116 protein-coding genes, 1 pseudogene and 2 riboswitches (2 of these 119 only partly in view) are annotated in these 113,418 nt (G+C 59.1%); of the genes and pseudogenes, 64 read left to right on the top strand and 53 right to left on the bottom strand.

The window, feature by feature from the left end; genetic code table 11:
• The 5 genes from ACO079_RS05590 to nadC all read left to right on the top strand — a co-directional run.
• A protein-coding gene (locus ACO079_RS05590) for a YfbR-like 5'-deoxynucleotidase (RefSeq protein WP_421792403.1) crosses the window boundary here: on the top strand, positions 1-280 show its end. Its footprint begins 356 nt before the window's first position; 280 of the gene's 636 nt are visible here — the last part of the coding sequence; its start codon lies beyond the left edge, outside the window; the stop codon is at positions 278-280.
• A complete protein-coding gene (locus tag ACO079_RS05595; RefSeq protein WP_421792405.1) occupies positions 277-1,236 on the top strand; it encodes an NUDIX hydrolase in 960 nt (319 codons plus the stop codon). Before ACO079_RS05590 ends, ACO079_RS05595 begins: the two co-directional genes overlap by 4 nt.
• Before the next feature lie 145 nt (positions 1,237-1,381).
• Positions 1,382-2,515, top strand: a complete 1,134-nt coding sequence (nadA, locus tag ACO079_RS05600; protein WP_421792407.1) for a quinolinate synthase NadA — start codon at positions 1,382-1,384, stop codon at positions 2,513-2,515.
• Between the two features lie 8 nt (positions 2,516-2,523).
• Complete coding sequence (locus tag ACO079_RS05605) at positions 2,524-4,014, top strand: L-aspartate oxidase (protein ID WP_421792409.1); 1,491 nt, start codon at positions 2,524-2,526, stop codon at positions 4,012-4,014.
• Positions 4,011-4,856 (top strand): carboxylating nicotinate-nucleotide diphosphorylase, encoded by an 846-nt coding sequence (gene nadC / locus ACO079_RS05610; RefSeq protein WP_421792411.1) that lies wholly within the window; start codon positions 4,011-4,013, stop codon positions 4,854-4,856. Before ACO079_RS05605 ends, nadC begins: the two co-directional genes overlap by 4 nt.
• 3 nt (positions 4,857-4,859) lie before the next feature.
• On the opposite strand, the gene ACO079_RS05615 is transcribed toward nadC, so the two are convergent.
• The 8 genes from ACO079_RS05615 to ACO079_RS05650 form a co-directional block, all read right to left on the bottom strand.
• Positions 4,860-6,425 carry a hypothetical protein gene (locus ACO079_RS05615; protein ID WP_421792413.1) on the bottom strand — a complete coding sequence of 522 codons (1,566 nt, stop codon included), beginning with the start codon at positions 6,423-6,425 and terminating at the stop codon, positions 4,860-4,862.
• Between the two features lie 81 nt (positions 6,426-6,506).
• Positions 6,507-7,268 (bottom strand): cell wall hydrolase, encoded by a 762-nt coding sequence (locus tag ACO079_RS05620; protein ID WP_421792415.1) that lies wholly within the window; start codon positions 7,266-7,268, stop codon positions 6,507-6,509.
• 196 nt (positions 7,269-7,464) lie between these two features.
• Positions 7,465-10,137 (bottom strand): pyruvate, phosphate dikinase, encoded by a 2,673-nt coding sequence (gene ppdK, locus ACO079_RS05625; RefSeq protein ID WP_421792417.1) that lies wholly within the window; start codon positions 10,135-10,137, stop codon positions 7,465-7,467.
• 10 nt (positions 10,138-10,147) lie between these two features.
• Positions 10,148-12,394 carry a glycine--tRNA ligase subunit beta gene (gene glyS / locus ACO079_RS05630; RefSeq protein WP_421792418.1) on the bottom strand — a complete coding sequence of 749 codons (2,247 nt, stop codon included), beginning with the start codon at positions 12,392-12,394 and terminating at the stop codon, positions 10,148-10,150.
• Positions 12,395-12,403: 9 nt separating this feature from the next.
• Positions 12,404-12,997, bottom strand: coding sequence for a glutathione S-transferase family protein (locus ACO079_RS05635; protein ID WP_421792420.1), 594 nt, complete (start codon positions 12,995-12,997; stop codon positions 12,404-12,406).
• Entirely contained in the window at positions 12,994-13,875 is an 882-nt protein-coding gene (locus ACO079_RS05640) for a glycine--tRNA ligase subunit alpha (protein WP_421792422.1), read from the bottom strand. Before ACO079_RS05640 ends, ACO079_RS05635 begins: the two co-directional genes overlap by 4 nt.
• A gap of 280 nt (positions 13,876-14,155) precedes the next feature.
• Entirely contained in the window at positions 14,156-14,884 is a 729-nt protein-coding gene (locus ACO079_RS05645; protein WP_421792424.1) for a tRNA1(Val) (adenine(37)-N6)-methyltransferase, read from the bottom strand.
• Positions 14,877-15,098 carry a DUF2007 domain-containing protein gene (locus ACO079_RS05650; RefSeq protein WP_421792425.1) on the bottom strand — a complete coding sequence of 74 codons (222 nt, stop codon included), beginning with the start codon at positions 15,096-15,098 and terminating at the stop codon, positions 14,877-14,879. Before ACO079_RS05650 ends, ACO079_RS05645 begins: the two co-directional genes overlap by 8 nt.
• Before the next feature lie 120 nt (positions 15,099-15,218).
• Between ACO079_RS05650 and ACO079_RS05655 the strand changes: the two genes are divergently transcribed.
• Entirely contained in the window at positions 15,219-16,259 is a 1,041-nt protein-coding gene (locus tag ACO079_RS05655; RefSeq protein WP_421792427.1) for a polyprenyl synthetase family protein, read from the top strand.
• On the opposite strand, the gene ACO079_RS05660 is transcribed toward ACO079_RS05655, so the two are convergent.
• The 4 genes from ACO079_RS05660 to ACO079_RS05675 are packed head-to-tail and all read right to left on the bottom strand — an operon-like array spanning position 16,260 to position 21,572.
• Positions 16,260-17,261, bottom strand: coding sequence for a glycosyltransferase family 4 protein (locus ACO079_RS05660; RefSeq protein ID WP_421792428.1), 1,002 nt, complete (start codon positions 17,259-17,261; stop codon positions 16,260-16,262).
• Positions 17,258-18,139, bottom strand: a complete 882-nt coding sequence (locus tag ACO079_RS05665) for a 4-(cytidine 5'-diphospho)-2-C-methyl-D-erythritol kinase (protein ID WP_421792430.1) — start codon at positions 18,137-18,139, stop codon at positions 17,258-17,260. The genes ACO079_RS05660 and ACO079_RS05665 overlap by 4 nt, the downstream gene beginning before the upstream one ends.
• On the bottom strand, positions 18,136-19,857 hold the full coding sequence (locus tag ACO079_RS05670) for a tetratricopeptide repeat protein (protein WP_421792432.1): 1,722 nt from the start codon (positions 19,855-19,857) through the stop codon (positions 18,136-18,138). Before ACO079_RS05670 ends, ACO079_RS05665 begins: the two co-directional genes overlap by 4 nt.
• 44 nt (positions 19,858-19,901) lie before the next feature.
• Positions 19,902-21,572 carry an electron transfer flavoprotein-ubiquinone oxidoreductase gene (locus ACO079_RS05675; RefSeq protein ID WP_421792433.1) on the bottom strand — a complete coding sequence of 557 codons (1,671 nt, stop codon included), beginning with the start codon at positions 21,570-21,572 and terminating at the stop codon, positions 19,902-19,904.
• Positions 21,573-21,687: 115 nt separating this feature from the next.
• Here ACO079_RS05675 and ACO079_RS05680 point away from each other — a divergent pair, with 115 nt between their 5' ends.
• The 4 genes from ACO079_RS05680 (at position 21,688) to ACO079_RS05695 (ending at position 26,593) form a co-directional block, all read left to right on the top strand.
• Positions 21,688-22,515, top strand: coding sequence for a uracil-DNA glycosylase (locus tag ACO079_RS05680; protein ID WP_421792434.1), 828 nt, complete (start codon positions 21,688-21,690; stop codon positions 22,513-22,515).
• Between the two features lie 91 nt (positions 22,516-22,606).
• A complete protein-coding gene (locus ACO079_RS05685; protein ID WP_421792435.1) occupies positions 22,607-23,740 on the top strand; it encodes a PA0069 family radical SAM protein in 1,134 nt (377 codons plus the stop codon).
• 1,123 nt (positions 23,741-24,863) lie between these two features.
• Positions 24,864-25,433, top strand: a complete 570-nt coding sequence (locus ACO079_RS05690; RefSeq protein WP_421792436.1) for a ribonuclease HII — start codon at positions 24,864-24,866, stop codon at positions 25,431-25,433.
• 131 nt (positions 25,434-25,564) lie between these two features.
• Positions 25,565-26,593: a site-specific DNA-methyltransferase gene (locus ACO079_RS05695; RefSeq protein WP_421792919.1), complete on the top strand. Its 1,029-nt coding sequence runs from the start codon at positions 25,565-25,567 to the stop codon at positions 26,591-26,593.
• 63 nt (positions 26,594-26,656) lie between these two features.
• On the opposite strand, the gene mutY is transcribed toward ACO079_RS05695, so the two are convergent.
• Positions 26,657-27,724 carry an A/G-specific adenine glycosylase gene (gene mutY / locus ACO079_RS05700; protein ID WP_421792437.1) on the bottom strand — a complete coding sequence of 356 codons (1,068 nt, stop codon included), beginning with the start codon at positions 27,722-27,724 and terminating at the stop codon, positions 26,657-26,659.
• A 47-nt stretch (positions 27,725-27,771) separates the two neighbouring features.
• Here mutY and ACO079_RS05705 point away from each other — a divergent pair, with 47 nt between their 5' ends.
• The 9 genes from ACO079_RS05705 (at position 27,772) to ACO079_RS05745 (ending at position 35,894) form a co-directional block, all read left to right on the top strand.
• Positions 27,772-28,287 (top strand): DciA family protein, encoded by a 516-nt coding sequence (locus tag ACO079_RS05705; protein ID WP_421792439.1) that lies wholly within the window; start codon positions 27,772-27,774, stop codon positions 28,285-28,287.
• A gap of 4 nt (positions 28,288-28,291) precedes the next feature.
• Positions 28,292-29,050: a DsbA family protein gene (locus ACO079_RS05710; protein WP_421792440.1), complete on the top strand. Its 759-nt coding sequence runs from the start codon at positions 28,292-28,294 to the stop codon at positions 29,048-29,050.
• 2 nt (positions 29,051-29,052) lie between these two features.
• Complete coding sequence (locus ACO079_RS05715) at positions 29,053-29,769, top strand: thioredoxin domain-containing protein (protein ID WP_421792441.1); 717 nt, start codon at positions 29,053-29,055, stop codon at positions 29,767-29,769.
• Positions 29,770-29,824: 55 nt separating this feature from the next.
• The gene (gene smc, locus ACO079_RS05720) at positions 29,825-33,259 is read left to right on the top strand and encodes a chromosome segregation protein SMC (protein ID WP_421792443.1); all 3,435 of its coding nucleotides are present in this window, start codon (positions 29,825-29,827) and stop codon (positions 33,257-33,259) included.
• Positions 33,260-33,376: 117 nt separating this feature from the next.
• Complete coding sequence (locus tag ACO079_RS05725) at positions 33,377-33,730, top strand: AtpZ/AtpI family protein (RefSeq protein ID WP_421792445.1); 354 nt, start codon at positions 33,377-33,379, stop codon at positions 33,728-33,730.
• Positions 33,731-33,747: 17 nt separating this feature from the next.
• Entirely contained in the window at positions 33,748-34,518 is a 771-nt protein-coding gene (locus ACO079_RS05730; protein ID WP_421792446.1) for a F0F1 ATP synthase subunit A, read from the top strand.
• A gap of 37 nt (positions 34,519-34,555) precedes the next feature.
• Entirely contained in the window at positions 34,556-34,780 is a 225-nt protein-coding gene (locus tag ACO079_RS05735; RefSeq protein WP_421792448.1) for a F0F1 ATP synthase subunit C, read from the top strand.
• A 36-nt stretch (positions 34,781-34,816) separates the two neighbouring features.
• Positions 34,817-35,359 (top strand): F0F1 ATP synthase subunit B', encoded by a 543-nt coding sequence (locus ACO079_RS05740; protein ID WP_421792450.1) that lies wholly within the window; start codon positions 34,817-34,819, stop codon positions 35,357-35,359.
• Between the two features lie 19 nt (positions 35,360-35,378).
• Positions 35,379-35,894, top strand: a complete 516-nt coding sequence (locus ACO079_RS05745; RefSeq protein WP_421792451.1) for a F0F1 ATP synthase subunit B — start codon at positions 35,379-35,381, stop codon at positions 35,892-35,894.
• A gap of 56 nt (positions 35,895-35,950) precedes the next feature.
• On the opposite strand, the gene ACO079_RS05750 is transcribed toward ACO079_RS05745, so the two are convergent.
• Positions 35,951-36,265: a hypothetical protein gene (locus ACO079_RS05750; RefSeq protein WP_421792453.1), complete on the bottom strand. Its 315-nt coding sequence runs from the start codon at positions 36,263-36,265 to the stop codon at positions 35,951-35,953.
• 170 nt (positions 36,266-36,435) lie between these two features.
• Here ACO079_RS05750 and ACO079_RS05755 point away from each other — a divergent pair, with 170 nt between their 5' ends.
• Positions 36,436-37,506: an acyltransferase family protein gene (locus tag ACO079_RS05755; protein ID WP_421792454.1), complete on the top strand. Its 1,071-nt coding sequence runs from the start codon at positions 36,436-36,438 to the stop codon at positions 37,504-37,506.
• Positions 37,503-38,561 (top strand): acyltransferase family protein, encoded by a 1,059-nt coding sequence (locus tag ACO079_RS05760; RefSeq protein WP_421792456.1) that lies wholly within the window; start codon positions 37,503-37,505, stop codon positions 38,559-38,561. The genes ACO079_RS05755 and ACO079_RS05760 overlap by 4 nt, the downstream gene beginning before the upstream one ends.
• A 7-nt stretch (positions 38,562-38,568) precedes the next feature.
• Here ACO079_RS05760 and gcvPB read toward each other — a convergent pair whose 3' ends face one another.
• From gcvPB to ACO079_RS05790, 6 genes are all read right to left on the bottom strand, one after another.
• Positions 38,569-40,149 (bottom strand): aminomethyl-transferring glycine dehydrogenase subunit GcvPB, encoded by a 1,581-nt coding sequence (gene gcvPB, locus ACO079_RS05765; protein ID WP_421792458.1) that lies wholly within the window; start codon positions 40,147-40,149, stop codon positions 38,569-38,571.
• Entirely contained in the window at positions 40,149-41,492 is a 1,344-nt protein-coding gene (gene gcvPA, locus ACO079_RS05770) for an aminomethyl-transferring glycine dehydrogenase subunit GcvPA (RefSeq protein WP_421792459.1), read from the bottom strand. Before gcvPA ends, gcvPB begins: the two co-directional genes overlap by 1 nt.
• A 17-nt stretch (positions 41,493-41,509) precedes the next feature.
• Positions 41,510-41,875, bottom strand: a complete 366-nt coding sequence (gene gcvH, locus ACO079_RS05775; RefSeq protein WP_421792461.1) for a glycine cleavage system protein GcvH — start codon at positions 41,873-41,875, stop codon at positions 41,510-41,512.
• Positions 41,876-41,893: 18 nt separating this feature from the next.
• Complete coding sequence (gcvT, locus tag ACO079_RS05780) at positions 41,894-42,982, bottom strand: glycine cleavage system aminomethyltransferase GcvT (protein ID WP_421792462.1); 1,089 nt, start codon at positions 42,980-42,982, stop codon at positions 41,894-41,896.
• Between the two features lie 47 nt (positions 42,983-43,029).
• Positions 43,030-43,126: riboswitch (glycine riboswitch) on the bottom strand.
• 3 nt (positions 43,127-43,129) lie between these two features.
• Positions 43,130-43,220, bottom strand: a riboswitch (glycine riboswitch).
• Between the two features lie 61 nt (positions 43,221-43,281).
• Positions 43,282-45,045 carry an arginine--tRNA ligase gene (gene argS / locus ACO079_RS05785; RefSeq protein ID WP_421792464.1) on the bottom strand — a complete coding sequence of 588 codons (1,764 nt, stop codon included), beginning with the start codon at positions 45,043-45,045 and terminating at the stop codon, positions 43,282-43,284.
• A 4-nt stretch (positions 45,046-45,049) separates the two neighbouring features.
• Positions 45,050-45,613 carry a hypothetical protein gene (locus tag ACO079_RS05790; protein WP_421792466.1) on the bottom strand — a complete coding sequence of 188 codons (564 nt, stop codon included), beginning with the start codon at positions 45,611-45,613 and terminating at the stop codon, positions 45,050-45,052.
• Between the two features lie 91 nt (positions 45,614-45,704).
• Between ACO079_RS05790 and ispH the strand changes: the two genes are divergently transcribed.
• From ispH to rnhA, 4 genes are read left to right on the top strand one after another with little or no spacing between them, the layout of a single operon-like run.
• Positions 45,705-46,652, top strand: coding sequence for a 4-hydroxy-3-methylbut-2-enyl diphosphate reductase (ispH, locus tag ACO079_RS05795; protein WP_421792467.1), 948 nt, complete (start codon positions 45,705-45,707; stop codon positions 46,650-46,652).
• 10 nt (positions 46,653-46,662) lie between these two features.
• Positions 46,663-47,091 (top strand): DUF1801 domain-containing protein, encoded by a 429-nt coding sequence (locus ACO079_RS05800; protein WP_421792469.1) that lies wholly within the window; start codon positions 46,663-46,665, stop codon positions 47,089-47,091.
• Positions 47,088-47,462: a nuclear transport factor 2 family protein gene (locus ACO079_RS05805; RefSeq protein WP_421792471.1), complete on the top strand. Its 375-nt coding sequence runs from the start codon at positions 47,088-47,090 to the stop codon at positions 47,460-47,462. The genes ACO079_RS05800 and ACO079_RS05805 overlap by 4 nt, the downstream gene beginning before the upstream one ends.
• Positions 47,459-47,911 (top strand): ribonuclease HI, encoded by a 453-nt coding sequence (rnhA, locus tag ACO079_RS05810; protein WP_421792473.1) that lies wholly within the window; start codon positions 47,459-47,461, stop codon positions 47,909-47,911. Before ACO079_RS05805 ends, rnhA begins: the two co-directional genes overlap by 4 nt.
• Before the next feature lie 13 nt (positions 47,912-47,924).
• On the opposite strand, the gene ACO079_RS05815 is transcribed toward rnhA, so the two are convergent.
• From ACO079_RS05815 to ACO079_RS05825, 3 genes are read right to left on the bottom strand one after another with little or no spacing between them, the layout of a single operon-like run.
• A complete protein-coding gene (locus ACO079_RS05815; protein WP_421792475.1) occupies positions 47,925-48,377 on the bottom strand; it encodes an NfeD family protein in 453 nt (150 codons plus the stop codon).
• Positions 48,378-48,387: 10 nt separating this feature from the next.
• Complete coding sequence (locus ACO079_RS05820) at positions 48,388-49,359, bottom strand: SPFH domain-containing protein (protein ID WP_421792476.1); 972 nt, start codon at positions 49,357-49,359, stop codon at positions 48,388-48,390.
• Between the two features lie 26 nt (positions 49,360-49,385).
• Entirely contained in the window at positions 49,386-49,868 is a 483-nt protein-coding gene (locus tag ACO079_RS05825; protein ID WP_421792477.1) for a peroxiredoxin, read from the bottom strand.
• Positions 49,869-49,980: 112 nt separating this feature from the next.
• Here ACO079_RS05825 and ACO079_RS05830 point away from each other — a divergent pair, with 112 nt between their 5' ends.
• Positions 49,981-50,547, top strand: coding sequence for a YqgE/AlgH family protein (locus ACO079_RS05830; RefSeq protein WP_421792478.1), 567 nt, complete (start codon positions 49,981-49,983; stop codon positions 50,545-50,547).
• A gap of 5 nt (positions 50,548-50,552) precedes the next feature.
• On the opposite strand, the gene ACO079_RS05835 is transcribed toward ACO079_RS05830, so the two are convergent.
• The 10 genes from ACO079_RS05835 to coxB form a co-directional block, all read right to left on the bottom strand.
• Positions 50,553-51,716 carry an EAL domain-containing protein gene (locus ACO079_RS05835; protein WP_421792479.1) on the bottom strand — a complete coding sequence of 388 codons (1,164 nt, stop codon included), beginning with the start codon at positions 51,714-51,716 and terminating at the stop codon, positions 50,553-50,555.
• Complete coding sequence (locus ACO079_RS05840) at positions 51,670-52,254, bottom strand: GNAT family N-acetyltransferase (protein WP_421792480.1); 585 nt, start codon at positions 52,252-52,254, stop codon at positions 51,670-51,672. Before ACO079_RS05840 ends, ACO079_RS05835 begins: the two co-directional genes overlap by 47 nt.
• Before the next feature lie 45 nt (positions 52,255-52,299).
• Positions 52,300-52,971: an SURF1 family protein gene (locus ACO079_RS05845; protein WP_421792481.1), complete on the bottom strand. Its 672-nt coding sequence runs from the start codon at positions 52,969-52,971 to the stop codon at positions 52,300-52,302.
• 26 nt (positions 52,972-52,997) lie between these two features.
• Positions 52,998-53,363 carry a DUF983 domain-containing protein gene (locus ACO079_RS05850; RefSeq protein ID WP_421792483.1) on the bottom strand — a complete coding sequence of 122 codons (366 nt, stop codon included), beginning with the start codon at positions 53,361-53,363 and terminating at the stop codon, positions 52,998-53,000.
• Between the two features lie 6 nt (positions 53,364-53,369).
• Entirely contained in the window at positions 53,370-54,227 is an 858-nt protein-coding gene (locus tag ACO079_RS05855; protein WP_421792484.1) for a cytochrome c oxidase subunit 3, read from the bottom strand.
• A gap of 83 nt (positions 54,228-54,310) precedes the next feature.
• Entirely contained in the window at positions 54,311-54,877 is a 567-nt protein-coding gene (locus tag ACO079_RS05860; RefSeq protein WP_421792486.1) for a cytochrome c oxidase assembly protein, read from the bottom strand.
• Positions 54,849-55,067 (bottom strand): protoheme IX farnesyltransferase, encoded by a 219-nt coding sequence (locus ACO079_RS05865; protein ID WP_421792487.1) that lies wholly within the window; start codon positions 55,065-55,067, stop codon positions 54,849-54,851. Before ACO079_RS05865 ends, ACO079_RS05860 begins: the two co-directional genes overlap by 29 nt.
• Positions 55,064-56,053, bottom strand: a complete 990-nt coding sequence (cyoE, locus tag ACO079_RS05870; protein WP_421792489.1) for a heme o synthase — start codon at positions 56,051-56,053, stop codon at positions 55,064-55,066. Before cyoE ends, ACO079_RS05865 begins: the two co-directional genes overlap by 4 nt.
• A 49-nt stretch (positions 56,054-56,102) precedes the next feature.
• A complete protein-coding gene (gene ctaD / locus ACO079_RS05875; protein ID WP_421792491.1) occupies positions 56,103-57,746 on the bottom strand; it encodes a cytochrome c oxidase subunit I in 1,644 nt (547 codons plus the stop codon).
• A gap of 14 nt (positions 57,747-57,760) precedes the next feature.
• Complete coding sequence (coxB, locus tag ACO079_RS05880) at positions 57,761-58,609, bottom strand: cytochrome c oxidase subunit II (RefSeq protein ID WP_421792492.1); 849 nt, start codon at positions 58,607-58,609, stop codon at positions 57,761-57,763.
• 224 nt (positions 58,610-58,833) lie between these two features.
• Here coxB and ACO079_RS05885 point away from each other — a divergent pair, with 224 nt between their 5' ends.
• The 3 genes from ACO079_RS05885 (at position 58,834) to ACO079_RS05895 (ending at position 63,097) form a co-directional block, all read left to right on the top strand.
• The gene (locus tag ACO079_RS05885) at positions 58,834-59,388 is read left to right on the top strand and encodes a tetratricopeptide repeat protein (protein WP_421792494.1); all 555 of its coding nucleotides are present in this window, start codon (positions 58,834-58,836) and stop codon (positions 59,386-59,388) included.
• Positions 59,389-59,478: 90 nt separating this feature from the next.
• Entirely contained in the window at positions 59,479-60,894 is a 1,416-nt protein-coding gene (gene tldD / locus ACO079_RS05890) for a metalloprotease TldD (RefSeq protein ID WP_421792495.1), read from the top strand.
• Between the two features lie 109 nt (positions 60,895-61,003).
• Positions 61,004-63,097, top strand: a complete 2,094-nt coding sequence (locus tag ACO079_RS05895; protein ID WP_421792497.1) for a TonB-dependent receptor plug domain-containing protein — start codon at positions 61,004-61,006, stop codon at positions 63,095-63,097.
• Positions 63,098-63,141: 44 nt separating this feature from the next.
• Here ACO079_RS05895 and ACO079_RS05900 read toward each other — a convergent pair whose 3' ends face one another.
• The 3 genes from ACO079_RS05900 to ACO079_RS05910 form a co-directional block, all read right to left on the bottom strand.
• Entirely contained in the window at positions 63,142-65,007 is a 1,866-nt protein-coding gene (locus tag ACO079_RS05900) for a peptide MFS transporter (protein ID WP_421792499.1), read from the bottom strand.
• Between the two features lie 102 nt (positions 65,008-65,109).
• Entirely contained in the window at positions 65,110-66,483 is a 1,374-nt protein-coding gene (locus ACO079_RS05905) for a glutamate--cysteine ligase (protein WP_421792501.1), read from the bottom strand.
• Positions 66,484-66,554: 71 nt separating this feature from the next.
• A complete protein-coding gene (locus ACO079_RS05910) occupies positions 66,555-67,301 on the bottom strand; it encodes a 16S rRNA (uracil(1498)-N(3))-methyltransferase (protein ID WP_421792502.1) in 747 nt (248 codons plus the stop codon).
• A gap of 76 nt (positions 67,302-67,377) precedes the next feature.
• On the opposite strand from ACO079_RS05910, the gene ubiA reads away from it, so the two are divergent.
• The 21 genes from ubiA (at position 67,378) to ACO079_RS06015 (ending at position 85,817) form a co-directional block, all read left to right on the top strand.
• Positions 67,378-68,310, top strand: coding sequence for a 4-hydroxybenzoate octaprenyltransferase (ubiA, locus tag ACO079_RS05915; protein ID WP_421792504.1), 933 nt, complete (start codon positions 67,378-67,380; stop codon positions 68,308-68,310).
• 71 nt (positions 68,311-68,381) lie between these two features.
• On the top strand, positions 68,382-69,833 hold the full coding sequence (locus tag ACO079_RS05920) for a M16 family metallopeptidase (protein WP_421792506.1): 1,452 nt from the start codon (positions 68,382-68,384) through the stop codon (positions 69,831-69,833).
• Between the two features lie 14 nt (positions 69,834-69,847).
• The gene (locus ACO079_RS05925) at positions 69,848-71,254 is read left to right on the top strand and encodes a M16 family metallopeptidase (RefSeq protein ID WP_421792507.1); all 1,407 of its coding nucleotides are present in this window, start codon (positions 69,848-69,850) and stop codon (positions 71,252-71,254) included.
• A 15-nt stretch (positions 71,255-71,269) separates the two neighbouring features.
• A complete protein-coding gene (locus ACO079_RS05930; protein ID WP_421792509.1) occupies positions 71,270-71,929 on the top strand; it encodes a class I SAM-dependent methyltransferase in 660 nt (219 codons plus the stop codon).
• Positions 71,930-71,970: 41 nt separating this feature from the next.
• Positions 71,971-72,405 carry a MarR family winged helix-turn-helix transcriptional regulator gene (locus tag ACO079_RS05935; RefSeq protein WP_421792510.1) on the top strand — a complete coding sequence of 145 codons (435 nt, stop codon included), beginning with the start codon at positions 71,971-71,973 and terminating at the stop codon, positions 72,403-72,405.
• Positions 72,406-72,475: 70 nt separating this feature from the next.
• On the top strand, positions 72,476-73,252 hold the full coding sequence (locus tag ACO079_RS05940; protein ID WP_421792513.1) for an enoyl-CoA hydratase-related protein: 777 nt from the start codon (positions 72,476-72,478) through the stop codon (positions 73,250-73,252).
• On the top strand, positions 73,252-74,160 hold the full coding sequence (locus ACO079_RS05945) for an aminotransferase class IV (protein ID WP_421792515.1): 909 nt from the start codon (positions 73,252-73,254) through the stop codon (positions 74,158-74,160). The genes ACO079_RS05940 and ACO079_RS05945 overlap by 1 nt, the downstream gene beginning before the upstream one ends.
• Positions 74,157-74,891: an HAD family hydrolase gene (locus ACO079_RS05950; RefSeq protein WP_421792517.1), complete on the top strand. Its 735-nt coding sequence runs from the start codon at positions 74,157-74,159 to the stop codon at positions 74,889-74,891. Before ACO079_RS05945 ends, ACO079_RS05950 begins: the two co-directional genes overlap by 4 nt.
• Before the next feature lie 4 nt (positions 74,892-74,895).
• Positions 74,896-75,186 carry a GNAT family N-acetyltransferase gene (locus ACO079_RS05955; RefSeq protein ID WP_421792518.1) on the top strand — a complete coding sequence of 97 codons (291 nt, stop codon included), beginning with the start codon at positions 74,896-74,898 and terminating at the stop codon, positions 75,184-75,186.
• Positions 75,187-75,219: 33 nt separating this feature from the next.
• Positions 75,220-76,563: a serine hydrolase domain-containing protein gene (locus ACO079_RS05960; protein ID WP_421792520.1), complete on the top strand. Its 1,344-nt coding sequence runs from the start codon at positions 75,220-75,222 to the stop codon at positions 76,561-76,563.
• A 79-nt stretch (positions 76,564-76,642) separates the two neighbouring features.
• A complete protein-coding gene (locus tag ACO079_RS05965; RefSeq protein ID WP_421792522.1) occupies positions 76,643-78,142 on the top strand; it encodes a UbiD family decarboxylase in 1,500 nt (499 codons plus the stop codon).
• 219 nt (positions 78,143-78,361) lie between these two features.
• Positions 78,362-78,922 (top strand): hypothetical protein, encoded by a 561-nt coding sequence (locus ACO079_RS05970; protein WP_421792523.1) that lies wholly within the window; start codon positions 78,362-78,364, stop codon positions 78,920-78,922.
• Between the two features lie 158 nt (positions 78,923-79,080).
• Complete coding sequence (locus tag ACO079_RS05975) at positions 79,081-79,299, top strand: hypothetical protein (RefSeq protein ID WP_421792525.1); 219 nt, start codon at positions 79,081-79,083, stop codon at positions 79,297-79,299.
• A gap of 89 nt (positions 79,300-79,388) precedes the next feature.
• On the top strand, positions 79,389-80,396 hold the full coding sequence (locus ACO079_RS05980) for an acyl-CoA desaturase (protein ID WP_421792527.1): 1,008 nt from the start codon (positions 79,389-79,391) through the stop codon (positions 80,394-80,396).
• A gap of 54 nt (positions 80,397-80,450) precedes the next feature.
• The gene (locus tag ACO079_RS05985; RefSeq protein ID WP_421792528.1) at positions 80,451-80,849 is read left to right on the top strand and encodes a hypothetical protein; all 399 of its coding nucleotides are present in this window, start codon (positions 80,451-80,453) and stop codon (positions 80,847-80,849) included.
• Positions 80,846-81,511, top strand: coding sequence for a DsbA family oxidoreductase (locus ACO079_RS05990; RefSeq protein WP_421792530.1), 666 nt, complete (start codon positions 80,846-80,848; stop codon positions 81,509-81,511). The genes ACO079_RS05985 and ACO079_RS05990 overlap by 4 nt, the downstream gene beginning before the upstream one ends.
• A gap of 55 nt (positions 81,512-81,566) precedes the next feature.
• Positions 81,567-81,986: a hypothetical protein gene (locus ACO079_RS05995; protein ID WP_421792532.1), complete on the top strand. Its 420-nt coding sequence runs from the start codon at positions 81,567-81,569 to the stop codon at positions 81,984-81,986.
• A gap of 12 nt (positions 81,987-81,998) precedes the next feature.
• The gene (locus ACO079_RS06000; RefSeq protein WP_421792533.1) at positions 81,999-82,391 is read left to right on the top strand and encodes an MAPEG family protein; all 393 of its coding nucleotides are present in this window, start codon (positions 81,999-82,001) and stop codon (positions 82,389-82,391) included.
• Between the two features lie 43 nt (positions 82,392-82,434).
• A complete protein-coding gene (locus tag ACO079_RS06005) occupies positions 82,435-83,796 on the top strand; it encodes a TldD/PmbA family protein (protein ID WP_421792535.1) in 1,362 nt (453 codons plus the stop codon).
• A 19-nt stretch (positions 83,797-83,815) separates the two neighbouring features.
• Entirely contained in the window at positions 83,816-84,055 is a 240-nt protein-coding gene (locus ACO079_RS06010) for a DUF4170 domain-containing protein (RefSeq protein WP_421792536.1), read from the top strand.
• Positions 84,039-85,817 carry an ABC transporter ATP-binding protein gene (locus ACO079_RS06015; RefSeq protein ID WP_421792538.1) on the top strand — a complete coding sequence of 593 codons (1,779 nt, stop codon included), beginning with the start codon at positions 84,039-84,041 and terminating at the stop codon, positions 85,815-85,817. The genes ACO079_RS06010 and ACO079_RS06015 overlap by 17 nt, the downstream gene beginning before the upstream one ends.
• Here ACO079_RS06015 and ACO079_RS06020 read toward each other — a convergent pair whose 3' ends face one another.
• Complete coding sequence (locus tag ACO079_RS06020) at positions 85,818-86,483, bottom strand: fused DSP-PTPase phosphatase/NAD kinase-like protein (RefSeq protein ID WP_421792540.1); 666 nt, start codon at positions 86,481-86,483, stop codon at positions 85,818-85,820.
• Between the two features lie 86 nt (positions 86,484-86,569).
• Here ACO079_RS06020 and ACO079_RS06025 point away from each other — a divergent pair, with 86 nt between their 5' ends.
• From ACO079_RS06025 to ACO079_RS06040, 4 genes are read left to right on the top strand one after another with little or no spacing between them, the layout of a single operon-like run.
• Positions 86,570-87,313: a lysophospholipid acyltransferase family protein gene (locus ACO079_RS06025; RefSeq protein WP_421792541.1), complete on the top strand. Its 744-nt coding sequence runs from the start codon at positions 86,570-86,572 to the stop codon at positions 87,311-87,313.
• Positions 87,310-88,578, top strand: a complete 1,269-nt coding sequence (locus ACO079_RS06030) for a 3-deoxy-D-manno-octulosonic acid transferase (protein ID WP_421792543.1) — start codon at positions 87,310-87,312, stop codon at positions 88,576-88,578. Before ACO079_RS06025 ends, ACO079_RS06030 begins: the two co-directional genes overlap by 4 nt.
• Positions 88,575-89,585 (top strand): tetraacyldisaccharide 4'-kinase, encoded by a 1,011-nt coding sequence (gene lpxK / locus ACO079_RS06035; RefSeq protein ID WP_421792544.1) that lies wholly within the window; start codon positions 88,575-88,577, stop codon positions 89,583-89,585. Before ACO079_RS06030 ends, lpxK begins: the two co-directional genes overlap by 4 nt.
• Before the next feature lie 9 nt (positions 89,586-89,594).
• Positions 89,595-90,539: a lysophospholipid acyltransferase family protein gene (locus tag ACO079_RS06040; protein ID WP_421792545.1), complete on the top strand. Its 945-nt coding sequence runs from the start codon at positions 89,595-89,597 to the stop codon at positions 90,537-90,539.
• Here the strand turns inward: ACO079_RS06040 and ACO079_RS06045 are convergent.
• The 3 genes from ACO079_RS06045 to xseA are packed head-to-tail and all read right to left on the bottom strand — an operon-like array spanning position 90,488 to position 93,110.
• Positions 90,488-91,363, bottom strand: coding sequence for a M23 family metallopeptidase (locus ACO079_RS06045; protein ID WP_421792547.1), 876 nt, complete (start codon positions 91,361-91,363; stop codon positions 90,488-90,490). The genes ACO079_RS06040 and ACO079_RS06045 overlap by 52 nt on opposite strands.
• Positions 91,360-91,587: a DUF2093 domain-containing protein gene (locus ACO079_RS06050; RefSeq protein ID WP_421792920.1), complete on the bottom strand. Its 228-nt coding sequence runs from the start codon at positions 91,585-91,587 to the stop codon at positions 91,360-91,362. The genes ACO079_RS06045 and ACO079_RS06050 overlap by 4 nt, the downstream gene beginning before the upstream one ends.
• Before the next feature lie 32 nt (positions 91,588-91,619).
• Positions 91,620-93,110: an exodeoxyribonuclease VII large subunit gene (xseA, locus tag ACO079_RS06055; RefSeq protein WP_421792549.1), complete on the bottom strand. Its 1,491-nt coding sequence runs from the start codon at positions 93,108-93,110 to the stop codon at positions 91,620-91,622.
• A gap of 98 nt (positions 93,111-93,208) precedes the next feature.
• Here xseA and purD point away from each other — a divergent pair, with 98 nt between their 5' ends.
• Genes purD through ACO079_RS06070 form a run of 3 tightly spaced genes read left to right on the top strand, consistent with a single transcriptional unit; the run spans position 93,209 to position 96,859 of the window.
• On the top strand, positions 93,209-94,489 hold the full coding sequence (gene purD / locus ACO079_RS06060; RefSeq protein ID WP_421792551.1) for a phosphoribosylamine--glycine ligase: 1,281 nt from the start codon (positions 93,209-93,211) through the stop codon (positions 94,487-94,489).
• Between the two features lie 28 nt (positions 94,490-94,517).
• Positions 94,518-95,795: an amidohydrolase family protein gene (locus tag ACO079_RS06065; RefSeq protein ID WP_421792552.1), complete on the top strand. Its 1,278-nt coding sequence runs from the start codon at positions 94,518-94,520 to the stop codon at positions 95,793-95,795.
• Positions 95,795-96,859 carry a phosphotransferase gene (locus tag ACO079_RS06070; RefSeq protein WP_421792554.1) on the top strand — a complete coding sequence of 355 codons (1,065 nt, stop codon included), beginning with the start codon at positions 95,795-95,797 and terminating at the stop codon, positions 96,857-96,859. The genes ACO079_RS06065 and ACO079_RS06070 overlap by 1 nt, the downstream gene beginning before the upstream one ends.
• Here the strand turns inward: ACO079_RS06070 and ACO079_RS06075 are convergent, their stop codons facing one another.
• From ACO079_RS06075 to ACO079_RS06085, 3 genes are read right to left on the bottom strand one after another with little or no spacing between them, the layout of a single operon-like run.
• A complete protein-coding gene (locus ACO079_RS06075; RefSeq protein WP_421792556.1) occupies positions 96,860-97,276 on the bottom strand; it encodes a hypothetical protein in 417 nt (138 codons plus the stop codon).
• Between the two features lie 54 nt (positions 97,277-97,330).
• Positions 97,331-97,738 carry a DUF4345 family protein gene (locus ACO079_RS06080; RefSeq protein WP_421792557.1) on the bottom strand — a complete coding sequence of 136 codons (408 nt, stop codon included), beginning with the start codon at positions 97,736-97,738 and terminating at the stop codon, positions 97,331-97,333.
• Position 97,739: 1 nt separating this feature from the next.
• Positions 97,740-98,957, bottom strand: coding sequence for an acyl-CoA dehydrogenase family protein (locus tag ACO079_RS06085; RefSeq protein WP_421792559.1), 1,218 nt, complete (start codon positions 98,955-98,957; stop codon positions 97,740-97,742).
• 156 nt (positions 98,958-99,113) lie between these two features.
• Between ACO079_RS06085 and ACO079_RS06090 the strand changes: the two genes are divergently transcribed.
• Both ACO079_RS06090 and ACO079_RS06095 read left to right on the top strand, forming a co-directional pair.
• Positions 99,114-99,782 carry a TSUP family transporter gene (locus ACO079_RS06090; protein ID WP_421792561.1) on the top strand — a complete coding sequence of 223 codons (669 nt, stop codon included), beginning with the start codon at positions 99,114-99,116 and terminating at the stop codon, positions 99,780-99,782.
• Between the two features lie 10 nt (positions 99,783-99,792).
• Positions 99,793-100,371, top strand: coding sequence for a GNAT family N-acetyltransferase (locus ACO079_RS06095; RefSeq protein ID WP_421792562.1), 579 nt, complete (start codon positions 99,793-99,795; stop codon positions 100,369-100,371).
• A 7-nt stretch (positions 100,372-100,378) separates the two neighbouring features.
• Here ACO079_RS06095 and ACO079_RS06100 read toward each other — a convergent pair whose 3' ends face one another.
• Together ACO079_RS06100 and ACO079_RS06105 are read right to left on the bottom strand one after the other, a co-directional pair.
• Positions 100,379-100,717 (bottom strand): TfoX/Sxy family protein, encoded by a 339-nt coding sequence (locus ACO079_RS06100; RefSeq protein WP_421792563.1) that lies wholly within the window; start codon positions 100,715-100,717, stop codon positions 100,379-100,381.
• A gap of 1 nt (position 100,718) precedes the next feature.
• Complete coding sequence (locus ACO079_RS06105) at positions 100,719-101,183, bottom strand: nucleoside deaminase (RefSeq protein WP_421792564.1); 465 nt, start codon at positions 101,181-101,183, stop codon at positions 100,719-100,721.
• On the opposite strand from ACO079_RS06105, the pseudogene ACO079_RS06110 reads away from it, so the two are divergent.
• Both ACO079_RS06110 and rsmD read left to right on the top strand, forming a co-directional pair.
• Positions 101,177-101,944: pseudogene (locus ACO079_RS06110) on the top strand (pseudouridine synthase); the annotation flags it as partial. The gene ACO079_RS06105 and the pseudogene ACO079_RS06110 sit on opposite strands and share 7 nt — an antisense overlap.
• 23 nt (positions 101,945-101,967) lie before the next feature.
• Positions 101,968-102,531, top strand: coding sequence for a 16S rRNA (guanine(966)-N(2))-methyltransferase RsmD (rsmD, locus tag ACO079_RS06115; RefSeq protein WP_421792565.1), 564 nt, complete (start codon positions 101,968-101,970; stop codon positions 102,529-102,531).
• Here the strand turns inward: rsmD and mutL are convergent.
• From mutL to ACO079_RS06155, 8 genes are all read right to left on the bottom strand, one after another.
• Positions 102,528-104,351: a DNA mismatch repair endonuclease MutL gene (gene mutL, locus ACO079_RS06120; protein WP_421792566.1), complete on the bottom strand. Its 1,824-nt coding sequence runs from the start codon at positions 104,349-104,351 to the stop codon at positions 102,528-102,530. The genes rsmD and mutL overlap by 4 nt on opposite strands.
• A 58-nt stretch (positions 104,352-104,409) precedes the next feature.
• Positions 104,410-104,940, bottom strand: coding sequence for a DUF3035 domain-containing protein (locus ACO079_RS06125; protein ID WP_421792567.1), 531 nt, complete (start codon positions 104,938-104,940; stop codon positions 104,410-104,412).
• Between the two features lie 68 nt (positions 104,941-105,008).
• Complete coding sequence (lspA, locus tag ACO079_RS06130; RefSeq protein WP_421792568.1) at positions 105,009-105,530, bottom strand: signal peptidase II; 522 nt, start codon at positions 105,528-105,530, stop codon at positions 105,009-105,011.
• 38 nt (positions 105,531-105,568) lie between these two features.
• On the bottom strand, positions 105,569-106,492 hold the full coding sequence (locus ACO079_RS06135; protein WP_421792570.1) for a bifunctional riboflavin kinase/FAD synthetase: 924 nt from the start codon (positions 106,490-106,492) through the stop codon (positions 105,569-105,571).
• A gap of 5 nt (positions 106,493-106,497) precedes the next feature.
• Positions 106,498-106,935, bottom strand: a complete 438-nt coding sequence (locus ACO079_RS06140; RefSeq protein WP_421792572.1) for a MaoC family dehydratase — start codon at positions 106,933-106,935, stop codon at positions 106,498-106,500.
• A 64-nt stretch (positions 106,936-106,999) separates the two neighbouring features.
• Positions 107,000-107,845: a TIGR01459 family HAD-type hydrolase gene (locus ACO079_RS06145; protein ID WP_421792573.1), complete on the bottom strand. Its 846-nt coding sequence runs from the start codon at positions 107,843-107,845 to the stop codon at positions 107,000-107,002.
• A gap of 42 nt (positions 107,846-107,887) precedes the next feature.
• On the bottom strand, positions 107,888-109,099 hold the full coding sequence (locus ACO079_RS06150) for an EAL domain-containing protein (protein WP_421792574.1): 1,212 nt from the start codon (positions 109,097-109,099) through the stop codon (positions 107,888-107,890).
• Between the two features lie 160 nt (positions 109,100-109,259).
• The gene (locus ACO079_RS06155) at positions 109,260-109,931 is read right to left on the bottom strand and encodes an OmpA family protein (protein WP_421792575.1); all 672 of its coding nucleotides are present in this window, start codon (positions 109,929-109,931) and stop codon (positions 109,260-109,262) included.
• 235 nt (positions 109,932-110,166) lie between these two features.
• Here ACO079_RS06155 and groES point away from each other — a divergent pair, with 235 nt between their 5' ends.
• The 3 genes from groES to ACO079_RS06170 all read left to right on the top strand — a co-directional run.
• The gene (groES, locus tag ACO079_RS06160; RefSeq protein ID WP_421792577.1) at positions 110,167-110,454 is read left to right on the top strand and encodes a co-chaperone GroES; all 288 of its coding nucleotides are present in this window, start codon (positions 110,167-110,169) and stop codon (positions 110,452-110,454) included.
• Positions 110,455-110,512: 58 nt separating this feature from the next.
• Entirely contained in the window at positions 110,513-112,159 is a 1,647-nt protein-coding gene (gene groL, locus ACO079_RS06165) for a chaperonin GroEL (protein WP_421792578.1), read from the top strand.
• Positions 112,160-112,286: 127 nt separating this feature from the next.
• Positions 112,287-113,418 carry the 5' portion of a S9 family peptidase gene (locus ACO079_RS06170; protein ID WP_421792580.1) on the top strand. Its footprint extends 836 nt past the window's final position, so the window shows 1,132 of its 1,968 coding nt (coding positions 1-1,132); the start codon lies at positions 112,287-112,289; its stop codon lies beyond the right edge, outside the window.

Below are 113,418 nucleotides of genomic sequence, written 5' to 3' on the forward strand. Positions count from 1 at the left end.
GGAAGCGGCGGTACATATCCGATTTGGTCTACCGCCAAAAAGCCCCGTTGAAGTCAAACGGAAGATTAAACGTGCCGACCGGATATGTGCACACCTGGAAGCTATTCAGATCGCCGGCTTTGGCGAAGAAGAGGCTCGGCAGTTCTTCGGCCCCTTGCCGCCGGAGCTCGATATTGAAATTCGTCCAATGGCCGCCAACAAAGCGCAGGAATTGTTTCTTGATCGGTTTCATGCCTTGTTGAAGCAATTGGATCATGCGCAGACGACAAGATCGACATGAGCTTGCCGCCGGTCGCAGTTGGGCTGAATGCCGTTGTGATCGCCGCCGGCGAAACGGCACCGCAAGTCCTCGTCGTGCCCCGCAAGTCCAAAGAGCCAGCGCTGCCTTTCGGTCCTTTTGATCCGGCCCGTCACAGGACTTTCGAAATTGGCCTTCGTGAATGGGTGAGCGAGCAAGCGCAATTCCAGCTCGGCTATGTCGAGCAACTCTACACATTTGGTGACCGCGGGCGGGAAGCACCGCTTGCCGACCTTCCTGCTTCGAATGAGGCCCGAATTATTTCGATTGGCTACCTCGCACTGACGCCCGAGGCAAAATCGCTTCCAAGTGGCGGTGGGGAATGGTGGAACTGGTACATGTTTTTCCCATGGGAAGACTGGCGCAATGGCAAGCCATCCATCTTGTCCGATGAGATTGAGCCGGCCCTGCGCAACTGGATCGATGAAGCGGAAACAGAAGGGCGCAGGGCGTCGCGGCGCGACCGGACACGCGCCAACTTTGGTTTGGATAACCGGCCCTGGATCGAGGAACGCTGTCTCGACCGGTATGAGTTGCTCTATAGCGCCGGACTGATCGCCGAATCCGCTCGTGACAGAGATGAGCGCCTCGCATCACCCGCCATCAGCCGGTCTATGGCGTCCGATCACCGCCGGATCATGGCCACCGCGATCAGCCGCTTGCGCGGTAAGATCAAATACCGCCCTGTCGTTTTCGAGCTGATGCAAGACGTGTTTACGCTTTCGCGCCTCCAGCAGGTTGTAGAAGGCATTGTTGGCTATCCCCTGCATAAACAGAATTTCCGCCGCGCGCTTGACCGCTCAGGCTTTATTGAAGGGACAGGCAAGCTCGAGGCCCGCACGGGCGGACGCCCCGCGGAGCTCTTCCGCTATCGCCGCGAAGTCCTCCGTCAAGGCGAAGCCACAGGCATTTCTGTCCCTCGCTTGCGTCTGAACTAGGCAATGCGTAACTGCAAAACCCATTGATTTTCTGCCGTAAAACACCTACTTGTTCTCAGTAAGAGCAAAAGGGTGGGCACCGTCCGTGTCCACCTTTCTTCGAACCCTAATAATGCTCATTTTGAGCATAAAAGGAGTAATTGAGATGGATGGTTTGAACTGGACCCGCCCTAACTGGCGCTGTGAAACGGACTTTGCACCATCTGAACCGGCAGAGACCCTTATTTACGATGATGAAGTAAGGGCCGAGACTGACCATCTTTATCAACAGGTCAGAGACGTGATCCTCCCCGACGAATGGCCAGCCCATGCGCCTTTGATTGCCGCTATCAACCGGCTGAAGAAAGAAAAAGGCGCTGTCATCTTGGCGCATAACTATATGACCCCCGAGATCTTCAATTGTGTTGGCGATCTTTCCGGCGACAGTCTCGCCCTCGCCCGCATGGCGGCCGAGGTTGAACAGGATACCATCATCCAGGCGGGCGTGCATTTCATGGCGGAAACCGCCAAGATTATGAGCCCTGAAAAGACCGTTCTGATCCCCGACATGAAAGCAGGCTGCTCCCTCGCGGAGAGCATCACAGCAGCAGATGTTCGGGCGATCCGAGCGAAATATCCCGACTATCCGATCATAACCTATGTGAACACGTCAGCAGCTGTGAAAGCCGAAGTCGATGTCTGCTGCACCTCCAGCAACGCGGTTCAAGTGACGGAATGGGCGGCCAAGGAATGGGGATCGGACACCGTGATCCTTATCCCGGATGAATTCCTAGCGAAAAATGTCGCGGCGAATACCGATGTCCGCATCCTGACATGGAAAGGCAGCTGTGAAGTCCATGAACGCTTCACCGCAGATGATGTGGAAGCCCTGCGCGAAGGCCACCCTGGCGTGATCGTACTCACCCACCCGGAGAGTCCGGAAGAAGTGGTCAAAGCTGCCGACTTTGCGGGTTCGACTGCGGCCATGGCCAAATTTGTGCAAGATCAGAAGCCGGAAAAAGTTGTGCTCCTGACCGAGTGCTCCATGAGCGACAATGTGGCGGTTAAGAACCCAGGCGTGAAATTTGTCCGTCCGTGCAATCTCTGTCCGCACATGAAGCGGATCACGCTTGAAAATATTTTTGATGCGCTGCGCTATAACCAACACGAAGTGGTTGTTGATGGCGACGTAGCCGAGCGCGCGCGTATCGCTATCCAGCGGATGCTCGATCTGCCCAAGCCGGATAAGCCCGCCCAATTTGAACGTGATCGTGCGCCAGTCCCGGTCGCGCTGGTGTAGCGGCGGATATGACACGTCCCGTTGTTATCGTCGGGGCCGGTATCGCCGGGCTCTGGACGGCGTTGAAACTGGCACCCAAACCGGTCATTGTTTTAACCGGCGCCGCGTTGGGCACTAGCGCGGCAACCGCCTGGGCACAAGGCGGCATTGCCGCAGCGCTTGGTGATGGTGACAGCGCAGACCTGCACGCCGGCGATACAATTGCAGCGGGTGCCGGTCTGACTTGCCCGGAAGCCGCCACAGCCCTGGCCCAAGGAATTCCAGAACAAATCGCGTCGCTTCAGGCGATGGGCGTGCCGTTCGATATCGATGACAGTGGTCGCATCGCACTTGGCCTCGAAGCCGCGCATTCGCATCCCCGCATTGCGCATATCAAGGGCGATCAAGCCGGACAGGCCATTCTTGGCGTGCTGATCCGCGCAGCCCGGAAAGCGGATCACATTGACATCCGCAAAGGCTGGCAGGCAACGGGCTTGATTCCTTCTTACGAAGGCGGATGTGCTGGCGTTATTGTACGTGACCCGGCGGGTGAAAGAGACGACTTACAAGCTGCACATACCGTTCTGGCGACGGGCGGCTATGGTGGTCTCTTTGCCGATACAACCAGCCCGCAAGGCGCGACAGGTTCGGCCATTGCCATGGCCATGGCGATCGGTGCGGGGTTCCGAAACCCGGAATTCGTGCAATTCCACCCGACCGCAATCCAGATCGGCGGGGATCCGTTGCCACTGGCCACCGAGGCCTTGCGGGGTACAGGCGCGCGTATTGTTGATGCAGACGGCAAGTCTATCACCGACGGGCAAGATCTTGCCCCGCGTGATGTGGTGGCGCGCGCCGTGTACCACGCCAACCGGTCAGGTCGCCAATCTTATCTCGATGCGCGTACGGCAGTCGGTGAGGCTTTTCCTGAGGCATTCCCAGGCGTTTTCAACGCCTGCCAAACAGCCGGGATTGACCCTCGAACCGAGTTGATCCCGATTTGTCCGGCAGCGCACTACACAATGGGCGGCATCGCAACCGACCTTGACGGGCATACAGGTGTAACCGGCCTTTGGGCAGTTGGTGAATGCGCAAATAATGGCCTGCACGGGGCCAACCGGCTGGCCTCTAACTCGCTGGCCGAGGGGCTTGTCATTGGTTACCGGTTGGCCGAGGCCCTTACCTCCCAAACCGTCCGACCGTCACAGCCTCCGCGAGGTCAACAAGTCACGTCGCTGCCGCGCCTCGTGCTTCCGGGACTTCGTCGAGCGATGAGTGATCTGGCTGGGGTCGAGCGAGATGCCACAGGCCTTCGAGACCTGCTCAACCGGATTGACCGGCTGGAAGCGCGCTATGGACGAACACATGAAACAATCCTCTCGCGGACCATCGCCGTGGCAGCTTTGACGCGGACCGAGAGCCGAGGTGCTCATTTCCGGCTGGACTTCCCACATCCAGCAGCCCAAGCAGAGGACACGTTGATTGCGCCGATGAATCCAACCGCACGGGCTGCCGAATGATTCCACATCTTCCCATCGACCTTGTTCGCGAAACGGTACAGCGCGCTCTGGCGGAAGATGTTTCCGGTGCAGGTGACATTACATCACTGGCCGTTGTCCCGGAAACCGCGAGGGTGGCTTTTGAGTTGCGGGCCCGGCAGAACGGCGTTTTGTGTGGCCTCCAACCGGCCATCGAGGTCTTCACCCAGGCCGGCCCGAACCTGTCGATTGACGTGCTTGCCAGCGATGGCGATCCGCTCGAACCCGATGAGAGTGTGTTGCGGATCGAAGGGGCGGCCCGAGAGTGCATGTTGGCAGAACGCACAGCGCTCAACTTTCTCGGTCGCATGAGTGGGATCGCGACGCTCACCCGCCGCTATGTTGATGAGATTGTGGGTACCAAGGCAAAAATTGTTCACACCCGGAAAACAACACCCGGCCTGCGCGCGTTTGAAATTCAGGCCGTTCGAGCCGGTGGCGGCGCCCCGCATCGCTTCAATCTCTCAGACGCCATCCTGATCAAGGATAATCATATTGCCGCCGTGAAAAGCCCTGCTGAGGCTGTCCGTGCGGCAAGAGAAAACGCCGGACACATGGTTCGGATCTCATGTGAAATAGACCGGTTGGAAGATTTATCGAGGGTCATGAAAGCAGGCGCAGATGTTGTCCTGCTTGATAATTTCAACATTGGAGATTTGCGTTCTGCCGTGGTCGAAGCCGCTAGCCGCGTAATCCTGGAAGCCTCGGGCGGCGTCACGCTCGAATCGGTTCGCCATATCGCCGAAACCGGCGTCGAGATCATTTCCGTTGGGTCGCTAACCCACTCGGCGCCGAATTTCGATTTTGGATTGGACGCGGTCTAAATTCTAGTTCGCCGTCGTTACTGCGACCGACGTCTGTCCGCGAATAGTGCCATCCTCTGCGACAAAGTCGACAAAAATGCGATTTCGAGCGGGATCATCCGTGACCACTTGACCCTGTCCGCGAACGAAAAGCGAGAAGGTTCGCGGTACATTTGGATCAAAGGTGATAGCAATGTCAGCAGTCGCTGGCGCGAGACATTGGCCGCCTTGTTGGCCTGTCGTTTCGCAAATCAGCACGCGCAGCGCATCATCATTAAAAGGAGCATCCAGACCATTCGCATATCCCACACCTGTCCAGTTCAGAACCGCTCGGGGACGAACAGTAATACTTTCGCTGGTTCCAATATTAAGCCCGGCAGCGGCAAAAGCTGCATTCGAATTAGGGCCACCCGTCGAAACACGGCCGTCATTGGATGCCGTTGCTGCAATAGCAATGACATCCGCCGTTGGAGTTGATGAGGCTGAAAGCTGAAGCGTATTTATTCCCGGCAGGATGGGCGCAGGCAGCGTATTTGCGCAATCGAACAGATATTCGACTTGAAGCGGTTGAAACGGAACTGCCCCCACAAAAAACTCTTCGAAGGGCGTTGTTACCAGCAAGAACGACTGACTCGAACCCGCTGGGATGGATACAGGGGTATTTGCCGTTCCCGTTAATGCGTTGGTGTTTGGGTCAGTTGTTTGAAAGCCGATGCGTGTCGTGGTGACAGAAGACGGCAATATTTCGCAATCGGTGGCGGTCGTATCACCATTATTTACAATGGTCGCAAAAACCGTCGCTGGTGAGTTGAACGGCACAGAACGGCTCGTGGGCAGAACGGCTGCGCGCAAGGGCGGGTTAGCGATGGTTACCGTCATAGTATCCTCAAGCACTTGAGGATCTTCACCGGTGCCATTGTCCCGACCATCATTTCCGCCGTCAGGGTCGACAGACGTGAAAGTTGCGGTGATCTGATAATCGCCTGCAACAACAGGATTAGTCAAAACACCCGGCACTGCATTCGCGACGATGTTTGAGAAAAACTGAGAAGACAACGTATCGTCCCGGCCATCGCCACCAAAGGGTGAAATCAAGGTGATGGTGGGCCCATTCTCCGTATTTGCATATTCAATTGTCGGTTCCTCGACCTGTTGGTACGCGCCGTCCAGATTTGAATCGACATAAGCACGTGTCGCGGACAGAGATCTCACCTGCAACACACGCTCCGGAATCCCCAGTGTTGACGTATCAAAATCGAAACCGTAGGTGCCAACGATGGTTCCAATCGGGCCAATGGTCTCGAAGGAATTTACGGAAAACTCGGGCGGCAGCTGGATTACTGCGCTGTAGATTTCCTGCTGACCCGGCTGCATTACAGTGAAAATTCGATAGCCGGTCAGCGCACCGGGTTGCGTATTCGTCAATTGAAAATCACGGGTTCCTGGCAGATCGAACGGGGCGACAGCTTGAGGCGCTGAGCCGTCAGCGACCGCGAGATTAGGCACCCACGCTTCGTCATTGGAGAGCCATTCCGAACATGCCGAAAGTGAAATTAACGAGATACTACATACAGTTAACTGCCTTATCATGCTATTTCCCCTTGTCTTATGGGGACATTAGCATGTGCCAAACAGGCCTGTTAACCATCAATTCAAAAAGGGATAGCGCGTCTAAAGATCGCGTGCGCGCATCTCCGCCCGCTCGCGGCGATTGGGGAACCGATAGAAGATGTGTGTCCCGATCTGACCGGTCTGGACCAGTGAGTCATTCCAGTGCGGGTCAACCGCTGTGGTGTGATAATGCGTCGCGCGGCGCGTGCGCGGCGGGGCAAAGCCCAACGCAACATGCTCCGCGACCATTTGCGAGCGCCGCCAGGAACGGCCACGAGGCGCGCGGTCCATGGAGCCATCACAGGTAAAGCTGAATTGGCAGCCCGTAACGCGTTCGGAGCCTTCATAGACCACACCGCAAATTGTGCCTGGATAAACCCGGTGATTGACACGATTCATAACCACTTCGGCGACCGCTGTCTGGCCGGCAAAGCTTTCGCCGCGCGCTTCGTAATAAATGGCTTCAGCCAGACAATGCAATTCAGCCGAGCTGAACCGGGCACGATCGATATGGGTCGAGTCAAAGGTCCGCAGATCGGCTGTCAGCGGGCGCATTACTACGCGCGCGCCCTCCAGATCATCTGTCGCGAGCCCATGCGCCGCGACCCGCAGCGCGTAAGGTGCGGACCAGCCCAGAACGTCTTCGGATTCGACATGACGTTCGGCCATGTCCTGCCAGTAGGCGACATCATCCTGCTGGATGGACCGGTGGGCGGCGAATGGCAAAAGCGCAGCCACCAGCGCCAGGGCGACAACGGCAAAGCCGATGCGGGTCCAGCGCTTGATCTTCGCGTTTGCGTTTTGGTTCGCCGAAGCGGTCATGTCATGTCCGTCTATTGCTAATTCCAACCCTCGCAAGATTAATGCGAAGAGATGGACGCTTTCTTGCGCCATCCTTAAGCGGCGCGGTCGATTATAGGCCCTTCTCAGGCGCGTCAAGCGGAACCGGCCATTACAAATGGGTTATCTGCTATGCGTTTTCAACAGGTCTGCGACAATCTGATGACGATTCAGATGTTTAGGGTGATGCCTTCAGGGCCGCCTGGGCGGCGGCCAGTCGCGCTATCGGAACGCGGTATGGCGAACAAGACACATAGTCCAACCCGACCGAATCACAGAAATGGATCGATGCCGGGTCGCCGCCATGTTCGCCGCAAATGCCCAGCTTGATCCCGCTTCGAACCGACCGGCCCCGCTCAGCCGCGATACGAACCAGATCGCCAACGCCGGACTGATCGATGGTGACAAACGGGTCTTTTTCGAAAATTCCTTGCCCAATGTAATCCGGCATGAACTTGCCGGCATCATCGCGCGATAAGCCAAAGGTCGTCTGGGTCAGGTCATTGGTGCCAAAGGAGAAGAACTCCGCCTCTTCACCAATTTCATCGGCGCGCAGCGCCGCGCGCGGCAATTCGATCATCGTCCCGATCAGGTATTCCGGGGTCGTGCCGGATTCGCTGGCGACTTCATCAGCGACCTTTGCCACAGCCGCTTTGAGGATGGCGAGCTCTTTTGCGGTGGCGACCAGCGGGATCATCACCTCGGCGACCGGCTTCACCCCAGTCTTTTTCTCGACATTGACCTGCGCTTCAAAAATCGCGCGCGCCTGCATCTCATAGATTTCCGGGAAGGAAATCCCCAAGCGGCAACCGCGATGCCCCAGCATGGGATTGGCTTCGGATAAGTCCTCGGCCCGCGCCATCAAGGCAGACGCCGATAAGCCAGTGGCTTCAGCAACGGCGTGAACATCTTCTTCGGTGTGCGGCAGGAACTCGTGCAAGGGCGGGTCAAGCAGGCGGATCGTGCACGGCCGGTCTTCCATGATCTCGAAAATCGCTTCGAAATCCGCGCGCTGCATGGGCAGGATTTTCGCCAGCGCTGCAACACGTCCTTCCTTGTTTTCCGACAGGATCATTTCGCGCACAGCCGCAATCCGGTCGGCGTCAAAGAACATATGTTCGGTGCGGCAAAGCCCGATGCCTTCCGCGCCAAACTCCTTGGCGGTCTGAACGTCCGCTGGCGTTTCCGCATTGGTGCGCACCTTCATGCGGCGGGATTTGTCCGCCCATTCCATCAGCTGCGCGAAATCACCGGCCAGTTCCGGCTTGATCATCTCAATCTCGCCGGCCAGCACCTCGCCCGTGCCACCATCAATGGTGACGAAATCACCTTCCTTCACCGTGCGGCTGCCCGCTGTGAATTGTTTGGCAGCATAGTCGATGCGGATTGAGCCCGCACCGGAGACGCAAGGCCGGCCCATGCCACGGGCGACCACAGCCGCGTGAGAGGTCATGCCCCCGCGCGCGGTCACAATGCCCTGCGCGGCGTGCATGCCGTGAATATCTTCCGGGCTGGTTTCAACGCGCACCAGAATGACCGGCTCGCCTTTCTTGGCGATGGCTTCGGCATCATCGCTGTCAAAGACGACAATGCCAGCCGCTGCGCCAGGAGACGCGGGCAGCCCGGTGGCCAGCACATCACGGGAAACATTCTCGGCAATCGTCGGGTGGAGCAATTGATCCAGCTGCGCCGGATCGACCCGCATCACCGCTTCTTCTTCGGAAATCAGACCTTCCTGAGCGAGATCCACCGCGATCTTCAACGCCGCCTTCGCCGTGCGCTTGCCATTGCGGGTTTGCAGCATCCAGAGGCGGCCGCGCTCGACCGTAAACTCGATGTCCTGCATGTCGCGATAATGGCGTTCGAGAATATCGAACACCTTGATCAGCTCGTCATAGCTGTCCGGCAGGGCTTCCTGCATGGAAGGCTGCGGATCGCCCAGCCCTTCGCGCATGATCTTGGTCAGACATTGCGGTGTGCGAATGCCCGCGACTACATCTTCGCCCTGCGCATTGATCAGGAACTCGCCATAATAAGCGTTCTCGCCGGTGGACGGATCGCGCGTGAACGCCACGCCCGTGGCCGAGGTCTCGCCCATATTGCCGAACACCATGGCCTGCACATTCACTGCAGTGCCCCAGCTTTCAGGAATATCGTGCAGCTCGCGATATTTGATCGCGCGCGCCGTCATCCAGCTGTCGAACACAGCGCAGATTGCGCCCTGTAGCTGCTCGCGTGGATCAGACGGGAAATCCCGGCCCAAGGCTTCGGCAGCGGCGCGCTTGTATTCGCCAACAATCTCGACCCAGTCGTCAGCCGACAAATCGGTGTCCAGCGTGTAATCGCGCTCTTCCTTGAAGGTCTCCAGGATCTCTTCGAAAATCGAATGATCCAGCCCTAGGACCACATCAGAATACATCTGGATGAAGCGGCGATAGCTGTCATAGGCAAAGCGCTTGTCACCGGATAGCTGGGCCAGACCTTCCGCCGTCTCGTCATTCAGGCCGAGGTTCAAAACCGTATCCATCATGCCCGGCATCGAGGCACGGGCGCCCGAGCGCACCGACACAAGCAGCGGGTTCGCCGGATCGCCGAATTTCTTGTCCGTCGTGCTTTCCAGATTGGCGAGCGCGCCTTCAATCTGGCCTTCCAGATCCGCCGGCCAGGTCTTTTCATTGGCGTAGTAAGCGACGCAAACCTCGGTGGTGATGGTAAAGCCCGGCGGCACCGGCAGGCCCAGCTTGGCCATTTCAGCCAGATTGGCGCCCTTGCCGCCCAGCAGCTCGCGCATTTCCGCATCGCCTTCGCTCGACCCGCCTCCGAAGGCATAGACCCATTTGGTTGCGCTCATCGCCTGTCCCTTATCCCTCGATGCGGCTGAAATCGGCCACGGTGTGCGCTGCCTTGCGGATCATCGCCAGAAGGCGAAGCCTGTTGCGGCGCAGCAATTCGTTTTCGTGATTCACGGTGACTTTGTCAAAGAAGGCATCCACCGGAATCCGCAGCTGAGATAGCGCACTCATCGCGCCGTTAAAGTCTTCCGCTTCAACCGCCTTGGCCGCCTCGGGCCGCGCCGTTTCCAGTGCCGCGATCAACGCTTTTTCTTCGGCTTCTGCCGGGGTGTAGTCGCTATCCAGCTCGCCCTCGAACGCGCCCTCACCGTCTTTTTTCTCCTCGGCTTTGAGAATATTCGCCGCGCGCTTGTAACCCGCCAGCAGTGCCTGACCGTCTTCGGTATTTAGGAATCCTTGCAGTGCCCGGGCGCGGTTTGTGACCCGCACCAGGTCATCATCACCCAAGGCAAACACCGCATCGATCACATCATGCGAAATGCCGTCATCCTTAAGGTGGACTTTCAGGCGGTCAGCGAAGAAGGCCAACAACTCTCGCGGAAATTCTTCGGAAGTTCGACCGACCTGGTATGGCGCAACTAACAAATCGCCTCCACGATCGCCCGATCGGATTAGGTCCTCATCGAACTCGGCACCGGCAGCTTCCAGTAGTGCTTGAGCAAGTTCTTCGTTTCCAACTTTGAAGGCCAGCGAGATCGCATCGTAAAAGACACGCCCAGAAGCCATTTGTATTGAATAGCTCCCATTACTCACGCCATTAAAGCTCATTAATGGCAGACGATATTCGCTATCCAACAATATCCGAATAACGCCCAACGCCGCCCGGCGCAGCGCGAACGGGTCTTTGGAGCCAGTCGGTTTTTCGTCTATCGCCCAGAAGCCAACCAGCGTATCCAGCTTGTCGGCCAGTGCGACGGCGGCACTGACCGGCGCGGTCGGTACGGCATCCGACGGGCCTTGTGGTTTGTAATGATCGCGGATCGCATCGGCGACCTCGGCCGGCTCGCCCTGCTCCAGCGCGTAATAGCGTCCCATCATGCCTTGCAGCTCAGGAAACTCCCCGACCATTTCCGAAACCAGATCGGCCTTGGCCAGACGCGCCGCGCGCTCCGCCTGATCCGGGTCTGCGCCCACAGCGGGCGCGAGCTCACGCGCCAGCGCGGCCACGCGCTCCACCTTGTCGGCCACCGTGCCCAGCTTTTGATGGAAGGTGACCTTGGAAAGCTCGTCCGCCATCTCGGTCAGCGGCGTTTTGCGATCCAGATCCCAGAAATGACGGCCATCGGCCAAACGCGCCGAAAGGACGCGCGCATTACCCGCTGCAATGGCTGCACCGCCATCCGGGGCCATCTGATTGGCCACCACCACGAAATTTGGCGCCAGCTCCCCCGTTTTCGGGTCGCGCACCGCGAAATATTTCTGATGCGTCTTCATGGAGAGCTGAATGACTTCCGGCGGCAGATCGAGGAAATCCGGATCCATCTGACCCAAGAGCGGCACCGGCCATTCCGCCAGCCCGGCGACTTCTGTCAGCAAGCCTTGATCCTCGATCAGCTCCAGACCGGCCTCAACACAGACGCGCTTGGCCCCTTCCAGAATGATCGTTTCCCGCACCGACCGGTCGAGAATGACATGCCCGTCTTCTTCCAGCTGAGACTTATATTTCGCAAAATCTGAAACGGTGAATGGTCCCGGCCCATGCACGCGATGACCTTCGGTTTCATTGCCCGCTTTGAGCCCGAACACCTCAACCGGCACGACTTGGCCATCAAACACGCACACAAGGCGTTGCAGGGGACGCACCCAGCGCTGGGCCCGGTCGTTCTCGCCGAACTTCATGGATTTCGGCCAGGGGAAGTTCCGGATCATATCCGGCACGACCGAGGCGATGACGTCCGCCGTTTTCACGCCCGGCTTTTCAATCACCGCAACGTAGAACGAGCCCTTCTTGTCCTCACGGACCTCGCAATCATCCAGGCTCTCAACGCCCGCCCCGCGCATAAATCCCTGCAAAGCTTTTTCCGGTGCATCGGTGCGGGGGCCTTTGCGCTCTTCACGCACGGCCTCGGTCTCGGCCGGCAAGCCTTCAATCACACAGCCCAGACGACGCGGCCCGGCGAATGTGGTGATACTCTCCCAGCCCAGCCCGGCCTCTTTCAGTGCAGCGGAAAACAGCCGCTCAAGATCGGCTTCCGCGCGCGGTTGCATACGGGCAGGAATTTCCTCGGAGAAGAGTTCGAGCAGAAGCTGGGGCACTGAAACGTCCTAACCACCCATGGCCTTCTGGAAGGCCGGACGCGATTGCACGGCGTCAAGATAGGCTTTGTAATTCTCGCGCATCTCGAACATTTCAAAACGAGTCGCCCAGCTGAGCGCGCCCCCGATCAGCACATCAGCGGCGGTGAACCAGTCACCGAACAAATACGGGCTGGTGGACGCCAGGCGCTGATCGAGCACGTCTTTCACCAGCTCGACATCGCCCCAACCGGCTTGTTGCCGCTTGGTTTCAAATTTCAGCCCGGCCTGCATCATGGCCGGATCGATGCACGCACTTTGATAGGCAATCCAGCGCAAATACTCGCCGCGGCGCGGATCATCGAGCGCGGGCGCGAGGTCATTCGGCGACTTGTATTTATCGGCCAGATAAATCGCGATGGCCGTCGTTTCGGTGACGATGGTCTCGCCATCCTTGATCGCCGGGATTTTGCCCATCGGGTTGATCGCCAGAAATTCCGGCGTGCGCATCGACCCGTCTTCGTAGGCGACCGGCTTGACCGTGTAGTCACAGCCAATCTCTTCGAGCAGCCAATGCGTCATCGCCCCGCGTGATTGCGGGTTGTGGTAAAATTCAAGGCTCATGCCGCCTCCCCTTTCTCCTGGGCGACCCAGGCTTCGGCACATCCTTTTGCCAATTCTCTGACCCGGGCGATCCAGCTGGCGCGTTCGGCTACAGAAATAGCGCCGCGCGCATCGACCAGGTTGAACAGGTGTGACGCTTTCAAACAGTAATCATAGGCGGGAAGCGGCAGCGGCATATCCAGCGCCAGCAAGGCCTTGCACTGGTTTTCAGCATCCGAAAACTGCCGCATCAACATATCGACATCGGCATGTTCGAAATTGAATTCCGAATACTGCCGCTCGGCCTCCTGGAAGACATCACCATATTTCAGGCCCGCCCCGTTGAAATCGAGGTCGTAGACATTCTCAACGCCCTGCACATACATGGCGAGGCGTTCCAGCCCATAAGTCAATTCGCCGGAGACCAGATCGACATCCAGACCGCCGACCTGCTGGAAATAGGTGAACTGGCTGACCTCCATCCCGTCACACCAGACTTCCCAGCCCAGCCCCCAGGCACCAACTGTCGGGTTTTCCCAGTCATCCTCGACGAAGCGCACATCATGCAGTTCGCGATCGATCCCGATCGCATCCAGCGAACCCAGATAGAGTTCCTGCAGATTAAACGGGCATGGCTTCAGCAAAACCTGAAACTGGTAGTAATGCTGCAGCCGGTTCGGGTTCTCACCATAACGGCCATCGGACGGACGCCGAGACGGCTGCACATAAGCTGCGCGCCAGGGCTTTGGCCCCAGCGAGCGGAGCGTCGTCGCCGGGTGCAGGGTTCCCGCCCCCACTTCAACATCATAGGGCTGAAGAATCGCGCAGCCCTGCTCACCCCAATAGGTCTGCAGCCGCAGGATCAATTCCTGAAAGGATGGCGCGTTTTTCGCGGTCATTTGTGCTGGCCCCGCAGCCGGAAATCCGGCCCTCTGAAAAGTCGCGCGGACACTAGAAAACGCCGGTCCTGCAATCAAGCTGGGATAGCGGTAGAATGGGTGTCCTCCCCTGTTTACGGCGGAGGTGTCAGCGGAGCTGACGGAGGGGGCTAAAGAATACATGTAGCCGCTTCGAAATGTTACTCGTCACCCTCCGGCTTGATCGGAGGGTCTCTGAGATCGTCCGGTCAAGCCGGACGATGACGAACGGGTTGTTTCCCTGCCTGCAAAGGAAACATCGTCAGCTCAGATCAATCCGGTCCTTCCCCCGCAAGATCGCTTCCGCCTCATCGGTGTATTTCTGGTCCGAGCCATCATGCAGCACCAGCGGCCGCAATATCTTCATCGGCCCGTTCGTCCCTTTCCTGGCTGAGACCAGAATCCGCTTGGCCGGTTGATCCGCATAGGGCGCGACCGGTTTAATCACCACATCGCCAAACCATTTCTTCGCATAGCCCAGAATATCACTCAGCCGGTCGGCCCGATGCACCAACGTCATCCGTCCCTTGGGAGTCAGCACCTGATTGGCCAGCTTGATCCAGTTTTCCAGCGGCACTTCGCCGGACAAATAGGAGGAACGCTTTAGTTCCTTGGGTGAAATGATCTTGCGCGCATCATCAAAATAAGGCGGGTTGAAGAACACCTGATGGGCCAACCCCAGATGGCCGGGGTTTCCCACATCGGCCTGAAACGCCGTCACCCGGTCTTTCCAGCCATTCGCGTCAATATTTTCTGCGGCCATCCCCACAAGCAGCGGCTCCTTATCAAACCCCTGAAATCGGCTGACGGTGTTGTGAAACGCCGCCACCAGCATGGCAGCCCCGGTTCCACAGCCAAATTCCATGCCGACATGTTCCGGCTTGATGTCGATCGACGCCCCCAGCAGCACTGCATCCAGCCCGGACCGGAAACCGGCCTCTGGTTGCCGCGCGATCACCCGGCCATCAAGAAGCGTAACCGGTTCACTCACCCGGCAGATCCTTCAGCGCCTCTTTCAGAACCGTCTTTGCCCGATGAGCTTCTTCGTCAATCACCATGATGCGGCGTTTGATGAAGGGCACCGCCCCCCCATAAAGCCCGGCGGTTTCGCCATCCAGCGTGATCGGATTGAGCCCCGCATCACGAAGAACACTCTCAGCGTAATTCAATTCGACGGGATTGTTTGTGCGGAAAACTTCGATCACTTCGACCTCGCGACTATATGATGGGCTGCGACGATCAGCGCAGCGCTGCCAGCTTGCAGCAACATCAACCCGTTTCTATTGTTGCTCAAGTCTGTTAGGGGGCGGCTGCCAGAGGATCCCTTGGATATAAACACGATTGCCAACCGCGCGCTGAAAAGCGCAGGCGACGCTGTCGCCGCCGAGCCAACAGCGGCCGAGAAGCTGGCTGCGCTGGCCGCTGACGAGATGCGCGCCGTCAATGCGCTAATCATAGAGCGCATGGGATCGCCCGTGCCGCTTATCCCCAAGCTGGGCAAATACCTCGTTGAGGCCGGTGGGAAACGCGTGCGTCCTCTGGTCACCATCGCAGCTGCCAACATGATTGGCTATTCCGGTGATGCGCATCTGAAGCTCGCGGCTGCCGTTGAGTTCATTCACACCGCAACGCTGTTGCATGATGACGTCGTCGATGACAGCGATCTGCGCCGGGGCAAGAAGGCCGCTAATCTGGTCTGGGGCAATGCGCCCAGCGTGCTGGTCGGTGATTTTCTGTTTGCGCGCGCTTTCATGCTTATGGTCGATGCCGGCTCCATGGAAGCCCTCCGGTCCTTGTCGCGTGCGTCTAGCGTGATTGCAGAGGGCGAGGTTCGCCAGCTGGCGGCCAAGGGCGATATCGACGCCAGCGTTGGCTCCTATATGGAAATCATCGAAGCCAAGACGGCGGCCCTGTTCGCCTCGGCCGCCGAGGTACCCGCCATTGTCGCCAAACGCTCGGCTCAGGAAATCGAAGCGCTTGACACCTATGGCCGCGAACTGGGACTGGCCTTCCAGCTGATTGATGATGCGCTGGATTACGGGGGTCTGGCGCAAAATCTCGGCAAGAATACCGGTGATGATTTCCGCGAAGGCAAGGTGACCATTCCTGTGGTGCTTGCCCTGCAAAAAGGGACGGCAGAAGAAAAAACCTTCTGGTCCCGGGTTATGGCAGATGGCGAACAGACAGATGGCGACTACGAGATCGCCATGGACTATTTACAGCGCCATGATGCCTTACGCGGCACCATTGAGCTGGCCGCCGAGAAAGCCAACACGGCGCGGACAGCTCTGGATATCTTCCCGGATAATCAGTGGAAAACGGCGCTTCAGGATCTGACAGATTTCGTCGTCCAGCGCGCCAGCTGATTACGGCTTTAACAGACCTTGCCTTGAGGCCTTTAATCGCACTGTGGCGTGCAAGCCGCTCAGGACAATCACAGCTGCAATAAAGACCGGGAGCGCCAGAGCGTGGGTCTCGCTTTCATACATCCAGCAAGTCACCCCGGTGCAGACGCTGGACAGGATCAGGAAGCCGAGCGCGACCTGCCAATGGGCCCACCCCATTCGGATCAGCAGTTGATAAGCATGCGTCCTGTGGGGCGCAAGAAACCCGATCCGGTGGCGGAGTTTGCCGACCAGCGTCAACAGCACATCCGTCAAAACCGGCAAAATCATCAACGGAAATAGCCAGACCTGTCCGGGTGCTTCAATCAGCAACAGCGCGGCAACAGCGAAAACCGCCCCGATGGATAGGGATCCCACATCGCCCAGAAACAGAACCGCGCGTGGTACGTTAAAGACGGCAAATCCCACCAGCCCGGCGGCCAGCATCAGGCCCACTGTTGCAACCGCGCCGTCCCCTATAAGGGCCAGCCCCAAACCGACCGGCAAAAAAACCGCAACGATCAACCCGTCCGATCCGTCCATGAAATTTGTGGCGTTGGCCGCCACGAATATCCAGAGAACTGACCCCACCAATCCGACGACAAAAGGCAACGCGAAGGCGGTATCGCCCAATAGTCCGATCGCCTCCACTGGTCCGGCCAGCCAGACAATGCCGGCGGCCAGGACAACAATAATGGCAAATTTCAAAATCGTCGCAGGCGCTGCCAAATCGTCCCAGAATCCCAGAATACCAAACCCGACACCGGCGAGGGCAAGCGGCAGTACAGCGGGCCCGTCGCTATTCATTGCAGCGAGTAACAGACCGAAGCCAATCGCCGCCAGAACGCCGAAGCCTCCACTGCGTGGAACGGGTTTGGAATGGCTCGAGCGCTGATTGGGATGATCGAGGATCGCCGCGCGCTTAACCAGCCAGCTGACCGCCACGGCAAGCACGAATCCGGCAAAAACAAGAGGCGAGGTCATGACGTCGAAATCCCGGTGGCGCCCGCCAATAATACCGGGAAACAATGCCAGTGGGGATAAGTTGATTTCAGCTGAGCGTCTGCATAGTTCCGGTCGTCAATGCTGCCATACAGCGCAAAACAGGTCGCACCTGAACCCGACATCCGCACCAGTGCGGGCTTACCCGTTACGTCCAGAGCGTTCAGGATCTGGGCGATCGCCGGTTCTGTTTGAAGGGCGGGTTCGGTCAAATCATTCGTGGCTTCTGCCAGAGCCGCGAGCAAGCTGGCCGTCGTTTGCATTTCCGGAGCCCGGAACGCCGTTCCTGTGTTCTGCGACATTTGATCGAACGCCCGGAAGACATCCGCAGTTGTTACGGACTTGCCGGGATTGACTAGCAGCGCCGGAAAGTCCGGCCAGTCCTCGATTCTGCGGATACGTTCACCGCGCCCGGTCATTCGCAAGGGTTGCGACCAGACACAAGCCGGAACATCCGAGCCAATCTCGGCACCGATCCCGGCCAGCATGTCCAGTGGCCAATCCAATTCCCATAAGCGATTGAACAAGCGCAGCGCCGCAGCCGCATCTGCCGACCCGCCGCCTATTCCGGCCCCGGCGGGTATGTTTTTGTCGAGCGTTAAGTGACCGGTGGCCGTCCGGCCTGCGGCTTTCGCCAGTGCCCGAGTGGCGCGCAGAACAAGATTGTCATCGCCTGGCGGAATGCCACCGGCCTGTGGGCCTGTGATCTGCAGACTTAGATCTGCCGCCGGCTTCAGGGAAAGCCGGTCCCCCCAATCGGCAAACACCACAAGGGAATCAATCGGGTGGTAGCCATCCTCGCGAACAGCTCCCACTCGAAGTGTCAGATTGATTTTCGCCGGGGCAAATTCAGTATTCAACGCGTAACGGCGTCCGCATATCGAGTCGCCGGAGCCTCAGGCGGCTGACCTGCAAGGCGCGCCATCAGTCCGACGCGTTCATCCTCGCCAGGCTCCAAGGACAGGGCCCGTTCCCACTGGAACCGTGCTTCAAGACGCCGGCCAACCTGCCAGTAGGCGTCGCCGAGGTGATAATTAATGGTCGGGGCCTCGGGCGACAATTCGACGGCCCGCTCCAGGTAGCGGACAGCCGCTTCATAATTTCCGCGCACATAATGCGCCCAGCCCAGGCTGTCGATGATATGACCGCGCTCAGGTTCCAGCGTCGCAGCCCGCTCGATCATTTCAAACGCTTCGTCGATGTGTTCGCCGCGAATGACCCACATATAGCCGAGATAATTCAGCACTTCGGCTTCGTTTGGCGAGATTCTGAGAGCTGACTGGAAATCAGCCTCCGCCTGTCCCCAGCGGTCGGTCTGTTCATAGCAAATCGCGCGGAAGTAAAAATAGCGCCAGTCCGGTACCAGTCCCGCGGCCAATCGCTGATCCAGCGCAGCGGTGTAGTATTCCGCCGCCAATGTGAACTGGCCATTGGATCGCAATAGGTCTGCATAAACCAGCTGGGCTTCCGGAGAAGCATTCCCGGCCGCAATCTCACGTGCTTCTGCGAGCGACCGATCCACATCACCCAGCCGTGCTTGCAGCCAGATCCGGTCGATATCGGCCGGCAGGCGGAAAGGTCCTTCCGGAACCGTTTGATACGCCTCCAGCGCGGCCTCTTCCAGGCCGGTTCGTTCCAGCGCACCGGCCAACAGCACGGTGGCGGGAGCGTATTGATCATCCAGCCGGTTGGTCAGCCGAAGATAGACCACCGACAGATCGATATCCGCTTGCGAGGCCAAAGCTGCAGACGGCCCGAATAGCGCCCGCGCTGCGGCTTGAGGAACAGACATGCGACGAGGTGTGCGGCGGGTTTCTGCTGCAATGCGGCGGGCTTCGGTGATGCTGCGTTCCTGCGGCTGCTGCTGCAGATACCGGTCATAAAGCGCCACGGCTTCATCCCTGCGCCGTTCTCGCAGCAGAAAATCGCCATAAAGAGCGACCGCTACACGGGTAAACGGGCTTTCAGAGATCGCGGCCTGATAGGCGCCATCTGCGGCGACTTCATCCCGGTCCATGTCGGCCAACAAGGCACGATGCATCGTCAGATAGGCCGCTGCATACCCCGGAACCGAGGTTGTTTCCGCGCGGAGCCGGGCGCCATCCATATCTCCCGCACCGACCCGGGCCCAATCCGACAGGAGCTCGGCAATAAACTGGTTGAACGGCCCCAGCTGTTCCCCGTCCAGCCAGTCCAGCGCATCTTCATAGCGGTGTTCAGCCAGCGCATCTGCTGCCAGATATAGCCCGGCCAGCCGGGATTGATCCCCGCGGGCCACCGCAACCTGCCCAGCCGAGATCGCGGTTTCACGATCGCCCGACAGAACAGCTGACAGGAAGGTGCGCTCAGCCAGAATGGCGCTTGACGGCTCTTGTTCAAAGGCCGTTGCGAAATAGTCCGCAGCGCTTTCTGCATCCCGCGCGGTTCCGGCAAAGCGGCCGGCAAGGAATGCGCCATAAGAAGAGACGCCCTCGTCCTCAGCCCCTAGCATCGGTGCTGACGCATCCTCCGCCGTCGTCTGGCAGGCCGCAAGAAGCGGTCCGGCAATCAGGAAAACAAGGGCGTTGCGAAAACTCATATCATCACGTTACGCGGCATGGGCCGCCATGCAAGGCAAAGCGCCTACATATTCGCATAGATCGGGCCCTGCCCGCCTTCCGGCGTGGTCCAGTTGATGTTCTGGTTCGGGTCCTTGATGTCACAGGTCTTACAATGCACGCAGTTCTGCGCATTGATGACAAAACTCATCTCGCCGGATGTTTCATCCTCGACCCATTCATACACGCCCGCCGGACAATAGCGGCTGGACGGACCTGCGAACTGTTCCAGCTCGCTGGCCTTCTGGAGGTCCAGATCGGCCACTTTCAAATGAACCGGCTGATCTTCCTCATGATTGGTGTTTGAAATGAACACCGAGGACAGCCGGTCAAACGTCAAAACGCCATCCGGTTTCGGATAGTCGATCTTTTTATGGTTTGCTGCAGGCTCCAACGATTGGGCATCCGTTTTACCATGCTTCATCGTGCCGAACAGCGAGAATCCTTTGAGGATGTAATTCATCCACATATCCATTCCGCCCAGCAAAATGCCGAAGAAAGTACCGAACTTTGACCAGAGCGGTTTGACATTCCGCACCAGCTTCAAATCTTTGGCCACCCAGGACGCTTCGTAAGCGGCTTGATAATCGCCGAGCGTATCGCCCTCTCGCCCTTCGCTGACGGCGGCAAAAACACTTTCGGCCGCTAACATGCCGGTTTTCATGGCGTTATGGCTGCCCTTGATCCGCGGCACATTCACAAAGCCGGCTGAACAACCAATCAAGGCCCCGCCCGGAAAGGCGAGCTTCGGCACGGATTGATAACCGCCCTCGGTAATGGCGCGGGCTCCGTAGGACAGGCGCTCGGCGCCTTCAAACAGTTCGCGGATTTGCGGATGGGTCTTCATCCGTTGGAATTCTTCAAACGGCGAGATGTACGGGTTCTTGTAGTTCAGATGGACCACGAACCCGACGGACACCAGATTATCGCCCCAGTGATAGAGGAAGGAGCCGCCGCCCGTGTTGTTGTCCAGTGGCCAGCCCATTGTGTGCTGAACCGTTCCCGGCTTGTGCTTGTCGGGCTGAACCCGCCACAGCTCTTTCAGACCGATGCCGTATTTCTGGGGATCCGACTCGTCATCGAGGTTGAATTTCTCAATCAACTTCTTCGACAAAGACCCGCGCGCACCCTCACCGATCAGGGTGTATTTACCGCGCAGCTCCATACCCGGCATGTAGCCATCTTTCTGGCTGCCATCCCGGCCCACACCGAAATCCCCGGTGACGACGCCCTTGATGACACCGCCTTCCTCTATGAAGTCAGCGGCGGCAAAGCCGGGATATATCTCAACGCCCAGCGCTTCGGCGTGCGTGCCCATCCACTGGCATAGCGCGCCCAAAGAGCCCGTGTAACAGCCATGGTTCGACATGAAGGGCGGGAAGGCGAAATTGGGAAACTGGAAACTGCCATGCTCTGACAGGGCGAGGAAAATATCATCCTTCACCTCGGTATTCAGCGGGCAATCCTGTGTCCGCCAGTCGGGCAGCAATTCGTCCAGCGCTTTGGGATCAACCACTACGCCGGAGAGAATATGCGCACCGACCTCACCGCCCTTTTCCAGCACGGCAACGGAAATGTCGGACCCGGCCTCGGCCGCCATCTGTTTCAGCCGGATGGAGGCCGCCAGCCCGGCCGGTCCCGCTCCGACGATAATGACGTCATATTCCATCGACTCGCGCTGAATCTCTTCGGACATAAATGCCGCTCCTTGCCCCGCAGACTTCGCTTCCAGTGAATTGTGTCTTAGCTTAGCGAACAATGTTCATCTAGAGCCCTTTCTGTGTGTTACCAGCCGACCTGCTTGCGTCTCAATGTCCGAACCGAATGACAAAAACCTGGCAATGAAAGCGCTCACCGGCTGGTGGGAGGACATGGGCATTGACACCGAGACCCTGCCGCCTCCCAAACGCCCGGCCCGCGCGCCGGCCCCCTCTCCTGCGGAACGCCGCGACCCGGTGCGGGAAAAACCCGCCATTGCGACGCCCCAAGCGGCTCAGGCGGCTGGTTTTGGCCAGGCCGACGGCGATCCAGCCGATGCGCGAAAAGCGGTGGCCAAGGCCAACACGCTCGAAGAGCTGAAGTTCGCCATTGAGAATTTCGATGGTTGCGCCCTGAAGCGCACCGCCCGCAACACCGTCTTCAGCCGGGGTAATCCGGACGCCACCATCATGATCGTCGGCGAAGCCCCTGGCCGCGATGAAGACGAGCAAGGCAAGCCCTTTGTGGGTCGCTCCGGGCAATTGCTGGATAAAATGATCCGCGCCTCGGGCCTCGACCCGGAAACCGATATCTACATTTCCAACATCCTGAACTGGCGCCCACCTGGTAATCGCAACCCTTCGACCGAGGAAATTGCCATCTGCCTGCCGCTGATTGAGCGGCATATTGCGCTCATCAAGCCGAAAGTCCTCGTCTTCGCCGGCGGGGTTTCGGCACAAGCCCTGATGCGCGCCCAGACCGGCATCATGAAACTGCGCGGCCGCTGGTCGGAATACCGGCTGAAAGATGCCGATGGCGAAGCGGGTGAGCATGTTGACGCCATGCCGATTTTCCACCCCGCCTTCCTCTTGCGCCGCCCGCAGGAAAAAGCTCGCGCCTGGCGCGACTGGCTGGAAGTGGTGAAGCGGGCGGAAGCGTAGCGCAGCCCGGCTTTCGCCGGGATGACAAGGGTGTGAATACTGGCGATTTCCGTTCTTGATTTGTTCTCTTAATAGGAACATAATCCTGACCATGGCCAAATCCCCCCGTACCCCGCCCTGTCTGAATCAGCACACCGACCTAACCGGTGATCCCTTGCCCACGCCTTTGCAGCCGAGAGGCCGTGGCGCGCGCTCCAACCGCACCAACCGGTTCGAAGACCAGGCCTATGAGCCCTTCGATGATGGCTGGCGTGAGAGCGATCCGGAGCCGGAGCAATTGCGCACCGTCACCCTGATTGATGCCTCGCGTTCGATTGTGACGCGAAATAATTCGCCGGATATTTCATTCAACAAATCGATCAATCCCTATCGCGGGTGCGAGCATGGCTGCGTCTATTGTTATGCCCGGCCCAGCCACGCTTATTGGGGCTATTCGCCGGGGCTGGATTTCGAGAGCGTCATCTTCAAAAAGCCCGAAGCGGCCAAGTTGCTGGAGCGCGCCTTTCTCGATCGGCATTACCGCGTGGAACCGATTGTCATCGGTGCGAACACTGATTGCTATCAGCCGATTGAACGCGACGAACAGATCACCCGCGACATTCTGAAAGTCTGTGCCGAGTTCAGCCATCCGGTCAGCGTCATCACCAAATCGGCCCTTATCCTGCGGGATCTGGACATCATTGCCCCCATGGCCAAGCGCGGCCTGTTTCGCGCCGCTATTTCCATCACCACGCTGGACCGGCGCCTGGCGCGGGACATGGAACCGCGCGCCGCCACGCCCGGCCGCCGTCTGGATGCCGTGCGCGGCCTTACCGAGGCGGGCATTCCCGTCACCATCATGGCCGCGCCCATGATCCCGGCGCTCAATGATCGCGAGCTCGAAGCCATCCTTCAGGCCGCCGCTGATGCCGGAGCGATCTCGGCGGGATATGTCCTCCTGCGCCTGCCCATGGAAATCAAAGGCCTGTTCAAGGAATGGCTGGCGACCACACGGCCCGACAGCGCGTCTCATGTCATGTCGCTGGTGCGCCAGACGCGCGGCGGCGAGGAATATGATTCAGCCTTCGGCAAGCGCCAGCGCGGCGATGGGCCCTATGCGCGCCTGCTCGCCAGCCGCTTCCGCAAGGCGATTGAGCGCTATGGCCTGAAAACCCGTGGACCGGGCCTGCGCTGTGATCTCTTCGAACGCCCCCTCGCCCGCGGCAATCAGGGGAGTTTGTTTTGAGGGCCCTGAAACCGGTCAGGTTTGCAATTCTTTTTTTATTGGTATACGGATTAATTAAGCAGCACCGTTAGCCCGGAGGTATTGTGATGAGCAATCTTCTAGATCGCATTCAACATCATATCGACGATCTCTCGCTATATCGGCGTTATATATTAGGTTTTGTTGTTTCCGGTGCTCTCATTCTAATTGCCGTTATCGCATCTCAGGCATAGTGAAAGCCGGCTTTTTCGTTTCCAGAAATTTATCCCTTTTCTGAAAAAGTCGGAGTCAGAACGAAATTCAATTTTATCTCGAGCCCTAAGTCGACGCTCGCATCCTGAATCCCCTCCCCCTGTGTGGGGAGGGGAAAACACCTGCACCAACACCCCCGCCGGCTTTCACCGCGAGGTACGAGGGTAGAAGCAGCGCGCGGGAGGTATCTCGCAAGCCGAAAACTTTGTGTGTGGGTGGCTTATGAGGCCTCCCGCGCGGGATGTCTTTTCGCCTGTCCGGGACCGCTTAGGGTATGGCTTCAACCAGCCCGCCGAACCGCATGGGCCGCGATACTTTGCGCCCAACCGATGGCCGGTTTCTCCAGAGTCGCTGTCCGCTGTTTTCTTCCCGGACTCGTCTGAAGACCTGTTCCATCCTCATGTCCTGCAAGGGTGTCCCGTACGCCTCCGTTCATCCGGAGACGACGCGCGCCCAGGCGCTCTTTCATGGGCTCGGCTCGTTACACCGCCCCCACTCGAGGCATCCCCCTCTCACCAAAGTCTCCAGACGGCCTGCAGCCCGCTGCTCCATGAGGTGTGAGGTGGGGTCATTATGGGGGAGGTTTGGCGGGCGGGGATAAGTTTGGGTTATCCGCGAACACACGCGTCATTCCGGGGCACGCGGAGCGTGAGCCCGGAACCCATGCTGGAACATCAACAACACGGCATGGGTCCCGGACTGCCGCTCCGCGACATCCGGGATGACAAAGAAGTTGCGTTTCTCAACCCCTCACCCTGACCGCTCATCGCTCTGCGAATTCGCGCTCTTCCCTCTCCCTCGAGGGAGAGGGAAAGAATACGAGCCTTCGTAAAGGCGAGTGTTCGAGGGTGAGGGGTTTTAGAGCCGTCAGCAATCAGGCTAGCAAATACCGATGAACGACATGCATACTATCGCAGGCATAGACGAGGCAGGCAGAGGCCCGCTGGCCGGACCCGTGGTGGCGGCGGCGGTGATCCTGCGCGAACCCATTGAAGGCCTGAATGATTCCAAGAAGCTGACCGAAAAGCGCCGCCTTGCACTGGCGGAACAGATCTATGAAAGCGCGCTTGTCGGCGTTGGCCTGTCAGAGCCCGAAGAGATTGACCGGATCAATATTCTGCAGGCCACCATGACCGCCATGCGCCGCGCAGCGTTTCGACTGAGCGGAACACCCGCCGAATTCCTGATTGATGGCAACCGCACACCGGAAAACCTGCCCGCCCCGGCGCGCTTTATCATTGGCGGCGATGCGCTGGAGCCGGCCATCTCCGCCGCCTCCATCATCGCCAAAACCGTGCGGGATCAGCTGATGATCCGGGCCGCCAACCGGTTCCCGGTCTATGGCTTTGAAGGTCATAAGGGCTATGCCGCGCGCACTCATCTGGATGCCATTGCCACCCACGGCCCCTGCCCTCTCCACCGGATGAGTTTTTCGCCCATGCGCCAGCCCTCCCTCGTTTAGCTTCCGGTTTAACCCCGCATTAGGGCTGTTTGAGCGAGTCTGGGCTGCTATGGTGGTCAAGCGGGTGGAGTAAAGCGGTGCGGGACAAGCTGCCGGTCAATCAGATTCTGCAAGGCGAATGCGTGGAGGTCATGCGTTCGCTGCCGGATGCGTGCATCGATCTCATCTTTGCGGACCCGCCCTATAATCTCCAGCTTGGCGGCGACCTCCATCGTCCTGATAATTCAAAAGTTTCTGCCGTGGATGCTGATTGGGACCAGATTGGCAATCATGATGATTACGACCTGTTTTCCTGCGCCTGGATGGAAGAGGCCAAGCGCATATTAAAACCCAATGGCGCCATCTGGGTGATGGGCGCCTATCACAACATCTTCCGCCTGGGCTCTTTCCTTCAGGATATGGGCTTCTGGATCATGAATGATGTGATCTGGCGCAAAACCAATCCGATGCCGAATTTCAAGGGCACGCGCTTTACCAATGCGCATGAGACCCTGATCTGGGCGGCCAAATCCAAGGACGCCAAGCCGACCTTCAATTATGCCGCCATGAAGGCGCTGAATGATGGCGTGCAGATGCGTTCAGACTGGGTTTTGCCGATCTGCTCGGGCTCCGAACGCATCAAGGCGTCCGATGGCAAGAAGGCGCACCCGACCCAGAAACCGGAAGCCCTGTTGCATCGCGTTTTGCTGGCGACCAGCGATCCGGGTGATCTCATCCTTGATCCGTTTTTTGGCACGGGTACGACCGGGGCCGCCGCCAAACGCCTGGGCCGGAACTATATCGGTATTGAGCGCGAGGATGAGTATGTCGCCGTCGCGACCGAGCGTTTGAACGCGATCCGCCCTGCCGCCGATGACATGCTGGCCGTCACCAAGTCCAAGCGCTCTGAACCGCGCATTCCGTTCGGCAATCTGGTTGAGCGCGGCATGGTGAAGCCGGGCGATTTGCTATATGATTCAAAGGGCAAGCGCACCGCACGCGTTCGCGCCGATGGCTCTATTGTTTCAGGCCGGATTGAAGGCTCGATCCACAAGGTCGGGGCGGAGATCCAGAATGCGCCGTCCTGTAATGGCTGGACGTTCTGGCATATCCGCAAGAAGGGCGCACTTGCCCCGATTGATACGCTGCGCGCTGAAATCCGCGCGGCTTTAGAGGCGTGATTTTTAGCCGGAATTTCGAACCGCAAAACCGGTTCCCACTTTTGCTGAAATTCCTCTAGAAGCTTAAAAACAAGGCCTGATCGCTTTCTTCATCAGGCTCGGAAGGGCCAGCTGATCCATATCGGCAGCCTCATACCAGTCACCAGCGTCCGGCTGCCAGTCCTCAGCCGCTTCGGCGCGCCAGATCTCCATATCCAGCGTGAAATGCGTGAATACGTGAGAAACGGTTCCACGCTTTTGCCAATCGGCGCGGAATGGCGCATCGACGGCGGCTTCTGCCTCCGCCCAATTTTCCACGCGCCAATCGGTGGAGGGCAACTCCAGCATTCCGCCGAGGAGGCCTTTCTCAGGCCGCTTGCGCAGCCAGATTTTTGACCCCCGGAACACCGCAAACCCGATGGCGTGCTTATGAGGTTTGACTTTTTTCGGCGGTTTGACCGGATATTTTTCCGGTTTGCCTTCTGCACGCGCCTTGCAGGCAAAATTCCACGGGCATGCACCACAGTCCGGACTGCGCGGCGTGCAGACCGTCGCCCCCAGATCCATAATCGCTTGCGCATAATCGCCCGGCCGATCCGGCGAAGCGATCTCTGCCGCGATGGCTTTGATCTCGGATTTGGCCTTGATCACCGGGCGCGGGATCGTGCGCAGCCGGGTGATGACGCGCTCCACATTCCCATCGACGACGCTGGCGGGCTTATCAAACGCTGCCGCGCGGATTGCTGCGGCTGTGTAGGGACCTATGCCCGGCAGAGCGAGCAAGTCCTTTTCTTCGCTGGGAAATTCGCCGCCTGCCTTTGAGATAGCCCGCGCGCACGCCAGCAGGTTTCGAGCCCGCGCATAATATCCCAGCCCGGCCCAGGCTGCGAACACGTTATCATCCTCTGCGGCGGCCAGATCGTGCACTGTCGGCCAGCGTTCCAGAAATTTGAAATAATAGGGCGTCGCGTGCTGTACGGTGGTCTGTTGCAGCATGATTTCCGACAGCCAGACGGCATAGGGATCGGCCACCTTTCCCGCCGCGCGATTCTCAGGGCGGATCCTCCAGGGCAAGGTCCGGCCTTCCCGGTCATACCAGTCGAGCAATGTTCTTCGCAGCTCGGGGATAGGAAGATCAGACGCGTTCGACATGGCGTTTTAACTTGTCTTGGCGCGGCAGCTTGGCAACGATGGATGACATGCCCGACCGTAAATCCCCTTCTCTGGAAACGCTGGCTGCGCGCTATCTGAAAGATCGCCGCGGACGCGCTCAATACAAGGGCGCGCCGCCGGCCGGGCGGGCGGCGGCGAAAATTCTCAAACCACTGGCGCAAAAGTTCGGCCCGGGCACCGACCGGCTGAAGGAACATTGGAGCGAGATTGTCGGTGAGCGGCTGGCGGGGTGGACCTCCCCCGACAGCCTGAAGGGCCAGACGCTCTATATCCTCGCAAAGGGTCCGGCCGGGGCTCTGATCGAAGCCGATGCGCCGCGTATTCTCGAGCGTTTGGAGATGATTATGGGCCGCAGCGCCCCGACACGCTTGCGGGTCCGGCAGGGCCAGCCGCGTCTCAGCGGAAAGGCAGCGTCAGGGCTTCAGAACCGTGAAGTGAAATCCCGTATGTCAGAGGGGGTGGAGATTGACCCCGATGCGCGGCTATCTTCCGCGCTCAATCGCTTGGATGCGGCCTTCAGGGCCCGCGAACGTGGAGACTGAGATTATGGTGTTGTCCCGCCGGATTGTTACGCTGTCGGCTCTGGCCGGCTCGCTCGTGCTTGCTGCTTGCGGCGGCGGAGGCTCTTCCTCATCGGGGGGCATCACGCAATACGAACGTGAAGGCGATTTCGCCAAGGGCTCGGCGGATGCACCCGTGACGATGATCGAATATGCCTCGACCTCCTGTCCGGCCTGCGCCCAGTTCCATGATCAGGTTTTGCCGGCCATCGAAGAACGCTTTATTGATACCGGTCAGGTCCGCCTCGTCTTCCGGGAAATGCTGACCAGTGAGCCGCGTCTCGCGCAAGCCGGCTTCATGTTGGCGCGCTGTGCCCCGGCGGACCGTTATTTCGACGTGATCGATCTTCTGTTCTCGCAACAACAGGCGATCTTCACAGCCGCGCAAAGCCCGACCGGCGCGCGCCAGGAGTTCCGCAACATCGCCGAAACGGTGGGCATGTCCCGGCAGCAGTTCGAAGAATGCATCACGGATGCGGAGCTGCGCCAGACCGTGATGGATGCCCACAATCAGGCCGTGGAAGACGGGATTGATGGCACGCCGCGTTTCATCATCAACGGCCATATCCTGGATGCCGAGCGTTCCGGCGGCCAGCTGGTCTATTTCTGGAATGGCGCGCCTGTCATGATCAATGGCGAGACCGTTCCGGCGGTCGTGACCGAAGAAATCTTCGTCCAGTTGCTGGATCATTTCGTGGTCGAGGCCACGGGCGGCGAAACGGCACCGGCCGGCGAAACAGAATGATCATGCGCACGCTTTCCGCCCTGCTTCTGGCCTTCGGCCTTGGTACCACCGCGCTCGCACAAACGCCGCACCCCGGTGAAGAACGCGAAGGCGATATGGCCGTTGGCAATCTCGATGCGCCAATAGTCATGGTCGAATATGCGTCGGTGTCCTGCCCGCACTGCCGCTCCTGGTATCAGGAAGTCTGGCCGATGGTGCAGGACGAATTCATTTCATCCGGAGAGATGCGCTTCATCTACCGGGAAATGCTGACCGGTCAGCCCCAGCTGGCCGCCATCGGCTTCATGATCGCCGATTGCGCGGCAGATGATCAGTATTTCAACGCGTTGCACCTGTTGTTTGAAACCCAGACACAGGTCTTCGAGCTGGTGCAGAACCAGGAAAGCCCGGCCCCTGTCTACTATCAGGTGGGCAATGCGCTGGGTCTGTCGCAGGAAGATGTGGATGCCTGTCTGGCCAATGAATCGGTACAGAATGCTGTTCTCGCGCGGCATCAACAATCGATCGAGGATGGCGCCACGGGCACTCCGGCCTTCTTTATCAACAATTATTTGTTGACGACGGACCCAACGCCGGACGGATTAGCCTATGTTTATCATGTAGATGGTGAACCTTTGATGCTGGAAGGCGATCTGGTGCCTTCCAGTCATGACGCTGACACATTCCGGCGAATCATTTTGTATCTGGCCTATGAGCACGGTGAAAACACCGGCGAATAGGGTGGACTAGACGGCAGCCAGCGGGCGGAAGACCGTCGTAACAGACGGGGACTGCGTGGAATTTACCTCGCTCAGGCTGACCGGCTTCAAGTCGTTTGTGGATACAACCGAGCTCTCGATCGAGCCCGGTCTGACCGGCGTGATCGGGCCAAATGGCTGCGGCAAGTCCAACCTGCTGGAAGCCTTGCGCTGGGTGATGGGGGCGACCTCGGCCAAATCACTGCGCGGCTCGGGTATGGAAGATGTCATCTTCGCAGGCACCGATGCCCGCCCCTCACGCGAGCATGCCGAGGTCAAGATGGTCATCAGTAATGAGGACCGCACCGCCCCCGCCCGTTTCAATGAGAACACCATTATCGAGGTTGTCCGGCGCATCGTGCGCGGTGCGGGCTCGAACTATAAGGTCAATGGCGAGGACGTCCGCGCCAAGGACGTTCAGCTGCTTTTTGCTGATGCGGGCACGGGCGCAAACTCGCCCGCGCTGGTCCGGCAGGGCCAGATCAGCGAGCTGATCAACGCCAAACCGGAAAATCGACGCAAGGTGCTCGAAGAAGCCGCTGGCGTTTCAGGCTTGCGTGCACGCCGCCATGAAAGCGAATTACGCCTGCGGGCTGCCGAGACCAATCTCAACCGCTTGCAGGATGTCATCGACGAGCTGGAATCGCGCCAGTCCGAGCTGGAGCGTCAATCAAGGCAGGCCGCGCGATATCGCAAGCTGTCCGGCGATATCAGAGGCATGGAAGCGGCCCTCTGGCTGTCGCGCTGGCGCGAAGCGGACGCAGCGGTAAAACTAGCAGCAGAAGCGCTGGAAACCTCCGCACAGGCGGCCAATGACGCCGCAGAGCTTGCCGCCACTGCCACGATTTCCGCTGAAAAAGCCGCCTCCGGTCTTGAGCCGCTCCGCCTCGCCGAGGCCGAGGCCAGCGCAGCCTTGCGCCGGATCGAACGCGAACGCGACACAGCGGACCGCGACATAGCCGAGGCCGAACGCCGCGTGGACGAGCTGGACCAACGACTGGCTGACCTTGCCAGCCAGCTGGAACGCGAAAAGCTGATCATGGAAGATGCCGAGGCGGCCATCGCCCGCATCGACGCCGCTATCGCCGAATTAAATGCCAGCGCCGACGGCGAAGCGGAGAAGCTGGCAGCGGCTGAAGAAAAAACCAACACAGCGGCAACCACGCGTCAGGTAAAACAGGCCGCGCTGGATCAGGCATCGGAAGCATTTGCTGCCCTGCGCGCCGAGCGGGATGCGGCGGCTCGCAACAAGACCCAGGCAGAACAGCGCATGTCTCGGCTGCGGCTGGAGAAATCCCGCGCAGAAGAGTCCTTTGCCCTTTTGGGTGAAGGCGATGAGAGCGAGTTGGAGCGGAAAATCGCGGACGCCGCCAAGGCGGAAGCCGAGGTTGAAACAGCACGAGCAAAACGCGAAGCGGCTGAAAAAGACCGGCTGAAAAAAGAAGCCGCGGAACGTGAAGCGCTGGAGCCCTTAAACGCGCTGCGCGCCAAGCTTTCCGCGCTGGAAAGCGAAATCGCGACGCTGACCCGCCTGTTGGAACAGGACGAGATTGAAAACCGCGCCCTCGATTCGGTGCGAGCCAAGCCGGGCTATGAAAAAGCCCTCGGCGTCGCCCTGGGCGAAGACCTTGAGGCGTCGCTGGACGCGACAGCTTCACGGCACTGGACGCAAGTCAATACGCGTGCCGCGGCCCTGCCCGCAGGGTGTGCGCCGCTGAGCGATTTTGTGGATGCACCGCCGTCTTTGGCCGCGCGTCTCGCCTCGGTCGGTATTGTGGATGCGGCGCAGGCGGAAGCCGCCGCCCGCCAGCTGCAAGCCGGCCAGCGCCTTGTCACGCAAGACGGCGATCTGTGGCGTTGGGATGGTTTTGCAGCGAGCGCGGATGCTCCGTCGGCGGCCACCGCCCGTCTGGAACAGCGCAACCGTCTGGACGCAGCCCAGCTGGAGCGCACAGACCTCGAAACCGAAATTGAAACCGCCAGCGATGCGCTGGATGAAGCGCGGCTGGCCGCCGCTCAGGCCCGCGAGTTTGAACAGCTGGCCCGGCAAACCGCCCGGACCTGCGAGACCGCCGCCCGCGAATCTCAAGCCGCCGCAGCCTCGGCCCGCGAGAAAGCCGCCCGGGATAATGAGCGGCGCTCTGCCCTTGTGGCCGAGATTGATCGCTTGACCGCCGAGGGCGAAGAAGCGCGCCAGCAATTGGAAGCCGCAGACGAGGCCCTGCGCGATGATGACCGCCTGCCTGAAGCGCAATCGGCGCTCGATCAGGCCCGCAGGGACGCCGAGGAAGCCCGGTCAATTTTCGATGCTGCCAGGCAGGAAAAAGACGATCTCATTCGCGCGGCCGCTGATCGCGAGCGCCGGATCAAGGATAACATTGCCGATAAGGTCGATTGGCAGAAACGCCGGGGCGTTGCGGAAGCCCGCATCGCTGAACTGAATGAAGGCCGGGGGCGGACCACCGCAGATCTGGATGCCGCCAAGGAATTACCGGGAAAACTGCGCGCGAATCTGGGTCAGATCGCGGAAACGCTGACCGCTGCCAGCCGGGCCGCCGATGAAGCCCGCGATACGGCCTTGAAAGCGGAACAGGCCGCCAAATCTGCGGACGCGGACGCGCGCAGTGCCGAACGCGATGCGTCTTCAGCGCGGGAGAAACGCGCCGCAGATGAAGCGCGCCTCACAGCCGCCCGCGAACGGTTGGAAGAAACCGATTCGCGCCTTCGTGAAGCGACCAGCGGCACGGCGGCCTCTCTGGCAGAGCGGATCGAGCCAGGATTTGAAAAGCTGTCGCTGGAAGATCTGGAACGCAAGCTGGACTCGGCCCGGGCCTCCCGCGAGCGTTTGGGCGCGGTCAATCTGCGGGCAGACCAGGAGGCGGCCGAATTACAGGAAAAGCGGGACGAGCTGACCACCGAGCGCGATGACTTGCTGGCCGCCATTGATCGCTTGCGTAAAGGCATTGATTCGCTTTCCCGCGAAGGCCGTGCACGCCTGCTGGAGGCCTTCGAGCGTATCGACCAGCATTTCCGCCAGCTGTTTGAAACCCTGTTTGAAGGTGGACATGCCGAGCTGGCGCTGACGGAGAATGATGATCCGCTGGAAGCCGGGTTGGAAATCTTCGCCTGCCCGCCGGGCAAGAAGATGGAGCGCATGTCGCTGATGTCCGGCGGAGAGCAGGCGCTGACGGCTTCCGCATTGATTTTCGCGGTGTTTTTGTCGAATCCGGCCCCGGTCTGCGTGCTCGACGAGGTCGATGCCCCGCTGGACGATGCCAATGTGGATCGCTTCTGCCGGATGCTGGATGAAATGCGCCGCTTAACAGCCACGCGTTTCCTTGTGATCACCCACAATCCGCTGACCATGGCGCGGATGGATCGGCTCTATGGAGTAACCATGGCCGAAAGAGGGGTATCCCAGCTTGTGTCGGTCGATTTGACGCGGGCTGAACAGATGATCGCCGCCGAGTAAATAAACTCAATAAATTCAATACTATAACATGAGCATTCGTGTGCTTGACTTGCCATGCCCCCTTGTCTAGCTTGCGCGCGCTCATGGGGAGCTGTTCCATGGGCGAAAACGATTGTCATGGCTCAACGAGACCGCCAAAAGAACGACACCTCCCGACCCAGCGACATCGACGATTTTGACCGGCGCCTGAAAGAGAAGCGAAAGCCTTGGCAGACGGAAGAAATCGACGAAGCCGGTGAGAGAGGAAAGGCTTGGTCGGTCGCCATCCGGGCATCCAGCGATCTGATAGCTGGGCTGTTCGTGGGCGGCGTTCTGGGTTGGGCAATCGATAGACTGGCCGGCACCAGCCCCTGGTTCCTGTTGGTCGGTATTGGATTGGGATTTGCTGCCGGAATGCGGAACCTGATGCGGTCCGCAATGAAGGCAGAAGCGGAAAACACCTCTTCTTCCGGGAAGACGGATCGAGACTGAACGGAACACAAAGCGTCATGGCCACCCTCGAAACAGATCCGATGTATCAGTTCGAAGTGCAGCCGGTTTTCGAGCTGCCGACCGTTCTCGGGATCGATTTGACGATCACCAACACCGCCCTGTGCATGATCATTGTGGTTCTGCTGATTGCCGGCGGCCTGTCCTTCCTGTCCCGACGTGGTGCGCTTGTTCCGTCGCGGGGCCAATCGGTGGCCGAACTGCTGTATGAATTCGTCGCCGACATGGCCAAGTCGATCATGGGCAAGGACGGAATGCGGTTCTTCCCCTACATCTTCACCCTGTTCACCTTCATCTTTGTGGCCAACCTGCTGGGCCTGGTGCCGGGCATGTTCACGGTCACAAGCCATATTATCGTGACGCTCATGTTGGGCTTGATCACAATCGGTACGGTCCTGTGGGTCGGGTTCACGAAGAATGGTCTGGGTTTTCTGCGCCTGTTCGCACCGGCGGGCCTGCCGCTCTGGATTTATCCCTTGCTGGTCCCGATCGAGATCCTGTCCTTCCTCAGCCGCCCGATCAGCCTGGCGATCCGCTTGTTCGCCAACATGCTGGCTGGCCACGTGCTGTTGAAGCTGTTCGGCGGCTTTACCATTCAATTGGTCGGCGCTCTGGGTCTGGTCGGTGCAGGTGGCATTCTGGCCATCCTGTCCATGGGCATCCTGACCGCTGTTACGGGCCTCGAATTCCTGATCGCCTTCCTTCAGGCCTACATTTTCGCTGTGCTCTCGTGCATCTACATCAATGATGCTCTGCACCCATCTCACTAACGAACTTAATTACCTCTTCATCTAAGGAGCTTCCCCAATGGAACTTGATGCAGCAAAGCAAATTGGCGCCGGTATCGCGGCCATCGCCCTCGCGGGTGCCGGTGTTGGTATCGGTATGATCTTCAGCAGCTATCTGTCCGGCGCTCTGCGTAACCCGTCCGCAGCTGCCAGCCAGTTCACCAACCTGCTGATCGGCTTCGCGCTGACGGAATTCACCGGCCTGCTGGGTTTCGTTGTCGCCATGATCATTCTTTTCGCCTGATCCATTAACGGGTGAAAAGCTGAAAGGACCAGTGACATGACGTCTGTCTCGCAGGTATTCGTCGAGATCGCATTCTTCGCACCGGAGGACGCTGCCGCAGGTGGCGATGCCTACGGTTCGGGCGGATTGCCACAGCTCGACATTTCCACCTGGCCAGGACAGATTTTCTGGCTGCTGGTCACCTTCGGCCTGTTGTTTTTCATCCTGTCCAATTCGGTCCTGCCGAAAATCGCGGCGACGATTGAAGACCGCCGGGACCGGATTGCAGACGATTGGGATGCTGCCGAGCAGAACAAACGGCAGGCCGAACAGGCGGCGGCGGATTACGAGAAGAATCTGGCCGATGCCCGTGCCAAGGCGCACAACATCGTGGCCACGACCCGCAAAGAGGTCGAGGCCGAGATCGCCGAAGGAAACCGGGAGGTGGAAAAGCAGATCAATTCCGAGCTGGATGCCGCCGAAGAGCGCATTTCAGCGATGCGGAAGGATGCGCTTTCCCACCTCGACGACATCTCCAGCGAACTGGCGGATGAACTCGTCAGCAAGCTGATTTCCGAGCCCAACGCCGGTTCGGCATAAGGAAGATTGAGAGCACACCATGCACTTCGATTATCTCCTTAATCCCACGACCGACCCGACTTTCTGGGTTTTCATTGGCCTGGTGATCGTCATCGGCATCGCAGTTATTGCGCGTGTACCGGGACTGCTGGCCAAAGCGCTGGATGAACGCGCGGCGACCATCCGCAACGAGTTGGACGAAGCGCGCCGGATGCGTGAAGAGGCCCAGGAGCTGATGGCGAGCTATCAGCGCAAGAAGCGCGAAGCCGAAGCGGAAGCCGAAGCCATCGTCGAAATGGCGCGTAAGGATGCGAAAATCCAGGCCGAGACCGCCCGGGCTGAGTCCTCTGCGCGCCTTGAGCGGCTGACCTCGCTGGCAGAGCAACGCATCGCACAGGCCGAGGCCCAGGCGATTGCCGATGTCAAATCGCGGGCCGCAGACCTGGCCGCTGCCAATGCGGCCGAACTGATTTCAAAAAACCTGAAGAAGTCCGACCATGCTGCGCGGTTGAAAACCGATCTGGCGGACATGGAAGAAAAGCTGAACTATCGTTAGTTCGACCCCTACAGAAACAAAGCCCCGGAGCTCCGGGGCTTTTTTCGTGCCAGACGTCAGGGCTGAGGCTTGTCTTCCTCGTCCGGCCTGTCGTCTTTTTCCCCGAACACACGCTTGACGCGGTTCCAGATTGCCGGGTGCCGTTTCAGAAAACCCGTGATTATTCGGTGGGCGGTTTTTGAACTGCCCGCCAGCAGGATCGCTCCGAAAATAAACAGCGGCAGGCCAACAGGGACAAATGGCGTCACGATGGCCAGCGGCAAAGCCAGAAACATCAACGCCAGACCCAGGGCCACGCCTATCATGCGCAGCACGGTCGCAATGACGCTGCCGATCGGATTACGGCTCATATTATTGAGCGTTTCGTTCATGCTTCTCCCGCGCGCGAAGTACTGGCTGTAGATAGGTCACACCTACATCGTTAGATAGGGTTTGGGAGCCACATTAACAGTGAAAAAGGCGAATCTTTGCCAGATAAGCAGTTAGAGTTTCGCCACTATCCCGTCTAGAACCTTCCGGGTAATCAGAACTGCGTATACGAATGGCCCATCCACCCGCCTCTCACCTCCAATCCGTCCAGATCCTGCGCGGTCTGGCGGCATTGGCTGTGGTGATCGGGCATCTCTATCAGGTTGAGTGGCGCTTTCTCGGCGAGGGGCTGACCTCGCCTTTTTTGTTGCACGGTTTTGCCGGAGTGGATCTGTTTTTCGTGATTTCCGGCTATGTCATGGTTCATGTGACCCGTGATTATGATCACAGGGCGGGAACCATCGGACGGTTCCTCTATCACCGGATCACCCGGATCTATCCACCCTTCTGGTTTTTTTCCGCCGTCATGCTGACGGCTCTTGTTTTCGGGCCGACGATTTCAGACCGCGAACTGACAAGCAGCTATATCTGGCAATCATTTCTGTTGGTTCCACAGCCGCAATTACCGCTATTGCCGGTCGGCTGGACGCTGATCCACGAGATGTATTTCTATCTCGTCTTTGCGATTTTGCTCTTCCTGCCGCGCAAGCTGTTGATGCCCGGCCTGGCCCTCTGGATGGCCGGCGTGGCGGTCGGCGCTGCCCTGGACCTGCACTTGCGGTCGGCTGTTCTGGGGCTGATCTTTCACCCTTTGACCTTCGAGTTCGCTCTTGGGGCGGTGATTGCCTATTTCCGCTTTTCTATGCCGCGCTGGATGGGTTGGGCGCATGTGGCGGCCGGGCTGGTCTTGTTTTCATCCGCCATTTTCTTGAGGCCGGCAATCTCCATTGAAAACTTTCCGGTTTTCTGGGACCGGTTGATCGTGTTCGGCATTCCCGCCGCCCTGATCGTTATGGGCGCGATCAATCTGGAGCCGCGCCGCCAGGGACGTGTCATCACATTTTTCAAGAATCTCGGTGATTGGTCCTATTCACTCTATCTCGGTCATTTGATCGTTCTGTCCGCCGGCGCCTGGCTCTGGGCGGCTGTGATGCCGGATATGGGCCTGATTGATAATGGCATCATGCTGGTCTTGCTCGTCATCGCGGCCATCATTGCTGCCTGGCTCAGCTATCGATTGGTGGAATACCCGCTGCTGGTCTGGACCCGTTCGGCAGGCCGGGTCCTGTTTCCGCGCAAATGACCTCAGCTCCGATCACCCGGTTGGGCAGCATCCAGGCGCTGCGGGCGATTGCTGCTCTGATGGTGGTGGCGATCCACATCCAGGCCAATGAATTGCGGCTGGGCGATCCGGTGCTCTCGCCCTGGCTCTATCATGGCGTGGCGGGGGTCGACCTCTTCTTCGTCATTTCCGGCTTCATCATGGTGCATGTCACACGCGGCCGGTTTGACACCGCAGGCCAGCCCCAGCGCTTCTTGTGGGACCGGCTCTGGCGCATCTACCCGCCCGCCCTGCTCTTCACTTTTTTGACGCTGATGGCGTTGATGGCTGCGGGCACGGTGGGAGACTGGCTGCCACAAACCGACCTCCTCGCCTCCTTCCTGCTCTTGCCGCAGGAGGGCGAGCCCTTGCTGGGTGTCGCCTGGACGCTGACCCATGAGCTTTACTTCTACCTCGTTTTTTGTGCGCTGCTTGTCCTGAAAGAGCGTTGGCTGCCGATCGGCCTGACGGTTTGGGGCAGTCTGATCGCAATTGGCTTGGCATCCGGCATCTCACGGGAGTCCGGTCCCTGGCTGGTGGTCGCCTTTCACCCGCACACCTATGAGTTCATCTTCGGGGCGTTTGCCGGGCTGGCTTATCATCGCGGCTGGATCCGCATTCCGGCGCTGATCCTGGCGGCCGGGATCGCCGCCCTGATGGCCGGTGCGCTCTGGATAGGATTACGGACGCCGGAAAATTATCCGCTTTTCTGGGGCCGGGTTCTGGCCTTTGGCCCGGCCAGCGTTTTGATCGTGGCGGGCATCGCCGGGCTGGAACAGCGCGGCCAGTTGCGTTTTCCGGACTGGTCCCAGCGCATTGGTGACTGGTCCTACAGCCTGTATCTCAGCCATGTACTGGTGATCGTGACGCTGACCCATCTCTGGCTGCCGCGCGCTATGCCTGGGCCCATCGATAATCTTGCGCTGATTTTCGCCATGCTCGCGGGATCGCTGATCGTCTCTGCACTTGCCTATTATGTGTATGAGCGCCCGGCACTGGCGCTGGGAAAGCGCCTGCGCCGGACAGCCCTCAAATAGGCTTCACCTATTCCGCGGCTTCCGCGACGGGCGGGGTCCAGCGCAATACCGGCTGACGCGCAGCCCGCGTTTCATCCAGACGGCGCATCGGCGCATACACTGGGGCGGCCTTGAAACGATCCACATCACCGGCCCTGGCGGCTTCCGACAGGCCGCGCAGCACATCGCAAAAGCGGTCGAGACCGGATTTGGATTCGGTTTCAGTGGGCTCGATCAGCATCGCCCCATGCACCACCAGCGGGAAATACATCGTCATGGGATGATAGCCCTCATCGATCATCGCCTTGGCGAAATCGAGCGTGGTCACGCCGGTATCTTTCAGGAAGCGATCATCGAACAGGGCTTCGTGCATGCAGGTGCCGTCAAAGGCCGGCGTCATGACATCTTTCAGGCAAGCGAGGATGTAGTTCGCATTCAGCACCGCATCTTCCGAGGCCTGCTTCAACCCGTCAGAACCATGGCTCATCATATAGGTGAGCGCGCGGGTAAACATGCCCATCTGACCGTGGAAAGCCGTCATCCGGCCAAAGGGGTGCGCGCCTGTGCCGTCTACATCGGTCTCGTTCTCTGCCATGCGCAGGGACGCGCCATCTTCCGTCTGGATGACGAAAGGCAACGGTGCATAGGGCGCGAGCGCTTCGGACAGCACTGTCGGGCCGGAGCCCGGACCGCCGCCGCCATGCGGGGTGGAAAAAGTTTTGTGCAAATTGATGTGCATCGCATCAATACCCAGATCGCCCGGACGCACGCGACCAACAATCGCGTTGAAATTCGCGCCATCGCAGTAGAAATAACCGCCCGCCTCATGGATCAGATCGGCGATCTCTTTGATATCGCGTTCAAACAGCCCGCACGTGTTCGGGTTGGTCAGCATGATGCCGGCGACATCATCGCCCAGCTTGGCCTTGAAGGCCGCCATATCGACACGGCCGGTTTCATCAGCCGGAATTTCATCGCAATGAAAGCCACACTGAACCGCTGTTGCCGGGTTCGTGCCGTGCGCCGATTCCGGCACCAGCACGCGGCGGCGGTGGGTCTCGCCGCGCGCATCCAGCGCCGCGCGGATCGACATCATGCCGCAAAGCTCGCCATGAGCGCCGGCTTTCGGGCTCATCGCCACGGCCGGCGTATTCGTGAGCACCATCAACCAGCGCGCCAACTCTTCAATCAGCTTGTAAGCGCCCTGAACAGTCTGTTCCGGCTGCAAGGGATGCAGATCGGCAAAGCCCGGCAGGCGCGCCATCTTCTCATTGAGGCGCGGATTGTGCTTCATCGTGCACGAGCCAAGCGGATAAAGCCCCAGATCAATCGCGTAATTCTTGCGCGAAAGGCGCACATAATGGCGCATGGTTTCCGGCTCGGAGAGGCCCGGCAGGCCAATCACGCCTTCGCGTTTCAAACCACCCAGGCGGTTTGGCGTGCCCTTGGGTTCCGGCAGGTCCACGCCAGAAACGTCCAGTGAACCGCGCTCGAACAATAGCGCTTCGGACTGTTCGAGCCCGCGCGAGCCTGAGAAGCTGTCTTCATATCCGCCGGGATCGATATCGTGTTCCATACGGGTCGGACGGCCGTGTGTGTTCATGCCCATCAGACACTCTCCCGCAGTGTGGTTTCGAAGGCGGCCAGATCCGCCTCGGAATTGGTTTCCGTGGCGGCGATGATCAGCACATCTTGCATCTCGCCGGGATAGAGCCGCGAGGCGGGGACCCCGCCCAGAACGCCTTTCTTTACAAGCGCATCGAGCACATCCGAGGCCTTCTTCGGCAAGCGGACCGCAAACTCGTTGAAGAAGGTATCGGTGAGCAGCTCCACACCGTCGATGGCGGACAAACGATCCGCAAGGTCGCAAGCCGTTTCATGATTGAGCTGAGCCAGCGTGGTCAGGCCCTTCTCGCCCAGCAGCGTCATGTGAATGGTGAAGGCCAGCGCACACAGGCCGGAATTGGTACAGATATTCGACGTCGCCTTATCGCGGCGGATATGCTGTTCGCGCGTGGAGAGCGTCAGCACATAACCGCGGCGGCCATCGGCATCGACGGTTTCCCCAGCCAAGCGGCCCGGCAGATTGCGGATCAAATTCCGGTCATTGCGGCAGGCAAACAGTCCCACATAAGGCCCGCCAAAATTGAGGCCCACGCCTATGCCCTGGCCCTCGCCGACCACGATATCCGCACCCATTTCACCGGGTGACTTCACCAGCCCCAGCGAAACCGGTTCGGTGAAGACGGCAATCACCAGCGCGCCATGCTGCTGCGCTTTCTCGGCGATTTCGGTGAGATCATGCAGGCGGCCAAATACGTCTGGCGTCTGGATAACCACACAGGCCGTTTCATCATCAATCAGCTCGGCAATGCCCGACAGGCCGTCCAGATCCGGCTGCGACGAGACAATGTCAATGTCCATGTATTTGGCGGTCGTGCGCGTGGTGGCCGCATAATGCGGATGCAGCGAGCCTGCCAGAACGGCACGTTTGCGCTTGGTGACGCGGGCGGCCATCAGCACGGCTTCGCCGCAAGCCGTTGAGCCGTCATACATTGAGGCATTGGCCACATCCATGCCCGTCATCAAGGCGACCTGGGTCTGGAACTCGAAAAGGGTTTGCAGCGTGCCCTGGCTGATCTCCGGCTGATAGGGGGTATAAGCCGTCAGGAATTCAGAGCGCTGGATGAGGTGATCGACCGTCGCCGGGATGTGGTGCTTATACGCCCCGGCTCCGACAAAGAACGGCACGCTGGACGCCGGCGTATTTTCCGCCGCCAGCTTCGCCAAGGCCCGCTCGACTTCCAGCTCGGTCTGATGCGGCGGCAAATCCACCGGCCCATCGAGGCGCGCGGCTTCCGGCACGTCGGTAAAAAGGCCATCAATCGACTCAACGCCGATCTTCGCCAGCATGTCGCGCCGGTCAGCCGGCGTCAGCGGAAGATATCTCATCCGAAAATCCTGTTTTCCTAGGCGATATGCGCCTTGTAAGCGGCGTCATCCATCAGGCCGTCAAGTTGTTCTTTTTCGGTCAATTTCAACTTCACAAACCAGCCTTCGCCATCCGGGCTTTCATTGACTTTCTGCGGCTCGCCTTCCAGCGCGTCATTGACGGCAATCACCTCGCCAGCGACCGGGGCGTAAACCTCCGAAGCAGCCTTCACCGATTCAACCACGGCCATCTCATCGCCCTGGGCGAAGCTGGCACCAACTTCCGGTAATTCGACGAAAACCACATCGCCGAGCTGTTCTGCCGCATAGGCGGTGATGCCGACGACGCCGTCTTCGCCGTCAATTTTCACCCATTCATGATCCTTGGTGTATTTCACGCTCATCGCGTCCTCCCCTTAAAGCTAATTGCCCCGATAATAACGCTGTTCAACAAACGGCATTTTGGTGATTTTGGCGGGCCGCGCCTTGCCACGCAGCAAGATCTCCACCTCTGTCTCAGCAACCGCGAATTCCGTGTCGACATAGGCCATGCCCACCGGCCCGCCCACTGTTGGGCCGAACCCGCCGGATGTGACGGCACCGATGGTCTTGCCATCCTTGACCACTTCCGCGCCTTCGCGTGCCGGAGCGCCAGACATGGTAAAGCCCACACGTTTCCGCGCGGGCTTGTCGGCGAACATCTGCATCACGCGTTCCGCACCAGGAAAATCGAGTTTTTCGCGGCGCGGCTTGGCGACGGCCCACATCAAAGTGGCTTCTGCTGGCGTTTTGCTCTCGTCCATGTCATGGCCGTAAAGGCAAAGCCCGGCTTCCAGGCGCAAGGAATCGCGTGCGCCCAGACCAATCGGCTTGACCCGGTCATCGCTCAGCAATTTGCGCGTTATCGCGTCAGCCTGATCCGCCGGAATGGAGATCTCAAACCCGTCCTCGCCCGTATAGCCAGAGCGAGAGACGTAGATTTCAACGCCGTCCAGATCGAACACGCCACACTGCATGAAAACAAGATCGCCCGCGCCCGGAACCAGCGCGGCAAAAACGTCCGCCGCTTGCGGGCCTTGCAGTGCGATCAGCGCGCGATCCTCAATCACGTTCAAGGGTCCGCCGGATTTTTCGGCGATATGCGCAAAATCATTGGCCTTGGTGGCAGCATTCACAACCAGAAACAGGCCGTCTGACCCGAAAGGCCGGGAGATCATCAGATCATCCATGATCCCGCCCTGATCATTCAATAACAGCGTATAACGCTGCTCGCCTTCGCCCAGCGTGGAAAGATCCGCCGTGATCAGCTTTTCCAGTGCGCCTTCATCGCCCGTGTAATGGGCCTGACCCATATGCGAGACATCAAACAGGCCGGCTGCCTCACGCGTGTGATTATGCTCGGCCATGATGCCTTCAAATTGCAGCGGCATGTCATACCCGGCGAAGGGCACAATCTTCGCGCCCAGCTCGACATGAAGATTATAGAGCGGTGTGCGCAGCGTCTCTGTCATACGTGTTGCCCCGTTGCCGGCATGCCCGGTGATCACCGGACGGCCCCCGCTGTCTCAATAACCTGAGAGATTCCACAAGAAGAGGAACGCCCTCCCTTGCTTGCTCCTTCGGTGGGACGCGTTGCCCGCGCCCGCTTTCCAGCGTTTCGTCATCCCGCGGTCCTTCGGCCTGAGCGTTTCCGGGGCGGTTGCGCCTTCGGCGCCGGCTTTATTCGCCGGTCTCTCCCGCGGGGACGGGAAGCAAGGAGGTTTAGAGCGGGGAAAAGAAGAGTCAATCGCGTATGCGAGGGACGTCTGCGCTACATTTTCTCCGGTGCTTCCAGCCCGATCAGGGACAGGCCGATTTCCAGCTGTTTCAGCGTGGTTTTCGCCAATGTCAGGCGTGAGGCGCGGATGGCGGCATCTTCTTCCGGCAGAATCGGACAGGCGCCATAAAAAGACGAAAACGCCTGCGCCAGCGAATAGACATGCTCGCAGATATGGTTTGGCGCGCGCTGTTCATAGGCGCGCTTCAGCGCGGCATCAAACCCGTCCAGACGGCGGATCAGCGTCGCTTCTGCGGGATCGGAAATCGTCACCGGACCGCCATCCAGACTTTTTTCCGCCGCCTTGCGAAGGATCGATTTGATCCGCACCGCTTGATAAAGAAGGTAAGGTCCGGTCTTGCCCTCGAAAGAGACAAACCGGTCGAGATCAAAAATGTAATTCGTGGTCCGGAAATTTTGCAGGTCGGCGAATTTGATCGCCGCATTTGCGACCTTGCGGGCCACTGAGTCGAATTCCTCGGCCGGTAATTCTGCGCCCAGACCTGCCTCATTTAGCCGCGCCTTGGCGCGCTCCAACGCTTCTGAGATCAGATCGGCGAGGCTGAACGTGCCGCCAGAGCGGGTGCGCAAACGCTTGCCATCCGGGCCATTAACCGTACCGAATTTGATGTGCTCCAGCGCGCCTTCTTCGGCCAGACCGGCCTTGTAAGCGGCGCGGAAAACCTGCTCGAAATGATCGGATTGGCCCAGATCGACCACATAGAAGATATGATCCGGATCGACTGTCTGTTTCCGATCCAGAATGGTCGCAAGGTCTGTCGTGCCGTAAAGCGCCGCGCCCTGGGAGCTGACCAGAATCAGCGGGGCGAGCTCTTTTTTGTCGGAATTGCGCGCCACGCGGACAATCCACGCCCCGTCGGACTTTTCCGCCACGCCGCGCGCCTTGAAATCCTCGACGAGGCCGGGGATCAGATCATTGACGTCGCTTTCGCCCCTCCACAGATCGAAATGCACGCCGAGTGCATCAAAATCCTGTTTCAGCGCGGCAATAGAAACGGAAATGAAATGCGCCAGAAGCGCGCGATAACCGCGCCGTCCGGCTTGCAACTCTGCAGTTGCTTTCCGGGCGATCGCCGCCCGGTCATCGTCTTCCTTGGCCTTGGTGGCCGCTTGCGGATAAAGGCGGGATAGGTCCTGGATCGTCACCGGCGGCTTGGCCGGATAGTCACCGTCAAATTCCGGATCGAAATAGGGAAGGCTCGGCTGTTCGGTTTCCAGCTCGGTCACCAACAGGCCCATCTGATAGCCCCAATCACCCAGATGGATGTCCGAGACGACTTTCTCGCCCAGAAACCGCATCAGGCGCTGCAGGCTATCGCCCAGCACAGAAGAGCGCAAATGGCCCACATGCATCGCCTTCGCGACATTCGGCCCGCCAAAATCAATCATTACCGTGCGCGGGGTTTCGACATGCCCCGCCCCCACACGCGGATCGGCGGCAAGCGCATCAGCCTGCCCGGCATAGACAAGCGCTTTTGGCGTCAGATTAAGAAAGCCCGGCCCGGCAATTTCGATAGTTTCAAAATCCGGATCGTCTTGCAGTTGGGCGGCCACGTCTTCCGCCACAGCGCGCGGCGCTTTCTTCGCGATCTTCGCTGCCGCCATTGCGCCATTGCACTGATAGGGGGCGAGATCGGGCCGGTCGGATTCGGCGCATTGCCCCAACTCCGCAGGTAGTCCGGCAGCTTCAAACGCCGCCCCGACGCGCGCGGAAAGGGTGTCTACAATCGAGGCCATAAGTCTATTGGTCGGGTCGTCCAGCATCGACCTGGAAGCGTTGACCGGAACGGTTCCAGAGGATCTGCTCGTCGGTAAGGTCGAAGCCGACAATAATTTCGAAGTTCGTGCCGGACGTATTATTCGTTGCGCGCGGAATAATGATTTCCGACATCCGCTCTGTCAGGAAGACCCGGTCTTCACCCGGCTCGAAGCGGACACGGATCGGGAAGTCCTGGCGATGGATCACCACATTGTCGCGGCGGGTCACAGCGACAAAATACGTGAAAGTATGCTCACTACCGACCGCAGCCGGGCCCCGTCCAAAACCGAAATCAATTTCCAGATTGGCGTTGATGGGGCGGTCGTCGAAATAGCGGCAGAGTGAACGTACACTGTTAATCTCACCGGTAAATCCAACCGCCGCGAACGTGTTGCTATCATCGGCAAGTTCAACAACCCGCTGGGCATCACGCAATGTCAAAGCCGACGGGCAGGGGCCGGGATTGTCAGGATTGTTGGCGAACGCGTCCTCGAAAGTATTGCATCCACTGACCAGCAAGGCGAAGGCGGGAATAATCCAGCGCATAAATGATGACTCCGGGTGGGCCCTTGATTAAACCGGTCATACGATGACTGTTTGGCTGTCGCAACGGCAGCTGCGCATATGAGGATGGTGAATGCCGGGCGAGAAACAGAAGCTGACGATATTGCTGGCTGCGCCGCGTGGTTTCTGCGCCGGTGTTGACCGGGCGATCCAGATCGTCGAACGCGCGATTCACAAGTTTGGTGCGCCCGTCTATGTGCGCCATGAGATCGTTCACAACACCCATGTCGTCAGCCGGTTGGAAAAACTCGGCGCGGTTTTCGTGGATGAACTCGATGAAGTTCCCGGCGACCGCCCGGTCGTCTTTTCCGCGCATGGTGTGCCGAAATCTGTTCCGCAAGCCGCGCGCGAGCGCGAGATGATCTATGTCGATGCGACCTGCCCGCTCGTCTCCAAAGTCCATATCGAGGCCCAGCGTCATCACAAGGCAGGCTTCGAGATTGTGCTGATCGGTCATGCCGGCCACCCGGAAGTCGTGGGCACGCTGGGTCAGCTGCCCGACGGGGCCATCACACTGATTGAGACCGTTGAGGATGTGGCCGGTTTCAAGCCCCGCGACCCGGAAAAGATCGCCTTCGTGACCCAGACGACGCTTTCGGTGGATGACACCGCCGAGATCGTCGAAGCCTTACGGACACGCTTTCCATCCGTTGCCGCGCCGCACAAGGAAGACATTTGTTATGCTACCACCAATCGGCAGGATGCGGTGAAAGCCATGGCAGAGTCGTGTGACATGGTCTGGGTGATTGGCTCTGAAACCTCTTCGAACTCCAAGCGGCTGGTCGAGGTCGCCGAACGCGCCGGTGCGCGCAACGCGGCCTTGATAGAAGATGCCAGCGCGATTGACTGGAGCGCGATGGAAAACGCCACCACGATCGGGATTACGGCGGGCGCCTCGGCCCCGGAATCGCTGGTGGAAGGCGTCATCTCGGCGATTGGCGAGCGCTATGACATCAGCGTCGAAGAGCTTCGCGTCACCCATGAGGATGTAATCTTTAAATTGCCGCGCCTGGTGGCTTAGGAGGGGCTTTATGAGCGAAAATAAAACCAAACCCACAGCCATCACCCCGGCAGACTTTATTGCCTCGGTCGAGCATGATGGCCGCCGGGAGGACGCAAAAACCCTGCTCGACCTGTTCGAACGCATGACAGGCTGGAAAGCCAAGATGTGGGGCCCGTCCATCATCGGTTTTGGTGAATATCACTACAAATATGACAGCGGCCGCGAGGGCGATTTTCTAGCCACCGGTTTTTCCCCGCGCAAAGCCAATCTGAGCATCTACATCATGCCGGGCTATCAGGATTATGAGGGCATTCTGGCTCGCCTCGGCAAGCACAAGCATGGCAAATCCTGCCTCTATGTGAACAAGCTGGCCGATATCGATCTGGACGTGCTCGAAGAGCTTGTGAAGGCCGGGCTGGACGATCTGTCGAAAAAGTATCCGGTCAAGCCAAGTTGAGCCCGCGGCCCAAAGACGTTGTTCAGGCCTGGGTCGAGGCGTTCAACACCGGTGATGCAAATGCGGTTGCAAGTTTCTATCACCAGGACGCCATCAATCATCAGGTCGCCAACCAACCGGTTGTAGGCCGCGCCGCTATCCGTGAAATGTTCGAAGCGGAATTTGCACGGGCCCAAATGGTTTGCGTGATCGAAAACCTGTTTGAAGATGGCGGTTGGGCGATACTGGAGTGGACGGATCCGCTGGGGTTGAGAGGTTGTGGATTTTTCCAGATCGAAGACGGAAAGATAAGGTTACAGCGAGGCTATTTCGACAAGCTGAGCTTCTACCGCACGCAGGGCATCCCATTGAAAGAGGCCATTCGCGAATGAACCGGATCACCATTCACACGGACGGGGCCTGTTCGGGCAATCCGGGTCCGGGTGGCTGGGGTGCTATCCTGGAATGGAAGGGGCACCGCAAGGAGATCAATGGGGCCGAGCCAGACACGACCAATAACCGCATGGAGTTGATGGCCGCAATCCAGGCCCTGAAGGCGGTGAAAGGCAAGAACAAGTCTATCCGGCTGGTGACCGATTCAACCTATGTCAAAAACGGCGTGACCACCTGGATCCATGGCTGGAAGCGCAATGGCTGGAAGACCTCCGCCAAAAGGCCGGTCAAAAACGCTGATCTCTGGAAAGAACTCGACGAGGCCGCCGCGCGTCATGAGGTGGAATGGGACTGGGTCAAGGGACATTCCGGCGATCCGGACAATGACCGCGCCGATGAGCTGGCACGGCTGGCCATCGCGCAAATGCGCGATGCCAGCCTGATGTAGACGCCGGGAAGGTTCAGGCCTTCAGGATCAAACGTGTTCCATCGACCTGGGTAACAAGCGCGCTGGACCCTTTGGCCAGATCGGCCCCATCCTCGGTCCTGGCCGACCATTCCGTATCGCCATGACGCACGCGGCCACGGCCTTCGGTAAAGCCTTTAACGACAGTGACACGCTCACCAATCAGATAAGTGGCCCGCTGGTTCAGCCCGCTATCGGCCCCGCTTTTCAGGCGCGGCTTCACATACCGGTCGCCGACAATCAGGAAACCAACCCCGAGCACGGAAAACAGAATCAGCTCCACAGGCCAACCCGTAAAGGGGGCGATCAGTGCGGTCACCAGCGCCGCAGCCGCCGGCCAGAGCAGATAGGTGGTATTGGTCAGCAACTCGGCGATCAGCAACGCCGCGACGAGACCGAGCCACCACCAGAGATTCAGTCCTTCCAGAGCAGAAATCAGAACGTCCATTCATGCGCTCCTAGCGGGTTGGTGGAACGCTGGTTCGGGTCTGCCCGACAGCATCCGTTGCAGCGTCCTTCGCAGCGTCTCGGGCTGCATTCGCAAGTTCGCCCACGCCCATCACGGTTGAGACAATGTTCGAGAACTCCGCTGGAATGATGACCGTTTTTTGTTGGTCAGACACCGCCAGCTGGGCGAAAGCCTCTACATATTTCTGGCCGAGGAAGTAGTTAATCGCGTTCAAATCGCCTTGGGCGATCGCCGCCGAAACCATGTCGGTAGCCTTGGCTTCAGCCTCCGCTTCACGTTCGCGCGCCTCAGCGTCGCGGAAAGCCGCTTCCTTGCGGCCTTCGGCTTCGAGAATCAAAGACTGTTTTTCGCCCTCGGCTTTCAGGATTTCTGATTGCTTCTGGCCTTCCGCCTCGAGGATTTCGGCACGCTTCAAACGCTCGGCTTTCATCTGCCGGGCCATGGCCTCGGTGATGTCCGGCGGCGGGTTGAGGTCCCGGATCTCGATCCGCGTGACCTTGACGCCCCAGGGATTGGTCGCCGCATCAATGACTGACAGGAGACGCGCATTGATGTCATCCCGGTTGGAAAGGACCTGGTCGAGATCCATGGAGCCCACTACGGTCCGCACATTCGTCATCGCCAGATTGACAATGGAAAAGTCCAGATTGTCGACTTCATAGGCCGCACGCGCGGCTTCCATCACCTGGATAAACACCACGGCATCGACCGACACCATGGCGTTATCCTTGGTGATGACTTCCTGCTTGGGCACGTCCAGCACCCGTTCGCGCATATTGATCTTGTACCGGACCATGTCGACAAAAGGCACGATGAAATGAAGGCCCGGATCCAGTTTGCGTGTGAAGCGCCCGAACCGTTCCACCGTATATTCCATGCCCTGCGGTACTGATTTGATTGCCATCGAGACAACCAGCAGCGCCAGAACGACGACAACGCCGATAAAAATCAATTCACCCATTCAGTCTCTCCCTGTCTTCGTTTCGTTTAGAGCTGTTCCAGCATGTGTTCCGCGCTGGAAGTGCGGAAATCGCCGGGCGCTTCGGTATTCAGAAGATCGACAACGCCATCCTTCACCAGCATGGAAAAGCGTTGGGAACGCACGCCCATGCCAAAGCCGGAACCATCCATCGTCAAACCCGTTGCCTTGGCAAAATCACCATTGCCATCGGCCAGCATGACGACATCTTCGCCAACGCCCTGATCCTTGCCCCAGGCATCCATGACGAAGACATCATTGACTGAAACGCAGGCAATCTGATCGACCCCTTTCGCCTTCAGCTCAGCGGCCTTTTCAACAAAGCCCGGCAGGTGTTTGGCCGAACAGGTCGGTGTAAATGCCCCCGGGACAGCAAACAGGGCCACTGTCTTGCCGGCGAAGACATCACTCGTCTTCATTTGTGTTGGCCCCTCGGCCGTCATGACCCCAAAAACCGCCTCCGGAAGCCGGTCACCCTTTGAAATCGTCATCGCATAAAGCTCCTTGTCTGATGCGCTTTGAATAAATCTTGCCCGATCAATTCTTTTCTGGATAGCGGGAATATCCCTTTACCTGTCCCGAAAAAAGGACAAGCATGACCTTATGGCTAGCAAGGGATATCTCACCGGCAAGCTACTGATTGCCAGCCCGGCTATCGGCGATCCCCGCTTTGACCGCGCCCTGATCTATATTTGTGATCACGACGACGAGCACGCCATGGGCATTGCCGTGAACAATCCGGTGGATGATTTGCGCTTGCCGACGCTGTTCGATCAGCTGGAAATCGAAAGCGATATTCGCGTTCCCGACCGCGCGGTGCTAAATGGCGGCCCGGTCGATGGCGATCGCGGCTTTGTCCTGCATACACCTGATTTCTCCCATGATAACGCGACCATGCGGGTCTCCAGCAATATCTGCCTGACGGCAACGCGCGAAGTGCTGGATGCCATGGCCTCCAATCAGCCACCCCGCCGGTCTGTGCTGGCTTTGGGTTATGCTGGATGGGGTCCGGGTCAGCTGGAAGATGAATTACAGGCCAGCGCCTGGCTGGTTGCCGAACCGGAAGAATCGCTTATTTTCGATGATGGCTTCGAGAACAAATGGGATCGGGCGCTGGCGTTAATTGGTGTGGATCCCGCGCGCCTTTCGGCGATTTCTGGTCATGCCTGACGGGCTCAGCCCGGCGCTTTGATGCGTCCATCCCGGCCATTTTGGACCAATTCTGCCGCCAGCTCGGGCGCCATCGCCCCGGCGAATAGAAACCCTTGTCCATAATCACAGCCGAGATCGGCGAGGCGCTGCGCCACAGTTTCTGTCTCAATCCCTTCAGCAACGACGGTCATGCCGAGATGCCGGGCCAGTTGCAGCACGGATTCCACGACTTTCGCCGCGCTGCCAGAACTTTCCATGGCCCGCACGAAATACCGGTCGATCTTGACAGTGTCGAAGTTGAATTGATCCAGCCTCGACAGAGAGGAATAGCCGGTCCCGAAATCGTCCAGGGCCAGTTGAATTCCGGCGGCCTTCAATTCCGCGATGACGCCAGCCGCTTTTTCCGGCTGCTTCATGATTTCTGTTTCCGCGATTTCCAACTTGTAACTGCCAGCGCGCAACCCGGCATGTTCGACCGAGGCCAGGAAGGTTGACACAAACCCATCTGACAAAAGCTCGCCAACGCTGGCATTCGCCGCCACAAAGAGCGGCACTTGCGGCCGGGCCGCCCGCCAGGCGGACAAATCCTCCGCCGCCATATGGCGCACTTTTCGGCCAATCTCGGCCAGCAAATCCAGATCATCGGCCAGCGGAATGAAATCATCCGGCCCGATCAGACCCATACCCGGCCTGTCCCAGCGGGCCAGGGCTTCAAAGCCTGCCAGCTGCCGCGTTTGCAGAGAGACGATGGGCTGGTAGTGCGCCAGAATTTCATCATCCGCGACGGCCGCCGTGACACTTGTTTCGCGATTCAACTGATGCCGGGTATCTGCTGAAAACCGTCCCGCCGGCAGCACAAATCCCTGTAAAGCCCCATCATCTGACGCCGATCCGATGAAGCGCAGATAGCGCACCGAGCCGGTCTCACCGACAAGGCGAATCCGCAAATCAATCGTGCCTGCCTTTAAGGCCGCGGCAAAGTCTGCCTGTTCGGCAGGAGCAATCCTGTCGATTAGGTCCTGAGTGCCACAGAGATCGTGTTTCAGGCCCAGCTTTTCCAGCGGCCCTTCGAATCTGGCGGTCACAGCGTCGATCTCGAACGCCACAGCACCTGAGGCACGGGCAGCAGATTCCAGAAACTCATACGTCATCGCGACGATCCCCGGCGAGGAAGGACAGCCGGTCATGATCGCGCCATTCGCCAGCAATAAAGAGAAGCTTCCGCGCGCGGCCCTCATACTGAAAGCCGATCTCCTCCAGTAATGCCCTAGAGGCGGCGTTTTCCGGCTGAACGGCGGCCTCGATCCGGTTCAGTGATAAATCCTCAAAGGCAAATGCCAAAACCCGCCGGATCGCCTGCCTTGCATAGCCTTGGCGGACATAGGGCGCGCCAATCCAGTAGCCGATATCAGCCGATTGCATCACGCCGCGGCGGATATTGTTGAGATTACACGCGCCGATCAGCACATTCCCCCGCTTACGTACCACGAAAAAAGGCGCCCCCCGGCCGTCTTTCCAGTCCAGCTCATACCGGCGCAGCCGTCCGCGATAGGCCGACCGCGTCAGCTCATCTGCCGTCCAGGTCGGTTCCCAGGGTTCGGTATGCTTACGGCTGGCCGAGCGCAGCTTGGCCCAGGCTTCATAATCGGAAGTTTGCGGTGCGCGCAGAGTAAGCTCGCGCGTGCGGAGTTCTGTTCCGGGTTGATCATCTCGCCAGAGCGCCATGGGCCGCCTCGCTTGGTCGGAATACTGGCGTTTACACCAAATCCGCTAACGCCGGGTGAAACCCAACCGCCCCGCCTGCACATGCATCACCGCGAACACACCCAAGAGCGCCAGCGCCAGCCCCCACCAGGTCAGCGCATAGCCCAGATGTTGGGAAGGCGGCACGCTGGCGAGATGCGGTGGGAGTCCATCGGACGCCGCGACAAGCCAGAAGGCAGATGTCACCGATGCCACATTCAGCGCGTCCGCTAACTCTTCAGCTTCGAACCGGTAGAATTCATCAGATGGCGGGAGGTTGGACGGCGTGAACGCTCCGGCCTCGGGCAGGCGCGAAATTGTCACCGGTCCGAAGAGCTCAAACCGTTCGCCCCTTGCCGTCTCAAAACCGGTTTGAACAAGCGCAAACGCACCATCAGCGTCGAAACATGCGGGAACGGGAACAGCGCCCATGAGCCGCCAGCCCGGCTCACCCGCTGCCGAGCGCCCCTGGAACCGGAGCCGGTTGTCACCCGAAGGCAACGGTAAAAGAACATCCCGATCAAAGAAGCTGGCACGCACCTCACAAAGCGCGGCGTCCAGCTCGATGGCCGGGCCCGAAGTGCGCCTTTCCCATGCCGCAAGCGCCTCGGCTTTCTCGCCCATCCGTCCAAACTGCCAACTGCCCAGCCAGATCAGCAGGGCCAGCGCCGGCAAGAGCACCAGCGTGAGAATGGGCATGGGTCGGAAATACATGAGCGTTTGGATCAATGCTCGTCGTTGAAGCGCGCTTCCTCAGCCGCATGCTTGAACTGCAGCCCAACCAGCACGCCCTTAAAGGGCCGCAATAAGGCCATGCACAAAACGATGGTCAGCGGCAGCCACAGCACCATGTGAACCCAGAGCGGCGGCGTCGCTGCGACCTCCAGCAGCAAGGCTGCGAAGACGATCGGAAATCCGACCACCGACATCACAAAGAAGGCTGGACCGTCGCCGGCATCCGCAAAGCTGAAATCCAGCTCGCAGTTCGAGCAGGACGGCGCGATGGTCAGATAACCGGAAAACAGGCACCCCTCGCCGCAGCGCGGGCAACGGCCTTTCACCCCGGCAATGAACGGGGACACGTGTGTCATCGGACGTTACTGGAAAGCGACGTAGACAAAGGCAAACAGGAAGAGCCAGACCACGTCCACAAAGTGCCAGTACCAGGCCGCCGCTTCCAGACCGAAATGTTTTTGCGGTGTCATGCCACCCATGATCAGACGGAGCAAACACACCGCCAGGAAAATGGTCCCGATGATGACATGCGCGCCATGGAAGCCGGTCGCCATGAAGAAGGTCGCGCCATAGAGATTGCCCGAAAAATCGAAGTGGGCGTGCGTGTACTCATAAACCTGCAGCGCGGTGAAGCCCATGCCGAGGAGAACGGTCAGGACCAGACCCTGAATAGCCCCTTTCCGATCGCCATGCTGAAGCGCGTGGTGTGCCCAGGTCACGGTGGTTCCCGACAAGAGCAGGACCAGCGTGTTCATCAACGGCAGATGCCATGGATCAAACGTCTCCACGCCCGGCGGCGGCCAGCTTTCCCAGCCGGCATAACTTGTACCGATCGCCACAGCATCCCAGCTGCCACCCGCGCGAACATCATGGAACAGCGCGCCTTCGAAGAACATCCAGAACCAGGCCACGAAGAACATGACTTCCGACAGGATGAAGAGGATCATGCCATAACGCAGGCCGATATCGACAACCGGCGTATGGTCACCGGCGCGTGATTCCCTGATCACATCGCTCCACCAGCCAACCATCGTGTAAAGGATGCCAGCAAAGCCGATGAAGAACAGGATCGGATTGCCTTCCTGGAAGAAGTAAAACTCGCCGAGACCTTTCATCCAGACGACTGCGCCCAGCATCATCACGAAAGCCGACATCGACCCCACAAAGGGCCATGGGCTCGGATTGACGAGGTGATAATCGTGTTTAACGGCACCAGCCATGTTCAAGTCTCCTGCGCGTCGTCCCTGACGAACTCTTCTTGTGTTACCGCCCGCAAATCGGGCAATCAATCCTGTGTCGTGGCCTAGCGGCGACCGGTCGCGGTCTCCGAAGCCCCCTCTGCCTGCTCAAAGAATGTATAAGAGAGCGTAATCGTTCTCACATCGTCCATCCGGCGCTCTTCCTCGATCAGCGGATCCACGAAGAACAGAACCGGCATCTCCATGCTTTCGCCCGGTTGTAGCGTCTGTTCGATAAAACAGAAGCATTCCAGCTTTGAAAAATACGGTGCGGCTTTGAACGGCGTCACATTATAGCTGGCCACGCCGGTAACCGGCCGGTCTGCATTATTCGTGACGCGATAAAACGCCAGATTGGTCTCACCCACCTGAACCGTCATCGAGGTTTGAACCGGCTCAAACGTCCAGGGCATGCCGCGCTCGGTGCTGGCGTCAAAACGGACTTCCACCACGCGGTCGAGGACCCGGTCTGCCGCCTCGGACGCCACTTGCGTGGTGCCGCCATAGCCCGTGACCTGGCAGAACAGGTTATAAAGCGGAACAGCCGCATAGGCCGCGCCGACCATGGTCACGGCGACCGTCCCCAGCGTGATCAGGAGCCGGCTATTCTTGTTCTGCAGCCACTGCTTCATCGACAACTTCCGTTAATTCACCCTGTTCCGCGCGATCGGCCATATTCTGCATCAACCGGACTGCGGTAATCGAAAACATCAACACCATGAAAGCGACCAGCGACCAGGCGATCATGATATTGCGCCGGTTGCGGGCTTTCACGAACTCGCGCTGGGCCTCGGCTTGAGGTCTTCCTATGGTCTCGCTCACAGCACACCTCCCAATGGGGTGACATAATATGCGCCGAGCGCATGCTCGGCGATCAAGGCCGCAAACAGCGCCGCGAGATAACCGATGGAGTACGCGAACAAATCGCGCGCGGCTTTATCGCCCGCGCGAACCGCATAAAGCGCGCCCTCTTCTGCCGAACCAGCTTCACCTGCGCGGGATTTGAAGATGCGCCAGGCGATCAAAAGGAAAGCCGCACCGCCGAGCGCGCCAACCGCCGCATAGAGCCATCCGCCCAGACCGGTCAGCACCGGCAACATGGCAAACGGCACCAGCACCAGAGAATAGATCAGGATTTCCAGGCGCGTCCGGGCGGGGCCCTTGGCAACCGGCATCATCGGCACACCGGCATCGGCATAATCACCGGCCTTATAGAGTGCCAGCGCCCAGGAGTGCGGCGGCGTCCAGAGAAAGATGATCGTGAACAGTATAACTGCATCCAGGGACACCGAGCCGGTGGCTGCAGCCCAGCCGATCATGGGCGGGAACGCTCCGGCGGCCCCGCCAATCACGATGTTCTGCGGCGTGCTGCGCTTGAGAATAACCGTGTAAATGACAGCGTAGAAAAAGATCGAAAAGGCCAGCAGGCCCGCAGCGACATAATTCGTCGACAGCGCCATGATAATGACCGACAGCGCGGACGCCACAACGCCAAAGCCATAAGCATCTTCCTTGCGGACTTTGCCCAGCGGAACAGGGCGCAGTCGTGTGCGGCGCATGCGCTGATCAATGTCCGCATCATACGCCATGTTCAACGCACCCGCGGCACCTGCCCCTAGCGCGAGCGCGAAAATCGCCATAGCGGCCATGAAGGGATGAATCCCGACGGGTGCGGCGACATAGCCTGCAAACGCGGTAAACACGACCAGCGTCATCACGCGCGGCTTCATCAGCGCAAGATAGTCCTGCCAACGCGCCGGAAGCGCCAGGGCCGGGTTGTCTATCGCTATGTCGTTTGTCTGCGCCATGATTGCTCAGTTGAAGTCGGGGCCGCTCAGGGCGGCCTCGAATCCTTTCCTAGTGACGGTCCGCCGTGACTTTCGGCAGCTCGTTAAACTGGTGGAAGGGCGGCGGGGAGGACAGAGTCCACTCCAGCGTTGTGGCCCCCTCACCCCAGGGGTTGTCCTGTCCACGACGACGGCGCAAGAAAATGTCCGCCAGCATCACGAAGAAGACCAGCGTCCCCACTGCCGTGATCACATAGCCCCAGCTGGAAACGGCGTTCCAGTAGGCATGGGCATCTGCATAGTCGACATAGCGGCGTGGCATGCCTTGCAGGCCCAGGAAGTGTTGCGGGAAGAAGACCAGGTTCACCCCTACAAAGGTGATCCAGAAGTGCAGCTGTCCGAGGAATTCGGAATACTTGTAGCCGCTCATCTTCTCGATCCAATAATAGAATCCGGCGAAGATGGCGAAGATCGCACCCAGCGACAGAACGTAGTGGAAGTGCGCCACAACATAGTACGTGTCATGTAGATAGGCATCGATGCCCGCATTGGCCAGCATCACACCGGTTACACCGCCAACGGTGAACAGGAAGATGAAGCCGATGGCCCAGACCATGGGAACTTTGAAGTCGATAGACCCGCCCCACATGGTGGCAATCCATGAGAAGATCTTGATACCCGTGGGCACCGCGATGATCATCGTGGCCGCCACGAAATAGGCTTTCAAATCCACATCCATGCCAACCGTGTACATGTGGTGCGCCCACACGATGAAGCCGATAAAGCCAATCGCGACCATGGCATAGGCCATGCCGAGATAGCCAAAGACCGGCTTGCGCGAGAAGGTTGAGACAATGTGCGAGATCATGCCGAAGCCCGGCAGGATCATGATGTAGACTTCCGGGTGACCAAAGAACCAGAACAGGTGCTGGAACATCACTGGATCACCGCCGCCAGCCGGGTCAAAGAAGGTCGTTCCAAAATTCCGGTCGGTCAACAGCATGGTGATGGCACCCGCCAGAACCGGCAGAGCCAGCAAAAGCAGGAAGGCTGTAATCAGCATCGACCAAACAAACAGCGGCATTTTGTGCATGGTCATGCCTGGTGCGCGCATATTGAAAATGGTCGTGATGAAGTTGATGGCCCCCAGAATGGAGGACGCCCCGGCGAGGTGAAGCGAGAGAATCGCCAAATCCATGGACGGTCCGGGGTGGCCGCTCGTTGAGAGCGGTGGATAAATCACCCATCCCCCGCCAAAGCCATTGCCTGCACCTGATCCGGGCACAAAGAGCGAGATGATCAGCAGCAGGAATGCCGGCGGCAGCAGCCAGAACGAAATATTGTTCATGCGCGGGAACGCCATGTCCGGCGCGCCGATCTGGATGGGGACAAACCAGTTCCCGAAGCCGCCAATCATGGCCGGCATGACCACGAAGAAGACCATGATCAGGCCGTGACCGGTCACGAACACATTGTAAGAGTGCTCGTTCGCCGCGAGCGCTCCCAACCAGCTTTCACCATTGAAAATCTGAATGCCGGGTTCAGCAAGCTCCCAGCGGATCACACCGGACATGGCAAACCCGATGATGCCCGCAACAATTGCGAACACCAGATACATGGTGCCGATGTCTTTATGGTTTGTGGAAAACAACCAGCGGCGCAAATCCCAGAGGCTGGGCGAGTGATCGTCGTGATGTGCTGTTGCGTCAGTCATGTCTCTTTATCTCCTCAGCGCGCGGCCATCCGGGTCTCACGGACGCCGGCCTGATATTCTGCAATGAGCGTGCGGCCGGCATCGATATCGTCGGCAGCGGCAACAACCCAGGCATCAAAAACGTCTTGCGGTACAACGTGGACCTCGATCGGCATGAAGGCATGCCGCAGGCCGCACAGCTCTGAACACTGACCGTAATAAACGCCGGTCTGCTCAGCGCGGAACCAGGTCTCGTTCAACCGGCCCGGAATAGCGTCCATTTTGATTCCGAATTCCGGAATGGTCCACGAATGGATCACGTCAGCAGCGGTCACGTTCAGGCGGACCGTCGCATCCACCGGCACAACGATCTGATAGTCCGTGGACAAAAGCCGCAGCTGGCCCTGGGCCGGATCAATCTCCTCATCCGGAATCATGTTGGCGAAGAACTCGCCAATGCCCTGATCTGGATATTCATACCCCCAATACCACTGATAGCCGGTGGCTTTGATAGTCAGATCGGCTTCGGGAACCACGTCCTGAAGATAGAGCAGGCGGAAGGACGGGATCGCGATGACGACCAGGATCAGCACGGGAACTGCTGTCCAGATAATTTCGATCAGAGTATTGTGGCTCGTCTTCGACGGAACCGGATTGGCGCGCTTGTTATAGCGGACCATCACCCACAACAGCAGCGCCAGAACAACCAGCACGATGGCCGATATGATCCACATGACCAGCGTGTGAAACTCCACGACGCTTTCCATGACGGGTGTCGCCGCTTCGCGCATACCGATTCCACCCGGAACCGGAGCGCCGACTTGTGCCATTGCTATGGCCGCAAGACCGGCCCAAACAAAGAATAGAGCGGTTAGAAATCGCATTTTATCCCCAGATGTCTTGTCGCCGCGGGGGATCCCGCGAAGCTCGGCGGAATATAGCCCCGTCTGGCATGACTGTCAGTCTGTTTACAGTGGTGATTTGTCGCATAAGGGCCAGCATGCCCAATGTCGATGAAAAACCTCCGCAAAAAGTGATTTTCATGTGATTCACATTCTCGCCTATCATTCCGGCTTGGAGGGATCATGCCAATTGGGAGGTAGGCACTATGAAATATCTCGTCACTGGCGGCATTCTGGCCGCCCTGGTTTCAGGCAGCGCAATGGCGCAGGTCACCGTGATTTATGGTCAGACACCGGCTGTACGCTGCTATGAGAATGCGGCTCAGGAAATGATCCGCGCCTCGGATCTCGACGCATGCGATGAAGCGCTTGAAACCGAATTCCTCAGCGCGCGCGACCGGCGGAGCACCTGGGTCAACAGGGCGGTTATTAATTTGAACATCGGCAATCCGGCAACCGCTTTGCAGGATCTCGACCGCGCCGTCGAGCTTGGATTCAATGGTCCGGAAATCGCGCTGAACCAGTCGACGGCCTTTGTGCATTTGCAGCAGTACGAAGCTGCGGTTGATGCTGCTACGCGTGCCCTGGATGAAGGCCTCGAAGACCAGCACAAAGCCTATTACAACCGCGCCATCGCCAATGAGCATCTCGGCCGCATCGCGGAGGCATACGCTGATCTGCGCATGGCCGTGGAAGCCGCCCCGGGCTGGCAATTGCCGGTTCAACAGCTGGAACGCTACAGCGTCTCGAACGGCAGCTGAGCGTCTGACACTGCAGGCCAGCGTCCCAACGCGCTCGCATTGGGGCAGCCGTATCGCTATGTCTAGTCTCGCATCAACTGGAGACACGACATGTCGAGCGATCCGTTTGCCCCATTCGAGTTTGACGCCGACACTGCCGTCACCGGCATTTCGGAGTCGCTGCGGGGCGCCGAAGATGGCGAGCTCTTTTTGGAGCATGGCACGTCAGAGACGCTGGTTTTCGATGATGGCCGGCTGAAAACAGCATCTTTTGACGCGGTCAGAGGCTTCGGCATTCGTTGCGTATCAGGCGAAGCGACCGGATATGCGCACTCAAGTGATCCCACACTGGAGGCCGTTCAACGCTCCGCAGCGATTGCCGCGGCCGCCCGGGAAGGCCGCACAGGCGTTTATGCCGATGCGCCCGCCGGAACGAATCGCAAGCTATATGATGCAATTGACCCGGTGTCGGAACCGGGTTTCGAAGTCAAATCCGCCCTGCTGCAGGAAATAGACGCGTATCTTCGCGCAAAAGACGCCTCCGTCGTTCAGGTTTCCGCTTCGATTGCAGGCTCAACCCGAAGCATTGGCATACTGCGTCCGGATGGCGATCTAAAAACAGACGACCGGCCACTGGTCCGCCTGAACGTCGCCGTCACCGTCGAACGCGACGGCCGCCGCGAAACCGGAACCGCCGGGGCAGGCGGCCGCGATGCTTTCGACCGGTGGATCCAGCCCGATAGCTGGAAGGGCCTTGCCGATGAAGCGCTCCGCATCGCGCGGGTCAATCTCGATGCCGTCGACATCAAGGCGGGACAAATGGATGTGGTATTAGGGCCAGGCTGGCCAGCCGTTTTGTTGCATGAAGCGGTCGGCCATGGCCTGGAAGGTGACTTCAATCGCAAAGGCACGTCGGCTTTTGCGGGCCGTATGGGCGAGCAGGTTGCTGCGCGGGGCGTGACCGTCATCGATGACGGGACGTTGGAGAAGCGCCGGGGTTCTCTCACCATTGATGATGAAGGCACTCCGACCGAACGGACGGTACTGATCGAGGACGGTATCCTGACCGGCTATATGCAGGACCGCCAGAATGCCCGCCTGATGGGCATGACCCCGACCGGTAATGGCCGCCGCGAATCCTATGCCCATCTGCCCATGCCGCGTATGACCAACACCTACATGCTCGGCGGAGCGCATGACCCGGCAGAGATGATCGCAAGCCTGGACGATGGTCTTTATGCGGTTGGATTTGGTGGCGGACAGGTCGACATCACGTCCGGCAAATTCGTCTTTCAGTGCACCGAAGCTTACCGCGTCAGAAACGGAAAGGTGGAAGAGCCGGTAAAAGGAGCCACCCTGATTGGCGACGGGCCAACGGCGCTGACCAAAATCTCCATGATCGGAAATGATTTCGCCATGGACCCGGGCGTGGGCGTTTGCGGCAAGGCCGGTCAGGGCGTACCGGTTGGCGTGGGGCAGCCCTCATTGAAAATTGCGGGTTTGACGGTCGGCGGCGCGGGCGGTTGACGCCTGATCGCAGCGAGGTGATTGAAATTACCGTCATTTAATCCATCTCGCCGGCAAAACTCTCTAGCTTGCGTCCTCATCGGGCGGGGGCCTGACAGGGGATAACTTCATGCGAGGGAAGTTTACCGTCTGCGCTGCCGCGCTGGCGCTCACAAGTACAACAAGCGCATTTGCGCAGGACACAACACTAATCGCGGAGACCGCGAACAGCTCGGCTGTTGTCGCGTTCGAGACCGCGTTTTTCACCACTTTCAATCCGGTGACCGCTCTGGATATGGTCGGCCGGGTTCCCGGTTTTTCTCTTTCCGACGGCGATACCGAAAGGCGCGGCCTGGCAGATTCTTTTGGCAATCTGCTGATCAATGGCCGGCGCCCCTCGAACAAGACCATCGGCCTCCAGACCGTCCTTCAGCGAATCAACGCCGAGGACGTTATCCGGATCGAACTGATCCGCGAGCCGGTCCCACAATATGAAATGCGCGGCCATGCGAGGCTGGTGAATGTGGTCCTGCGCGAAGGCGCTGGTTCATCCGGTTCGTGGAATACGCGCCTTCGTCATTTCGATGGCGGCCGTCTGGTCGGCGATGCCGAAGTCGCCTGGGCCACCTCACGCGGCGATACGGATTACAGCTTTGGCCTCGAAACAGATTTGAGAACGCCGCGGATCACGCGGCGCGAATCCCTGTTTGACGCGGCAGGTAATCAGCTGGAACACCGCCGCGACAATGAACAGCGCCGATACTGGGAAGTTGAACTGACCGGATCGATCGCGCACCAGTTCAGCCCGGAAACCCGATTGCAGATCGACGGGCAAGCCAACACCTGGACGTGGAATCGGCACCAATATTCTCTCGTCGATGGTTTTGCCGGCGGAACGCCCCGCCTGATCCGGTTTGAACAGTCGCAAACCTCTAACAGCGGTAGCGGCGGCTCTATCACAGCGACGCTTAACCATGATCTCTCGGACCGGCTCGCATCGACAACAACGGCTTTATGGCGCCAGTCGGAATTTTCCGATGGACCGGAGGCCTTCGAAGAATTCGATCCCGGCAATTTCGTTGAGGCGACCATTGTTTCTGTCGAAAGCGAAAGCTCCGAACAGGTTTTACGCCAGTCTTTCAATTACCAGGTCAATCTCGACCATGTCGTGGAGTTCGGTGCCGAGGCCGCCATCAACTGGCGCGAAACCTTGCTGGATGTGCAGTTCAACGACGGACAAACCATTACGCCCGTCCCATTGCCGGTCGCCAACACCCGCGTCGAGGAACGCCGCGCGGAAGTGTTCGTCAATCATGTCTGGACGATCAATGAGGCGTTGAATCTGGAATCCGGCCTGCGCTATGAATTTTCGGAAATTGAACAGACCGGGGATACTAATCAGTCGCGTAATTTCGCTTATCCTAAACCGTCCATCGCGCTGACCTGGTTGATGACAGACGACACCACCTGGCGCTTTGTGGCGGAACGTGATGTTGATCAGCTGGATTTCGGAAAATTCGCCAGTTCAATCGATGTGGCCGACAATAACGCCGTCGTTGGCAATCCGAACTATGAACCGCAACGCACCTGGACGCTGGAAGCCGAAGCCGAACGCCGGATCGGCGAGTCCGGCTCCGTCACCTTCCGGATCGGGCATGACTGGATCGAAGGCGTCGATGATTTCATCTCGGTCGTCACACCGACCGGCGTTTTCGACGCGCCCGGCAATATTGGCGATGGCACGATTTTCCGCCTCACCGGCGAATTCACGCTGCCACTGGACTCCCTTGGTCTGGATAACGCCGTGCTGGATGGCTTCATTGAATGGTATGACACCAACATCTTCGACCCGCTGACCCTGGTGGACCGGCCCTTGTCCAATCTGCGCGAATGGGAATTGCGGTTTGATTATCGCCAGACCTTCCCGGAACGGAATCTGGCCTGGGGCTGGGACTATTACTGGCTTTCGGATGGCGAGGTTTTCCGGGCCCGCGAATACCGGCTGGAGGGTTTCACCGATGGGGATCTGGATGTGTATATCGAAAGCACCCACATCCGCGGCATTACGGCCCGGTTGAGTGTTGATGGAATCATCGATCGCGGCAATGACCGCCAGCGGATCTTCTATAATGGCTCACGCGCAACGGGCGCAATCAGCGCGATCGAATATCAGGTCCGCCGCAGCGGACCGCGTTTCGCACTGGAACTCCGCGGCACGTTCTAGCGAGGTCCGCTAAAAGACAGGTGGCCGGACGCGCTCCGCGCAGATTATCGCGGATGCACGTCCTGTTCAGGGCCACCGGCTTCGGCAACCGGCAAGGCATCATTGTCTTCCGCGCGGCCATGGCCAAGACCTTTCAGCCAGAAGCTCAGAACGCCGAGGATCAGCCCCATCACGATCGCGATCATGCCAATTTGACCGAAAACGCTGCCATAGCCCTGAAGCGCTGCAGAAGGATCAAGCACCTGCCCAGCCACCGTATCGGTAGCGGTCAGGCCGGCGATCCAGCCCGCAACGTATTGCGCAAAAGCTGACGACAGGAACCAGCCTGCCATCACGAAAGACACCACGGCGGCGGGCGAGAGTTTGGTCATGGACGATAGGCCCACCGGTGACAGGCAAAGCTCCCCGGTCGTGTGCAAGAGATAGGCGCCCGCCAGGAAAACAATCGGCACGCGGTAGCTGTCATCAGCAAAATTTATGCCCCAGACCAGCACCATGAAACCAAGCCCGACCTGGATCAGGGCCAAGGCAAATTTCAGCGGTGTGTTCGGATTGTTCCGCAGCTTGGCCAGGAATGCCCAGAGGGCCGCAAACACCGGCGCGAAGATGAGGATAAAACCGGCATTAAATGACTGGGTTTGCGATGCCGTAATTGAAAAACCGAAAATCGTAAGGTCGGTATTTCGCGACGCGAACAGGTTCATTGACGACCCGGCCTGCTCAAAGAGCGACCAGAAAACTACCGAAACCGCGATCAGAATAAGCGCAAGCACAAGTCTTTGCGCCTCCACGGCTGTGCACTTGGTAAAAATGAAGAAGACCATGTATCCCAGGAAAGCCACACCGCCTGCGATCAGGATCAGGCCCAAAAGGTCAAACTCGCCGATCGAGACCGAATGCGCCTGAACCATGAACCAGACCGCTACGACGCCGACCAAACCTAGCGCATAGATCGACCATTCAAGATTCAGCGGTCCCACCAAGGGCGCCTTCAACCGGGCCTCGTCTGGCGGGGCGCCGACATGATCAGGAAGTTGAGCTTCGCCAGGGGTAAAGAACATCAGTCGGCGGCGGATGAAGACCAGCCAGCCAAACGCCATACCGACACCTGCCAGACCGAAACCGGCCCACCAGCCAACGGTCTCGCCCAGATACCCGCACAGAATAGCCGCCCAGAATGCCCCCAGATTGATGCCGTAATAATATAGCGTGAAACCGCCATCGCGGCGCGGGTCATTCTCTTCGTAAAGCTGACCTACAATGGAGGAGATATTCGCCTTCAAGAAGCCGACGCCCATGATGATAAGCGCCAGTGCCAGATAGAAGATGTTCACAAACAGCTGGTTCCGGCCAACCACTTCGGTTTCAAACTGTTCCGCCGGGATGGTGGCGGGCAGCGAGGCCGAGTCCGGCAGGCCCTCGATAATGAGATCACCATCCGGATTCGCCGAGAAGGCATATAGCCCGTCGTCAACGGACAGTTGAACATTCAGAGTTGAGCCCCGGCCTTCGGCCACAAATTCGTAGCGCTCACCATCGTAGATCAGTTCTTCCCGCGCGGATTCTCCCTCAATCCCCATGGTGAAGTGACCCGCCACAAGCAAAAGCGCGCCAAAGGCAATGGCTTTCCGGTTGCCTAGATATTTGTCCGCCAGATACCCGCCCACCAGTGGCAAGAGGTAAACCAGCGAGGCATAAGCGCCATATTGTGCATTCGAAAACGCGTCATCGAACAGGAAGTGCTGGGTCAGATAAAAGATCAGCAGACCGCGCATGCCATAGAAGGAAAAGCGCTCCCACATCTCAGCGAAAAACAGGATGTGCAACCCGCGCGGATGCTTCCGCATTTCCAGAAATACCGGCAACGCTGTTGCCAGCGTGATGATTAAACCCACGACGATAATGAACATTGTCCCGCCAACTCCCCATTGTTGGACATCCCTCGCACGAGGGTTGGCGGCACTTGATCACGGCAGTATCCCCACGACAAGCGGGGATATGTCACAAAACGGTTAGTAAGCGCAGTCGGTAAAGGCCGGTTCGACTGAATGTTCCCAGCCGGAATGATAGCGCTGCAAGAGGTCTTCTGCCGGGCTGCGGCCGCTGGCGGCAATCGCATCCAAATCGTCCAGAAATACCGCTTCATTCTCGCCATGGCCATTCAGCTTGGCACGCGCGCGCAAGCCATCGCGGGAGATGGCGAGAACCGACTTTGCGATGTCTTGAATGGTCCCTTTACGGAAAGGCGTCTTGAGAGCCGTGCGAGCCGCACCCTCGCGCAGCGCCTCTCTTTCTTCGGCACTCCAGTCCTTGACCAGCGACCACGCCGCGTCCAGCGAAGCATTATCGTAGAGAATTCCCGCCCAGAAGGCCGGTAAGGCGCATAGCCGGTTCCACGGCCCGCCATCCGCGCCGCGCATTTCAAGGAATTGTTTTAGCCGCACTTCCGGAAAAACCGTCGAAAGATGATCATCGAAGTCTTCGATCGTCGGACGTTCACCCGGCAGGATGGATAGCTTTCCATTGAAAAAGTCCCGGAAGCTCAAGCCGGTCGCATCAATAAACTCGCCCTTGCGCTTGACGAAATACATCGGCACATCAAGCACATACTCGACATAGCGCTCGAAACCCATCCCGTCGTCAAAAACCCAGGGCAACATGCCTGTGCGGTTATTGTCCGTCTTGGTCCAGATATGCGCCCGGTAGGACATGAAGCCATTCGGCTTGCCGTCGGTGAAAGGCGAATTGGCAAACAGCGCCGTGGCGATCGGCTGCAGCGCCAGCGACACGCGGAACATTTTCGTCATGGTCGCTTCGCTATCAAAGTCGAGATTGACCTGAACCGTACACGAGCGGAACATCATCTGATGTCCCAGCGTGCCCACCTTGGGCATATAGGCCTTCATCAGCCCATAGCGGCCCTTGGGCATCATCGGCACATCTTCGAGCCGCCATTTGGGCGTAAAGCCCATGCCAAGAAATCCTGCGCCGATTTCATCAGCAACGGCTTTGACTTCCTTGAGGTGGCTGTTCACTTCCGAACAGGTCTGGTGGACAGACTCCAGCGGCGCGCCTGAGAGTTCAAACTGTCCGCCGGGTTCCAGGCTGACGCTGGCCTTGTCGCGCTTCAGCGCGATCGGCTTGCCCTTTTCCAGCACAGGCTCCCAGCCAAACCGGGTCAGGCCTTCCAGCATTTTGCGGACCGTTGGCCCCTCGCCCTCATACGGCAAGGGAGAATGATCTTTCAGCGCAAAGCCGAATTTCTCATGTTCGGTGCCCAGGCGCCATTGCTCGCGCGGCTTGCAGCCCTTTGCGAGATGTGCCGCCATTTGCTCGACGGATTCGATCACCTCGCCGCCGCCACCATCTGTATAGGATCCACTCAAAGCTGGATGCTCCCCTTGCCCATGGCGCTTAGTTAGGGTCGGCCTTTCCAATGGACAAGGAAAAAGGCGGTTCAATCACGCCCTTGTGCCTGCGCTCGCCAATCCCCGCAGAGCGCCTGATACAATGTCAAAGCGGCGGCTACAGCCGTATCAGCGCGCAAAATCCGCGGGCCCAGGCTCACCGCCAGTGCGCCGGGCTGACTGCGGATCAGGTCCCGCTCATCGGGCGTAAATCCACCCTCCGGGCCAATCAGGATCGTTACGGATTGGCCCGGCATGGCGTTCAACGTGTCGGCCATCGGGGCGGCATCGCCGGCCTCGTCACAAAAAATCAGGGTCCGGTCACTTGGTCTTTGATCGAGCCAGGGTTTCAGTTTTTCCGCTTCACCGATCTCGGGCAGGTCCAGACGTTCGGTCTGTTCTGCCGCCTCCTTCGCCAGCGACATCATGCGGTCCGTCCGCACGGTCTGGGCGATGGTGCGCTGGGTCATCACGGGGACAATCCGCCGGACGCCCAGCTCTGTGGCTTTCTCCACGATAAAATTGGTCCGGTTCTTTTTAACGGGCGCGAAACATAGCTCGACATCCGGCGTTGTCACCGGAGCGCGCAGGCGCTTTTGAACCGTCAGAACGGCCGCCTTACGATTCGCTTCGCTTAGCTTGACCTGCCATTCGCCATCCTCGGCATTGAACAGCCTGACGCCATCGCCCGTCGTGCGACGCATGACCGAAACCAGGTAATGGCTATCACCGGCCCCCAGCGCGATGGAGGCGCTCTCCGACAGCGGTTGATCGCAATAAAGACGGGGGTCGCTCATGCCTTGCGGGTAAGCACTCACACCTGCGGCGTCAACTCACTTGCCGTGCCGCGCGGGCAGGTTACAAATCGGTTTTATGACACTTTCTGCCGACCGCCGCGTGGCCGACAGCCTGCCGAAAACCTGGGTCGACCGGGCCCCGGCCACCGTGCGGCCTTATCTCAGGCTGGCACGCTATGACCGGCCCATCGGGTTCTGGTTGCTGGCGATCCCATGCTGGTCGGGATTGTTACTGGCGCGGCTCGCCAGCGGGCAAATGCCCGGCTGGGGCGATCTCTGGTTGGCGCTTTTGTTAGCTATCGGAGCCATCGCCATGCGCGGAGCCGGTTGCACCTATAATGACATTGTTGATCGCGATCTTGACCGGCAAGTCGCGCGAACGGCCAACCGGCCGCTGGCGGCGGGCACGATCTCGCTGCGGGCGGCATGGATTTTCCTGGTCGCGCAATGCGTTGTCGGCCTGCTTGTGCTGACACAATTGCCCTGGCTGGCCATTTTCATTGCACTGGGTTCGCTGGCGCTGGTGGCTGCCTATCCGTTCATGAAACGGATCACCTGGTGGCCGCAAGCCTGGCTAGGCCTGACGTTCAACTGGGGCATACTGGTGGGCTATGCCGCGATTGCCGGAGAGATCACGCCCGCCGCGCTGGTGCTTTATGTGTCCAGCCTGTTCTGGACGCTGGGTTATGACACCATCTATGCCTGTCAGGACATGGAGGACGACGCCTTTGTCGGCGTGAAATCGACCGCTCGCCGGCTGATTGCCGACATTCACCTCTGGCTCTGGATTTTTTATGGCCTTGCGGCCCTTCTGGCGGCGCTGGCCGGCGTGCTGGCGGGCGCGCCCGTCTGGTTTGCGCTGACCATCCTGCCCTATGCCTTCCACTTGTTTGACCAGATCCGGCAAGTCGACCCGGACGATGGCGAAGCCTGCTTGTCGGTGTTCAAGAGCAACCAGATCACGGGTCTGTTGCTTGCCGCCGCCTTCCTTGTCTGTTCCTTCATTTGACCTCGCCAGCAGATCATGGCGGGATATTTGATCGCGTCGCATGAATTCGCGCCGAATTGGGAGATGAAATGATGACGAACCGCATTTGGGCTGCGTTTGGCGCGCTTGTCCTGATGGCTTGCAGCGCTCCGGCACCGGACGGCACGCCCTCGGGCGAGGACGCGACCCGTTCGGCCTCGGAACCCTCCGGCATTCAGGTCGATGTCAGCTATCACCAGCTGGAAAACGGTCTGCGGGTCGTTTTATCGGAAGATCACTCCGTCCCGACTGCAACAGTGGCGGTCTATTATGGCGTGGGTTTCCGCAACGAGCCGCGCGGACGGACCGGTTTTGCGCATCTGTTTGAGCACCTGATGTTCCAAGGTTCGGAAAACCTTCCCAAAGGCGATTTTGACTCCCTCATCTATGGTGCCGGCGGTGTGAACAATGGTTCCACCCGCTATGACTTCACCAATTATTTCGAGGTCGTGCCGTCAAACGCGCTCGAGGCGGTCATCTGGGCCGAAGGCGACCGGATGCGCGCGCCGATCATTGACCAGGAAGTGCTTGAAAACCAGCAAGGCGTTGTCATCAATGAGGTTTTCGTCAATGTGATCAACCAGCCCTATGGCGGCTGGATCTGGATTGATCTGCCGATGCTCGCCAATGAGAACTGGCACAATGCGCACAATTTCTACGGCGATCTGGACGATATCCGTAACGCCAATCTGGAAGATGTTCAGGCCTTTTTCGATACCTATTATTCGCCCAACAATGCCGTGCTTGTCGTGGCCGGTTCGATCGACCGCCAAGAAACGCTGGAATGGATCGAACGCGAGTTCGGCGACATCCCGGCCAGCCCGCCCATCCCCGAAGTGGATGTGTCCGAACCCCGTCAGGAAGAAGAAAAATTCGGCGTTTTGTATGACCGCCTCGCCCCTCAGCCGGCGCTCGGTTTCGGATATCACATGCCCGAACGCGGCACGCCGGAATACTATGCCATGGCCGTCCTCGATCAGATTCTGGTTCAAGGCGATGACAGCCTGTTGAACCAACGCCTGATCAATGAAGAAGGCTATGCATCCGGCGTGTTCGGCGGGATCAACCTGTTGGGCAATATGTATAATTATAATGGCCCGATGCTCTGGTCGATTGGCATGATCCATGACGATGGCTTCAGCCCTGACGAGATCATGGCGAGCGTCGATGACGTCATTGAAGATTTGCGGTCCAACCCGGTCACACAGGAACAACTCGATCGCGCCGTGACCAAGCTGCGCTCGCAATTCTACGGCATTGTGGATACATCCACCCGCTTTGGCCTGGTCGATTTGCTGGCCGTCTTCGCCCTGTTTGATGACGACCCCTCCCGGATCAACCGGATCGAGGAGGGATTTGACCAGGTAACGCCCGATCTCATTCTGGCGACTGCGCAGGAATATCTGCGGCCGGCAAACCGGTCCGTGCTGCGGGTCATCCCCGATCCGGACGGATCGCTGGCGGCGGCCGAACAGAACGCCGACATGTCAGACGAATCCGAGTGACCGGGAGAGACGAGATGATGAAATCAGCCCTGAAACTCCTTGCCGCCGCCGCGCTCGCCGTGACCGCGCCCGTGGCCTTTGCCCAGCGCAGCGAACAACCGGTAATCGGGCCCGCCCCGGATTTTGAGTTGCCCGCGACCCGCTCTTTTGAGCTGGATAACGGCCTGTCGGTGACCTTTATCGACTTTGGCCTGGCGCCCAAGGTCAATATCTCGATCCAGATCCTTGCAGGAAATGTATTCGACGGCGAGCACACCTATCTGGCGGATCTGACCGCCGACATGATGCAGGAAGGCGCTTCCGGTCAGTCCCCGGAAGAGATTGCGCGCGCCTTTGCCTCCATGGGCGGGGATATGAATGTCGGCGTCGGCATGCACACAACGGGGTTTTCCGCCAATGTCCTGTCGGAATTCGGACCCGAAGCCATTGCGCGAATGGCGGATGTCATCCGCTCGCCAGACTTCCCGGAAAGCGAATTCAACCGCATTCTGCAAAATCAGATCCGGAATATGACGGTCGCCCGCTCACAGCCCGGCCCGATCGCCACGGAAGCCTATGTCGGACTGCTCTATGGCACGGACCACCCTTACGGCCAGGGAATCCCGGATGTGGGCCAGCTGGACCGTATGACAATGGATCAGGTGCGCGACTTCTATGCGCGCCATTTCGGTGCGGGCCGCACGCGCATCTATGTGGCCGGCCGGTTTGATGAAGCGGAGATGGAATCCGCAATCCGCACGGCGTTTGGCACGTGGGAAAGCGGCCCCGAGGCCATGCCACCGGCCGCTCAGGCCCGCTCCGGCCCCATAGTCCGGTTGATTGACCGGCCGGGCGCACCGCAAACGACCGTACGCCTTGGCGTCCCGGCTGCCCCGATTGGCAGCGAGGATTCCTATGCCCTGACCGTCATGAATGCGCTTCTGGGCGGATCCTTTACGTCCCGATTGACCCGGAATCTGCGGGAAACCAATGGCTGGACCTATTCACCCGGCTCTGGCGTAACCAACCGCGTGGGATCATCCTACTGGACCTTCAATGCCGACATCATCACTGAGAACACGATCGAAGCGTTTGCGGAAATTTTCCGGGAAATCCAGGATTTGCAGATCGAGACGCCGCCGCAGGACGAAGCGCAGGGTATGCGCAACTGGCTATCTGGCATTTTCATTCTTCAGAATGCCTCGACCGGCGGGCTGATCGGCCAATTGTCCAATCAGGATTTCTTCGGCCTGCCGAATGATTATCTGGAGACCTATGTCGACAACATAAACTCGGTCAGCAATGCAGACATTTCCGCCGTCGCGGCAGAGTATCTTCAACCGGACCAGATGGTTCTGGTGGTCGTTGGCGATCTGGCCACCATCGAGGAAGGCTTGCGGGCCTTTCCGCAGCTGGCGGACGCCGAATTTTTCACCGACTAGGCCCGGACGGGGCGAATGCCGCTGAAACATGGCGAGTCGGAATCAGACTTTATCCGGCGCGTAACGGCCCGGATGACGCCTCCGCTTGTACCGGAGTTACAGCTTCATCTGGCGGAAGAAAGCATTGCGCTTTGGGAAAAGACCGAAGAAGCGCTCGAAGCGGTGGGCCTTCCCCCGCCCTTCTGGGCCTTTGCCTGGGCCGGGGGCCAGGCGCTCGCGCGTTATGTGCTGGATCATCCGGACACCGTTAGAAATAAATCCGTGCTGGATTTCGCGGCGGGCGGCGGGATTGCCGGCATTGGGGCCGCGAAAGCAGCAGCGGCTCGCATCGAGGCCAGCGAGATTGATGATTTTGCGGTAGCGGCTATCCAATTGAATGCCGCATTGAACGGTGTGGATCTCATTGCTGCCAATGAGGATGTGGTTGGTGTCGATAAGGGCTGGGATGTCGTTTTGGCCGCGGACGTGTTCTACGAAGACGCGCTTTCCAAGCGGATCGAAACCTGGCTCCAGCGCCTGCATGATCGCGGGGCAACCGTGCTCATCGGCGATCCCGGGCGTCACTTCCTGCCACAACACAAGCTCGAATGCCTCGCAGAATATGAAGTGCCCGTGACGCGCGATCTGGAAGATCGGGAGATTCGCAATGCGCGGGTCTGGAAGTTCAAAGATTGATTTTTATTTCGTTTCCGAATGAATCGCGCTAACCGTTCAGCATGGCACGTATCAGAGCCGTTGACCGGCGCTTATTCCTGTTGATCGAAATTGCAGCGCGCAAGCTGAACCGTGAAGCCGACCGGCGTTTGAAATCGGAAGCCGATGTTTCCGCCGCACAGGCGGGTGTGCTGTTCCTCCTATTGCGCCGGGGCGAGCGCCGCATGGGCGATCTCAGCCGCACACTCTCGCTTAATCCACCTGCCGTGACCGGTTTGGTTGATCGCATGATCAAGGCCGGTTTGGTCAAAAAGACGACCGCCACTTCTGACCGCCGCGGGACAAAGGTCGCGCTCACCAAGGCGGGCATTGCAGCTGCCGAGCGCGCCGATCAAACGCTAAAGGATTTGAACGCGGAACTGGAAGCGCGGTTGGGCGATGACGCATCTGATGCCCTGCATGAGACGCTGACCCTGATTGCCACCACGGGAAGTTGACGTTCACGCGAACTGGATTCCCGGCTCACACTTGCCTAGACCAGTGTGAGATTGAGTGCAGGGAGTGAGCATGTCCGATCTGGTGTCTGTCGAAACCCGCGAGAATGTCCGGTCCATTCGCTGGAACCGTCCCGAAAAAAAGAACGCGCTGCTGCGTGAAATGTACACAGCGGCGGCTGAAGCGATTGAGTCCGGTGAAGCCGACAAGGATGTACGCGTCTACATTCTGGGCGGACAGCCCGGCCTGTTTACCGCCGGCAATGATCTTGTCGATTTCATGGAAGCGCCTCCACATATCGGCGGCGAGGACACGCCACCTGTCGAACGCTTCATGCGCGCATTGATGACGGCGAAGAAGCCGATCATCGCGGAAGTGGACGGCATTGCGATTGGCATTGGCACCACGCTATTGATGCATTGCGATCTCGCCTATGCCTCGGAGAACGCGATCTTCAAGACGCCATTCGCTGATCTCGCCCTTGCGCCTGAATTTGCGTCCAGCCTGCTCTTCCCGGCACGGCTGGGCCGTCCGGCGGCCTCGGACCTATTGATGCTGGGTTCGACCTGGAAGGCTGAACGCGCCAAGGAGGCGGGCCTCATTACCGATGTTATTACGTCGTCCCAGCTGGTCGATCAGGTCTTCGAAAAAGCCCGAATTCTTGCGAAGAAATCACCCGGCGCTGTGCGGGCCGCAAAACAGCTGATGATGACGCCGGAAGAGCCGTTGGCCGACCGGATGAACCGCGAAGGCGCTCTATTCGCCGCCATGCTGAAATCGCCGGAATTTGCTGAAGCCGTCGGAGCGTTCATGGAGCGCCGTGAACCGGACTTTTCCAAGTTCGGCTGATGGGCACAGGCGCGCACACCTATATCGATGATCCGCGTAATGCGGAGGTGAAAGTCTGGATCAATGGCGAGCTTTTCCCGCGCGCCGATGCCAAAATCTCTGTGCTCGATTCCGGCTTTGTCCTGGGGGATGGCGTCTGGGAAGGCTTGCGCGTTCATAAGGGCAAGATCGCCTTTCTAGACCGGCATCTGGACCGCCTCGAAGAAGGCGCCAAGGCCCTCGATTATGATCTTGGCCTCAGCCGCGAAGCCCTGACCAAGGCGCTCTATGACACGCTGAAAGCCAATGACATGTTGTCTGGTGAGGGCGTGCACATCCGCCTGATGACGACACGAGGCCTCAAGGCCACGCCCTATCAAGACCCGCGCGTGACGATTTCGCCGGCGACCATTGTCATCCTGCCGGAATGGAAGAAGCCCGACCCGGCGGTGGCGGAAAAAGGCCTGCGCCTTTTCACCGTGCATGTTCGGCGCGGCTATCCCGATGTGCAGGACCAGAAGCTGAACTCGCATTCGAAAATCAACTGCATCACCGCCTGCATTCAGGCGACCAAGGCCGGAGCGGACGAGGCGCTGATGCTCGATCCGCATGGGTTTGTGGCGACGTGCAACTCCACCCACTTCTTCATCGTCCGCAAGCGCGAGGTCTGGACCTCCACCGGGGATTATTGTTTGGGCGGGGTGACGCGCGGGGTGGTCATTGAATTGTGCAAGGAAGCCGGAATTCCGGTCTTTGAGAAGAATTTCACCCTGACCCAGGTTTATTCTGCCGATGAAGCCTTCACGACCGGCACCTTTGCCGGGTTGGTTCCCGTGACCGAGGTTGATGGCCGCAAGATTAGCGACCAGCGAGGCCCGATGGTCGAACGGCTTCAAGCGCTCTACCGTCAGAAGATCGAGGCGGAATGAGCGAGACGATCCGCATCTGCCTGTGGTCCGGACCACGGAACATCTCGACCGCCACCATGCGGTCTTTTGAAAACCGGCCTGATTGCGAGGTCTGGGATGAACCCTTCTACGGCCCCTATCTCGTCAAGACCGGACTGGAGCATCCAGGCCGCGAGATCATACTGAAGTCAGTTCCCCTCGATGAAAACGAAATCGCCAAGCACTGTGCCGGAGAAGCCCCGAATGACGCGCCGGTCTTTTTCCAGAAGCATATGTGCCAGCACATGCTGGACGATATTCCGCGCGACTGGATGGCGGCCTGCCGTCATATTTTTTTGATCCGCGATCCGGCTGAAGTGGCCGCCAGTTTTGCCGCCACGACCGGCAGCGTCACCGCCGATGATATCGGCCAGATCCGGCAGGCTGAGCTCTATGAATATGCCTGCCAGCTGACCGGCCGCGCGTGGCCCGTCATTGAGGGCCGCGATGTTCTGGAAACCCCGGAGCCAATGCTGCGCGCGCTCTGCAAGGCCATCGATATTCCATTTGATGCCGCCATGATGAGCTGGCCTGCGGGCAAGCGCGATAGCGACGGGGTGTGGGCGCCCTGGTGGTATGACCGCGTTGAGGCGTCCACCGGCTTTGAACCCCCGCAACCCAGCCCGCATGACTTACCTGAAGATGCCCTGCCCGCTGTTGAAACCAGTCGTCCGCACTATATGGCGTTACAGGAACACAAGCTGACGGGGTGAGCATATGACGGAGCATCAAGTGCGCCATGAAACCGGCGAGACCAAGGGCCGGTTTGTTATTGATCTGGGCGACGGGGCGGACGCCGAATTGACCTATTCAAGAGCCGGCGACACCCTCTGGATCGCCGATCACACCGGTGTGCCAAGCAAGCATAGCGGCAAGGGGCTGGGCGGCGTGCTGGTGCGAGCCTTGATCGCCGGAGCCAAAGAGGCTGGCGTGAAAATCATGCCGCTTTGCCCTTATGTGAAAGCCTGGTCACAAAAGCATCCTGAAGAAGCGGATATCTTCAGTTGATCGATCATATGGAACGTATTTTGGGGGAGTAGAATGCGGATCTTAAGCTGGATTGGCGGTGTTATAGCCGCGCTTGTCCTGGTAGGCTTGATTGCCTTGAACGTCTCACCGATTGGCCGGATTTATTTGCCGACTGCTACCGGCATCACGGCCAAACAGGTTTGCTCGCTACATTTTGTGTCCGGCCTGACGCCGGATCGCGCGCGGGCCCTCTACATTGATCCCTTGCTGGGCGGGGCTGCGGGCCTTGTCAGCGCCAATGTCGATACGCAGGACAACAGCGTGCATTCACGCGTACTGGGCCTTTGGCATCAGGAAGCGGTCTATCGCGAAGGTCTCGGCTGTACGCTGGTGCATGGGTCCGGGGAGTTTGATCCCGACGCGCGTCTTGCTCCGCTCGCTGTCACCCCCATGGTGCTGGATGCCACCCATCGCGACGCGCATTTCGATCCCGCCGCACTCAACGCGGCGCTCGACGCGGCCATGACACAGGACGGCCGGAACACGCTCGGCGTTGTGGTGCTGCACCAAGGCCGACTAATTGCCGAGCGATATGCCGAGGGCGTGGATGAAACCACCCCGTTGCATGGCTGGTCGATGACGAAATCCCTCGCTGCGACCATGGCCGGCGTGCTCACCCAGCGTGGTCTGATTGATGTCACCGCAGAAGGCCAGGTGCCAGCTTTAGTAGCCGCTGGCCGCCGCGAGATCACGGTGGATCATCTCTTGCGCATGACCGCCGGGTTGGCAGGCTATGAGCTTAATAACGGGATGGATCCCAATTCCGACATGCTGTTCACCGAAAGCGACATGGCGACTTTCGCCGCCACACGGGAACAGATCGCCGCGCCGGGCGGGGTCTGGGACTATCAATCCGGTAATACCGTGCTCGCCGGTTCGGCGCTGGAAGAATTTCTCGGGGACACTCCGCAAGAGGAAATCGCCCGCATCCGTGAGTGGCTGTTCGAGCCCTTGGGCATGGCCCATTCCATTCTGGAGAGCGACGAAGCCGGCACGCTGCAATGGTCGTCCTATATGTATGCCAGCGCCCGCGATTGGGCCCGGCTGGGCCAGCTTTATCTGGATGGAGGGCGCGCACCCGATGGCACGCGGCTGATCCCCGAAGACTGGATCGATTATGTCACCGAACCCACGCCGGGCTCGAGCGGGGATTACGGCTCGGGATACTGGATGTATGAGGTCGGCCTGCCGGACGATAATTTCATGATGAACGGCTTTCAGGGCCAGCTCACCTACATAATCCCCAGCGAGGAGTTGGTGATTGTGCGCCTCGGTGCCACCAACTTCCGGCATGATGGCAGTCCGGAGTTTGCGCGCGCCGTCGTGGCCGCACGGCTTGAACCAACCGAGAACTAAGCCCCATTGGCCGCAGGTCGGTCGCTGGACTTTCGGTCCGGAAAACGCAGATTGTCGGACAAACAAGAGGATGCCCGGCATGGCGTATAAATCCCTGCGCGAATTTATCGACTGGCTGGAAGCCAGAGGCGATCTGAAACGCATCACCACGCCCGTCTCCACCGAGCTGGAGATGACAGAGATTCATCGCCGCGTTTTAAAAGCCGGCGGCCCGGCCCTGCTGTTTGAAAACGTCATCAACGAGAAGGGCGAAAAAGCCGGCATGCCGGTGCTGGCCAACCTGTTTGGCACCGTCCAGCGCGTCGCCAATGCCGTCACCCTGGGCGGAGAGCATCGCGAAACCGGCGCGGAGCTACGCGAAGTGGGCGAGTTGCTCGCCTTCCTGCGTCAGCCGGAACCGCCACGCGGGGTGAAGGACGCCCTCTCCATGCTGCCCCTCGCCAAGACGGTGATGAGCATGCGGCCCAAGACGGTCCGCAAAGCGCCGTGTCAGGAAATCGTATGGACGGGCAACGATATTGATCTCGATAAACTCCCGATCCAGACCTGCTGGCCCGGAGAGCCAGCGCCTTTGATCACCTGGCCGCTTATCGTCACCAAGGGGCCGTCAGACTCCAAGGAAGATGACTTCAATCTGGGCATCTACCGGATGCAGAAGCTGGGCAAGGACAAAACCCTGATGCGCTGGCTGAAGCATCGCGGCGGCGCCCAGCATTATCAGCGCTGGAAGAAGGAAAAACCGGAACCCCTGCCCGCCGCTGCCGTTCTGGGTGCAGACCCGGGCACCATTCTGGCCGCCGTCACACCGGTGCCGGATACGCTGTCGGAATATCAATTCGCGGGGCTGATGCGCGGGGCCAAGGCCGAGCTGGTTGATTGCAAAACCGTGCCCTTGAAAGTGCCCGCCGAGGCCGAAATCGTGATCGAAGGTCATGTCCTGCTGGATGAGTATGGCGATGAAGGCCCCTATGGCGATCACACCGGCTATTACAACTCGGTCGAGCCCTTCCCGGTCTTCAAGGTCAGCGCCATCACCATGCGCGAGAAACCGATCTATTTGTCGACCTTTACAGGCCGTCCGCCGGATGAACCCAGCGTGCTCGGCGAGGCCCTGAACGAGGTCTTCATTCCGCTGTTCAAACAGCAATTTCCCGAAGTCGTGGATTTCTGGCTGCCGCCGGAGGGCTGTTCCTATCGCATCGCGGTGGTTTCGATGAGGAAGGCCTATGCCGGCCATGCCAAGCGCGTGATGCTGGGCGTGTGGTCTTACCTACGCCAGTTCATGTACACCAAATGGGTCATCGTGGTGGATGACGACATTGATGCGCGCGATTGGAAAGACGTGATGTGGGCGGTCTCCACCCGCATGGATCCTGGCCGCGACATCACCGTCATTGAAAACACGCCGATCGATTATCTCGATTTTGCCTCACCCGTCTCGGGCCTGGGCTCCAAGATCGGGCTGGACGCCACCAACAAACTGCCCGGCGAAACAAACCGCGAATGGGGCGACCTCCTCGATATGGACGAAGCCACCAAAAAACGCGTCGATGAGATGTGGGAAGAGTTGGGTTTATGAACATGAGCTATTTACTATTATATCCGAATCTACCCATATTTAGGAAATAACCTAATAAGTAAGGAGCTTGAAAAAACCTATAGATTCGCTATATTATGTAAGCCGAAACATCTTTTTGATGTCCGTCTATGCTGGCAACATTGGCGCTGATGAGGCAAGCCGCAATTGAATTTACCGATATCGATCAATGATTTCCTGGAGCGGGTCATTCCCGGTCTCATGTTTCTGATCATCTCGGTTTATTTGTATAGCCACGGCGACTTTTTCACTTATCTTGCGGCAATACCCCCATCAGGTTATCTCGGCGCTTTGGTGATCGGATACGCTCTGGGCGTATTGTTCAATATCTTGGGAAGTTTTGTTTCCGAATTTGCGGTTATCCCCTATTCACTGAAAGACAAAGATCGCCACAAACGGATACAGAAAGCGGTCGAAAAAACATTCAACACGAAACCGGACAAAGACTCTTGGCGCCTGTGCCTGGGCATTATGAGCGAGCACGGATATGGCGCAAAAATCGGAGTGTTCAGCAATTTGAACGTATTTTGCCAATCAATGATGGTTGTGCTTTTCCTATGCACAGCAGTATCCGTCGTGCAATCAGCATTCCTTACCGGCTTTAGCGTCTTGAGTATTGTTGAAGCATCAACTCTCCTGTTGGCTGGACTTGTTTTCCTATACGGAGCCAACATTTATTCCCGCTATTTTTCTCGCGCGATCTATGAAGCCTTCTACAGCTGGTACTGTGATCCGGAACGCGGCCGCCATACAGGATCCTAGGGCGTTCCAGCGAATCCCTACTGGCTGGCTACAGTTAGGACGCGCGGAGCCGTCGAACTGGCCCCCTTGTTACAATTTCGCCGCGATGCACAGGTATTGATTAACCGAGGTCACTTCTTTTGCTGGTGGTCCCTCGTGGATCGCGAGAGATTACCCCCGTGAACATCCCCTACAATGTCTCCGTCACGGCCATGCAGGCCGCACAAGCGCAGGTCGCGACCGCCGCCCGGCAGATCGCCAATCCGCGTGCGGATGAGACGAATGTGATTGACGCGGTGGTCGCCATCAAGGAGGCGGAAACCGTTCATGCTGCTGCGGCTGCGGTGATCAAAACGACTTCCGACATGGACGAGCAGCTGATCGACATTTTGGCGTAGGCCTGCGTCTTCTGGTCGCGCGGCTTTCCGCCCACTCGCAAAGGGCGAGCCCCGACTGCTAGACACTTCTTCAAATTGGGGAGGTCAGCATGTCGTGTACGTCTATTCCACGCGTGATCGCGGAAACCCGAACGGATGCCTCAAAAGGCACCGTGAAGTGGAGCCCGGTTCAATCCATCTGGACCTTTGCCATGATGGCAGGCGGGTTGATTGGCGGCGCGCTGACCTTTTCCTGGGATGCGCTGGCGCTGTTTTTCGTCACAACCGCCATCACCATCGGCCTGGGCCATTCTCTGGGCATGCATCGCCTGTTGATCCACCGCGCCTATAAAACCCCGCGCTGGATTGAATACACTTTTGTCTATCTCGGTACCCTCGTCGGCATGGCCGGACCGATCGGCATGATCAAAACCCATGATCTACGCGACTGGGCCCAGCGCCAGAAAACCTGTCACGACTTCTTCGGTCACCGGCGCAGCTTCTGGGTGGACGCCTTCCATCAAATGCATTGCCGCATGGAATTGGACCACCCGCCTCGCTTCGAGATCGAAGACCGGGTGGCGAAAGACTCGTTCTATCAATTCCTCGAGCGCACCTGGCGCTGGCAACAACTGCCGTGGGCCGTGCTATTCTTCCTGATCGGCGGTTGGAGCTGTGTGTTCTGGGGCATTGCGCTGCGCGTTTTCGTCAGCCTGACTGGTCACTGGATGGTTGGCCATTTCGCCCACAATGATGGTCATCAAGGCTGGCGCGTCGAAGGCGCGGCGGTGCAGGGCTATAATGTCCGCTGGGTCGGACTGATCACCTTTGGTGAAGGCTGGCATGCCAACCACCACGCCTTTCCAGGCTCTGCCAGACTCGGCCTTGAACCGCACCAGACCGATCCCGGTTGGTGGACGCTTCTGGCCATGAAAAAGCTGGGCCTGGTCTGGGATATCGTGACGCCGGAACAATTGCCCGCCCGTGCCGAGCTGCGCCGGGTGCCGCAAGAGCGCGAAGACGATGCGGGCTGTCCGGTGATGGGCGCCACGGCGCGAACCGTTAAACGGCTGCGCGAAGGGACAAGCGACCCGAACCGGCACGACATCCTGGCTTGACCTGATCGCGCGCCCTGTCAGGCTGCGCACAAGGATAGTCCAGAGGAAACAGTCATGGTCAACATAATTGCGGCATTGCTGGCATTCACCGCACAGGATGGCGGCTTTACCGATGATCCGGAGATTCTCAGCCAGTACATGGTCCAGTCCTGCCTGCACCAGCAAGTCACCCAACAAGGCGGCGAGCCGGTGGACTACATCCCGTTTTGTACCTGTCTGGATGATCATCTGGGCACCAGCTCCAGCGCCCCGGTCTATCGCGCCATGGCCCTGGGCAGTCAGGGCGCGATCGGCGAATATGCACAAGTTGACGATCCGGCAGGCGCCCTGGCGGAAGCCCAGCGCATCATGGGCACGGTTGAACAGGAAGAAATGGCTGCCGTGCAAGCCAATTTGCAAAGCGGATTGTCCATGTGCTTGGCCCGGATGCCCGGTCAGTCAGCGGCCGAATGAGCGCGAAAACCGCGCAGGTCGATCTGGTCGCAGATTTTGTCTGCCCCTGGTGCTGGCTGGGCTGGAAATACTGGCAGACAGCTGAAAAACAGCTTGGCGATATCAAGGTCGAGCTGACCTGGCGGCCTTATGAGCTGGACCCCACCCTGCCACCGGAGGGCGCACCCTATCGCGACTATATGCAGGCGAAATTTTCCGGTGACAGGTCCGAGCAATGGAAAGCCATGCGCACCCATCTGGAAGCGGCCGGCCCCGGCGCCGGTATTGATTTCCGCTTTGACCAGATCAAACACCGCCCCTCATCCTTGAACGCGCATCGCCTGATGCGCTGGGCGCGTGGACAGAGTGAAAAGAAAGCCAACGCGACCGCAGATGGCCTGTTTGAAGCTTTCTTCAAAGACGGAAAAGACATTGGCCGGTCTGATATCCTGACCGGCATTGCGAGTGAGGCCGGGCTGGATGCCGCGATTGTCGGAGACTTGCTGGCCACCGATCGCGACAAGGCAGATGTCCGCCGCGAAGCCGATCATTTCCGCCAGCTAGGCATTACCGGTGTCCCCAGCTTCATCTTTGACGGGCAATATCTCGTGCCTGGGGCCGCCGAACCCGAAACACTGGCGGGTGCGCTCAAGCAAGCCATCGAAGTCCGATCGACGGCCTGACCTTTGACGGATCACTGACTTAAAGGTCATAGTCCGCCGCATCAGGGAGGATGCTATGAAACAGATTCTACTCATCTCGGCGGCGGCGCTGATGCTGACGGCATGCAACAATTCAGCCCCGTCTGAAAACAGCTCAGACACAGATGCCAGCGGGTCCAGCGCGTCGGAGTCCACAGGCAACGGGAATGGTGTAACAGCTGTAGAAACCAGCGGGTCATCCGGCGGCACCAATGACGATTTCGCGGCGGCCTGTTTAAACGCTACTAACAGCTCGCCCACAATGTGTGCCTGCCTGGCAGAAAAAGCCGAAGAAGATCTCTCCGAAGGCGGACGGGAATTCCTGATTGCCTCCATGAATGAGGACAATGACCGCGTTCTCGCCTTGCGCGGCGAGCTCGGCATACAGGAAATGTCTGTCGCCGGCATGTTCCTGGTGACCGCCTCCACACAATGCGCCGAGGAAGGCCGCCAGTAGGAGTTTGTCCAGATGACTGCAATTCAGGCTGCGGCGCTTTATGCCGGTATTCTGCTGGCGATGATGGCGCTCTTGTCCTTGCCCATCGGGCTGAACCGCAACACCAAAAAGATCAGCCTGGGCGATGGCGGCGATGCCGACATGAACCGGCTGATCCGTGCGCATGGCAATGCCACCGAATGGATTCCGGGGGCCTTGATCGGCCTGTTCCTGCTGGCCAGTGTTGGCGTCGGCACATTGATCATCCACGTCTTCGGTCTCAGCCTGGTGCTGGCCCGCGCGGTTCATGCCTATGCTTTTTTAAGCGGGCAGACAGTTGGCCCGGCGCGAGTTCTCGGAGCAGCGATTACCTTGCTGGTCTATCTCGGCCTGGCTGGCACACTGATCTTCAAAGCGCTCAGCTGAACAAGGCGTTGCCCCGACCCGCATTGGCGGGCTAGGTGGGGGTATGAGTGCTGAAAATAATGCCCCCGATCCCGGCTCTTTGCTGGAGATTGCCGATGATTTGATGGCGCGCGCCCTGAAACAGGGCGCAGATGCCGCCGAAGCGGCTGTCATCCAGTCGCGCTCCACCGAAGTGGCGGTGCGCGATAGCAATCTGGAGTCTGTTGAAGGGTCTGAGAGCAAGGATGCCGGCTTGCGCGTCTTCTTTGGCAAGCGCCAGGCCGGGGTCAGTTTTTCCGACCTATCTGCCGATGGCGTCGCACAGGCGGTTGAGCGTGCCATTGCCATGGCCAAAGCCGCCCCGGAAGACCCGTATACCGGGCTCGTTGAGGCCGGGTTACTGGCCACCGAAAAGCCGGACATCCCGCTTTACGCGCCCGCTGGATGGACCAGCGATCAACTGGCGGACAAGGCCCGCGAAGTAGAAACTGCTGCCCGCGCAGTGGACGGTGTGTCCATGACCGAAACGGCTTTTGCCAGCATTGGCGAAACGGCCTCTGCCGCCGTTTCCAGCAATGGCGTGCAAAACACTGCCCAACGCTCCAGCCATGGTTATGGCGTCAGTGTCATTGCCGCCCGTGATGGCGCTATGGAACGCGATTACTCCATGACCAGCGCCCGGCGGGTGGAGGAATTGCGCCCGACCGCCGAAATCGGCACCGAAGCCGGCGAACGTACGATTGCGCGGGTCGGCCCGAAACAGATGCCGTCCGGCAATCGCCCGGTCATGTTTGACCGCCGCGTCGCCCCGCGCTTCCTTGGTGCTCTCCAAAGCGCTATCGCCGGGCCCTCGATTGCCCGGGGTGTCTCCTTCTTGCGTGACAAGTTGGGCCAACGCGTCTTTGGTGATCACATCAACATCATTGATGACCCGCACCGCGCCTGGGGCATGGGATCGCGTCCGGTTGATGGCGAAGGACTGGCCAATGAAAAGCGCGCCATTATCGAGAACGGCGTTCTGACGACCTGGCTGTTGAATTCTCCATCTGCGCGGCAGCTGGATCTCAAACCCAATGGCTACGCCACCCGCTCATTGGGCGGCTCACCCGGAGTTTCGACCAGCAATTTGCATCTGGAAGCCGGCGCGACATCTCGCGAAGATATGATCGCAGATATTCAGGACGGCGTGCTGATCACAGAAATGTTCAGCCCGTCACTGAATCCAAACACCGGCGATTGGTCGGTCGGGTGTTCCGGCCATGCCATAGAGAAGGGAAACCTCACTTATCCGGTGAGTGAGATTACGGTGGCGGGCAATCTGTTGGATATTTTTGCGCGCATGGTGCCGGCGAATGATCTGAAATTCTGGTCCTCGACCAATTCACCCAGCATTCTTGTCGATAATCTTTCTGTTGGCGGTGCCTGATCAGGAGGGCGAAAAACTCATGGAAAACGAACAGCTTCTACACATAGTCATCGGCGGAGAACTGACCGAGCTTGGCCCGGATGCCAATGAATTCAAGGATTTGTCCCAGATGGAATTCATCGGCGCTTACCCGAATTACGAGGAAGCCCGCAAAGCCTGGAAGGGTGCAGCCCAGCGCACCGTGGACAATGCGCATATGCGCTTCTTCATCATCCATGCACACCGGCTTCTGGATCCGGAGCATGACCGGAAAGACTGATCTGCCCGCCCCAACGGCTGCAACAGCCGAGGCGTCCAGCCGCAGCCTGATCGGCCGCTTCTGGCGCGACTTTATTACGCCACGCTGGCGGCTGGTGGTCATCGCCGTCATCCTGTCGGCAACCACGGCGGCGGCGGCTTCCAGCTATGCGTTCATGATCCGATGGGCAGTGGGGTTGCTCGAAGCGCAGGACATGCGCGTCGTCTGGCTGGCCCCGATCGTGATTATTAGCATCACGGGCATTCGCAGCCTGTCGCTTTATCTACAAACGGTTCAGACCAACCGCCTGTCCTTGCGGGTCATGCAGGACCTACAGGAAAACCTGTTCTCACGACTGGTCCGCGCGGACTATGCCCGCCTGATCGCCGAACCGGTGGGCGCCATTGTATCCCGCTTTACCAATGACATCACCATATTGCGCGACCTTCTGGTGCGCACGGCGAACAATCTCCTGCGCGATACGCTAACGATTGTCGGCTGTGTAGGAGCGATGCTTTATTTCGACTGGATGCTGGCGCTATTGGTCTTGCTCGTCTACCCGCTCGCCGCCCTGCCCGTCATCCGCATCGGCAATCGCTTGCGCAAAACATCCGGCGAGGCTCAAACCCAGATGGGCGAGGTGACCAGCTTTCTTGAAGAAAGCTTCTCCGGCGCGCGCATGGTCAAAACCTATCAGCTGGAAGAACATGAGACGGATCGGTCTCAGACAGCCTTTCTGCACCGCTTCCGGCTGGCGCTGAAAATCGCCGCGTCCAAAGCCCGTGTCGATCCGATTCTGGAAGTCGTTGGGGGCGCTGCTTTTGCCGGCGTGTTGGCTTTTGCGGGATGGCGGATTGCCAATGGCGAGGCGTCGATTGCAGACTTTACCGGCTTCATCGCTGCTATCGGGATCATGGCACCCGCCGTTCGGGCGGTCGGCACGCTGGGTGCCGCCATACAGGAAGGCGTCGCGGTGCTGGGCCGGGTCTATGAGATCAAGGACACGCCGGACGCCGTCCTCGAGAAGGCGGGCGCAAGATCGCTCTCCGTGAAAGCCGGCAAGGTGGAATTTGAAAGCGTGGACTTTGTCTATGGCGACAATGAAGCGGCGCTCAGCGGCATCGATTTGATCGCAGAGGCCGGGAAAACCACGGCCATCGTCGGTGCGTCCGGGTCGGGGAAAACCACCCTCCTGAACCTCATCCCCCGGCTCTATGACCCCACCAGTGGCCGCGTTCTGGTCGATGGGCAAGACATCAGCGACGTGACGATTGCTTCGGTCCGTTCTTCGGTCGCGCTGGTCAGCCAGGATGTTGTGTTGTTCGATGATACCGTCGCCGCAAACATCGGCTTTGGCCGGATGGCCGCAACACGCGAGGAGATCATTGCCGCGGCCAAAGCCGCCGATGCGCATGAATTTATCTCCAGCCTGGATGGCGCATATGACGCGCAGGTCGGTCCGCGTGGCGGACAGCTGTCGGGTGGACAGCGCCAGCGCATCGCCATCGCCCGCGCCATCCTTGCCGATGCGCCGATCCTGTTGCTCGATGAAGCCACCAGCGCGCTCGATGCAGAGGCTGAGGCGCGCGTCCAGTCTGCCCTGCGACGCCTGTCGGCAGGGCGCACCACGATTGTCATCGCGCACCGGCTCGCCACAGTTCGTGACGCCGACCAGATTTACGTGCTCGATAATGGCCGCGTTGCAGAAACCGGCCGGCATGAGGATTTGCAGGCCAAAGACGGCATTTACGCCCGTCTCAGCAAGCTTCAGTTTTCCAGCTGATCATTCGCGGCGCAGCACTTTTTCCGTCAGGAAACTGCCCCACCAATTGGCCATGAACCCGTCATGGCAAGACTGACGGTCGTATTCCGTTCGCACCCAGGTGAGAAAATCGATCGGCTCTTCCTCATTGCGCTGGCGATAAAGCTCGAAGAAATGATCCAGCATGCCGGTCTTGCCCTGCTTCACATGCAGATATTTCAAGGACAGATGATCAATCGCCTCTTCAAACGGCACTTTTTCATGCAGCAGCATGTACATCACCGCAACGATCCCGGCCCGGTCCGCACCGGATTTGCAATGCATCAGAGCGGGATATTCGATTGAATTGAATACCTCGATCAGGTGTTCAATTCGCTCCACATAGGGTGCTTCGCGAGATCCCCAGGGCAAGTCATGAATGGCAAGGCCCAGCTTCTCACACGCCTCATGTTCCAGGTCATAATAGGACCGACCGGGCTGGGTGCCACGCAGATTGAGGATGGTTTTAAAGCCCTGATCCTTCAACCAGGCCAGCCGGTTCGGCGACGGCTGATTGGCCCGCCACATGCCCTTCGTCCCCACGGGGTGCATGTTGTGGAACTTCAGACGCAAAACACCGTGATCGCGCCAGAGATAATGGTTCCAGGCCCGCTTGCGGTCTGCAGGATTGGTCAAATCGTAACTCATGCGGCCTGCTTTAGTGGCAGGGCTGGCGCACGGCAACCGCGACGAACGCTTGACGCCTGCACCAATCAAAGCAAGCAAGAAGCGCCATGTTGCATTCATCGACAATTTCTTCGCTCTTCCTGAGCGGTTTTTCGTGGCTCCTCGCGAAATACATGCAGTTCTGCGTGGCGACCAAACGCTGGGAATATATTGGCCTGGAAAACCGGGATGCCTGCATGAAAGGCGGCGAAGGCCTGATCGGGGCTTTCTGGCATTCGCGCATTACTTTGGCTTATCACGCGATTGATCGGACGGCGCCACAAACAGTGACGATCCTGATTTCACGATCGAAGGAGGGCGAGATTATCGCGCGGTTTTCAGAGCATTTACAGATGAAAACGGTTCGCGGCTCCTCTCAGAATTTCCGCAAATCCAAATCCAAGGGGGGCATGACGGCCTTCCGCGAAATGGTGCGGGTGGTTGAAAACAAGGATGCCATGGCGATTACAATTGATGGCCCGCGTGGACCGCGCCAGCGCGCCTCCATGGGCGTTATTCAACTGGCCAAAGCCACCGGCCAGCCCATCCTCCCCTTCACCTGGTCGGCTACGCACAAAAAGGTCTTCAACTCCTGGGATCGATTCTTCCTGCCCTTCCCGTTCGGCAAGGCCGTAATGATGTGGCTGGACCCACTTTATGTGCCCGGCGATGCTGATGAGGCCCAGATGGAAGCCCTGCGCTTGCAACTGGAAGAGCGTCTGAATGCCGCCACCCGCGAAGCGGATGAAAAAATGGGCGGTCCGACCAGCGAACCAGCCGAGCCGCGCAAGGTGAAGGGTGCGCGCGCATGAGCCTGCCGCTGCCGCTTCAGGTCTACCGGTGGACGACAATGCTATTGGCACCACTGAGCGGATGGATGCTGGATCAGCGCCGGCAGAGCGGCAAGGAAGATCCGGTCCGTCTCCGAGAACGCTTCGGGTACCCGAAACTGCCCCGACCGGACGGCACGCTCCTCTGGCTGCACGGGGCCAGCGTCGGGGAATCGCGGATTATTCTGGATCTGGTCCGGCGGCTTCAGGATCGTCCGGGTTTGAGCTTTCTTGTGACAACCGGCACAGTTACCTCCGCCAATATGCTGGCGAAGGAATTGCCCGAAAAGGCGCACCATCAATACATCCCGATTGACCGGCCCGCTTGCGTGCGGCGCTTTTTCGATCACTGGCGGCCGGATGCGGCGGTTTTCGTGGAATCCGAGCTCTGGCCAAACCTGCTGGCGGAGGTTCGCCGCCGCGATATCCCGGCGGCCCTGATCAATGCCCGCATGAACGAAAAATCCCTGGACAACTGGTCAAACAAGCGCACGAGTGCCGGGTTTCTGCTCGGCGCATTCAGCTGGATCGGAGCGGCGGATGCCCGGACGTCCGAAGGCTTGTCGCAAATCCTCGGCACGTCTATCCCGCGGGTCGGCAACCTGAAGCTGGAACTGGTCAGCGCACCCACGGACCAATCCAAGCTGGCGGAATATGAAAATGTCATCGGCCAACGCCCTGTCTGGCTGGCGGCTTCAACGCATGAGGGTGAAGATGAAGTCGTGCTACGTGCCCATCGGGAGGTCCTGAATGCACACGCTGACAGCTTGCTCATTCTCGCGCCCCGCCACCCTGAACGCGGCGGCCAGATTGCCGAATTGATCAATAATCATGGAATGACCGCGGCGCGGCTGTCTTCAGCTGAAATGCCGGCTACTAGAACGCAGGTCTGGCAGGCTGATACGCTCGGCGAGATGCCTTACTGGTTCAACCTTTCCGAGAAAGCTTTTATCGGCGGAAGCCTGATCAACGGTATTGGCGGACACAATCCGATCGAGGCGACCGAGGCGGGCTGCGCCGTCATCTCCGGGCCGTTTTTTGCCAGTTTTGCTGATGTTTATGCGGCCTATGCCGATCAGGATGCGGTCACAATTGTGCGTGATCCAGCCGAACTGGCCCAGGCGATCCTGTTAAATACACCTGATGCCGTCGGCAAAGCGCAAACCGCCCTGAAGGGCCTGCGCGGGACAGCCATGGCCGACACGCTGTCCGCGATCGATGGCTTGCTGCCGGGGACAGCGACATGAAACCGCCCGGCTTCTGGTATCATCCACCTGCTAGCTGGGCGGACTATTTGCTGTCAGCCTTGCTGAGACCGCTCGCCCCCCTTTATGCCGCACAGGTCAGAAACCGCCTGCGCAAAACCACACCGGAACGGGTGGATGCAGCAGTGATTTGCGTCGGCAATCTCACACTTGGTGGCACCGGTAAAACGCCGATCACCCGCGCCCTGCTTGAGGCCCTCAAGGAACGCGGGCTCGAAGCTCACGGACTCAGCCGCGGATATGGCGGCAAGGAAAAAGGTCCGCTCCGGGTTGATCGCGCCACGCACACGGCGAGCGATGTTGGCGATGAACCGCTGATGCTGTCGAGCGCGGCGCCCATCTGGATCGGCCAGGATCGTGCCGCCGGAGCTCGGCAGGCTGCTGCCGCCGGGGCCGAAGTGATCGTCATGGACGATGGCCATCAGAACCCGCAGCTTCACAAAGACCTGTCGATCATCGTCATCGACGCCGCAGCCGGTTGGGGAAATGGCCGTGTCTTTCCAGCCGGCCCGCTGCGCGAACCCATCGCAGACGGCCTGGCCCGCGCTGATGCTGTGGTCCTGATGACCACCGATGAAGGCGATGTGCCGGACTTTGCTGCTTTGGGGCTGGAAGACTTGGAAATCCCGGTCCTCACGGCCTGGTTGGAAGCGGTCGAACCGCCGCCTGCTGGCAACTTATTGGCCTTTGCAGGGATCGGCCGTCCGGAGAAGTTTTTCAATGCGCTGGTTGCGGCCGGGGCAGAGCTCGCCGCCAGCCGCGCTTTCGGAGATCATCACGTCTATTCCCGAAACGAACTGACTGATCTCCGCCGGGCCGCCAAAGCGGCCAACGCACAGTTGATCACGACAGAGAAAGATCTGGTGCGTCTAGCCCCGAACGATCGCGACGGGATCCTGGCCTGGCCTGTGCGCGCCCGAATTGCCGAGCCCGCCCGGCTTCTTGCTCTACTTGATCAGGCATTGGACGCCGCTGAAACGCGGCGCTAAACCGGCATCATGAGCGTGGGATTTTTTCACAAACTCGGCTGGCGGGCTGAAGCCCTGGCCTGGGATGCCTTCCACGGCAGTTTTCAGGCCATGGGGCTGGAGCGCGCTTCTGCTTTTGGCAGCGCGGCGCTGCGCCGGATTGGTCCGCTGACACCTGTTCATAATGTGGCGCGCATCAACATGCAGCGCTGCTTTCCGGATGCAAACAAGCTGGAGATCGACCGGCTGCTGGATCGTATGTGGGATAATTTTGGCCGCCTCGTCGGTGAAAATCCGAACATGCGCCATTATGCGCCGCCCACCTTCGATCAACATGCTGAAATCGTAAATGAAAATATCGTTCTGGATCTTGAAAAGCAGGATCAGCCCTATGTGCTGATTTCCGGTCATTTTGCCAATTGGGAGGTGATGGGAGCAGCCATCGCCAAGCTCGATCTCAACTGCAACATCACCTACCGGCACGCCAATAACCCGTTGATTGATCAACGCATTCTGGATTCGCGCCATGATTACGGGATCAAGCTCCTGACCGCGAAAGGCGGCGTCGGGGCAAAACAATTGCTCGCCAATCTGCGCGAGGGCGTGTCCGTTGCGTTGATGAACGATCAGAAGATGAATGACGGCATCGCCGCGCCCTTCTTTGGATATGACGCGATGACGGCCCCGGGTCCCGCAAAAATGGCCATGCGCTTTGGCGCGCCGATTGTGCCAATTGCGGTACGTCGTCTGGTTGGAACACGCTTCCGGGTCACGTTCTACGACCCGATTGAGCCGTCAACCCAGGCGGACAAGACCGCCGCTCTGGTCGAAACCGTCACGCGGATCAATAAATGGGTCGAACAGCGTGTGCTGGACGCCCCGGAACAATGGTTCTGGGTTCATCGCCGTTGGGACAAGGCGATTTACCGCAAGGACGCGGGATCCAGCTCCAGCACCAGCGCCGGATCGATATAGCGATTGCGCCATTTGATGCGCCAGTCCAGATGCGCACCGGTCGCCCGGCCACCTGCGCCGATCTCGCCGATCTGATCCCCCTGGGCAACAATGTCACCCACCTCCACATCCACTGAGCCAAGGTGCAAAAACGCGCTGGTAAAGCCCTGTCCATGATCGATGAAAATCAGCCCGCCTTCATAATACATGTCGGCATGCGCCAGCACGACAACCCCTGACGCTGGCGCATAAACGGGCGTTCCCGCTTCATTGGCAAAATCAAGGCCATAATGCGGACGGCGCGGTTCGCCATTGTAGAATCGTTGCGATCCGTAAACGCCTGTGATCACACCCTCGGCGGGTTGTATGAACCCTTCCGCAAACCCGTTGCCATCCCAGCGGCTGGTATAGGCCGCAGCCTTCATCCGCGATTGTTCGCGGATCAGCGCCCAGACCTCTTCTGGCGGGTTTACGGTCTGCGGCGGTACGCCCTCAATTCGTTGAATATTGTATTCGCGCTGTGTGATTTCATGCGTGCTGGATTGGACCACCCCGTCCGGAAAGCGGATGGAAAACTCCATCTCGGTTTCACTGTCGCGGTTAAGGCCAAGCACCAGCCAGCCTTCCTCATCGGCCGTGGCCGATTGATCACCAAGCGACGCAACGGAACCGGGCTCCGCGCGGCAGATAATGGCGGCGCCTTCGATATAGTCCCCGATGCAGGAAAACCGGCTTTGCTCTGTGGCCTCGGACGCCATCGGAAATCCGGCATCAGCGTTGATGACCTCGGCGATGGGATCTGCGCTCGCAATTTGAAGAGCGAGTGCGGCGAGCAGTTCAATCATGTTCCAGGCTCCGAATTGACCGCTTTCCAGCGTTTGGCTGACGCATTTGCGTCTTTATACGCTTCCTGAAGTTCAGCGCTCCAATAACGCAAATCCTGTAACGGAATCTTTTCGCCTGTGACTGCGCACAAAACGTAGGCGCCCGGTTTCAAAATCATGAAATCGGAATCGCCGAATTCCAGCACCGCTTCACCGGTATGGTCTTTGCCAAAAGGGTTTCGCATCATGATCCCTGATTACCACGCGTTGCTGACGACTAGAACAGACGGCCCTGCTTTTCTTGTGGCGGCGGCGGTTTTTTCCCTGAAGCCTTGCGCCGCATCGGCCCGTCTCCACCTTCCACCACGGCTCCTTTGCGGCCATCGGCCACTTCGATTTCAAGACGCCCGCCTGGCTTCATGCCGGCCGTCGAGCGAACCAACCGCCCGTCTTCATCGCGCACCAGCGCAAAGCCGCGGCTTAAAACCGACTCGTGACCCAGAAGGGCATGCCGGCCAGCCAGTGCTCCAAGCTGCAAACGGCTGGCCGTCAAATATCGCTCGCCCGCGCGGCTCAGACGGGACGCGACCTGTTCCAGCGGAATCCTGCAGCGTTCCAAGGCCTTCGTGGGCGCGGCGCGTTCAAACCGGCGCATGAGCGAAACCAACCGCTCCCGGCCACCACGGGATTGCCGCTCAAGAGCCGCCCGCAAGCGGCCCTCCAGCTTCGACATCTGGCTCGACCGGTTCTGGAGATCCCGGCGTAAAGCTTCCGGCCGCAACACCGCAGCCGCAAGATCCAGCCTTTGACGCGCCGGACCAAACAAGACTGCCGGTGTCGGGAAGGCCCGTGTCGTCGCCCGAAATTCAGCCCGCCTTTGTTCGGACAAACGCATCAGGCCGCGCGTCAGCCGCTCACTTTGACTGCGAACGGCCTGCATCAATTCCGCTCGCACGGGCACCGCCATTTCCGCAGCGCCCGTCGGCGTGGGCGCGCGCCGGTCGGAAGCAAAATCGATCAGCGTGGTATCGGTTTCATGGCCGACCGCAGAAATCAGCGGAATGTCCGAGGCCGCCGCAGCCCGGACTACGTTTTCTTCATTGAAACACCACAGGTCTTCAACCGAGCCGCCGCCACGCGCCACGATCAACACATCGGGCCGGGGCACCGGGCCTGATCCATCTATGGCATTGAAGCCTTCAATGGCCGCGGTGATCTGGGCGGCAGCGCCCTCGCCCTGCACCAGCACGGGCCACAACAAGACATGGCGCGGAAAGCGGTCTTCCAGCCGATGAAGGATGTCGCGGATGACCGCCCCGGTCGGTGACGTCACAACACCGATAACCTGCGGCAAGAACGGGATGGCTCGTTTCTTCGAGGCTTCGAACAGACCTTCTGCGGCAAGCTTCTTCTTGCGTTCTTCTAAAAGGGCCATCAGCGCACCGGCGCCTGCGGGCTCCATGCGTTCAATGATGATCTGGTATTTCGACCGTCCGGGATAGGTCGTCAGCTTGCCTTCGCAGATGACTTCAAGGCCTTCTTCCGGACGGAAATTCAGCCGCGAGACGAGGCCCTTCCACATCACCGCGTCGATAACCGCCTTCTCATCCTTGAGATCGAGATAAGCGTGGCCAGAACGGGCAATTGTCACCCGGCCCAGCTCGCCGCGAACCCGCACATGGCCATAGGCATCCTCGACCGTGCGTTTCAGCGAATTGGCGAGCTCGGAAACGGAAAATTCCGGCGTATTGCTATCGGAAACAGCCATGACCTGTTGGTAAGCGCTTCATCTGGCCGCTGCAACGGCGTTGACAGACTCGCCAACAGCTTCGCGATCCGCTAGCCCGTTTTGCAAGGGAGACAGACATGAAAATCCTGGTTGTCGGCGGCGGAGGCCGCGAACACGCCCTGTGCTGGAAAATCGCCAAAAGCAAACGCGTGGAGGCCCTCTACTGTGCGCCAGGCAATGCCGGGATTGCGCAAGTCGCTGACTGCGTGGATATCGCCGCAGATGATGTGCCGGCGCTCGTCGAATTTTCCATCGAGAACGCCATCGATCTCGTGGTCGTTGGCCCGGAAGCGCCACTGGTAGCCGGCCTGTCCGATCAGCTGCGCGCTATCGGCATTCCGGTCTTCGGGCCGTCCGCCGCCGCCGCCCAGGTCGAGGCTTCGAAGGCCTTCACCAAGGCGCTTTGCGACACGGCCAACATTCCCACCGCCCGCTATGGCAAGTTTACGACGGCTAGAGACGCCAAGGCATATCTCGACACATTGGAAGCCCCTTACGTTTTGAAAGCGGACGGTCTGGCGGCTGGCAAAGGCGTTATCATTGCGGCGTCTCGCGATGAGGCGGAAACCGAGATAGAGGCGATGCTGTCCGGCCGTTTTGGCGACGCTTCCAAGACCCTCGTCATAGAAGAATTCCTGAAAGGCGAAGAAGCTTCTGTCTTTGCACTTTGCGATGGCAAGACGGCCATTCCCATGATCGCCGCTCAGGACCACAAGCGTGCCTTTGACGGCGATAAAGGCCCGAATACAGGCGGCATGGGCGCCTATTCTCCTACCCCCGTGGCCGGCTCAAAGATGATCCGCAAAACCATGGACGAGATCATCATGCCGGCTGTGCGTGCCCTCGAAGCGGCCGGGACGCCTTATTCCGGCGTGCTGTACGCCGGGTTGATGATTGAGGACGGGCAGCCCCGGCTGATCGAATTCAATGCCCGCTTTGGCGATCCGGAATGTCAGATCCTGATGATGCGGATGCTCAGCGATATCGTCCCCTACCTGAAAGCCTGCGCCGATGGCACGCTGGATCAGATGCCGCCGCTCTCCTGGCATGGAAGTGCGGCTGTAACGGTCGTCAAGGCGGCCCGGGGCTATCCTGGCAGCTATGAAAAAGGCACGCCCATCAAAGGCGTCGAAAAAGCCGATGCGATGGATCAGGTGACGGTCTTCCATGCCGGCACAAAACACGGCAGCGAAGGCGAGTTGTTAGCAAATGGCGGCCGGGTTCTGAATGTCACAGCCCGGGGGGGCTCTTATCGCGAGGCGATTGACCGCGCTTATGAAGCGGTTGATCTGATCGATTGGCCTGAAGGTTTTTGCCGCCGCGATATAGGCTGGCGTGCCCTGCAGTCATCGGGCTAATCTGGATAGATCAGGGGAGGACAGGATCATGAAACTTCTAGCCGCTATTCTGGCAATAGCTATCTTGCCGCTCACGGCAGCTGCGCAGGATGACACGACCATTATTCATGCAGGCTGGCTGCTGGCCGTACCGGGTGACGCGCCTGCGGAAAACCAATCCATTGTAATTGTCGGCGAGCGGGTTGACCGCGTTGAAGACGGCTTCATCGAGCTGGACGGTGCCGAAATCATCGACCTGTCAGATCATTATGTCCTGCCGGGCCTGATCGACAGCCATGTCCATTTGCAAGGCGAATTGAACCCCAATCGCCGCTTGCAAAGCGTTACCTATTCCGCTGCCGACTGGGCGATCGCCGGGGTACGAAATGCGCGGACAACCCTGATGGCGGGATTTACAACGGTTCAGGACGTTGGCGGCAATCTGGAAGCGATCGTGGCGCTTCGCGACGGCCAGCGCCGCGGCGATATTATCGGCCCGCGCATGCGCGTTGCCGGCTCGTCTGTGACACCCACCGGCGGCCATGGTGACATCAATGGCTTCAACAATGACCTGATGCATCTCTTCGCCAGCCCCTCAGCCTGTAACGGCCCGGATGATTGCAGGCGCGCCGTACGGGAGCTGATCCGCGCGCGTGTGGATTTGATCAAAATCACGGCAACAGGCGGGGTCCTGTCGCAAACCGCTGCCGGAACCGAACAACAATTCTTCGACGATGAGTTGGCCTCGATTGTAGAATCCGCCCGCATGATGGGACGCTATGTGACGGCGCACGCACATGGCGTGACCGGGGTCAACGCCGCGTTGGAAGCCGGTGTCCACTCGATCGAGCACGGCACCTATCTGGACGACCAGTCGATCCGGCTGTTCCGCGACAATGGGGCCTATCTGGTACCCACAATTCTTGCCGGTGTCACCGTGGCCGAAATCGCGGAAAACTCGGAATGGATGACACCCGAAGTCCGCCAGAAATCAATGGAAGTCGGACCAGCCATGCTGGCCATGGCGCGCCGGGCCCACGAAGGCGGTGTTCAAATTGCGTTTGGAACCGATAGCGGCGTCTCGCGCCATGGCGATAATGCGAGGGAATTTTCCCTTCTGGTTCAAGCGGGTATGACCCCGATGGAAGCGATTACCTCGGCCACCGTCATTGCCTCCGAACATCTGATGATGGCGGACGATATTGGCACCATCGAATCCGGCAAATATGCCGATATCATCGCCGTGTCAGCCAACCCGCTGGATGATGTCAGCGTGCTGGAAACCGTCGATTTTGTGATGCAGGGCGGCGAGGTGTTTTCCAACTGATGACAGATCTGGATGAAACCTTTTCGGGCACAAAAGATGTGGCCGAAAAGTTGCGCTTTGACGAGGCCGGGCTGGCCGCCTGGATGGATGGAAATGTCGAGGAGTTTGCCGGCCCGCTGACGATCACCCAGTTCAAGGGCGGTCAATCCAACCCGACCTACAAGCTGGAAACATCGTCACGGCATTACGTCCTCAGGCGCAAACCGCCCGGCAAGCTTCTGCCGTCTGCGCATGCGGTGGATCGCGAGTTTCGCGTCATGAAGGCGCTGGGTGAAAACGGGTTTCCTGTTCCGAAGATGCATGGCCTGTGCGAGGATGACAGCGTGATCGGCACAGCCTTTTACGTGATGGATTTCATCGATGGCCGAATCTTCTGGGACCCGTATCTGCCGTCAGTAGATCCCGCTGAACGCGCAGCCATTTATGACGCTATGAATGAGACGCTGGCCGCGCTGCACGCTTTTGACCCGGCCAGCATTGGCCTGGGGGACTATGGCAAGCCCGACGCCTATATCGCGCGTCAGATCGCGCGATGGTCAAAACAATACAAAGCCTCGGAAACCCGCCCGATTGCGTCCATGGACCGGTTGATTAACTGGCTGCCAGAGGCCACGCCGGATCAGGACCGGGCCAGCATTGTTCATGGCGATTTCAGGCTGGATAATATGATATTCGCCAAGGATGAGCCGAAAGTCGTCGCCGTGCTGGATTGGGAGCTGTCAACGCTCGGCGATCCGCTGGCAGATTTCACCTATCAACTCATGCAGTGGCGGACGCCCAAGGAGATCCGGAATGGATTCCTCGGCGTTGATTTGACGGACCTGAACATCCCTGGCGAGGCCGCATATATCGAGGCCTATTGCCGCCGGACCGGACGCGAAAACCTGCCACAGATGGACTTTTATTTCGCCTACAATCTCTTCCGGCTCGCCGCTATTGTGCAGGGCGTCTATCACCGCTCGACGCAAGGCAATGCGTCAAACTCGAAAGCGCAAGAATACGGCGCCATGGTCGAGCCCATGGCCGATTATGCCTGGTCTTTCGCCGAGAAGATGGGCGCCTGATCAGCCGACCAGATGCGCCAGGAAAGGTGCCCAGAGCGCCAGCCCCATCAGCGTTTCAAAGCCGACGGCGGCATAATTGTAGCTAGTGCGCGTCTGATAATCTTTGTCATCCGCGACCATAGATAACGCGCGGCCAATGGCCATACCGATCCAGAGCGCACCCATGGCAAATCCGGTGCCCATAAGCGCTGCATCGCTGGCTTGCGCGCGCATCGCGAAGGCCATCAGGATCGCTGCATGCCCAAGGAGAAACGCGCCGCCATAGCTGGCACGAAACTCGGACCAGCCGCCCTTCCAGCGCGGGTCGGGCATGAGACGCACAACCGACGCGCCCCAGCGGGGAACAAGCAGGCTGGCACCGCCCATAAAGCAGCCAATCATTGCCGCCAGTAAAGTCGGAATAAGAACCGGATCCATGATCGGCTCCTGTGTGTCAATTTGTGAAGTCGTCTGCAGGGCTTTACGCGGCAATTAGCCGGTTGGATCAATCACAAAGCTGATCACGGGTAGTGCAAAAGCAATGGCCGCCAGAATCTCAACGAAAATAGAACGATAGTTGTGAGTTGTTCGAACAGCTTCGCCGTCCATTATCAGCGACAGTACCCGGCCAATGGCGGCTCCGCCCCAACCAAAAGCCAAAACTGCCGCAGCACCTATCACGCCCTGACCCATGAACATGGCGACCAGAAAGGCGACATGAAGGAAGAAAAATACCCCGCCAAATGTCGCCCGGAACTCCGCATAGCCATCGGGATGATCCGGGTGCGCCTGCATGCGCACCAGCTTGGCTGCGATTTCGGGCGAAACAAGCGCCGCCAGGCCGAGCCCGGCCCCCAATAAACCGAACACAAGAGCAATCGCGTTGGCAGCAAAGTCCATATCAGGCCTCGTTAGATAAGCGCTTCATCTCCATGCGGGCGATGGCCCTTTCATGCACCTCATCCGGCCCGTCGGCAAGCCGAAGCGTTCGGATTCCAGCATAGGCACCCGCGAGCGGTGTATCGGCGGAGACACCCGCCCCGCCATGAATCTGGATGGCATCATCAATGACCTGCAGCGCGACTCGAGGCGCAGCGACCTTGATCATGGCGATTTCTTTCTGAGCAACCTTGTTGCCGACCGTATCCATCATCCAGGCGGCCTTCAGCGTCAAAAGACGCGCGCTTTCAATATCAATCCGGGCCTTGGCGATGCGGTGATGCCAGACAGATTGATCGGCGACGCGCTTACCAAAAGCCACGCGGCTCATGCCCCTTTTCACCATCAGCTCCAGAGCCCGCTCAGCCGCGCCAATCGTGCGCATGCAGTGATGGATGCGGCCCGGCCCAAGACGCCCTTGCGCGATCTCGAAACCGCGGCCCTCCCCCAGCAACATATTGCTGGCGGGCACCCGTACATCTTTCAGTTCCACTTCCATATGCCCGTGCGGCGCATCATCATAGCCAAAGACCGGAAGGTGCCTTTTGATCGTGATACCGGGTGTTTCAGCCGGAACCAGGATCATGGATTGCTGGCGATATTTATCAGCGTCCGGATCGGTCTTGCCCATCAGGATGTAGATTTTACAGCGCGGATCCCCGGCGCCCGACGACCACCACTTGCGGCCATTGATGACATATTCATCGCCATCCCGCTCGATACGGCACTGGATATTCGTCGCATCGGAAGACGCCACATCCGGCTCGGTCATCAGAAAGGCTGACCGAATCTGTCCGGCCAACAACGGCTCCATCCAGGTCTTTTGATGTTCCGGCGTGCCATAACGCGCCAGCACTTCCATATTTCCGGTATCCGGCGCGGAACAGTTGAACACTTCAGAGGACCACAGAACGCGGCCCATTTCCTCGGCCAGCGGCGCATAATCGAGATTGGTCAGGCCTGCGCCCTTGTCTGATTCCGGTAGAAACAGATTCCAGAGATCGGCCGCTTTGGCTTTTTCTTTTAGCTCTTCGACAATGGGAATCACCTGCCAGCGGTTTTCGCCAAAGGCCGCCAATTGTTGCGCATATGTCGCCTCATTGGGATAAACATGCGCGTCCATAAAGGCGCGCAGCCGGTCGAGATGCTCCTGACAGCGCGGCGAATACGTAAATTCCATTGATAGCTCCCCAAGTCGGCCGATGGCCCAGCGTTTTGCAAACGATCTGACAAGGACTATAGCCGGGTCAATCGATTTAGGGAGAGCTTTCACATCACCTGGCCGCTTATCCTTCTCGCCACCCTGATCACAGCGTTCATTTCCGGCATTTTCGGCATGGCAGGCGGGCTGATCCTGATGGGCGTGCTGGCGCTTTTGCTGCCGGTCTCGGCGGCCATGGTGACGCATGGCGCGATCCAAAGTGTCTCGAATGGCTGGCGGGCGATTCTCTGGCGCAACTTCATCAATTGGCGCGTTCTGTTGATCTATCTAGGCGGATCAATTATCGCGTTTGCGCTCTTGATCGGGCTCTCTTTCGAGCTCTCCAAACCCTGGCTGTTTATTCTGTTGGGGCTTGTCCCCGGACTGATCTGGCTCCCGCGCGACCGGCTAAACCTTGATGCCCGGAAACCGGCCCATGCCGTGTTCTGCGGCTTCTCGGTAACAGGCCTGAATATCGCCGCCGGCGTGTCCGGCCCCCTCCTGGATATCTTCTTCGTGGCCGACGGCATGGACCGGCGGGAGATCGTCGCCACCAAAGCGGCCACTCAAGTCGCGGCGCATTTTGCCAAGATTGCCTTTTACTTGGCACCGGCCTTGACCGCTGGCGCGCTAAACGAATGGCAATGGCTGCTGGCGGCCGCACCGCTCGCGATTATCGGCACGACACTGGGCGCGCGGGTGCTGGCTGTTATGAGCGATGCGGACTTCCGCAAATATACGAAATGGATCGTGACGGGCGTAGGCGCAGTCTACGTGATACGGGGCATCATTCTCCTGATATAGGATGCACCCCATGGAATTGACGCCTGCGGTTCTCGAAAACGATTGGGTCCGGTTGGACCCCATGGAAGAGCGGCATCGCGAGATCCTGCGGCCTGTGGCCAATGAGGAAGACCTGTGGGCGTTGGCGACCATACGTGGCAATGGCGAACACTTCGATAACTGGTTTGATCTGCAACTGGCCGGACAGGCCAAAGGCAATCAGATCAGCCACGCTGTCTATCGCAAATCGACCCAGGAATATGTCGGCCATTCCGCCTTTTTAGCGATTTCGCCCCCCCACGCTCGTGTCGAAATCGGCTGGACCTGGTACACGCGCGGGGCTCGTGGCACAGAGGTCAATCCAGCCGCCAAGCTGGCTTTGCTCGGACGATTATTCGAATGCGGTGCGGAACGCGCCGAGTTGAAAACGCATGGCCGCAACAAGCGCTCGCAAGCGGCGATGAAAAAGATGGGCGCGATCTATGAGGGAACGCAGCGCCAGCACACGCGCACCTGGCGCGGTGATCTGCGCGATACGGTCTGGTTTTCGGTGCTGAAGGATGAATGGCCTGCGGTACGCGACGGGTTGATGGCCAGGCTAACGGGCTAGGCGTATGTCACTTTTTCTTTGGCGGTAACGTCGCAACGAAATCCAATGTTCGACCGGCCCAATCGGCGAGCTCATCGTCGGAGAGATCAGCCGGACCGGCAATTGTCACCCAGCCTTTCATGACCCGGCCGGTCATGTCCATCACGCCCGCGTTTGGCTGCGCCAGCGCATCTTCATATCCATCAGGCCCGACCCGGACATGCATTTCATCACGCGATGTCCCGTAGCTCATATTGCCGTTGATCAGAAAAGCGATGCCGCCGAACATGGCTTTGCGAACCGGTTCCGCCCCTCTGGCGCGCAACTGAGTCTCCATGCGATCGGCCAGATCGGGATTGTAAGCCATGCTATTTCCTTCTCGCGGCGAAGAAGGATTTTAGCAGATTAGCAGCCTGATCTGCCAGAACGCCGCTCTGAACATCCGGCCGCCAATGGCAGGTCGGTTGTTCAAAGAATTTCGGACCGTGCAACACCGCTCCGCCCTTGGGATCGTCCGCCCCGAACACCAGCCGCCGAATACGCGCGAAACTGATCGCCCCGGTGCACATCACACACGGTTCCAGCGTGACATAAAGATCAAGACCATTGAGGCGGTAATTTCCAAGCTTTTCGGCCGCTTTGCGCAAGGCCCGGATTTCCGCATGTCCGGTCGGATCATGATTGGCAATTGGTGCATTGCCCGCAGCAACTATGATCTCGCCGCTGGCCGGATCGACCACCACCGCCCCCACCGGCACTTCGCCAGCTTCAGCTGCCGCTTGCGCCTCGGCCAAGGCCGCGCGCATAAAGGCGATCTCTTGTGCATCCGTCATGGCATGGCGGTAAGCGCCCGCGGCAAAAGGGTCAAGCATTGGCTGACGAAAAGAAAACCGGCGAACGCATCGCTAAAGTTCTGGCGCGCGCGGGCGTGGCCAGCCGGCGTGGCGCGGAAAAGCTGATCGCCGAAGGCCGCGTTTCGGTGAATGGTAAGAAGCTGGACAGCCCGGCGCTGAACGTGACGCCCAAGGATAACATCACGGTCGATGGAAAGCCGGTGGGCGAACCGGAGAAAACCCGACTCTGGCGCTATCACAAGCCGACCGGCCTGGTAACCTCTCACCGCGACCCGGAGGGCCGCGATACGGTGTTTCAGAAAATTCCCAAGGAGCTGGGCCGTGTCATTTCCGTCGGGCGGCTCGATTTGAACTCCGAAGGCCTGCTACTGCTGACCAATAATGGCGAACTCTCACGCGCCCTCGAACTGCCCTCCACCGCCTGGGTTCGCCGCTATCGCGTGCGCGCTTTTGGCCGCGCCGGTGAGGCCGAACTGGAAAAACTGCGCCGGGGCATCACAGCGGAAGGTGTCAAATACGGCCCCATCGAAGCGGAGATCGAACGCGAGCAAGGCGGCAATAAATGGCTGAATGTTGCTTTGCGCGAAGGCAAAAACCGCGAAGTTCGCAAAGCCCTCGCCGCTGTTGGTCTGACCGTAAACCGTTTGATCCGGACGTCTTATGGTCCCTTCCAACTCGGGCATCTCCAGCCCGGCGAGGTCAAAGCTGTGCCAGAGCGTGTGCTCCAGGATCAGTGCGGGCATTTGATGAAAGCCGCCAAGAAATGAGAATTGTTGCCGGGCAATTCAAAGGCCGACCCTTGGCGGCCCCGAAAGGCGCGAATACACGGCCGACCTCGGATAAGGCCCGGCAAGCCCTGTTCAATGTGCTGGAACATGCCGCCTGGGCTCCGCCGCTGGACGGCGCGCGGATTGTGGATCTGTTTGCCGGGTCCGGCGCGCTCGGATTTGAAGCCATGAGCCGCGGCGGAGCCTTCGCTTTGTTCGTTGAGACCGATGCCAGGGCGCGCGGGGCGATCCGCGATAATATCGAAATATTTCAATTGTTTGGAAACACGCGCTTGCATCGCCGCTCCGCCACCGATTTGGGCGAAAAACCCGCCAAGCTCGGAAAACCCTTCAACCTGGTTTTTCTTGATCCGCCCTATGGCAAAGACCTCGCCCCACCGGCCCTGAAAGGCCTGATCGAAGGCGGATGGGTCACGGAGGATGCGCTGGCCGTGCTGGAAGTCGCGGCGGACGAGGCCGTTCCGGATTTGCCGGGTTGGTCACCTGTCGATGAGCGCATCTGGGGCGCGGCGAAGGTGGTGTTCTTAAATCGCGACTAACGCCGACCAAACAGCCGCTCAATATCGGCGAGCTTCAATTCGACATAGGTCGGCCGGCCATGATTGCATTGACCGGAATGAGGCGTGGCTTCCATCTCACGCAGCAGCGCATTCATCTCATCAGAATTGAGCCGGCGGCCCGAGCGCACCGAGCCATGACAGGCCATCGTGCCCACCACTTCTTCCAACTTTTCCTTCAGCGACAGCGCCGCATCGTATTCGGACAACTCATCCGCCAGGTCACGGATCAGACCCTGCACATTCAACTTGCCCAGCAGGGCGGGCACTTCCCGCACCGCGATGGAGTTGGAGCCAAAGCTCTCAATTGCCAAACCGAGTTCAGCCAGTTCGTCGGCGCGCGACAAAACCCGCTCGGCTTCGGCTTGATCGAGATCGACAATTTCCGGCACCAGCAAGGCCTGCTTGGCCACGCCGCTCTTGGCCAGCATGGCTTTCATGCGCTCATAGACCAGGCGCTCATGCGCGGCATGTTGATCCACGATCACCACACCGTCCTGCGTTTGCGCGACAACATAGGTTTCATGCAATTGCGCCCGCGCGACGCCCAGCGGCAAATCGGTGGGCTGGTCGGCGGGAATGGGTTGGCCCGCACCCGCTATCGCGCCCGGCTGAATGAAATCGGCCTCCATCCGCACCGACCGGTCCTCGACCAGCGTGCCTGATTCAGGCGCGACCGGACGGCCCCAGGCCGCCATGCTGGCATAGGGCGAGGCTGGCCCTGCCCCCATCGCGGGCCTGGCCCGGCCCAGCGCATAGTCCGACACCGTCGTCGAGGCGCGGTGGCCTGCGCCCGCCAATGCGTGCCGCAGCGAGCCAACAATCAAGCCTCGAACCAGTCCCGGATCGCGGAACCGGACCTCGGCCTTGGCCGGATGGACATTCACATCCACTTGCCCACCGGGCAGATCGACGAAAAGCGCGACGACCGGATGCCGGTCGCGCGCCAGAAAATCCTGATAGGCCCCCCGCACCGCCCCGCCGAGCAGCTTGTCGCGCACGGGCCGTCCATTGACGAACAGAAATTGGTGCTGCGCCGACCCGCGATTGAACGTGGGCAAAGAGGCCAGCCCGGTGATCCGGACACCCTCGCGCTCCTGATCAATCTCCAGCGCATTCTCACCGAAGTCCCGGCCCAGAATGGCCGAGAGGCGTTTTCGGCGCGCGCCATCGCCGCGCTCTGCGGGCAGCGATATCCGGCTGCGGCCATCGATTGTCAGCGAAAATCCGACATCCGGTCTCGATAAAGCGAGACGCCGGACCGTATCGGCAATGGCATTGCCTTCGGCGCGGTCGGATTTCATGAATTTCAGGCGCGCCGGTGTGGCATAGAAAAGATCGCGAACATCCACGCGCGTGCCGCCCAGGCCGAAGGCCGGAGCCGGTTTAACCTCACCTTTTTTGCCGCCTTCAATGGCAAGTGAGAACGCATCGGCCTGGCCTTTCGCCTGCGTGGTGATCGTCAGCCGCGCAATGGACCCGATGGACGGCAGCGCCTCACCCCTGAAACCCATGGATCCGATATTGAGAAGATCATCCTCTCCGGCCTCATCGACCGGAAGTTTGGAGGTGGCATGGCGTTCCACGCACAGCGCCAGACGTGCTTCATCCATGCCTTCGCCATCATCGGTGACGGTCAGGCGGGCTAGTCCGCCCTTTTCGACATGGATATCAATTTGCCGTGCCCCGGCATCGAGCGCGTTCTCCGCCAGCTCTTTGATTACGCTGGCAGGACGCTCCACAACTTCACCCGCCGCAATGCGGTTGATGGTTTCCGGGCTGAGTCGGCGAATGGTTGTCATCCCGCGAAAGTCGGGATTCGGTCCTGTCAGGTCAAGGAGACGCCTGAATTAGGTGTGGCTAAAGGCCGGGCAACTTACCAATTGTGTTGCGGTCGCGCTCGATCTCGACCTCTCCACCACCTGTCACATTTTCGATGGCCCGCAAGCGCTCTGCCTCTTCCTCGGCATCGATCACGATCGCATCTTCACCAATGCCCTCACGGCCTTCGCCCCAGAACAGGATCTGGTCAGCAAACGCCCTGTCCTTGCGGACGATGGCGGCAGATTCGCCGTCAATAATGGCACGGATAAACGGGTCGGCTTCACCACCGCCAGCGCGGGCCACGAGCAAGGCTTCTCCGTCGGATCCCTGGAAATCTCCCCGCGCACCAAACAGCGCAGCGCGGGCAGCCTGATCCGGGAAAATCTCCTCAGGCCGCGGCTCACCGGGACGCGGCGGACGCAGATTGTATTCCGGCGGCACGGTCAAAGGCGCAATCGTCACAACGCGGAATTCATCCGGCTCCGATGTTCCGCCGCCGAATCCGGCACAGCCCGAAAGGGCGATCGCTGCAGCGGTGACTCCAATAACCGTCAAACATTGGCGCATGGCATTGCTCCTGAGTACGCGTCGAGAGGTTATGTATCGAATAGCGCGGCGCGAGGCTAGCCTGCCCGTCACCTTGAGCCCCGGTCATTCAGCAGAAGATCCAGGATCAAGGCGGCCACACCAATATTGATACACACATCCGCAACATTGAAGACCCAGCCGAACTCAAATCCGAAGGGAAGCGGCAGGTCTGAAAAATCAAGAAAATCAGCAACAGCGCCGTAAATGGCGCGGTCAATGGCATTGCCGATCGCGCCCCCGATAATCAATGCATAGGCACTGGCTTGCAGCCAGCGCAGCGCATCGCGCATCCAGACCACCAGCAAACCGGAAACGGCAAGCGAGAACAGGATCAGCAACCAGGTCTGCCAGACGGCCTGGGCCGGCAGAAAACCAAAACTGATACCGCGGTTCCAGACCATGGTCAGGTGAAAGAAAGAAAACACCTCCACGCGGTCACCGGGCAGCTGATTGATCAGGTCCAACCCATACAGCATCCAGGCTTTAGTGGCCTGATCGAGCGCGATGATGAAGATTGCCAGACCGAAGCCCACTACCGGTATCAATCTGGACCGCCGTCTTTCAAACATATCACTCACTACTCCAGGGTCCCACGCGGGATAAGATGTCAGGGTGTTGCCGCCAGCAACGCGCGCGCTTTATCTGCGTCCCTGGCAATCTGCGCTTTTAGCGCGTCGAGTCCATTGAACTTTTGTTCAGGCCGCAGGAAGGCATGAAACTCGACATCAAGGCCTTCCCCGTAAATATCGCGGGAAAAGTCGAAGAGGTGAACCTCGAGCCGTTCAGTTTCACCCTCGACCGTTGGCCGCTGGCCAACATTGGCCACGCCCGTCAGCTGCACATCATCCAATTGCGCGCGCACGGCATAAACGCCGAATTTCGGCCGCGAATAATCGCCCAGATCGATATTCGCGGTCGGAAACCCGATCGTACGGCCACGTTGATCACCCTGCTGAACAACCCCGCGAACAGTCCAGGGCGTACCCAGCAACGCATTGGCCTGACCTATCTCGCCTTCTGCCAGCAATTGGCGAATCCGGCTGGAGGAGATTTTGCCATCTCTTTCCTGTTTCAATTCGACGCCCGTCACCCCAAACCCGATCTGTTCACCAATGCCGGTGAGGATTTTTACATCCCCGCTGCGGCCTTTCCCGAATTCGAAATCGGCGCCCACAAAAACATGCCGGACATGGGCCCAACCCGTGAGAACCGTTTCGGCGAATTCTCTTGGCATCATGGCTGCCATGCGCGCGTTGAATGGCAGAACGTGAAGCCGGTCAAAGCCCAGCTGGCGAAGCGCATCGGCCTGCTGGCGGTCATCCATCAAGCGGAATGGTGCAGACGACGGTTGGAAATAACGTCTTGGATGCGGATCAAATACCGCTGTGGCAGCAGATATTTCCAGCTCCGCAGCCTTCCTAAGCGCCGCATCCAGCACGACGCGATGACCGAGATGGACGCCATCGAAATTGCCCAGCGCCAACACGCAAGGGGCCAGATCGGCCGTCGGTGCGCCGGTCACAATCTGCATCGGGATCAGCCGGCAGCTTTCTTTTTGCGGGTCCGGACCATGACGGACGCCCGGGCTGACATCACCTCTTTTTCTCCGACACGGCAGCTGCACTGGAGCTCCACCATGCGGGTTTTCAGATCAATGCCGGTGACCTCCGCGCGCGATACGACCGTATCGCCAATGCGGACCGGATGCCGGAAACCCAGGTCCATGCTGACGAATATCGATCCCGGCCCCGGCAACTCATTGCCTAGCAATCCGGAGAGGTAAGACGCAATCAGTGCGCCGTGGGCGATGCGGCCCCGATAGGGCGTTTTTCGTGCAAAGGCTTCGTCCAGATGGAGCGGATTGTGATCGCCCGACACTTCAGCGAAGGCCTGCACCGTTTCATCTTCAACCATGCGCGTTATCTCGGCGGACTGGCCGACATAAAGATCTTCCAAAGGGATCGGTGCTTTCATTTCCTCGCTCCGCCGGATCGATGCGCATCTTTAGACGGCACCGCTGGCCATCTGTCCAGCCGACTTACCAGACGAGACGTGACGCGAGCCAACTCGCTCGCGTGTCGTATTCCGCCAGAATGGCGCGGGCGGCCTCTTCGTCGCGGCCAGCCAGATCCCGTCCCAGAATGCCGTCAGCAATAAACAGGGCATCAATCCCCATCCGCTCTGCGCCTGCCAGATCGGTCTCCGGCCCGTCGCCTATGGCCAGAACGCTGCTACGCTCGCCCTGCCAGCCCTTTTCGGCCAGCTGGTCATAGGCAAGTTCATAGATCGGTGCGTGCGGCTTGCCGGAAATCACGCAATTGCCGCCCATCTCGCGATACTTCCTGGCCAGCGCCCCGGCACACCAGACCAGATCATCCCCGACCTGAACGACAATGTCCGGATTGGCGCAAATCAAGGGCAGTTCGCGCGCGATCAGGTCCTCGAACAGGTCTGTATAGTCATCAGGATGTCCGCCGATTGACGACACCAGCCCGGTGCAAACGGCGGCGCGGGCTGATGCCGGGTCACGAAACGAGAGATCCAGACCGTCATACAACCGGTCATCGCCCCCATCCGGACCGATCTTGAAAAACGGTCCCGGCGCATAGCGTGAAAGCGCCAACCGCGTCGCATCCCCCGAGGTGACAATGCCATCCCAGGCATCCACCGGCGCGCCCATATAGGCCAGCTGCCGTGCAACTTCGCCAAAGGGCCGGGGAGAATTCGAAACCAGAATGACCGGTCGTCCCGTCGTGCGGGTCTTCTGCAGGGCTTCGACGGCCGGTGCAAGGAGAGCGTGACCATCGCGAATAACGCCCCACACATCACAGAACAGGGCGGAGTACGGCTCTATTATCCGGGAGAGATGCGGCGCAGATTTCATGCCGCACTAACTAGCCCGGATGGACGACCATGCAAGCGTTTATCAGGCCGAACGCCGGATCGGTTCCGCAACCGTCTCGTCCAGGATTTCATCACGAACCGGACGGGGTTCGCCGAACAAATGGCCCTGGGCAAAGCCGATATCGATGTCCAGAAGCTCGATGACGGTCTGTTCCTGCTCGATCTTGTCGGCGATTAGGTCCAGCCCGTACTTCGCAAACAGGCTGGGAATATCTTCAGCGGGTATGGTGCCGGCTTCCAGACCACCAATCGGCTCTTCATTCCGGATAGCATTGACCAGGCGCGACCCTTCCACCTTTGTGAAGCGGACACCTGCGCGCTGCATGTCCGTAAAGTCGGCATTCAGATCGACCATCTGATCGACCGAGAAGCGGAAGCCATAGTCCGCCAGCCGCGCCATGTTCCGCGCCGCCGCCGTCGACCGGGCGGCAAAAGCCGCCTGTGGCACTTCGAAAATCAGCGAGCTCGCCAGGTCCGAATTGCGGCGCATGTAATCAAGGAAGTTCGGGAAGAAATCTTCGTCCGCCAGTGACCGCAGGGAAATATTGCAGAAAATCCCGATCCGCCGATCGGATTGGGTCAGGCGCCGGACAATCTGAACACACCGGAACAGCAACAGATTGTCGACCTCGGCCATCAGGCCGGCTTCCTCAGCCGCACGGATGAACGCAGCCGGCGCGATAATGCGTCCGGCGCGGTCGCGCAGGCGCGAAAAGCTCTCATAGAAATAGGTCTTGCGTTGCGGCAGCGAGACAATGGGCTGGAGGTAAAGATCCACCCGGTTGGCCGCCAGAGCATCGCGGACCGTATCAATGTCTATGCTGTCACCGGTGTTTGAAGATGTATGCGGTGCGGGCGTGGCAGATTTTGCGCCTCCCATACGCTTGACCAGATCCTCGAGCACGCGGACTTCATTGGTCAGGGTTTCTTCCCTTTGCGCCGCTTCCGCGCGGATGGACTCCGCGATTTCGTCCAACCGGGCCTGGGCTTGCTCCATTTCCTCGGCGAGATCGAGATTGGACGCCTTCAGCGCCTCGATCTCATCGCTCAACTCCTTGCGTTCGATGGATCGGGCTGCAGCCGAATGGGCTTGCCCCGCGATCAGGAAGACCACGGCGCCCATCATCCAGGCAAAGGAGGTCGACATCAGCCCCAGGCGCTCGAACGCCAACGCTGCAACGATAGCGATCATCGCGTAGGTCAGTACGATCAGAATGTCCGATACGCGCGGCATGGGCGGTCCAAAGCAAACTCAAGGCGAATCAGTTCGATTAACCCGAGCTTACGTTGACCTGCCCGGCATTGTCAGATCGTTAACGAATTAACGCGGCCGCTTCGCCGCCCAACAAAAAAGCCCGGCCGGAGCCGGGTTTTTCGTTGTCATGTCAGAGCGTTTAGCTCGCCACGTGCGGACGGATGCGGATCTCGACCCGGCGGTTCGCGGCACGGCCTTGCGGCGTATCATTCGAGGCGATCGGCGAGCTTTCACCCAGGCCGGCGACGTAGAACCGGTCCCGTAGCACGCGCTGGGAAATCAGATAGCCGGCCACAGATTGCGCCCGGCGTTCCGACAGCGCCTGATTATAATCAGCCGCACCCGTTGAATCGGCATGACCAATCACATCGACATAGGTCGCCGGATACTGATTCAGAATGTCAGAGACGTCATTCAACACCGTATAGAAGCGAGGCTCGATATCTGACGAATTCGTGGCGAAGGTCACATCCCCCGGCATGATCAGGCGCAGGTCATTACCTTCGCGGCGCACGCCAACGCCTGAGTCGCGCAGCGCTTCGCGCATCTGCTGTTCCTGGCGGTCCATATAGTTGCCGATGCCCGCGCCAGCGAGCGCGCCGATCCCGGCTCCGATCAGAGCATTGGTCCGGCCTTCTTCACTATCATTTGTATTGGTAAGATATCCCAGTGCCGCGCCAAGGCCCGCGCCGATCAACGCGCCACGCGCCGTGTTATTGGCCCGGGTTTCACCGGTGTACGGATCTGTCGTGGTGCAGGCCGTGGCCAGCAGCAAGGCAGCAGCGGATACAGAAACAACGCGGGTAATCATGTGACAACTCCAATCTGGTTCTCGCCTCGCACTATAGGCTGAGTGCGGCGAAAAGACGATGACAAAACTGTGGGTGGGCTCGTGAACCACAGATGAATATGAACGCGTAACGCCGCTAAAGGTTTCTGCGGCTGACCCTCTTGACGCACCTATTCCAGATGCCTATCTCGCGCCTCGTTAGCAGCCGGGGCATGAGAGTGCTAACCGGCTCGGTTATCCAAACAGGGGTTTGAAAATGTCATTTCGTCCGCTGCACGATCGAGTGCTTGTCAAGCGCGTAGAAGAAGAAGCAAAAACCAAGGGCGGTATCATCATTCCTGACACCGCCAAAGAAAAGCCGCAGGAAGGCGAAGTCGTCGCCGTTGGCGGCGGTGCCATCAAGGATGATGGGTCGGTGCGTCCGCTGGACGTGAAAGCCGGCGACCGCATCCTGTTCGGCAAATGGTCCGGCACCGAAGTCACCCTCGAAGGTGATGAGCTGATCATCATGAAAGAGTCCGACATCCTCGGCATCATGGGCTAACGGCCGTTAGCCGCTCTTAGACACTCCTTCAGACATCACAGAAAAACGGAAGCGAAAAATGGCTGCCAAAGAAGTGAAATTCTCCGCTGATGCCCGCGAGCGCATGCTCAAGGGTGTCGATACGCTGGCTGATGCCGTGAAAGTCACGCTCGGCCCGAAAGGCCGCAACGTCGTAATCGAAAAATCCTTCGGTGCCCCGCGCACCACGAAGGACGGCGTTTCGGTCGCAAAAGAAATCGAACTGTCTGACAAGTTCGAAAACATGGGCGCGCAAATGGTGCGCGAAGTCGCGTCGAAAACCAACGATGCGGCCGGTGACGGCACCACGACCGCCACGGTTCTGGCCCAGGCCATCGTCCGCGAAGGCATGAAGTCGGTCGCTGCCGGCATGAACCCGATGGACCTGAAGCGCGGCATCGAAAAAGCCGTCGCCAAGGTCGTCGAGCAAATCAAAGCCTCCTCCACCCCGATCAAAGGCTCTGAGGAAATCGCTCAGGTCGGCACCATCTCTGCCAATGGCGAAAAAGAGATTGGCGACATGATCGCCAAGGCGATGGAAAAAGTCGGCAATGAAGGCGTCATCACGGTTGAAGAAGCCAAGTCGCTGGAAACCGAGCTGGACGTCGTCGAAGGCATGCAGTTCGACCGCGGCTACCTGTCGCCTTACTTCATCACCGACGCAGAAAAAATGCAGGCCGAGCTGGAAGACCCGTTCGTCCTCCTGTTCGACAAGAAGCTGTCTTCCCTGCAAGCCATGCTGCCGATCCTGGAAGCCGTGGTTCAGTCGGGCAAGCCGCTCCTCATCATTGCCGAGGACATTGAAGGCGAAGCTTTGGCCACCCTCGTGGTCAACAAGCTGCGCGGGGGTCTGAAGATCGCGGCTGTCAAAGCCCCGGGCTTCGGTGATCGCCGTAAAGCCATGCTGGAAGACATTGCCATCCTGACGGGCGGCACGGTCATTTCCGAAGACATCGGCATCAAGCTCGAAAACGTCACGCTCGACATGCTCGGCACCGCCAAGCGTGTCACCATCACCAAAGACGACACCACCATCGTCGACGGTGCCGGTTCAAAGGACGACATCGAAGCGCGCGTCGGTCAGATCCGCAAGCAAATCGAAGATTCTTCGTCCGAGTACGACAAAGAGAAGCTGCAAGAGCGTCTGGCCAAGCTGGCGGGCGGTGTTGCCGTGATCAAAGTCGGCGGTGCGACCGAAGTGGAAGTGAAAGAGCGCAAAGACCGCGTCGATGATGCCCTGAACGCCACCCGCGCTGCGGTGGAAGAAGGCATTGTTCCGGGCGGCGGCGTTGCGCTTCTTAAAGCCTCTTCTGCTCTGAACGGTCTGAAAGGCGAAAATCCGGATCAAACCCAGGGCGTTGGCATCATTGCCCGCGCGCTGCAGGCTCCGATCCGTCAGATCGCTGAGAACGCCGGTGTTGAAGGCTCCATCGTGGTCGGCAAGGTGCTGGAAAACGAAGGCGCGACCTTCGGCTACAACGCACAGACCGAAGAATATGGCGACATGCTCACCTTCGGTGTGATCGACCCGGCCAAAGTGGTCCGTCACGCGCTTCAGGACGCAGCCTCTATCGCTGGCCTGATGATCACGACGGAAGCCGCCGTGGCCGAAAAGCCGAAGAAAGAATCGTCCGGCCCGGATATGGGTGACATGGGCGGAATGGGTGGCATGGGCGGCATGATGTAATCATGCAGTCCGGACATCCGGCCTGAATGGACAAGGGCGGCTCTAACGGGCCGCCCTTTTTCTTTGCGCCTCTTGGACTTTTGGTGGGCTTGGTTAGGATTGCGCCGAACGCGTGGGGAGACACGATATGAAACGACTGATTGCCTTATCCATTGCCTCTGGCCTGGTAGCGGCCTGCAGCCCATCCGGGACGCCTTCTGAACCTGTGGACGAGACCGGATCGGAATCGACAGACGCCTCTGCTGCCCAGTTCACGACCTATGACGCGGAAGCTTTCCACGCTACGACCAGCGTCGGTCTGGCCGGTGGCGGATCGTCCTTTGCCTTTTCACCTGATGGCACTCGGCTGTTGGTCAGCTCGGATGAGACAGGCGTCTTCAACGCCTATTCCATCGATATTGCGACCGGCGAAAAGATCGCGCTCACCACGTCTGAAACGGATGCGACCTATGCCATCACCTGGATGCCGGATAGCGACCGCATTCTTGTAAACGCCGATGAAGGTGGGAATGAACTCGACCACATCTATGTGCGCGATGAATCCGGTGAGCTGTTCGACATCACGCCCGGCGACAATCTGAAAGCTCAGTTCATGGGCTGGTCGGATGATGGCAGTGAAATGTGGGTCGCCACGAATGAGCGCGATCCAGCGGCTTTCGATATCTATGCTTATGACACCGTGTCCTTCGAACCGGTGATGACGTTCGAAAACACGCAAGGCCTTCAAATCGGCGATATGAGCTCCGATGGCCGCTATGTGGCCATGGTCCAGAATGTCAGCTCGGCGGATGCCAATATCTTCCTGGTGGATCTGCAATCCCCGGGCACCGAACCCCATCTGATTACAGAGCATGAAGGCAATATCGCCTATGGCGTTTATGGCTTTACGCCGGACAATTCAGCCCTGGTCTATGCCACCAATGAGTATGGTGAGTTTAATCAGGCCTGGACTTACACCATGGAGACCGGTGAGCATGCGCCGCTGATCGAGGCCGATTGGGATGTCATGTATGTCTCGCATTCGCGATCCGGACGCTATCGCGTGGTGGGCGTGAATGAGGATGGCCGCACCGCTGTCTCCATTACCGACACCACAACCGGCGAACCGCTGGCCCTGCCGGAATTACCCGCAGGCGCCATCAACTCGGTCCGCTTTTCCCGCGATGAAAGCGAGATTGCCTTCATCCTCAATTCTTCCACCTCGCCCAGCAATATCCATTGGGTGGATCTGGAAACACAGGAACACCGCCAGCTGACCG

It is taken from the genome of Hyphobacterium sp., from assembly GCF_965228115.1.
Lineage (GTDB): Bacteria > Pseudomonadota > Alphaproteobacteria > Caulobacterales > Maricaulaceae > Hyphobacterium.

Coding starts and splice junctions, on each gene's coding strand:
- ACO079_RS05675 (WP_421792433.1), bottom strand. CDS start 21,572: ATGTCCGAAGAGATTCAGCGCGAGTCGATGGAATATGACGTCATTATC.
- ACO079_RS06090 (WP_421792561.1), top strand. CDS start 99,114: ATGGCAGGCGGGCTGATCCTGATGGGCGTGCTGGCGCTTTTGCTGCCG.
- ACO079_RS06125 (WP_421792567.1), bottom strand. CDS start 104,940: ATGCGCCAATGTTTGACGGTTATTGGAGTCACCGCTGCAGCGATCGCC.
- ACO079_RS05800 (WP_421792469.1), top strand. CDS start 46,663: ATGAGCGAAAATAAAACCAAACCCACAGCCATCACCCCGGCAGACTTT.
- ACO079_RS05660 (WP_421792428.1), bottom strand. CDS start 17,261: ATGACCTCGCCTCTTGTTTTTGCCGGATTCGTGCTTGCCGTGGCGGTC.
- ACO079_RS06015 (WP_421792538.1), top strand. CDS start 84,039: ATGACCGGAAAGACTGATCTGCCCGCCCCAACGGCTGCAACAGCCGAG.
- ACO079_RS05635 (WP_421792420.1), bottom strand. CDS start 12,997: ATGAGCCTTGAATTTTACCACAACCCGCAATCACGCGGGGCGATGACG.
- ACO079_RS05980 (WP_421792527.1), top strand. CDS start 79,389: ATGTCGTGTACGTCTATTCCACGCGTGATCGCGGAAACCCGAACGGAT.
- ACO079_RS06155 (WP_421792575.1), bottom strand. CDS start 109,931: ATGATTACCCGCGTTGTTTCTGTATCCGCTGCTGCCTTGCTGCTGGCC.
- ACO079_RS05690 (WP_421792436.1), top strand. CDS start 24,864: ATGAACGACATGCATACTATCGCAGGCATAGACGAGGCAGGCAGAGGC.
- coxB (WP_421792492.1), bottom strand. CDS start 58,609: ATGCGATTTCTAACCGCTCTATTCTTTGTTTGGGCCGGTCTTGCGGCC.
- ACO079_RS05820 (WP_421792476.1), bottom strand. CDS start 49,359: ATGGGTGAATTGATTTTTATCGGCGTTGTCGTCGTTCTGGCGCTGCTG.
- ACO079_RS06070 (WP_421792554.1), top strand. CDS start 95,795: ATGACAGATCTGGATGAAACCTTTTCGGGCACAAAAGATGTGGCCGAA.
- ACO079_RS05710 (WP_421792440.1), top strand. CDS start 28,292: ATGGTGTTGTCCCGCCGGATTGTTACGCTGTCGGCTCTGGCCGGCTCG.
- ACO079_RS06085 (WP_421792559.1), bottom strand. CDS start 98,957: ATGGAATTTACGTATTCGCCGCGCTGTCAGGAGCATCTCGACCGGCTG.
- ACO079_RS06020 (WP_421792540.1), bottom strand. CDS start 86,483: ATGAGTTACGATTTGACCAATCCTGCAGACCGCAAGCGGGCCTGGAAC.
- ACO079_RS06135 (WP_421792570.1), bottom strand. CDS start 106,492: ATGCAGATTGTGACCGGCGCACCGACGGCCGATCTGGCCCCTTGCGTG.
- groES (WP_421792577.1), top strand. CDS start 110,167: ATGTCATTTCGTCCGCTGCACGATCGAGTGCTTGTCAAGCGCGTAGAA.
- ACO079_RS06145 (WP_421792573.1), bottom strand. CDS start 107,845: ATGAAATCTGCGCCGCATCTCTCCCGGATAATAGAGCCGTACTCCGCC.
- ACO079_RS06000 (WP_421792533.1), top strand. CDS start 81,999: ATGACTGCAATTCAGGCTGCGGCGCTTTATGCCGGTATTCTGCTGGCG.
- argS (WP_421792464.1), bottom strand. CDS start 45,045: ATGGCCTCGATTGTAGACACCCTTTCCGCGCGCGTCGGGGCGGCGTTT.
- ACO079_RS05735 (WP_421792448.1), top strand. CDS start 34,556: ATGGAACTTGATGCAGCAAAGCAAATTGGCGCCGGTATCGCGGCCATC.
- ACO079_RS05970 (WP_421792523.1), top strand. CDS start 78,362: ATGTTTCTGATCATCTCGGTTTATTTGTATAGCCACGGCGACTTTTTC.
- ACO079_RS05935 (WP_421792510.1), top strand. CDS start 71,971: ATGGCACGTATCAGAGCCGTTGACCGGCGCTTATTCCTGTTGATCGAA.
- ACO079_RS06140 (WP_421792572.1), bottom strand. CDS start 106,935: ATGAAAGCACCGATCCCTTTGGAAGATCTTTATGTCGGCCAGTCCGCC.
- groL (WP_421792578.1), top strand. CDS start 110,513: ATGGCTGCCAAAGAAGTGAAATTCTCCGCTGATGCCCGCGAGCGCATG.
- ACO079_RS05755 (WP_421792454.1), top strand. CDS start 36,436: ATGGCCCATCCACCCGCCTCTCACCTCCAATCCGTCCAGATCCTGCGC.
- ACO079_RS05855 (WP_421792484.1), bottom strand. CDS start 54,227: ATGGCTGGTGCCGTTAAACACGATTATCACCTCGTCAATCCGAGCCCA.
- ACO079_RS05995 (WP_421792532.1), top strand. CDS start 81,567: ATGAAACAGATTCTACTCATCTCGGCGGCGGCGCTGATGCTGACGGCA.
- gcvH (WP_421792461.1), bottom strand. CDS start 41,875: ATGAGCGTGAAATACACCAAGGATCATGAATGGGTGAAAATTGACGGC.
- ACO079_RS05900 (WP_421792499.1), bottom strand. CDS start 65,007: ATGTTCATTATCGTCGTGGGTTTAATCATCACGCTGGCAACAGCGTTG.
- ACO079_RS05730 (WP_421792446.1), top strand. CDS start 33,748: ATGGCCACCCTCGAAACAGATCCGATGTATCAGTTCGAAGTGCAGCCG.
- ACO079_RS05885 (WP_421792494.1), top strand. CDS start 58,834: ATGAAATATCTCGTCACTGGCGGCATTCTGGCCGCCCTGGTTTCAGGC.
- ACO079_RS06045 (WP_421792547.1), bottom strand. CDS start 91,363: ATGATTGAACTGCTCGCCGCACTCGCTCTTCAAATTGCGAGCGCAGAT.
- lpxK (WP_421792544.1), top strand. CDS start 88,575: ATGAAACCGCCCGGCTTCTGGTATCATCCACCTGCTAGCTGGGCGGAC.
- cyoE (WP_421792489.1), bottom strand. CDS start 56,053: ATGGCGCAGACAAACGACATAGCGATAGACAACCCGGCCCTGGCGCTT.
- lspA (WP_421792568.1), bottom strand. CDS start 105,530: ATGTTTGAAAGACGGCGGTCCAGATTGATACCGGTAGTGGGCTTCGGT.
- rsmD (WP_421792565.1), top strand. CDS start 101,968: ATGAGAATTGTTGCCGGGCAATTCAAAGGCCGACCCTTGGCGGCCCCG.
- ACO079_RS05950 (WP_421792517.1), top strand. CDS start 74,157: ATGAGCGAGACGATCCGCATCTGCCTGTGGTCCGGACCACGGAACATC.
- gcvPB (WP_421792458.1), bottom strand. CDS start 40,149: ATGGGCATGAACACACACGGCCGTCCGACCCGTATGGAACACGATATC.
- ppdK (WP_421792417.1), bottom strand. CDS start 10,137: ATGAGCGCAACCAAATGGGTCTATGCCTTCGGAGGCGGGTCGAGCGAA.
- ACO079_RS05740 (WP_421792450.1), top strand. CDS start 34,817: ATGACGTCTGTCTCGCAGGTATTCGTCGAGATCGCATTCTTCGCACCG.
- ACO079_RS05925 (WP_421792507.1), top strand. CDS start 69,848: ATGATGAAATCAGCCCTGAAACTCCTTGCCGCCGCCGCGCTCGCCGTG.
- gcvPA (WP_421792459.1), bottom strand. CDS start 41,492: ATGAGATATCTTCCGCTGACGCCGGCTGACCGGCGCGACATGCTGGCG.
- ACO079_RS06065 (WP_421792552.1), top strand. CDS start 94,518: ATGAAACTTCTAGCCGCTATTCTGGCAATAGCTATCTTGCCGCTCACG.
- ACO079_RS06025 (WP_421792541.1), top strand. CDS start 86,570: ATGTTGCATTCATCGACAATTTCTTCGCTCTTCCTGAGCGGTTTTTCG.
- nadC (WP_421792411.1), top strand. CDS start 4,011: ATGATTCCACATCTTCCCATCGACCTTGTTCGCGAAACGGTACAGCGC.
- ACO079_RS06095 (WP_421792562.1), top strand. CDS start 99,793: ATGGAATTGACGCCTGCGGTTCTCGAAAACGATTGGGTCCGGTTGGAC.
- ACO079_RS05985 (WP_421792528.1), top strand. CDS start 80,451: ATGGTCAACATAATTGCGGCATTGCTGGCATTCACCGCACAGGATGGC.
- ACO079_RS05850 (WP_421792483.1), bottom strand. CDS start 53,363: ATGACACACGTGTCCCCGTTCATTGCCGGGGTGAAAGGCCGTTGCCCG.
- ACO079_RS06030 (WP_421792543.1), top strand. CDS start 87,310: ATGAGCCTGCCGCTGCCGCTTCAGGTCTACCGGTGGACGACAATGCTA.
- ACO079_RS06100 (WP_421792563.1), bottom strand. CDS start 100,717: ATGGCTTACAATCCCGATCTGGCCGATCGCATGGAGACTCAGTTGCGC.
- ACO079_RS05965 (WP_421792522.1), top strand. CDS start 76,643: ATGGCGTATAAATCCCTGCGCGAATTTATCGACTGGCTGGAAGCCAGA.
- ACO079_RS06050 (WP_421792920.1), bottom strand. CDS start 91,587: ATGCGAAACCCTTTTGGCAAAGACCATACCGGTGAAGCGGTGCTGGAA.
- ACO079_RS06040 (WP_421792545.1), top strand. CDS start 89,595: ATGAGCGTGGGATTTTTTCACAAACTCGGCTGGCGGGCTGAAGCCCTG.
- ACO079_RS05595 (WP_421792405.1), top strand. CDS start 277: ATGAGCTTGCCGCCGGTCGCAGTTGGGCTGAATGCCGTTGTGATCGCC.
- ACO079_RS06005 (WP_421792535.1), top strand. CDS start 82,435: ATGAGTGCTGAAAATAATGCCCCCGATCCCGGCTCTTTGCTGGAGATT.
- ACO079_RS05955 (WP_421792518.1), top strand. CDS start 74,896: ATGACGGAGCATCAAGTGCGCCATGAAACCGGCGAGACCAAGGGCCGG.
- ACO079_RS05705 (WP_421792439.1), top strand. CDS start 27,772: ATGCCCGACCGTAAATCCCCTTCTCTGGAAACGCTGGCTGCGCGCTAT.
- nadA (WP_421792407.1), top strand. CDS start 1,382: ATGGATGGTTTGAACTGGACCCGCCCTAACTGGCGCTGTGAAACGGAC.
- ACO079_RS05815 (WP_421792475.1), bottom strand. CDS start 48,377: ATGGACGTTCTGATTTCTGCTCTGGAAGGACTGAATCTCTGGTGGTGG.
- ACO079_RS05920 (WP_421792506.1), top strand. CDS start 68,382: ATGACGAACCGCATTTGGGCTGCGTTTGGCGCGCTTGTCCTGATGGCT.
- ACO079_RS06010 (WP_421792536.1), top strand. CDS start 83,816: ATGGAAAACGAACAGCTTCTACACATAGTCATCGGCGGAGAACTGACC.
- ACO079_RS05990 (WP_421792530.1), top strand. CDS start 80,846: ATGAGCGCGAAAACCGCGCAGGTCGATCTGGTCGCAGATTTTGTCTGC.
- gcvT (WP_421792462.1), bottom strand. CDS start 42,982: ATGACAGAGACGCTGCGCACACCGCTCTATAATCTTCATGTCGAGCTG.
- ctaD (WP_421792491.1), bottom strand. CDS start 57,746: ATGACTGACGCAACAGCACATCACGACGATCACTCGCCCAGCCTCTGG.
- ispH (WP_421792467.1), top strand. CDS start 45,705: ATGCCGGGCGAGAAACAGAAGCTGACGATATTGCTGGCTGCGCCGCGT.
- ACO079_RS05670 (WP_421792432.1), bottom strand. CDS start 19,857: ATGAGTTTTCGCAACGCCCTTGTTTTCCTGATTGCCGGACCGCTTCTT.
- ACO079_RS05845 (WP_421792481.1), bottom strand. CDS start 52,971: ATGCCCATTCTCACGCTGGTGCTCTTGCCGGCGCTGGCCCTGCTGATC.
- tldD (WP_421792495.1), top strand. CDS start 59,479: ATGTCGAGCGATCCGTTTGCCCCATTCGAGTTTGACGCCGACACTGCC.
- ACO079_RS05895 (WP_421792497.1), top strand. CDS start 61,004: ATGCGAGGGAAGTTTACCGTCTGCGCTGCCGCGCTGGCGCTCACAAGT.
- ACO079_RS06075 (WP_421792556.1), bottom strand. CDS start 97,276: ATGGATCCGGTTCTTATTCCGACTTTACTGGCGGCAATGATTGGCTGC.
- ACO079_RS05725 (WP_421792445.1), top strand. CDS start 33,377: ATGGCTCAACGAGACCGCCAAAAGAACGACACCTCCCGACCCAGCGAC.
- ACO079_RS05940 (WP_421792513.1), top strand. CDS start 72,476: ATGTCCGATCTGGTGTCTGTCGAAACCCGCGAGAATGTCCGGTCCATT.
- mutL (WP_421792566.1), bottom strand. CDS start 104,351: ATGACAACCATTCGCCGACTCAGCCCGGAAACCATCAACCGCATTGCG.
- mutY (WP_421792437.1), bottom strand. CDS start 27,724: ATGTCGAACGCGTCTGATCTTCCTATCCCCGAGCTGCGAAGAACATTG.
- ubiA (WP_421792504.1), top strand. CDS start 67,378: ATGACACTTTCTGCCGACCGCCGCGTGGCCGACAGCCTGCCGAAAACC.
- ACO079_RS05620 (WP_421792415.1), bottom strand. CDS start 7,268: ATGACCGCTTCGGCGAACCAAAACGCAAACGCGAAGATCAAGCGCTGG.
- xseA (WP_421792549.1), bottom strand. CDS start 93,110: ATGGCTGTTTCCGATAGCAATACGCCGGAATTTTCCGTTTCCGAGCTC.
- ACO079_RS06080 (WP_421792557.1), bottom strand. CDS start 97,738: ATGGACTTTGCTGCCAACGCGATTGCTCTTGTGTTCGGTTTATTGGGG.
- ACO079_RS05745 (WP_421792451.1), top strand. CDS start 35,379: ATGCACTTCGATTATCTCCTTAATCCCACGACCGACCCGACTTTCTGG.
- ACO079_RS05830 (WP_421792478.1), top strand. CDS start 49,981: ATGGCTAGCAAGGGATATCTCACCGGCAAGCTACTGATTGCCAGCCCG.
- ACO079_RS05750 (WP_421792453.1), bottom strand. CDS start 36,265: ATGAACGAAACGCTCAATAATATGAGCCGTAATCCGATCGGCAGCGTC.
- ACO079_RS05910 (WP_421792502.1), bottom strand. CDS start 67,301: ATGAGCGACCCCCGTCTTTATTGCGATCAACCGCTGTCGGAGAGCGCC.
- ACO079_RS05860 (WP_421792486.1), bottom strand. CDS start 54,877: ATGAAGCAGTGGCTGCAGAACAAGAATAGCCGGCTCCTGATCACGCTG.
- ACO079_RS05685 (WP_421792435.1), top strand. CDS start 22,607: ATGGCCAAATCCCCCCGTACCCCGCCCTGTCTGAATCAGCACACCGAC.
- ACO079_RS05945 (WP_421792515.1), top strand. CDS start 73,252: ATGGGCACAGGCGCGCACACCTATATCGATGATCCGCGTAATGCGGAG.
- ACO079_RS05760 (WP_421792456.1), top strand. CDS start 37,503: ATGACCTCAGCTCCGATCACCCGGTTGGGCAGCATCCAGGCGCTGCGG.
- ACO079_RS05695 (WP_421792919.1), top strand. CDS start 25,565: ATGCGTTCGCTGCCGGATGCGTGCATCGATCTCATCTTTGCGGACCCG.
- ACO079_RS05605 (WP_421792409.1), top strand. CDS start 2,524: ATGACACGTCCCGTTGTTATCGTCGGGGCCGGTATCGCCGGGCTCTGG.
- purD (WP_421792551.1), top strand. CDS start 93,209: ATGAAAATCCTGGTTGTCGGCGGCGGAGGCCGCGAACACGCCCTGTGC.
- ACO079_RS05790 (WP_421792466.1), bottom strand. CDS start 45,613: ATGCGCTGGATTATTCCCGCCTTCGCCTTGCTGGTCAGTGGATGCAAT.
- rnhA (WP_421792473.1), top strand. CDS start 47,459: ATGAACCGGATCACCATTCACACGGACGGGGCCTGTTCGGGCAATCCG.
- ACO079_RS05960 (WP_421792520.1), top strand. CDS start 75,220: ATGCGGATCTTAAGCTGGATTGGCGGTGTTATAGCCGCGCTTGTCCTG.
- ACO079_RS05615 (WP_421792413.1), bottom strand. CDS start 6,425: ATGATAAGGCAGTTAACTGTATGTAGTATCTCGTTAATTTCACTTTCG.
- ACO079_RS05825 (WP_421792477.1), bottom strand. CDS start 49,868: ATGACGATTTCAAAGGGTGACCGGCTTCCGGAGGCGGTTTTTGGGGTC.
- ACO079_RS06105 (WP_421792564.1), bottom strand. CDS start 101,183: ATGACGGATGCACAAGAGATCGCCTTTATGCGCGCGGCCTTGGCCGAG.
- ACO079_RS05640 (WP_421792422.1), bottom strand. CDS start 13,875: ATGACCGCGAAAAACGCGCCATCCTTTCAGGAATTGATCCTGCGGCTG.
- ACO079_RS06150 (WP_421792574.1), bottom strand. CDS start 109,099: ATGCCGCGCGTATCGGACATTCTGATCGTACTGACCTACGCGATGATC.
- ACO079_RS05840 (WP_421792480.1), bottom strand. CDS start 52,254: ATGGCGCTCTGGCGAGATGATCAACCCGGAACAGAACTCCGCACGCGC.
- ACO079_RS05715 (WP_421792441.1), top strand. CDS start 29,053: ATGCGCACGCTTTCCGCCCTGCTTCTGGCCTTCGGCCTTGGTACCACC.
- ACO079_RS05835 (WP_421792479.1), bottom strand. CDS start 51,716: ATGACCGGCTGTCCTTCCTCGCCGGGGATCGTCGCGATGACGTATGAG.
- ACO079_RS05680 (WP_421792434.1), top strand. CDS start 21,688: ATGTCCGAACCGAATGACAAAAACCTGGCAATGAAAGCGCTCACCGGC.
- ACO079_RS05930 (WP_421792509.1), top strand. CDS start 71,270: ATGCCGCTGAAACATGGCGAGTCGGAATCAGACTTTATCCGGCGCGTA.